The organism is Rhizobacter sp. (assembly GCF_032229685.1).
In the GTDB taxonomy this organism is placed as follows: Bacteria; Pseudomonadota; Gammaproteobacteria; order Burkholderiales; family Burkholderiaceae_C; genus LMDS01.
This window is the reverse complement of sequence record NZ_JAVTWP010000030.1, coordinates 1-111,865: the sequence shown is the minus strand read 5'-3', so window position 1 is coordinate 111,865 and position 111,865 is coordinate 1. Positions and strand designations below refer to the sequence as shown.

The following is a 111,865-nucleotide window of genomic DNA, read 5'->3' as shown; positions in this document are numbered from 1 at the left end:
CCTTGTCGCCCTCCTTGAGGCCCTCAAGCAGCTTCGGGTCGGCGGCCTTGAAGACCATGGTCATCGCGGGCATGTCCAGGTTCTGAAGAGGGCCGTGACGCAGCGTCACTTTGCCTTGCTCCTTGTCGACTTTGCGGACCTCGCCCTCGCTTTGAGGCGCGGCGGCGGCAGCAGGATGATGCGCCGCATGGTCCGCTCCGGAGGCCGCGGTGGATTGGGCGTTGGCGGTCAGCGTGATTGCAAGAGCCGCGGCGGCGAGGATGTGGATGAGCTTCATGTCTGACTCCTTCTGAGTTTTGGGTAGCGAGCAAAGACGGTCTCTTGACCGCGTCTGTCGACGAGGAACACGTCGTACGAGTCCTCGCGGTTGCCGACTTCCATGCCCGGCGAACCCGGCGGCATGCCCGGTACGGCCAAGCCGATGGCAGCCGGCTTCATGGCCAGCATCCTCTTGACGTCGTCCGCAGGCACATGGCCCTCCACGACGTACCCGTTGACGACGCCGGTGTGGCAACTGCCGAATTTGTCCGGGAGCCCGTAGCGTTTGCGAGGCACGGTGGTGTCGCCGACCTCGGTCACCTTCACGGGGAAGCCGGCTGCCTTCAAGTGGTCCACCCAAGCGCCGCAACAGCCGCACGTCGGGCTCTTGAACACTTCGACCGAAGGCAAGGCCCTCGCAGCGAGGGCCGGCAGTGCAGTGACTGCGGCGCTCGCGGTCAGGGCTGTCAGGAAGTGGCGGCGCTTCATTTCACAACCACCTTCCCGACCATGCCCGCCTCGAAGTGGCCGGGCTGCAGACACGCGAACTTGAACTCGCCGGGCTTGGTGAACTGCCAGACGATTTCGCCAGACTTGCCGGGCTTCACATGGGCCATGTTGGCGTCGGCGTGTTCCATCTCGGGGAACTTCTTCATCAGTTCCGCGTGCTCGGCAATGGCCTCTTTGGTGCCGAGGACCATCTCATGCAGGATCTTGCCGTCGTTGTGCACGACGAACTTCACCGTCTCGCCGCGCTTGACAGTCACGTCCGACGGCGTGAAGCGCATGGTGTCCGTCATCTCGACCTTGACGGTCTTGGTGACCTTTTTCGGATTGCCTTCCTGACCGAAGTCAGTGGGTTCGACCTTGCGTGCGTCGAACCTGCGAGGTGCCGCGTGTTCCTCGTCGCCGTGGGCGAACGCACCGTCCACGCCGACCGTGAACACGGCGAAGAGTATTGCTTTCAGCTTCATCACGAATCTCTCTCAAACTCATCTGACGCACCGCAGGCGCGAAGCCAGCGGTGGAATTCCCGTGCGATGGACGCACGAGCCTCGTTCGGCCTCTCAGCGGAGGCCTGCTCGGGTCAGGTGGTTCGTGGAGGACGTTCCTGGCCGTCCGATTGGAAGGCCGGGATGCGCGCGGTGAGCGCAGGGAAGATGACCGTGGAGGTCAGACGGGGCCCACCGAGGGACGGCACCGTGCCGACCATGGAAGCCATGCAGCAATCGCTCGCGCAGGAGTGGCATGTGGCCGGGTGGTCAACCGAGGAACTGTCGGCGTCAGGCGCCTCTTCGCTGGCGTGATGGTGCGCCGTGGAGTGGTCCGCATGCATCTGAGGGTCAGCATTCATGTCGTGGTCGTCGTACCCGGCGACCACGGCCGGCGTGCCGGGGACCTCACCATCCGAGCACAGCATGGTCGCAGCCACCGCGCCCCGGATGGGGAGCAGCATGGCGAGCAGGACCAGGATGATGATGCGGAGGAGTTTCACGTTCAGCGATTATCGAGCAACCCTGCGATTTGGCCTGTGCCCGCAGGTTGGTGGACGTTCCATCCGTATAGCCTCGCTTCTTATCCGTTGACTCAATGGGCCGCGCGCGTCGTGGGGACTCGCCGCTTCGACGAACCATCGCGGTTTGCCACGGCACTCTCCGCGGCCAAGCCGTCCAGGATGGGACACTCCGGCCGCTCGTCGCCGTGGCAGCAGTGAACGAGGTGCTCGAGCGCGGACTTCATCGCCAGAATTTCCGCCGCTTTCTGCTCAAGCTCCTTGATGTGCGCTTCGGCCAAGGCCTTGACCTGACGGCTCGGTCGCCGGCGGTTTTGCCACAGGCTCACGAGTTCCGCGACTTCTGACAGCGAGAAGCCGAGGTCGCGTGAGTGCCGGATGAACCGCAGGGTATGAACATCTGCCTGCTCGTACTGGCGATATCCGGACTCCGTGCGGCGGGCTTCGGGCAACAAGCCCAGCTCTTCGTAGTGCCGAATCATCTTCGCCGACACGCCGGATGTGCTCGCTGCTTCGCCGATGTTCATCATGACCGTGCTCCTTGGGGACGCCAACACCGCGAACAGTCTAGACCTTCCCACTATGGCAATGTCAAGGCAAGACCACTTTTTCGGCGCATCGTGTCGAAACCGCTTGACCTTCCCATGGTGGGAAGGTCGACAGTTGGTCCATCGAAAACCAACTGGAGAGCTAAATGGTCACTTTCGAAGTCAACGACATGACCTGCGGTCACTGTGTCAGCGCCATCACCAAGGCGGTGGCGTTCGTCGACCCCGGCGCCAAGGTCCAGGTCGACCTGGCCTCCCACCGCGTGCAGATTCAGCAGACCGCGTCAACGGTGGCGGTTCTGGGCGACGCGATCGAGACAGCGGGGTTCACGCCGGTCGTCGTCGCGGGCGGAGCGGCTCGGCCGACACAGGCAGCGCCGCGCAAGGGATGCTGCTGCGGCTGACCGGCACAGCCCTTGGCCCTTTCACTTTCCGGCCTGTGACTTGATCTGCATCAACGGTTGGAGCGCTGGCCACGCGCAATCTGTCGAAGTGGGCCACTGCATGTGCGCCCGACACACACGGAGAAGACCATGAAACTCGTTATCGGTTTGAGCGCTCTCGCGGTGGCCTTGCTGGCTGGGTGTACGTCCATGCCAGGCAGCGCGTCGAAGGAGGCCGACGAACACGCGGCCCACCATCCGGCCGGGATCGCAGGCGCACCGGCGCCTGCTGCCTACGACCAGCAGATGAAGATGATGCAGGAGATGCATCAGAAGATGGCTGCTGCGAAGACGCCTGAGGAGCGCGCCGCGCTGATGAAGGACCACATGAAGACCATGCACGACGGCATGGGGATGATGGGCCAGATGCGGGGCGGGATGATGGATGGCAAGAGCATGGAACACGGCAAGGGCGGGATGCGCATGGACCCGGAGATGATGAAACGCCGTATGGACATGATGGAAATGATGATGCAGATGATGATGGACCGCGACGGGATGAAGCCCCCGGCGGCCAAGTAGAGCTGCGTCCGACCGGAGCGTCGACATGGACATGACCGACCTCGCGCCCCCACCGTTCTGGCGCTCGCGCGCGGGAATTGCGCTCCTCGTCGTCGTCGCCGTTGGCGGCTTCCTGCTGTTCACGGAGCACCGCGCCCACGTGCTGGGCGCCCTGCCGTTTGCGTTCCTGCTGGCGTGCCCGCTGATGCACGTGTTCATGCACCACGGCCACCACCATGGCGGCCACGGCCGCAGCGAGCGAGGCAACGATGAACGCCGCTGACAACGCCTACGGCCCTCGGGGGCTGGTGATACTGAACACAGTCATCTTCGTCGGGTTCGCCTACAGCTTCTTCAAGCCGACCACCTTTCGCGACTGGCGCAGCTTCGGCGCGTACGCGGCCTTCATCGTGGCGCTGTTTGCGGAGATGTACGGCTTCCCGCTGACCATCTACCTCTTCTCGGGCTGGCTGGGTTCGAAGTTCCCCGGCGTCAACTTGTTCGGTCATGAAGCCGGCCACCTTTGGTGGCTGGTGACGGGGCAGCACGGAAATCCTCACCTCGATGTCCTCCACATCCTGAGCGTCGTCGTCCTCTTCGCCGGCTTCATGCTGCTCTCGAAGGCTTGGCACGTGCTGTATCACGCCCAAAGGCGACATCAAGTCGCGACCGCAGGCCCATACCGGCTTGTGCGACACCCGCAATACATCGGCTTCGTCGCCATCATGTTCGGCTTCCTGCTGCAGTGGCCGACGTTGCTGACACTGGCGATGTTCCCGGTGCTGGTCGTGATGTATGTGCGCTTGGCCATCTCGGAGGAACGAGACTCCGAGCAGGTGTTCGGGGATGCATGGCGAGCCTACGCGGCTGTGACGCCCCGGTTCATTCCGCACTTCTCGAAGGATGACCGTGCACGGCCGGTCAACAGCCACTAAAGGGGCCGACCTCGCCTCGGGGCTCGGCGCCATCGTTCTGGGCGCAGGCCTCGCGCTGGTTGGGCCAGCTGCCTTTCAGGCCTACGCTGTTCCTCTGCTTGTCGCAGGCCTTCTGGTCCACGGGCTGGGCATGACGTTGAAGAACAGGCTCGAAGGCCGCGAGGGAGCGCCCCTTTGGTGGGAGCGCGTTCTCTTCTGGCTGTGCTGGGCCTGTCTGGCCGCGCTCGGACTTTGGATAGTTGTCGGCATGGCCTCTCGATAGCGCTCCGCTTGACTTTCCGACGACGGGAAGGTTCAAACTGCAAACAAGAACTGGAGAGCGCCATGCAAAGCACTACGGAAACGACCCACGACCATGCGCATCACGGCTCGCATGTGATGCCGGACGGTACGGTGATGGCCGGTGACCATCACGACCACAGCCACGCAGCTCACGCGCCCGCAGCGACCAAGCCCACGCCCAAGGGCGACCAGAGCGAGGTCGAGTACACCTGCCCGATGCACCCGCAGGTGCGACAGATGGGCCCGGGCAACTGCCCAATTTGCGGCATGGGTCTCGAGCCGGTCCTGGCGACGGCAGACCAGGGAGAAAGCCCGGAGCTGCGCGACATGACCAAGCGCCTCTGGGTTGGGACAGCATTGACGGTACCGGTCTTCGCGCTGGAGATGGGTGGGCACCTTTTCAACATTCACCATCTCATCGCCCAGCAGACCTCCAACTGGGTTCAGCTTCTGCTGGGTACCCCGGTCGTGTTGTGGGCGGGATGGCCGTTCTTCGTGCGTGCGGTGGCATCGGTCAAGAACCGCAGCCTGAACATGTTCTCGCTCATCGCCCTGGGCACGGGTGCGGCATGGCTCTACAGCATCGTCGGCACGGTTGCGCCGCAGTTGTTCCCTGCGAACCTGCGCATGGCCGATGGCGCTGTCGCCATCTACTTCGAGGCCGCCGCCGTCATCACCGTGCTGGTGTTGCTGGGCCAGGTGCTCGAACTTCGAGCGCGCGAGAAGACATCGGGGGCCATCAAGGCGCTGCTCGGCCTGGCGCCGAAAACCGCAGTCAAGGTGAAGGCCGGCGGCACCGACGAAACCGTTCAGGTCGATGCCATCCAGGTCAACGACCTCCTGCGCGTCCGACCTGGCGAGAAGGTGCCCGTCGACGGCGAACTCACCGACGGCAAAGGCAACGTCGACGAGTCGATGGTCACCGGCGAACCCATTCCGGTCGCGAAGACCGTAGGCTCCAAAGTGACCGCTGGAACGCTCAACCAGACCGGGGGCTTCGTGATGCGCGCAGAGAAGGTCGGCGCGGATACGCTACTCTCGCAAATCGTCCACATGGTGGCGGCGGCACAGCGCAGCCGCGCACCCATCCAGCGGATGGCCGACCAGGTGGCCGGCTGGTTCGTGCCGGTCGTCATCCTGATTGCGGCGCTCACCTTCGTCGTGTGGCTGGTCTGGGGACCTTCGCCGGCGTTCAGCTACGCGCTCGTCACGGCAGTGGCCGTCCTCATCATCGCGTGTCCGTGTGCGCTGGGCCTGGCGACGCCGATGTCCATCATGGTCGGTGTCGGCAAGGGCGCTCAGCATGGCGTGCTGATTCGCGATGCGGAGGCGCTCGAACGCATGGAGAAGGTCGACACGCTGGTGCTCGACAAGACCGGGACGTTGACCGAAGGTCGTCCGAAGGTCGTTCAAATCGAACCGGCCCAGGGGTTCAGCAAGGACGACGTGCTGCAGAAGCTCGCGAGCGTGGAGCGGGCCAGCGAACACCCGTTGGCCATGGCCATCGTCAACGCCGCGCAGGAGGGCAAGCTGAACCTGTCGGCCGTCACCGATTTCGACTCGCCGGTCGGCAAGGGCGTGGTCGGCACGGTCGACGGACATCGGGTTGTTTCCGGGAGTGCGAAGTTCCTGGCCGAGAGTGGCGTCGATGCGGCGCCATTGAACGAGGCCGCGGAAGCACAGCGCTCCATGGCGGCCACCGTCATCTTCGTCGGCGTCGACGGCAAGCTCGCCGGCTTCGTCGCCATCGCAGACCCCATCAAGGCCACGACGCCGCAGGCACTTCAGGCGTTGAAGGCCGCTGGCATTCGCATCGTGATGCTGACCGGTGATGGAAAGACGACGGCCTTGGCGGTTGGCAAGCAGCTCGGCATCGACGAGGTGGTTGCCGAGGTGTTCCCCGAAGACAAGGTCGCGGTCGTGCAGCGATTGATGAAAGAAGGTCGGGTCGTGGCCATGGGAGGTGACGGCGTCAACGATTCGCCCGCCCTGGCCGCCGCCACGGTCGGCATCGCTATGGGCACCGGCACCGACGTGGCCATGGAGAGCGCGGGCATCACGTTGCTCAAGGGCGATCTCATGGGCATCGTTCGGGCGAGGACCTTGTCGCAAGCGACGATGCGCAACATCCGTCAGAACCTGACGCTCAGCTTCGCGTACAACGTCGCCGGCATCCCCCTTGCGGCCGGGCTGCTCTATCCATTCTTCGGGCTCTTGCTGTCGCCCGTCGTTGCCGCGGCGGCGATGGCTCTGTCATCGGTCAGCGTGATCGGCAACGCGCTTCGCCTCCGAGCGCTGAAGCTGGAGTAGCTGAGATGGAGGGCCTCGGTCGTCGCGGGCTGGCGGAGTGGCTCATCGCGGCCTGCGGCATGTGGCTCATTGGCCTGGGGTTCTACTTCATGTTGCTGCGGCCGGCCCTATTGCCAGAAGACACACGCTTCATCGGCACTTCACTAGCTGAGGTTCGGGCGGCCCTGCCTGGTCTCGAACACTGGTTGCATCGCGTGTTCGCAGTTATGGGCGGATTCATCGCAGGCACAGGCGTTCTCACTGTGTTCACTGGCTTGGTTGCGATGCCCGTAGGGTTGAAGGGCACGACATGGGTAATCGCGCTCACGGGAGCGCTGACGGTGGCCCTCATGAGCGTTGCCAACTTCGCGCTGAACTCCGATTTCAGATGGTTGTTGCTAGCCCCGGTGATGGTCTGGCTCGCAGGCTGCCTTCTGCATATCGCAGGCCGAAGTCCACACGGTGATTGAAGCTTCCGGTCAAAGCGCCTCGAGGGCTGCTGCCGCTGACTTCATGGGCAACGGTGCGATGCCGCGCGCCTCGCGCTCGAAGATTGCTGCCATTTGTGACGGTCAGATATTGGCCGACAGGATGAACTCACCATCGGGTGAAGCGGACAGGGCGACGCCGACACGTTGAACAACCTCGAGCGCGCCACGCCGAGCTCAGCGCCGTTGTCAAGCTGCTTGACAAGTGAGGCGCCAGCCCTCGGCTTGACGATGATTCTTCGCCCTAAATCATCGGTTTGGTGACCTCGATTAGGGACGAATATAAATGCGTAGGTGAGTGCAGAGATAGGCGCGGTGGCGCCGGTGTCTGACACGCGCCGCATGTCAGGAGGCTCGGGCATGACACCCTCGTCGAGAGATCGAATCAGCGTCGACTTGCGCGGCTTGAAGGCCCCGCTGTTCGAGCGTGCTCGTGCCCGAGGCGTCTCGCCTTCCGGACTGGTCCGGGACGCATTGATCGACGCCCTCGGTCGGATTGAACCGTCGAGCCTTGATCACGTCGCAGCGGGCGCCCCGTTGCCGATGGGGGACCGGGTGAGGCTGTCGCTGCGCATGAGCCGCGAGGAGGCCAGCGCCACCCTTGCAGCAGCGCGTCAGGCCGGGCTTGCTCCCGGCGCCTTTGTGGCAGGCCTTGTGGCGGGCGTGCCCGCGTTGCTCGGTGGTGCGAGCCGCGACGCACACATCGCGGCCCTGATCGCGTCCAGCGCCGAGCTCTCGACCCTCAGCCGCGACATCCACCACCTAACCTCGTTGCTGCGCCAAGGCAACGTGCGCGCCGCTCAGGAGTACCGCGAGCGGCTCGACACGCTGGCCGGCGACGTGCGCAACCACCTGTCCCTGGCCTCCGGCGTCTTGACCGATTTGCGGCCGCGCAGCCGCCGCGCCGGCGTGTCGAACTAACCCATCACGTGATCGACTGGAGAACCTCATGTCTCAAGCACCGAACATCGACGGCGTCCTCATCCAATGGGGCGACCGGCTCTTCTACCCCGGCAACCGAATTGTCAAGACGAAGCCGCAACCCAAACTGGGCGCCAACGCCGCGCGACAACGTGCCGCTGCAATCCGTGAACGCATCGAGGCGACGGTGGTGCGCCGTGCGCCGCAGGTGATGGTCAAGGTCACAGGGGGCGGTCGCGGCATGAAGGCGATCGCCGCTCATTTTCGCTACATCAGCAAGAACGGCCGCCTCGACATCGAAGACGAGCGCGGCGAGACGATGCGTGGCAAGGACACGCTGCCTGAGCTGGCCGAAGACTGGCGTTTCGGCGGCACCTTGATCGACGATATCGGCGACCGACGCGAGGCCTTCAACATCATGCTGTCGATGCCGCGCCGGACCGATCCATTGATCGTGCAGAAAGCGGCGCGGGAGTTCGCGCAGATCGAACTGGCAGACCACAAGTACGTGATGGTGCTGCACGACCACCAGGCCAACCCGCACGTGCACGTCAGCGTGCGGGCGGAGTCCAAGCACGGCAAGCGCCTGAACCCGCGCAAGACCGACCTGCACCACTGGCGCGAGACCTTCGCTGCGAAGCTCCGCGAGCGTGGGATCGAGGCCGAGGCGACGCGGCAGGCGACGCGCGGTGTGGCGCGGCACTATCCGGATCTGTGGCAGGTCAAGGCGCGTGACGACGGCCGACTGCTGAAGACTCCCGCGACCGGAAAGCGCGGTGCTGCGAGCAAGGCCAGCCGCGATGCGGCGCGGAAGACCTGGCGAGAGCTTGCCGCCGTTCTCGCCACCACTGGCAGCGAGACAGACCGGCAACTTGCACGCTCGATAGAGGCCTTTGCTTCCGGCATGACACAGCAGCCCGCGCCCGCGCCAACGCGAGACCTTGGGGCGCGGCCGACGCCGGCGCGCGCGGATCGAATTCGGTAGCGCTTCATGCTGGACGTTTGTACAGTATCACGCTCGATCCCAACGCGACGGTCCACGAATGCCATGAACGCCCCGAACCAACTGATTCCCGAGCTGCTGCTTGGCGCGCAGCCCAACGATCAACCGAGACTGGACCTCGCCAGCGAGGGCGTGCAGCGCTACGTCTGGCAAAGCGCCTTCGGAGCGATGCTGATCGAGGTACGCGACGGAAACGCCTTCGTCAACGGCGCTCGGGTGGCTTCGATAGCTGAGCTGCGCGCCGCCGAGGCGTAAGCCTCGCCCTGCTGTCGCCAAGAGGTGCTGTGTGAGCGGACCAAGACCCCAGGCGCTGTTTCTCAGACCCAGCGTGGCGGTTGCTACTATGCTGCGGCGCCCGAGGAGCGCTCGCACACACATGAACGCCGTAGAAATCGAACAAGCTATCTCCGACCTGGCGCTTCAGCCTTTTGATGCCGCTGAGTTCCCCTTCGCCTTCCTGGCCGCTTTCGGTAACAAGGACACCACGCTCAGGCGCCTTCGCGCCGGCAATAACAACGCCTCCGACGTGCCCGGCGGCGTGCTCCAGCGCAACAACATCCACATCGCCGTCTGCCGGCCCGGCACCACCGGCGCCGGGCTGCATGCGCTGCGCCGCAGCCCGGCCACCGACAAAGGGAAGGCCAAGTTCATCCTCGCCACGGACGGCCAGACGCTCGAGGCCGAAGACCTCACTGCGGGCGAAACCATCGCCTGCGACTACCCGGACTTTCCCGACCACTTCGGCTTCTTCCTTCCGCTGGCCGGCATCTCCACGATCAAGGAGATCAAGGACAACCCCATCGACGTGCGCGCCACCGGCCGCCTGAACAAGTTGTACGTTGAGCTGCTACGCGAGAACCCGGACTGGGCTAGAGCCGAACGCCGCGGGGACATGAACCACTTCATGGCCCGCCTGATCTTCTGCTTCTTCGCCGAGGACACCGACATCTTCAATGGCGAAGCCTTGTTCACGCGCACCGTGGAGCAGATGACCGATCGCGACGCCGGCAACACCCATGAGGTGCTGTCCGAAGTCTTCCGTGCGATGAACGTGAAGATCGCCGACCGCGCCGCCTCGGGCCTGCGTCCGTGGGCTGACCAGTTCCCCTACGTGAATGGCGGGCTGTTCTCCGGCAGCACAGACGCACCGCGCTTCAACCGCATGGCCCGCACCTACCTGCTGCATGCGGGCACGCTGAACTGGAAGCGGATCAATCCGGACATCTTCGGCAGCATGATCCAGGCCGTGGCCGACGATGAGGAGCGCGGTGAACTGGGCCTGCACTACACCAGCGTACCCAATATCCTGAAGGTGCTGAACCCGCTGTTCTTGGACGACCTGCGCGCACAGCTGGGGGTCGCGGGAGACAACAAGATCAAGCTGCTGAACCTGCGCAAGCGGATGGCGCGCATTCGCGTTTTCGACCCCGCCTGTGGCAGCGGTAATTTCCTGGTCATTGCCTACAAGCAGATGCGCGAGATCGAGGCGGAGATCAACCGTCGGCGTGTCGAGTCACACTTCGGCAGCGAGATCCCGCTTACCAACTTCCGTGGCATCGAGCTGCGCGACTTTCCGGCGGAGATCGCGCGGCTGGCACTCATCATTGCGGAGTTTCAGTGCGATGTGCTCTACCGTGGGCAGAAGAATGCACTAGCGGAGTTCTTGCCGCTTTCAGCCGAGAACTGGATCGTTTGTGGCAACGCGCTCAGGTTGGACTGGCTCTCCATCTGCCCGCCTACCGGTACCGGCGTGAAGGTGACAGCAGACGACTTGTTTGGGACGCCACTTGAACAAGCAGAGATCGACTTCGAGAACGAAGGTGGCGAGACGTATATCTGCGGGAATCCTCCGTACAAGGGCGGTACTGAACAAAGCCGTGCGCAAAAAGATGACATGGAGAAGCTTCTCGCGGCTCGGACGGATAGTTGGAAATCGCTCGACTATGTGTCGGGTTGGTTCATTCAGTTCGCACGCTTTGCGAACGCGACGAAAGCCGCGTGCGCGTTTGTGAGCACTAGTTCGATCACGCAGGGAGAGCAAGTTGCCCGCCTATGGCCGCTCGTACTCGGCGACGCCCTTCGCATTCACTTTGCGTACCTGCCCTTCAAATGGGCCAACTTGGCTGCAAAGAATGCAGGCGTGACCGTCGTGATCGTGGGTGTCGGAAGTAAGAGTGGCAGCAAGGCTGTGCTGTTCGAAGACGACAGTACGCTGGGCATCAAGCGGCGAGATGTCGAGAACATCAACGCCTACTTGGTGCCGTACAGGGACTTGGTAGTTGAAGCGCGGTCGGCGGCACTGAGCCGGCTGGCGGAACTGACCTACGGAAATAAGCCCGCTGACGGTGGGCACTTGATCCTGACCGCGACTGAAGCCAGAGCAATCACTCGGCAGTACCCGAATGCAGCACCGTTCATTAAGCCGTATCTGGGCGCGCACGACGCGATACAGGGCGGATCAAGATTTTGCGTTTGGGTCAACGAGGAGAATGCGAAGGAGGCCATGAGTATTCAGCCCTTAAGGGAGCGGGCTGATCGAGTCGCCGACATGCGCACCAACAGTAAGAAGGCGTTGACCAATGCGGGCGCAAAAACTTCATATGCGTTTCAGCAGGTGCGTCAAACCGGCAATGAGTCGGTAATCTTAGTTCCGAGCCACTCTTCTGAATCGAGGGAATTTCTCCCTGTTAGCTGGTGTCCGAAGGGTGTGATCGTCTCCAATGCCGCATTCGTATTGTTCAACGCGGATTTGTGGACTCTTTCATTGCTTGCTTCTCGCACGCACCTCGTATGGATTGCCACCGTCTGTGGCAAGCTTGAAGCGCGCTACCGCTACTCCAACACCCTCGGCTGGAACACCTTCCCCGTCCCTCTGCTGACCGAGCAGAACAAGGCCGACCTGACTCGCTGCGCCGAGAACATCCTGCTTGCGCGCGAAGCCCATTTCCCCGCGACGATCGCCGACCTCTACGATCCAGACACGATGCCGGAGAACCTGCGCCAAGCCCACGAGTACAACGACGAGGTGCTGGAACGCATCTACATCGGCCGCCGCTTCAAGAACGACACCGAGCGGCTGGAGAAATTGTTCGACCTCTACACCAAGATGGTGGCGAGGCCGGGCACAGCCAAGCAGACCAAGGCAGCGCCATCGAAGAAGGCCGCTCGAAGGGAAGCTGCATGAGCAAGCCGAAGCGCAAGGCACTTCTCTCGGCGGCATCCGATTTGCCCGCTGGCCTTAGCCCGCAGCCAGAGGGGTACGCCGATTGGCTGGCCGATCTGAAGGGCCGCATCCACACCGCCCAGCAGCGCGCCACGCTGGCGGTCAATCGCGAGCTGGTGGCGCTGTACTGGCAGATTGGCTGCGACATCCTGGCGCGCCAGCAAGCCCAGGGGTGGGGTGCGAAGGTGATCGACCGGCTGGCGCACGACCTGCGCACGGCCTTCCCGGACATGAAGGGCTTTTCGCGCGCCAACCTGATGTACATGCGCGCCTTTGCCGAGGCCTGGCCGGATGAGGCAGTCGTCCAACAGCTTGTTGGACAATTGCCCTGGGGCCACAACCTGGTGCTGCTGACGCGCCTGAAGGACAGCGCGCAGCGACTGGCCTACGCCCGCGCCGCCATTGACCACGGCTGGTCGCGCAACGTGTTGAACATCCACATCGAAACCCGCCTGTTGGAACGCGCCGGCCAGGCGGTGACGAACTTCGGGTTGACGCTGCCCAGGCCGGAGTCTGACTTGGCCCGGGAGTCGCTGAAGGATCCGTACCGCTTGGATTTCCTGGGCCTCGGGCGGGAGGCCGGCGAGCGTGCCATCGAGCATGCGCTGGTCAAGCATGTCACCGAGTTCCTGCTGGAACTGGGTGCCGGCTTTGCCTTCGTGGGCCGACAGGTGCTGCTGGACGTGGGGGGTGATGAATTCTTCATCGACCTGCTTTTCTATCACCTGAAGCTGCGCTGCTATGTGGTGATCGAGCTCAAGGCCGGCAAGTTCAAGCCCGCACACCTGGGGCAATTGAGCTTCTACCTGACGGCTGTGGATGCCCAGGTGAAGCATCCTCAGGACAGCCCCACCATCGGGCTGTTGCTGTGCAAGAACAAGAACAAGGTCGTGGCGGAATACGCGCTGCGCAACAACACTCAACCCATGGGCGTGGCCGAGTACCAGTTGGTGGAGTCCTTGCCGCCCGAGCTGCAAACCAGCCTGCCGAGCATTGAGCAGATCGAGCGTGAACTGGGCGGGTTCGATAGCACCGACAACTCGGTTGAGGACGACAAAGCATCATGACAAACCCGATCAACACCTACACCGTGCCGTCGGTGTCCATCACCACGGCACGCACTGGCGCTTCTGCCAAAGCGAACGAACTGGGCATGCGCACGATGCAGGAGCGTGCCTATGCCAGGCGCGGTGAGCAGTACCTGCTCATCAAGTCGCCACCGGCATCGGGCAAGAGCCGGGCATTGATGTTCATTGCGCTGGACAAGCTGCACAACCAGGGCATTCAGCAGGCCATTGTCGTGGTGCCGGAGCGATCGATCGGCGGCAGCTTCGCCGATGAAGCCCTGACCCAGCACGGCTTCTACTGGGACTGGACGGTCGCGCCGCAGTGGAACCTGTGCAACGCGCCGGGCATCGACGAACCGCGCATCGCCAAGTCCAAGGTCGAGGCGGTCAAGAAGTTCCTCGCGAGCGACGCCAAGGTGCTTGTCTGTACCCACGCGACCTTCCGTTTCGCGGTCGAGGAACTGGGCATCCAGGCGTTCGACAACCGCCTGATCGCCATCGACGAGTTCCACCACGTCTCCGCCAACCCGGACAACAAGCTGGGCAGCCAGCTGGGCGCCTTCATCGCCCGCGACAAGGTGCATGTGGTCGCGATGACAGGCTCCTACTTCCGCGGTGACAGCGAGGCGGTGCTGGGGCCTACCGACGAAGGCAAGTTCGAGACCGTCACCTACACCTACTACGAACAGCTCAATGGCTACCAGTGGTTGAAATCACTGGACATCGGCTACTTCTTCTACACGGGCCGCTACGTTGATGCCGTGGCGAAGGTGCTGGACCCGGCGCTCAAGACCATCGTCCACATCCCGAGCGTCAACTCGCGCGAAAGCCTGAAGGACAAGGAGCGTGAGGTCAACGAGATCATGCAGGCACTGGGCGAGTGGAAGGGCATCGACGCGACGACCGGCTTCCACCTCATCGACGCCAAAGATGGCCGCACCTTGAAGGTGGCCGATCTGGTCGACGACAGCGACGCTGCCAAGCGCGCCCGCGTACTGGGCGCGCTGAAGGACCCTGCGCATAAGCACGACCGCGACCACGTGGACATCATCATCGCGCTCGGCATGGCGAAGGAGGGCTTCGACTGGATCTGGTGCGAGCACGCTTTGACCATCGGTTACCGCAGCAGCCTGACCGAGGTGGTGCAGATCATCGGCCGTGCCACGCGCGACGCCGATGGCAAGGAACGCGCACGCTTCACCAACTTGATCGCCGAGCCGACGGCCGAGCAGTCCGCGGTCGCCGAGGCGGTTAACGACATGCTCAAGGCGATATCCGCAAGCCTGCTGATGGAGCAGGTGCTGGCCCCGCGCTACGAGTTCACGCCGCGGAACGCCGGCCCTCAGGAAGGCTTCGACTACGGCCAGGATGGCTATGTGGACGGCGGCAAGAACCTGGGCGTCAACAAGGAGACCGGCGAAATCCACATCGAGATCAACGGCCTGGCCAAGCCCAAGAGCAAGGAGGGCCAGCGCATCTGCAAGGAAGACCTGAACGAAGTCATCGCTGCCTTCATCCAGGACAAGCCTTCGCTCGAGCGCGGCACGCTGGACCGGGAAAACACGATTCCCGAGGAACTGACCATCGAGCGCCTGGGCAAGATCGTGCGCGAGCGCTACCCGGAGCTGAGCGAAGCCGACCAGGAAGCGGTGCGCCAACACGCCGTTGCCGTCATCAATATCACCCAGCAGGCCAAGCTAGCGCTGGACACACCTGACCAGGCGCAGCCGCCGATCCCTACGCCGGATGGCAACGATGGTGGCACCCCCGCGAAGGGCAACACAGACCTGATCGAAGGCGTGCGGAAGTTCATCAACGTGCGCGACCTGGACATCGATCTGATCGATCGCATCAATCCGTTCGAGGCCGCCTATGCGGTGCTGGCCAAGACGATGGACGAGAAGTCCTTACGCCAGATTCAGGCCAGCATCGCCGGCAAGAACATCAAGATCACCGAGGACGATGCGCGCGAGCTGGCGAGGCGTGCCCTGCAGTTCAAGAACGAGCGCGGCCGCGTGCCGGACATGAATTCAGCCGATGCCTGGGAAAAGAGGATGGCCGAGGGTGTGGCCGCTTTCGCGCGCTATCGCGCCCAGGCCAAGGCAGCCCAGGCGCAAGGAGCCAAAGGCAATGGCTGACCTGGACGACGACGAACTGCTGGAGGCCTTGGGCGTCGAAGTCGCGCCCGTAAAGGCCGGCGGTCGCACGCCGCGCGAAGAACGCATCATCGCTGGCTTCGAGGACATCCTCCGATTTCACGAAGCGCATAAGTGCGCGCCTCAGCATGGCGAGGGGCGCGACATATTCGAGCGCCTGTACGCGATGCGTCTGGATCAGCTTCGCAAGCTGCCGGAGGCGCACGAACTGCTGGCCGAGCTGGACAAGCCCGGCCTCCTGTCCGGAGCACCAGCGACGCAGATCGATGTGAACGAACTGGACGAGGATGCCTTGCTCGCCGAGTTGGGTGTCAGCAGCGACCCATCCGACCACACCGACATCACCGTGCTCCGCCATGTGCGCTCTCTCGCAGAGAGACAGGTCGCGGAAGAGATCGCCGATCGCACCCCGTGCGAAGACTTCGACAAGTTTCAGCCGCTGTTCGAGCGCGCGGAGCGCGAACTGAACGACTGCATACGAAAGGCGATTCCGTTCAAAGGCGAAGCCAGTGTTGATCAGGGGAACTTCTTCATCGTCGGCGGGCAGTTCGCGTACGTTGCTGAGAAGGGTGAAGAGTTCGAGACCAGCAGCGGACAGCCCGATGCGCGGCTGCGGCTCATCTACGGCAACGGGACCGAAAGCAATCTGCTAATGCGGTCGCTTCAAAGGGCGCTGACCCAGGATGGCAACGGGCGGCGGCTGAGCGAGCCGGATGCCGGCCCGCTGTTCGGTGACGCCGCTGAACCGGACGACATCGAGTCCGGCACGATCTATGTGTTGCGCAGCCTATCCAAGCACCCGTTCGTGTCCGAGCACCGCATGCTGATTCACAAGATCGGCGTCACTGGCGGCAAAGTCGAGACACGCATCGCGGATGCCGAGAACCAGTCAACATATCTGCTCGCCCCGGTCGAGATCGTGGCCGAGTACAGGCTGCACAACCTCAACCGAACCAGGATGGAGAACATCTTCCATCGGCTGTTCAGCACCGTGCAGCTCGACCTCACCATCGAGGATCGTTTCGGCAAGCCGGTGAAGCCGAGAGAGTGGTTCGTCGTGCCAATGCACGTGATCGACGAGGCGGTCGAGCGTATTCGGGACGGGACGATCACGGAGCTTGTCTATGACCCGCAGACAGCTAGGCTGGCGAGTGACGCGAAGGGCCTCTAAATGCATGCCGACTCCCGAGTCGGCGCACCCTCAAGATCCGCTTTGCAGTCGGCCGACGTACTCCTGCGACTTCACGGTTCCAGTCGCATTGCAGCCGTTCCACCGCGAGATTCCATTACCCGCTCAACCGCAGAGCGTCGCCAAGTCCAGAGCGCGCTGTGATGGTCAAAGTGGCCGAGCTCGGCGTCGGAAACTACACGATCATCAATAGAGCTTCACGCTGCCGCGCTGAGGCGGGTCGACTGGCGGCACGGGCTTGCTGCTGCCAATGGGCATGGTCGCCGATCGGATGGAACTGCTCCAGGCCGGGCAAGACGCGAACAGCACCACAAAGGTCTGCTCCATGACTCGACGAGCGGCGACGAGCGCGGGTCAAGGTAGATTCCGTTCGCGTTTCGCGTTTCATGGAATGTGAATTACACTGAGGCCATGGACGACACCGACCGCCCCAACTTGCCCGACATCGAAACCGTTGTGCGCTACGCACGCGCGAAGCGGCGCTCGGCCGTGCACAAGATGCAGCAGGCGAAGCACTACGCTCGTCGCTCTGCCGATCTGGAGCGCGAGGCGGCGAATGAGATGCAGGAGGTTGAGGCTTTCGAGCGGCTCTTGAAGTCGATTCCGCAGTCGGAAGACGAACTACGGCGACTCGAACAGCAAGGCAACGCGGCGATGCACGGGATGCAGATGTCGCACTTTTACCCCGCGAACGCGAATCGCATGCTGTTCGCTGGTGGCGGCGAGCCGGATGCGGCGTCGTTCCGAACTCAGCGCGACATGGTCGCCGCGGCGTGCTTCCAGATTCTGAGCGATGGGTCGTGGCGTTCGACCGAGGATTTGTTGGAAGAGATGACGAAGCGTGGCGTGCAGTTGACCGCCGCGAACAAGCTCCAGCGGCTGAGCCAGATCCTAAGCATGGCGCCGACGTTTAAGAACGAACGCGGTCGCGGATGGGCACTGGATCTTTCATCAGTACGTGGTGAATTGTTGCGGAATGACAACGCTGAGGGTGAGCCGGAAAGAGACCCTCGCATGCTCGCACGTGCTAAGGAACTTGCAAGGGACGATGGAAATAGCGCTCGATGATGATCGGCGCGAGAGGTGGGTCGCAGGGCTGATCAGAGCCCCGCTTCCCGGTGTGCAACTAAGCCTGTCAGGGCACGAACAAGAAAGGACTCCATGCGGCTAGCAACCGTGGTGTGGAACTGGACCCATTGGTTTGGGCTCCAGCGAACCCCGCCGATTACCAGGTTACGTCGAGCTTCCCTGCTCTACGGCATTGCGACCGTAGAGCAATCATAGGCGTCACAGAGTGTCCTTGTCAGCTACGCGAATTGGTGGCCGTGATTTCTGTGGCGCATCACTGACATCAGTGCTGCACACGTTGCGGCGTTCTATGAAAGCTCAACATCATGAGTAAGACCCTGCCTCCCGGCACCAAGGCCGACGCGAGCGGCCAGTACAAGAACACGACCACGAAGACCGAAGTGACGGTGACCAAGGGTGAGCCCTTGCCGCCGACGCCAAAGTCGGGCCAGGGGTACGTGTTGGTCGACAAGACTAAGCACAAGAAGTAAGTCGTGAGACTTGAGCGCCAGTCGCGAAGGGTTGGCGCTCTTTCAGTGTGATGCTCGCTATCCGCTGAGCAGTAGCTTGGAGAATGGATCTTCTCGCTGGCGTCTCGCGTTAGATATTTCTCAACTGGAGAAACATTGGCTTCCAATCATGAGTATGCCGTCATTGGCCATAGCCGTGCAACGGTGGGCCGCTTCCTCGGTGTCGGCGCTGGACTAGCAAGCTCAGGTATCGCGCTCCTAATAGCCAGTGCGATCACCTACGCAGAGCGTTGGGGCTTCTTGCACGCGCGCGCGTTCTGGACACTGCCCCTCACTGCTACCGTCTTCTACACGCTCGGGCATCTCGCATTCGACAAGTGGGCGTGGCGGACTTGGCTAGTGCATTCCGTCCTCGATATTCCTGATCTGCGCGGAAATTGGGATTGCAGTGGCGAGACTATCGAGCCCAACACTGGCGAGATCAAATACAAATGGACTGCCACGGTGACTATCTCCCAAAGCTGGGAAAAAATAAGAATTTACTCCGAGACGAAACAATCCCGTTCGCGCAGCGTCGCCGCGTCAATCTTGGTAGAGGAGGACCTGGGCTACATCCTGATGTACAGCTATCGCAATGAACCCCGGGCTGGGGAGCCTGAACTCAAGGCACATCACGGCTATGCCGAATGGCATATTTCTGCTGATGGATCCGCCGCCGAAGCGACCTATTTCAATGGTGGCGGCCGATACACCGGCGGTCGCATGAACCTAACCAGGAAGACACGTGGCAACTGACTATTCCAGCCGCCTCGCCAGAGTCACTGCGCGCCGCAACGGTACGGGCGTCGCTGAGCTCAACAAAGGTCCCTCGCAGGCCGCAACCAGTTTGCTTCTGGACTCGGTGGCCCAGACTTATCAGAACAAGACCAAGTCAAAGAACTTCCAATATGCGCTGGTGTCCATGCAGGAAGTGGATGCGAAGTACACCGCAATCAGTTATCGGGAGGCCGAGCGTGTCGCAAAGCAGCTTGACTCCGGGCTCCTGAGAAACGGAAAAGTCGTGACGGTCGAACTGCAGGGGTCGCTACCGTTGAATGTGCATTTGAGACGCGTGAGCGACGTGGACATGCTCGTTTGGCCGTGGAGCTTCTTTGTCTATGACAGTCATGGTGTGGCCGCGTCCGGTTATGCAGGCAGCACAAGCAATGCAGTTTCCGAACTTGTCAAATTGCGTTCTGAATCGTGCACGGTCCTTCGTTCCGCCTTCCCTGCTGCAACGGTAGATGATTCTGGGGCGAAGTGCATCACGATGTCTGAGGGTTCGTTGCTTCGCCAAATCGACGTAGTTCCGTCCGTGCTGTACAAGACTGCGACCTATCAGCTGACCAATAGTGACGACGATAGGGGTGTGCAGATCTACGACAAGAAGAAGTACGCGCTGATTACCAACTTCCCCTTCAAGGTGCGCGCGTTGATCAACGCAAAAGACGCCCGCACGGGAGGTGGTTGTAAGAAGGCAATTCGCCTGCTTAAAAACATGAGGGAAGATTCCGACTTGACAATCGCATTGTCTAGCTTCGACGTCATGTCGCTGGTGTATGCGATGCGAGATTCCGACCTGATGCACCAGTCCTACTACGAGGGGAAAATCGTCGCGTCGTTGCAGAATTGGTTCTTCGCCCTCGCAAATAGCGAGAGTCATTTGCGAGGGCTCGATGCCGTGGACGGAAGCAGGAAAATCGTACAGTCAGCGGCCGATGTAGCGGCAGTAACGCAAATGTCGGAGGAACTAAACTTGTTGGTCCTGCGCATTGCGCAGGAGTTGCAGCCCGATGTCCCTACAAGTTTTCAGGCGTGGCGGAACAAGGTTGAAAACGAACTCTTGCTCTAGGCGCTTGCGGCCGGGTTACGCATCCGCAGCGGTCGAACGCAGCCCGCACCGTATTTGTGATCAGTCGTTCGAGACCTGACACCGCTCAGCGTCAGCTTCCGAAACGAGCGGACGCTGAGTATTTCGCCATCGAAGGGCTCGTCTCAGTCTGATGCCGAAGTGCGTGATTGAACGGAGTGCCACCGACGCAGCCGCTGCGGCGTTGACGCGGACCTCAATGTGAGGCAGCCACGCCGGCTGTGGCGGCAAGATTGGGCAAAGGAAACCGGGGCATGGCTTCTGACGCCGGCTTCCAAACCCAGACCGACGCATCGCCGCGAGGGTTCTCGCAGTTGGTGCCCTCGACCAATGCCGCTCCCTCGAGCCCTGGCGACACGACGAACAGCAAAAGCGCCGCGTCGCGCGTGTCCGTCAGCATGGCAGTGGCAACGCACTGGTCACGATGCAGGTTGTATCGAAGCCCCTTGATGAAGGCTCGCCCATCAGCAACGAGGTGCTCTACGAGTTGGCGCTCGAAGGAGTCCTCGATTGGCAGCCATTGCGCCGTGGCAGGCATCAGCGACATCTCGACGATCGCAGGAACTCCGGCACTGCTCACTCCGAAGGTCGCAACCATGACCATGTGGATGTCTTCGGTGGCGCCCCACAGTTCCAACTCCGATTCGAAGCGCCTGCCAAGCCGGCGGTAGAGCTGCTCGTCCAGCGCGAAGGCCTGGTCGGGAACATGCTTCACCACGGCCTTGAAGCCATAGCGCGCCGGCACGATCTCCTTCACTTCGGCGATCAGCAGCATCAGGCGCTGCGGCTTGCCGGGTGCAGCGATGGCTTGCGACCACTGCGCGAGGCGCCTGGCGTTGATCGCATCGCGCTGATCGACCGAGAACACCTCGGGGACATAGAGCCGCGAACGTAGTGAATCCCCGCGCGCGGTCTTGTTCTCGGCCGCCAGCAGCAAATGCTTGCGCACCGTGCCCCAAGTCCGCTTGCCGGCAAATCCGGGATGCCAGCGCGTCAGCTCGGCCTGGTCCCACAGGTAGTGCAGCAGCCCGCGCAGCGAGAGCTTCGTACCGCTACTCGTCACGCTGTCGCTGTCGCCACCCGAAGTGGGCATCGCAGAGCGCCCTGCGGTCTTCGACATTGAGAAGTCGAGCTTCAACGTCGTTTCGCCGGTGGTTAGGTCTTCGGTGATCGCTGACCCCAAGACTTGGCCCAGACCGGAGAACTCGGGCGGAGGTTCATAGGACGGGCAATCAGGCGCATGTTGGCTGCCGGTGTTCGGCATGCGTTTCACGATGAAGCCGTCGCCTAGCCGCGCCACGTACATCTCGATCCCGCCGTGCAAGCAGAGGCATCGAAGCCGATGGTGTTCGGCGTGTGCCGCCGCGATGGCTTCGGCGAAGCCTGACGAATCGATCCGGAACCGCAGGCCGGCGATGAGATACGCGGACTGCGACGCTGGCGCGACCGCCTCGGTCGTTGTCCCTTGCATGACCGTACCTCAACGCGCCGGGGCGGCACGCTCGCGGCTGCGCTGCACTTCTGGCGTTGGCACGACCGCCGGCCGTCGAGACGGTGCCGCCTTGTCGTACACCTTGACCTTGATCGACTGACCCTCACGCAAGCGCTGTGCGAGTTTCTCGGTGGCCGCCGCCATCACGGCCTCGCGCTGTTTGTCGGGTACACCCTTCGCGACCAGCACCGCCTCGATCGCGGCGAGCACGGCCTTGCGTCCGCTACCGCCGCGGGCGGACGCTTTCTCGATGGGTGCTGCCCCAGCAGCGGGGCTGTCCCCACGCGCCGGCTCGATCCGGTTGACCAACCGCGCCTCGCGTTCCTTCTGCAGCACTTCAAGGTCGGCCGGGTTCGGCTCGTATCCGAGCGCTTTGACGCCTCGCACCGAGGCTTCCAACCACACCATGCGTTTGAAGTCTTCGTTGCCCGAGACCCGCAGCGCGCGCCAGTTGCGTGCCTCGGCCACATCCACCATCGACCGCGCCACCGACGGGCTGTTGGTGTCGGTTGCCAGCCGAAATGTCGACTCGGTGAAGGCCACGCGCGACGTGTCGCCGCGGAATCTGTACTCGGTGCGGCCGATCGTCACGTCGCCGACAGTCACGGGTGCCCGTTTGATGAGGTACCGATCCACCAGTGCAGCTTCGAGCCTTGCCACCACGGCGGCCCGCTCTGCTTTCGCGTCAATGCTGGCGATGACCTTCGCGTCTGCGGCCTCGGCTTGCGGTTGTGCCTTGCCCAACGGCACGACATTCGTCGTCTGCGGTACTTCATCGCGTACCGGCGTGGCGTCGACCGGCCGCTCGGGTGCCGCCGAGCGCTTTGGGCCGCGCTGCCATTCGCCATTGACCTTCTGCACCGTCGTGCGTTTGCCCTCGGCGTCCAGTGCGATGAAGCGGCTGCTGCCGAGCTGGTCGGCTTTCGCGACCATCTCGGGGAAGTTATTCGCGCGGTACGTCACTTCCGCGAACGGGTCGCGCAGCTCGTAGCGCTCACCGGGTACGTCGAGCGGCGTCTGGAAGCGTTCTTTGGCGACTGTGGCACGGTTGACAGGCTCGACCGTGCCGCCCTGGGCCGAGGTCGGGCGACGAGAGGGAGAGGTTTCGGCATCCATGGTGTCCTCGCTGGGGTGTACGGTCCAAGGTGTGACGGCTCACGGCATGGCAGCGGCCGAAGAACCCATGGCGACCGGCAGTGCCCGGTACACCTCGATCTCGACGCGCCTGTTCAGGCCTTGGCCGGCAGGGCTCGAGTTGTCGGCGGCGTGGTCGCCCGCTGGCTGGTACGTGGCCCGGATGCGCGCCGCATCGACGCCAGCACCGACCAGGTACTCACGCACGGCAGCTGCGCGCTCACGGGCAATGCGGCTCTCTGCGGCGGAGTCGGTCGCGCCGTCCGTCCGGCCGCGCAACAGCACCAACGGCGCACTGCGGGCGCTCTCGACCAAGGCCGAGGCGGTATCCGCAGGAACGACGACGCGCGTGCTGCCGAAGGTGAAGCGGATCGTGAAGACCCCGTTGGCTGGCGACGATGCAGGCGTTGCCATCTGCGCCGCGGCGATGGCCTGCTGCTGCGCGGAAACACGTGCAAGTGTCGCAGCGGCCGATTCGGCGAGCCGACTCGATTCGGTGGCCAGGATGCGGGTGTTCTGCAGATCGCTCTTGCAGACCTGGAGATCGACGGCCATCGCCGAGTTCGCCGGCCGCTTGTTTGACTCATCAACCGTCGGCGGCTTCGGCGGCGAGCCGCACGAGCCCAGCACCAGCAGCAACGGGATCAGTGACGACGTAGGGCGCATGACAGGTCTCCGGTGCGTGGGTCAAGGAAGGCTGGGCGCCAAGGGCTGAGGCTCGGGTTCGACCTCATGCGACGTCAGCACGCCGTCCTCGTCGGCGACCGCTTCGATCGAACCGCCGGAGTCAACTGCGCTGCCGGCGCCGTGGTCGACCTGACCGAAGAAATTCAGCAAGTCGTCCGCGAGCTTGTCCGGCGCCGTGTCGAACATATCGGGCAGCAGCGTAACTTCGTGGGCTAGCGCCTCGACACTCAAGCCTTCGCCCGGTGCCAGTTCGTCGTTCGCAAAGCGCCAGCGTTGCTGCACGCGAGCCATGTGCAGGTCCATGTCGATCTGCGGGACGGCCGGCGGCCGACGAAGCCGCGAGGTGAACACCTTCTCGCGGTGGTAGCGAATCTTCTCGCCCAGGATCGGCTTGCAGTTCTCGAAGATCACCACCAGGCGTTCACTGCCGAGTTCCTTGAACTCCTGCGGCAGCAGCAGTGACCGGCGTTGTTCGCTTTCGTTTCGACTGACCGAACTGTGGCCGTGCTGGCTGAAAGACCGGCTGCGCCCGCGCGACGTGGCACGCTCGGTGAACTGGCCGAGCATCGCGCTGTACTCGTCGGCGTCGCGCTGCTCTCGCGGCGCGTAGAGGATCTGCAGACCGTGGTTGGTGGCGAAGGTGCGGGCGTCCTTGTCGCCGTACACCGCATCCAGTTGCGACATCGCCTGCACGACGGTCAGCAGCCGCAGGTTGTAGCCGGCCAGGAAAGCGGCAGCGGACGAGATGACGCCGACGCGACCCATCGCCGTGAACTCGTCGTTGACCAGAAGGCACTGCAGCTTGAGGCTTGGATCCTGCTCCGGCAGATGCTGCGTGTTGAGGCTGACCAGTTGCGAGAAGAACAGGTTCAGCAGCGGCCGGGCATTGGCCAGCCGGTTCGGCGGGATGCGCACGTAGATCGACATGCGCCGGCGCCGCACGTCTTCCAGCCGAAAGTCGTCGGCGCACGTCGCCGCGTCCACCACGGCATCGGCGAAGATCGTCAGCGGCGCGTTGAGCGTCGAGACGATGCTGGTGAGCGTGTTCTCGGAATTCGATAGCAGCCGCTGCAGCGCATCGGTGCACTCGTCCGACAGCGCGTTGCCTGCCGACTTGCGCTGTTCGATGAGCGCGGACAGATGGCCCTTCAGCGATTGACCGCGCCCGGACGACTGGCGCAGTAGTTCACCGATGGTGCGCGGCAGGTCAGGCGTTTCCAGCAAGACTAGGCCGAGCCCCAGGAAGAGGTTGCGAGCCTGATCGTTGAAGAACGCTTCCGACGACGTGCCGCTCCCGTCGTTCGGGAAGAACACCTGACCGATGGTGAGCAGATCACCAACACGGTGAAGTGGGCTGGTGCGGACGGCGGTGAGCGGATTCCATCGGTGGCTGCGCGCCGATTCGTCGAAGGGCGAGAAAGCATAGATGGCCTGTCCACGCTCGGAACGGTAGCCCGCCGTGATGTCGTAGTTCTCGCCCTTGATGTCGAGCACCACCACGGAGTCGGGCCAGTTGAGCAGGTTCGGCACGACCACGCCAACGCCTTTGCCGCTGCGCGTCGGTGCTGACAGCATCACCGAGAGCTGGCCGGGCAGCGCAAGGAACTTGCCGCGATACCGGCCTACCAGGATGCTCGGGCCAGGTCGCTTCGCACTTTCGATCAAGCCGGCGCACGCTACTTCTCCCGAGTTGGCAAACCGAGCGTCGCCGTGAAGCGGGCGCCGCTGCCGCGATGCCGCGAAGAGCGCACCAGGCAGCACGACAAGCAAGCCAAGGGCGGATGCTGCCATCGAACCGATGAGCTTCTTGCGGAGTCCCGCGTCGTCGGCGTAGAGCGCCCAGTAGTCCACGATGCTCATGAACTCGGCCTGGCGCGGGTTTGCCTTGTTGAGCACGAGGAACAACACCGCCGACACGTAGACTGCCGCGCACGCCAGCACCGAGAAGCCAGCGACCGCGAAGACGCCGGCTGCCGCCTTGCGCCCGATCGGCCAGCTCGACATCGGCAATGACGTGGCGCCGCTCATGCCGCAGCCTGTACCGAGTCATCCCAACGGCCGAGCCGTTGCCGACGCGGTTCGTAGAAGACTTCAGAAATGAACCGACCGCGCTCGTCGCGATCGAACTGCACGATCACGTCGACGACCACGTTCAGCAGCCACTTGATCTCGTTCATGCGCAGGCCGCCGCCGGCACCGCTCTCGCGGATCATCAGAGACATCTGCTCGAAGGCCAGCGCGCAACTGCCGGCGTGCAGGCTGGTGATGCTGCCCGGATGGCCGGATGCGGCGAGCCTCACGAAGTAGAAACACTCGTCGCCCCGAACTTCGGCGAGGAAGATACGGTCCGGCTTCATGCGCAGGCAGGCTTCGAGCAGCGACTTCGCCGTCACGCGCGCCGTGCCCTGCGCGTCCTTGCTGTAGAACAGGTGAACCACGTTTGGGTGGTTGGGCAAGGTCAGCTCGGCCGTGTCCTGGATCGTGATCAGCCGCTCGTGCTTTGGCACTTCCTCGACCAAACCCTTCATGAAAGTCGTCTTACCCGAGCCGGTCTTGCCGCTGACGACAATGGTCTGGTGCTTGCGAACGGCCAGGCGCAAGAACTCGGCGTAGCGGCCCGCGTCCTTGAGGGCGACGAGCTCTTGCTCGAACGGCAGCAGCTCGCTCGACGGCGTGCGAACTACCGTGGCCGTGCGCTCGAACAGGCCTTCGCGCTCGAAGTCATCGAGACGTTTGATCAGGTGCGAGGGCTTGCGCACCGTGATCGAGACGGTGCCCCGCGTGACGGCGGGCGGGATGACGAACTGGATGCGCTCGCCGCTTGGCAGCGTCGCCGACAGCAGCGGCCGTTCCTGATTCACTTGTTGATCGCAGAAGGTGGCCACCGCCGTTGCCAGCGACAGGCAGCGTTCCAACGTCATCTCCGGGGCTGACGCCACTTGCCATCCGCGCACGGTCTCGATGAGCAGTTCGCCGGGCCGGTTGACGCAGACCTCCAGTACGCCCGGTGCATCGAGCCGGTCGCGCAAGGGGCGCAGAAATTCGACGACCGAGGTGGCATCGCCGCACCAGCCTTCGGCGGCGATGCCGTGATCTTGAGCGGCGGCATTCATCGCGGTTCTCACCGAGCAACCGGCTTCAGTTCGTAAACCGATGAAAAGTCCACGTCGCGCGCGACGTAGATGCCGACGATGCCGCCCTGGTTTTGGTAGATCAGCGGCGGAATGTTGATCGTGCTGTCCAGCACCTTCTCGGCGAGCTTGCTGGTGTTCGCTGTGGTCGAGGGCAGCACGACCGTGTTGGCCTGTGTGTCCGCGTTTGACAGAGAAGCCTGGTTCTGGATGACCAGCTTGACCGAATCGTCGATCAGCGAGAGCAGCATCGCCGCGCCGATGCGCTCGAACCAGCGGTTGTCGACGTAGCCGTCGATGCCGGACTCGCCGAGCGGGCCGGTGCCCGGTGAGTCAATGTCCACGGTCACGCCGTTCGGCGTGCGGATGCGCGTCCACAGCACCGGGATCCGCACCGTGCCCGGACGCACCGAGGCGATGCGGTACTCGCCGTCCATGTGCGAACCGCGCTCGACCAACAGTACGCGGCCGTCGTCGCTGAAGACGTTGCGCTGGACCTGGCAGCTGACGAAGCCAGACGTGGCGCTGATGACCTTCGTCTTCAGGGCGCAGGTGAAGGCCGTGCCCTTCGGCAGGGTCAGGCTGCGGTTGCCGAGCATCGTGGCAGCGACGCGCGGCGTGGCCGAGCCTTGAAGTTGTCCCCCGAATAGGCCACCCCCTTGCGAGGGAACGGCACCCGTCGTGGGGCCGCCGGACGGGGGCACACTGAAGGATGTCGCTCCTGTGGGGGCTGCAATCGGAGACTGCCCGGTGGCCATCGCTGTACTTCGGGTCAGCGTGTCGAGCAGACCTTGCAACTGCTGTTGATAGCCCTGCAGATTGCGCGTCGTGGCTGCGATCGGATCGTTCGGGTCGACCTCTTGTTCCTGGACTCGACCCGCGCCAGTACGCATGGCCGCGGGATCAGTGCGCCCGGTGCCAAGCGTACTGGTTAGCCCGGCACCCGGTCGAGTGGTCACCAACAAGGCGGGCGCGTCCTCCGGAAGGGTGGGCTTCGGACCACCGGCCGCAGGCGCGCCCCGGCCGGTGCGCCGCACGCCGATCGGCTCGGCAACTTCTTGTGCCGCCGGCACCAAAGCTGGAATGCGTGGAGACGAGGCGGCGACTGCGGTCATGTCGAGCCTGCGGGGTTCGGCCGTCGCAGCCGTCGGCCGGTCGCCCACGCGCTTGGACTCGCCGTCGTCTGCCTTCTTCCCGCTGGACGCGAAGCGCTGAATCGAGAAGGCCGACACCGCCACAAGCGAGAGGATCAACAGCCCAACCGCCAGCAGACCCTTCTTCGACATCGGGGTGCGCGACCGCTCGGCGACGTTGGGGATGCCGGACTCGCCGGGCAGCGGGGCAATCGTGTTGCCGTCGCCCTCAGCGCTCGTGCCAGATCCCATGCTGGATTCCTCGCGCCGTTCGGAACGTTCGTTCACTGCGATGCTCCCAAGCGCCGTCCGGCCTGTGAGTCACGAGCTTCGGCCTTCAGAACGCGCTGGACGCCAGGCACCGTGGTGCCGCCGTCCGGAGGTACACCATCCAGATCGAAGGCTTCGTTCCACACCCCGACCACGGCCGAGCCGGAACGCAGCATTAGCCGACGGCTGACGCGATCGACCACCAACAGGTCTTCTTCCATGCGGGCGTTGACCAGCGTCTCGCTGCCGTCACCGAGCACATGGAACACGGCAGGCACTTCCCGATTACCGGGGAACCGGATGTAGGTGAAGCGGCCATCGTCGAAGACCAGAGTCGGCACGATGTCTTCGGAGCCTTTGCCCTCGGCGATCGAGTAGTGCGAGTTCATCACCAGCGGCTTGGCCTGCAGCCGCTCTGCGATCACTTCCTGCGGCGAAGGTGGAGGCGGCACAGCGGGCAGGGCCACTAGCGGCGTTGTATCTCGAAGGGCGAGCCGTCCCGCCGTCGGACCTGCAACTGCAGGTGCCTTCACCACCAGCCGATAAACCGGCGACTTCGGGTCGTTGTCCGCGAGCACGACGAATCGAAACGAGTGCGTGCGTCGGTCGGTGACGACGGCGAGGTTGTTCGGCGCACCTGCCGTGCTCTTCGCCTTGACGAACAGGTTTCGCCCGCCAGGCTGCGCGGCGACGCACCAAGCCGCATCGGGCTTGGCGCAATCGCCACCGAGCCCGGCGGCCACTTCGGTGATGGACTCGTCGGCATCGAGCACGACGAGCGTCACGACACCGCGCTTGACCGGCACGCTCACCACCGCTCGCGGGTCGTATTGCACTTCGCGCAAGCGAGGGTCCACGCCCGAGATGTCGGCCGAACTCGCGGCCGACGCTGAGAGCGCACCGGCCACGGCAATGGCGAACAGTGCGATGCGCTTCATGGCTTCGCGCCCGGAGCGGCGGTGTTGATCTCGGGGTCGGAGCGGTAGGCCATGACGACGAACCCGAAAGGGTTCTCCAGTCGGTCGCGCTCCTTGGCCAGTACCTTGGGCTGGTACTGGAAGACGACGCTGGCGACGTGCCGCGTCGTCACATCCGGCAGGTTGCGGTCGGTGAGGCGCACGACCTTGTCGTAGGTGACCGTTGCTTCACCGCGGTTGCCGCTGCGGCCTGACGCCGCCAGGCGCACGCCCACCACGTTGATGCGCCAGTCCTCGCTGGCACCCAGTTTTTTCTGCAGCGCTCCGTCGCCTTCGAACTGGCGGTTGTAGTCGATGAACACGCCGGGCACTGCCATGCGTGCGACCTGGTCAAAATCGCGTTGCAGGAACATCCAGCTGTAGGCCTCTCGTGCCCGAACGAAGATCGCCAGGTTGTGCTTGTCCAGCGCCTCCATCGGCGGGATCGTTTCGACATCGAGGCGCTGCTGAATCGTTGCCTCGCCGGTCACCCGGTCGACGACGATCGGTATCTCGACCACGCGACGCAACGGCCCCTGCACAAAGACAGCAGCGATGCCGATCAGGCCGAGCATCAACCCGGCGATGGCGACCCACCAGGCGCGACGCTCCGAGCGTTCCAGCATCACCGCCCGATCAATCTCCCACGCCCGATTGGCACCGAGGTGGGCAGATTCGTTCGCTTCGGCAGTGGCGCGGCTGCGATCAGGCAATGCAGCGGCTCTGCCCGGGTTGAGCACGGCGTTCATGGGTGGTCCGATCAGGGAAGGTAGTCGGCGATCCTGCCGGTGCGGCCGAGCATCTGGTACTGGCGCTCACGTTCGCGGGAGCGGGCGATGCGCTCCTCGCTGTCGGCCATGCCTTGCAGCATCTGCACCTGCGACACTTCGTGCGCAAGCAGCGCGTTCTCGGCGCCGATGCGCGCCTGAATCTCCTGGATGGCCTTCTGGTCGCTGGTGCCGTTGATCTGGTCCATCAGCGCATTGATCTGCGACAGACGCCCGGAAGCGGACTTCATCGCGTCTTGCAACAGGCCTTTCTGCTGATATGGCTGGGCGAGTGCCGCCTGGCAGTCCGTTCGAGCGCCGCCAGCGAGGTCCATGCAGTTGTAGACCATTCCGACGTCACGCAACGTCTTGGCGGTGGCGTTGAGCCCCGAATAACCGGAGGTGTTGACCGCGTTGAGGTAGGTGTAGGCCTCGGCAGGCACGTAGTTCTTCAACATCGGGTTGTTGAACACCTGACCCAGGTTGCGGATGCCGTTGATGCTGTCGACCTGAGTCTGCAACTGCTTGATCTGCTGTACCTGATTGCTGATCTCCGTGATGTCGTTGAGGACCTGCAGCAGGGTCTGGACAAGGTTCGCAATGTCGACGACGGGGATGCCAGATGCGCGGGCGTTACTAGCGCCGAAGGCAATGAGTACGGCGGCAGCGACTTTGAGACGTGTGTGCATTTCGACGCTCCTTGGTGGGTTGATCTACGCTCGCGCGCGCAGTGCGGCGAGCTTGTAGGCGGCGGCTCGGGCGACCCCGTAGCCTTGTCGAGCCATGGCGCCGGCGCCGGTGGCCATGGTTCCTGCGAAGCGGGCTCCGGCGACGGCCATCGCGCCGGTGGCGCGGCCTGCTGCGTGAGGGATGCCGGCCCCGGCGCGAACGACACCGCCCGCTGCGGCGGGACCGGCGCCCCTGGCCGCCGACGCTGAGCGCAGGCCGGCGACCATCATCGCGTTCTGGACCATCTGGATGCCTTGCTGGATCGCAGCACCGCCAGTTAAGGCGGAGGCAAGGCTCGGGGCCTGGAAGCAGATGATGGCCATCAGGATCATGACGACGCAGTAGCGAAGGCTCTCGCCGACCACGTTGAACGTCGGCCCTTGAAAGCCGCCCTGTGACTGGACGACCTGGACCATGGCTTGACCCATGTAGACGCTCAGCCCGAGCGCAAAGAACGCGAACCATGTGAGAACGACGGAGTTCAGCACCATCGACAGCCAGCTATCGAAGAATCGGGCCGTTGGGCGCCACGCCAAGGACAAGATGAATATCGGGCCGATGGCGATCACGAACGTGAGAAACAACTTCGCCAACGTCACGACAAAGAGTGCAATGCACAGGAATACGACGTTGCCGATCGAGCACACCACCGCAGCCAGCAGAAGGTCGAGGCGCGTGATGCCGGCATCCTTCAGCAGATCAAGCACCAGCAAGCTCGCCTGGTCGTTGAACGCGTCCAACATGGCATAAGGCGACGAGACCGTCAGCGGATTCGCAGCCGCAGGCAAGAACGTCGCCGCCACACCCGAGGCGAGCGCGTCGGCCGTATCCGAGACGTTAGAGATGTAGAAGCCCGCTTGGAGCGCGAACGCGAGAACCAGCCCGATCTTGAAGACCTTCCACAGAAAGGTCGGCACGGTCTCCGATACCTCGTTGCGAAGCACTGCCCAGCCGTACAACGCGACCCAGAGCGTCATTGCAGTGAGTGCGATCGGAGCGATGGCGGTCATGAGCGCGGAAACGACGCCCAGCACGTAAGTGCTGAGAATCGAATTGAACTGCGCGCCGACCCAGGTAAACATCTTTCCGCTCCAACTTATTGCACTGCGCTGAAAGGCAGGCTTTTGACGCTGACGCACTTGCTGGACATGTCTGGGTATTGGCAGTGCATCCACTGCGAACCCTTCTGGACGATCCACAGTCGCGAGAGCTTCTGAGTGCCGTACGTCGACGCGCGGCACGTGCCCGGGCGGGCATAGATTTCCGTGCACTCAGCCAATCCATCCGCTGTTTCGACCATCTTCCAGCCGCCCCCAGAGCAAGCCGGCTGAGCTGCCGGGCACGGCTTCGCAAGGAGTGCTCCCGTCGTGGGCGGTGTCTCGACACGCTTGCTCCCGTCGGGCATGACCTTGACGGCCTCGTTGCCCTTGACGAATTGCGCAATCGACGCCGTTGAGGCGACGGCCATTGCGACGCAGACGAGGAGTGATTGAACGATCTTCATGCGGCTCTCCTTGAGGTTCGGGTCTTGCGATCCTGAACCTCGCGAAGGAGAACGGGAAGCCATTGAAACGGATCGTCACCATGCCGTTCGCGCACGCTGTCGAGCAGTGCAACGTTGTCGGTCGTGGCCGACAACACGGTCACGAAATCGCTCAGGCCTGCCAGGTCGAGTTCGCAGATCGCGCTGGAGTGGCCTTGCTTCACAAGGAAGCGCCGGCCGCCCTGCGCGCCAAGGCTGCGGACGATCTCGAACTCGGCTTCGCTGAGCCCGAAACCGTCAACGTATTCCTCGCGCACCGCTTCGGGGTTGGCGAGGAACATCTTCGTCACGCTCTGCTCGACCATGGTTCGGCCGATGGGGTGTCGCAGCACGTCGGATGGGCTCTGAGTGTCGAAGATGCCCAGGCCGTTCTGCTTTCGGATCGTCTTCTGCTTCTGCTTGGCGAAGTCGCTGAAGATCTCGTGATCGAGCGCCTTCCAGAACTCGGAGATCACGTAGATCAGCCGTTCGCCGTTGACCAGCTCTTCCATCACCTGCAGCAGGTACATCATCACCGGCGTGCGCACCTCGGGCAGGTCAAGGAACTCGGTCGTGTCGAAGCCGATCACCGACGCAGCGTGAAGATCGAGCAGTCGGTCGTCGGCCTGGTCGAAGACCCACCCGAGCGCGCCGCCCTGGCACCAGCGGCCGAGCCGCTCGAAGAGGCTGTTCTCGCCCGACTTGGGCAGGTTCTGCCGCACCGTGGAGAAGCGGCGCAGGCTGGCCGGCATCATTGCGACCGCCTTCACGGCGTCAGCAATCGCGCGCTCGTCGGATGGCAGCAGCGGCATGGCCGGTGTGGCGATGCAGGTGCGGATCAGTTGCTCCCAGAACTGGATGCGGGCCGGCGTGGGCTCGCGTTGCAGCGGGTTGCAGCCGGTGGGCTTGCCGGCTTCGAGGGTGAAGTAGCGTCCACCGAGGGCTCGGATGGCGATCTCGCAGCCGCGGTCCAGGTCGAACAGCACGAGCCTCGGCGCCGGTTGCCATTTCCGCGTGAGTGTCAGCAGGAACATTTCCAACGTCGTCTTGCCGACGCCGGTCGAACCGATGATCAGCGTGTTGCCCGGCAGCTTCTTGTCGCCCGAGTCTTCGCCTTCGGGGCTGCTGTGCAGGTTCAGATAGAAGGGCTGGCCCGACGGCGTGCGCAGCAGGGCCAGCGCCTCGCCCCAGGGGTTGCCGTCGCGCTTGCCGCGTGCGAAGTTGTGGCCGCTGGCCAGGGCGGCGAACGCTCGCGACGAGAGCTTCGCATCCCGGGGCCGCCACTGCCAGTTGCCCGGCATCTGCGCGAACCAAGCAGCATCGGCCACCAGATCGACAGGCGACATTTGCAGGCTCGACGCTTCGCCCACCGCGCCGATGGCTTGTGCCGCGCGTCGCCCGGCATCGGCCACGTCGTCACCGAACACAACCAGGCTGTAGTGGTACTCGCCCATGCAGAACTGGCCGTCTCCGAGCTCGTTGAGTGCCACGTCCATTTCGGCGACCTGCGTCTCGACCACGTCATCGCTGGCGATGAGCTGGTCGCGTTGCAGTTCAAGCGAGCGCATGGCTTCGCGACGAGGCAGGATCGAGAAGCTCTGCGTTTCGATGAACTCGCTGGCTTCGTAGAGCAACGAGTTCAAGATGCCAGGCTCCACCGCGTCAGCGTATTCCTTGATGTCCACCAGAGCGGCGTATCGGCGCGCGTCCCCGTGACGCAGCTCGAGCTTGTCGCCGCCGAAGGAGAGGCGTGCCGTCGTCAGCGTGCGATACAGCGCGCCGGCTGCTGACGGAATCGCGCGCCAGCATCCGTTGACCAGGTAGCCAAAAAACTCGGCGACTTCGGAGTAGCTGCGTCCACGTTCCTCGCGCATCCCGAGCAACTGCGGCCCGAACCCTCGCAACACGCGCCCAACCAGCGCCGAACGCTCTTCCATCACCCGCAACGCATCGGCCTGCGCATCGGCAATGTTGGCTCGCGTGCGCTGCGTCGATTGCAGCGCGCGGCTCATGCGCGAGGCGTTGGGCCGGTAGACGAGCGTCAGGTACAGCTCATTGCTCATCATGCGGCGCTCGCCGAGCTTGGCGTGATACGCCATGGAGAGATCGCGCGCGAAACCCAGCTCGATTGGTTCCTGAAGCGCATCTCCGACGACGCGGTGCAGGCGGTGAGTCCACACGGCCCATTGCCCCCCTGCGAGGTTGCGCAAGAGGCTGCACAACGCCTCATGCCGCTCGGCGATCAGGTGCTCGTCCGAGCATTCGAATGGCACGCCATCGAGCCGCCAGACCCGCAGGTAGTCGCCGCCGCGCGTGATCACGTCGTTCGGACTGACCAGCGACGAAAAAGGCACGAACCGCGCGAGCGGGTTCTCGGCCTTCGCCTGCGCCCAGTGCCGAGGCCGAACGTCAGCGCGGACGGACGGCTCGACTGAGCCTGAGGCCTTAGACATGCCAAGCTTCACGGGCTCCCCGGTAGAGTGTGGGTGCATAGCTGCGCGCGTGCCAGAAGCGGCGATTGCGGTCGTGCAGGCGCAACTTCATGGCGACGAACATCTGCCGGAACCGCTGGTCGTCTTTGCTAGTGACGAAGCGCATCCACAGCAGTGCCGGCAAGAAGGCCAGCAGCACGGCCAAGGCGATCCACCAGCTCACCAGGATGCCGCCCCACATGATCAGCAGCATCCCCGCGCCGAAGAGGATGACCAGCGGCACCAGGGGTATGCCCAGCTTCATGGCGGGCCGCGTGGCGCCCTTATAGATGGCTTCGGCTTGCATGGTCCGGTTCCCCGTTGCCAGTCAGGCGACGATGTAGCTGGCGAACGCCGCGGCGCCACCAACCAAGGTGCCACCGATCAGCACATTGGCGACATCGGCCAGGCGGGCGCCTTGAAAGATCATCTTGAAGCCGGCCCAGATGATCGCGATGGTGACCACCGCGATCGAGATCGTCACCAGGATGGTGTTGACGTTGGTGACCGTGGTGTTGATCTTGTCGAAGCCCTGGGCGAAGGCGAACCGCGGCATGAGCAACGCCAGCGCCATCCCGATGGACGCGGGGTTGATGCGCTTCGGAATCGAAAGGTGAGCAGTGGGGTGCATGGTCAGTACCTCGATGGGGCCTTGGAGAAATCGCGCTGGAGTCTTCATCGCGATCCGCTCAGGGTGGGACGCCGCTGGGCCGGCGCTCTTGCGGTACGGCAAGCGCGATTCGTTGCACGTAGCCGTGGCGGAACCCAGTGACGAAGTTGCCGCTGTAGTAGCAGGACAGGGCTTGCCGGAGTGCCGGCTGCGGAAGCGCTTTCTGTGATGAGCGCTCGAAGCATTCGGCCAGCACCTTCTGCATCGCCCGCAGGTTCTCGCAAGGATCGAAGGCCGTGTTGGCGTTCAGCCCCAGTCGCTCGAAATTGCGCAGATTGATCTGGGCCAGCCCTACGCTGAAGTTCCAGCCGTTGGCTTGCAGGTGGCTCGCAGTCGCCAGCGCTTCGGCAAGGTTCCGAGGTTGCCGGTCGAGCGCGCCGCCGACCACACCGATGGCGTGCGGGTTGAAGCTGCTTTCGACGGCGACGAGCGCTTGCGTCGTGCTCGCGTGCACCAGCGGAGCGCACGCCATCGCCAGGGCGGAGAGAGTGGTGGCGTCCATGCTGGCCTCAGCAGGTCGGGCAGGGCGGGGTCGGCGGCGGCAACGATGCAAGCCAGGTGACGTAGTCGTCGTCGAATTTGGTGTTCCACGTGCCGAGCTGGGCCTTTGCTGCCGGCGTGAACTCGGTGACCGTGTCTCCGGCGAAGCTCCACCAAGTGCGTGCCCAAGGGACACCTTCGATGTTCACGGCGACAGCCCCTGAGTAGTCGCAGGTGTAGATCGGCCCGCTCTCGCCATCGACGACCCGGGTGTACTGGGGCGGGCAGTAGGACGGCGCACTGGACCATTGATGCGTGGCACTGTTCGCCGGGCCCGACATTCCGCAAGAGGGGAAGGGCTTGCCGCGTTCCAGATCGTGCAGCACCTCGTGGATGGTTGGCACGCATTGGGTAATGTCGCGCCAGCTCGGTGCGGCAAAGCACAACAGCACCTTGCAGCCGTCGGCGGCACGCGCCAGCGGTGGGAAATCGGCCAGCGTGACGAGCATGGCCAACAGCCACACGCATCGAATCACGTTGCTACGCTTGGCCGCGTTCGCAGCCAAGTCCAAGGTGATGAAGTTGTTCATGAGGGTCCTTTCGAAGGCGGCGCTGAAGGGGCTTCAGCCCACAGCACGCCATGTCGAAACTTTAGGTTCCCGATCCATCGCTTCACGCGATGACTTAGGCTCAAGAACCATCAAATCGTGGCTTCACCATCACTCCCGGTTGGGGCTACCGCCGATGGACGAACCGCCGGCCACGAAGAGCGCTTGCGGGTTTGGGCACGGTGATGATTCGGTGCAGGACGTGGGCGTAGACGTGCTTCGCTGGCACGGATCGTGAACGGCAGTGCGCGTGCCCAGAGAGGGTATCAGGTACCGTCGATTTGCCTGCAGGCCGGGGAGCGCGCGTGCTGGTCAGGCAAGCATTTAGATGCTCTGGGACAGCTCGCGGTCGCGTTCAACCACTCGTCGCGATCAGTTGAGGCGCCCGAAATACGATGACCTGAATTGCGCACGTCTATTCGCTCTGTCCGTCCGAGCCCGATCGATAGTGCGCGTTGGCATGCGCGGACGTCCACGCGGCTAGCACCGGATTCATGACTCGCCGCCAGAGAGGCGGCACGAGACAAAGAGGCACAAGGATCGCGTACTCGGCGGGAAGCGCAGGAGCGCCCGCAGTTGGCCCGTACGTGTAGTAAGGGCGCGCGGCATCTTGATGGTGTTGATGGTGGAACGATATTCCCAAGATGAGCCACGATTGAAACCGTGCGGTGTCATCCCATCCGACCTGACTGATGCCGCCTAACTTTGCTGCTGGAGAATCGTCGCCGAGTCCCCAGTGCTGGATGTACGTGATTGTGTTGAGCAAAAACGGAACGCCAAGTACCAAGACCGCATAGAGACAGAACCCGTAGAGGCGGCCGACCAGGGCGAACGCGCCCCAGAGAAGAGCTGTCAAGGCGATGTAGAAACGAAGGTCGTCGAGGATCGAGTGATCGCCGCGGCTTCGAGAGAGGTTGGCGTTGAGTCTGACCGCCTCAATTGGGGCAATCCAGCCTCGGCGCAGAACATAGGCCCAGACACTTTCGGTGGCTTTAGGGCAATGTGCGGACACGGTGTCGCGAGCGTGTGCGTGATGGGCCCAGTGTTCAAAGATGAAAAACGGGTAGCCTGCCACCGCGCTGATCAAATGCGCAGTGCGCCTGTCCCAGTTACCACGCCGATGCCCGAGGTCGTGAGCAACACATTCTGCGAGCCCACCAAGGACCAGTGTTGCGAGAACGAACTGCGCGCGGTCCGAGAATGAATGCGGGCGCTGAAACCCGACGACAAAGAGCACCCAGGCCATCGTGACCACGAACAGCAGTGCATAGATTCGCGGCAGCCAATCCAACAGCTTGCGCTCAGAGTCCGACCAGTCTGCTGTTTCGCCCGGGGGAACCGAACCAACTGCGAGGCGGAGTAACGGAAAGGCTACGAAGAAACACAGAGGCAGAAGCAGATAGAACTGAAAGGCGTGGCCGACTGCGAGAAGCGTTGGCGGGAGAAAGATCGCGGTGTATCCCAGGGCTCTTATCGTTTTCATCGCGTCGTCTTCGAGTCGCCTGGCTGCGTCGGGGATGAATTCGGGAGTCGCCGCGACGGAGTGATGCAAAGCACTCGCCGGCCAGGGTCGCACACACTCGACCGCCCATTCGCGAACGCATCCAACACGGGAAGCATGAGACGCCTCCACACGGCGGGGACGAGGCATGCATGGAGCATGACAACGTAGCAGCCTGGTTGGCGAGGTGCGTTAGGCGAAGGCTGAACGAAGAAGTACGGTACCTCTGCCGCGCGATGATGTGCCATGTGGAACGAGTTGTTCATGGTGATCCACGCCTGCATGAGGCAGTCATCCTCCCAGGCCAGTTCTCGCGTGCTTGCGTCGCGCATGCTGTCCTCACCGAGCCCCCAGTGCTGCACATAGGTCATCACCTGCATCGAGAAGAACACCGAGACGGCCACGCAGGAGTAGACGACAAGCCCCTGCACCCCGGAGGCGACGAAGAAGATTGAAGCGGTGACCACCGTCGCCAAGACGCCGACAGGCAGGGGGCGCACGAATGCCGGCCACACGCCCGACGCGCGCATCGCGTGGTCACCATCAACAGCAGCTATGACCGAAGCAACCATCCGGCGCCGGGCGAAATGCCAGACCGATTCGGTGACGCGCGCCCATTCTGGGTAATGGGTATCGCCCGGCCGGGCATGATGGACCCTGTGCTCAAGACCCAGGATGGGGTAGCCGCAGATTCCGGCGATGGCCGAGCCGGCCAAGGCGGCGGCCCTGCTCCTGCGATGGAGCATCTCGTGCGCCGGGAAGGTGCCGAACATCATCACGGTCCACAGGCTTAATGCGAAACCAGCGATCCCAAAGCCACCAGCGACCTTGGCATTGCCCAACTGGACCGCAGCGATCGGCAAGCAGAGCGCCAGCACACACAAGTACACCGAAGGCAGTGCAAAAAGGATCGAGGTTGCTCGCTCGCTCACGCGAAGCGCACGAGATCGGTAGGTGCCGAAGATGAACCTCGTGATTGGGGATGCGGCGACGAAGAGTACAAAGGTTGCCCACGGGTAGCCGGCTTGAATGCTTGTGACCAGCACGACGGGCGGGAGCAGCACAACGAAGTAGCCGACGAGGACAAGGTTTGAAAACATGGCGTGGAGCAGAAGTCTGCGTTGATCTAGATGAGCCCGTATTCGGCAGCAAGCTGAGACGCGGCACGGCGATTCGAAACCTTCAAGCGGGCGATGATTCGCTGAAATCGCGAGTCAACGGACACAGCAGAAATGCCAGTGGACCGAAAGATTTCCTTGCTCGACAGGCCGGCTCTCTCGAGCTTGAGCAGTTCGATGTCGATGTCAGTCAGCTTGCATGTTCGGCGCAACTCTTCTCTGACGAATGCTGTGTACCAATCAAGGAACTCGAAGGACACCGACCGCGCCAGAATCTTCAGTTTGGCGAAGTGGGCATTGTCAAAATGTCCGGGCTTGGAAGAGCCAAGCATGAGAACGCCGAGTCGGGTCAGCCCGCCAGATGCGGGCGCGGGGACGACGAGCGCAGACTGAACGTCGAAGCGTCTCGCCAACGCGACGATCTCGAACTGTTTGGCGGTGCGGCACGGAATGTCTACGTCTCTCGCAGGACTCGAATTGGCGCGGGCATAAAGGAGCCAAGGGTCGTCGGCGAACCATGCAAGGCGCTGGTACTGGGCGCACCAGCCGGGATGGCAGGCCAGGAGGAACCGATACGTTTGATGCCAAGGGTCATTCTGAAGAAAGGTCGCGAAGGCCGAACTCTCGCAGCCCAGCTCACCAGCAATGTTCTTTAGCAGGGCGCAGGCCTCACCAGGATCTGGCATGGAGGAGATCAGCGCAATCTTTCCGGCTACTCTGTCCGCAAAAGCAGGCGAGTCGAACAATCTCCCAATGTCGCCCGCCGCGTCAGCAAGGGGGGTCGAAGAGTTCACGGGCTAGCCTCTTTAACTGGTCCTGCAGAAATGGCCGCTCTCGCACGACCGGATCCTCGTCCAGCCATGATGTGAGGTCATCGAAAGTGCTGAAAAGTATGAAATGCTCGACCAGCGCCGGCTGCGTGTCACGGCTGCTGCGGCGCATAAACACGCCGTCATCCCGCTTGGAGAGATCGAAGTCGACCCCCTCGAACGGACCGACTCTCCTTCCCATGGCAACGGTCACATTCGATTGGACGTCGCTTCCGAAACGCGGGGATTGATGCGGCCTTCCCATGACTGCCAACACTTGAGGGGGTCTGGCTTGTGTCTTGTTTGAAGCGGACGAGCCCCTCTGCCGTGCCTCCCATGAAGAGTTCGGGTACCGACGACCATCGTGCGACGCCGCCATGTAGATCAGTGCATCATCGACAAAGACATCGTCAAGTAACGGGAGGGCGATTTCACGCAAGCGCCGGTTGACAACTTCCTGCGACAACCCCGAAGCTTAGGTCCTCGGTGAGCCGAAATCCAACCAGACTGAGACAGACGCAGTGGCTGGCGGCTTGGCGGTTCCTCGATAACTCTAACCCTGGCGCTAGATCGCAATCTAGCCGTGCTCGCTGTCAGACCGCGCGACGAATTCGGGATGTTTTTCAGCAGAACGAAACACCGTGTTACCGATGAAAGATCAACCATCGAATGACCTGGAAGTGAAGCCACTGCCGCACCCATCGCAGCTGGCGGTTCGCGACTTCGGTGCCTACGCAATGGTGATTGACGCGCGATCTCCGCGCGAGTACGAAGAGGACCACATTCCCGGCGCCGTGAACCTTCCGGTCGTGGATGACTTGGAGTACGCCGAGGTAGGGATCAAGCACAAGGAAGATCCCCACGCGGCCTACCTCATCGGCGTTGAGTATTCGCTTCAGAACATGGCCCGATACATCCGGCCGCTGGTCACGAAGTACGGCAAAGACGATCGCATGCTGGTCTACTGCTTCCGTGGTGGCAAGCGCAGCAAGCTCTGGGCGGACACGCTCCGCACGATCGGGTTCGAGGTCGACGTTCTCGCTGGGGGATGGAAGAGCTATCGACGTTGGGTCCGCGCCAGCTTGGACGTTCTGGCGGAGCGATTCGAGTTCCGCGTTCTGTCAGGCTCGACGGGGTGCGGGAAGACGCGACTGTTGCAGGCGCTCGGACAAGCGGGAGAACAGTCGCTCGACTTGGAGGGCCTTGCCAGGCATCGAGGTTCATTGATCGGGGAAATTCCAGGGGTTCGGCAGCCGTCACAGAAGACCTTTGACTCTTTGCTCCTGGATGCAATGCGAAAGTTCGATAGCGCTCGTCCGATCTGGATTGAGGCCGAATCAAAGAAGATCGGCAAAGTCCAGATTCCCGATGCATTGCAAAAGGCGATGCACAAAACTGTACCGATTCTTGTCTCGGCGCCCATGACCGAGCGGATTCAGCTATGGCGCGAGGACTATGCGGACCTCGCACAAGACCCCGTCGCGATGGTGAAGATGCTCGAGCCGTTGAAGCCTCTCGTCGGCGGCGAAGAGCTTGCCCTCTGGCAGACGCTCGCCGCAGGTGGCCGAGTCGATGAGTTATTCGAGCGGGTGATGACGAAACACTATGACCCGTGCTACGCCAGGTCGACTGCACGCTCGTTCGGCAAGAGCCTTGACAGTCGAGTCATCGCAGTTACGTCGCTTGCACGAGAGAGCTTGAGTGAGGTGGCTCGCGATCTCGCGAGTCGTACTGGCCTTTGACGTGAAATCCATCCCCGGCCCCGGCCCCAGTACTGCGCGAACTCAAGTGCGATAGTGGGCACCAAGCAAGGTCCGCGATCGAGGGTTGTTGGGCCCGTCACATCCGTGTCGCGATCTCTTGATCGGACGGGTGTTCGTGATACCGGAAGGTTCTGCAGCACGCCCTGCAGACGAGCAGGCTTAGCGCATCTTCCGACAAGGTGCTCGGCCACTCGAAGGCCTCTTCGTCACCACATCGATGGCACTCCATGACTGCAAACCAGAATGTGTTCCGGCAGCCTTCGCACTTCATTGAGCAAAGCGCGTCTATTTCGAGCACGTCGAACTCGTCTTCGTGCCTGTGTTCGCAGCGAGGGCAACGGAGTATCAACATCCAAGCGCTCTGGTGGTGACAGTCTGGCGTCTGAGATTTTGCGCCACCCGTGCGTGAGCAGTCGTAGCGATTTGTAGTCGCATGGCGTTCGATCCGAAAGTCTGCCCCGAGCTGAATTGCTTGGCTTCGCACTTTGAAGCGTGAGTGCCGCACCCGCGGCACTGGGGCATCGGCCGCCCGCTGCCGCGAGCGGCCGCATCGCTCGCCGGCATCGTTGAGCGGCCCCGCATCCGTCTGCCGCCTCCGGTGCGAACCGTAGCGCCGCGCGCTCGGGCGCAAGGACCTTTCGCGGCATAAACGGTCGCCTTCCCGCTGTCGCGGGCCCCTTCCATTTATTCCACGGTGCCCTTGCGCCCGCGCTTCACCGCGGCGCTCTCGGTCTCGCACGGCGACCGACGAATGCGGGGCAGACATCAGCTCAACAACACACCCGACGCCGAGGGATCAACAGCCACGAACGGCTCCCTCGGAAATTAGGGCAGGTGGTCTTCGGAGCCGGAAGGAAGGGCGACATGCAGAGGCGAAATGACATCGACGAGGACGGCCCGACATCACGGCATTTCCAAATCGTTGCCGCGTTGTTCGGCGGCTATGGACTTCCGTGGCCGGGCCTTCCGCCGTAGCGCTGCCTCGCGTGGAACCCGGGAACTGTCTTCAACGATTGGAGTTCATCATCATGGAACACACGAAGGAATTGCTGTCGGTGCCGTTGTCGAGCCTCGTGCCTTCACCGCACAACGTGCGGCGTCATACGACAGGACAAGTCGAGGAGTTGGCGGCGCTGATCGACTCGCAGGGGTTGCTGCACAACCTGGTTGTCACCGAGCAGATGGTCGGTCGCGGCGGGGCACGCAGGCTCAAGTTCGCGGTTGCTGCCGGTGAACGGCGGCGTCGGGCGATGTTGCTGTTGCAGCAGCAGGGGCGACTGCCCAAGACCCACGAGGTGCTGTGCGAGCTTGTGCCATCCGAGCGTGCTCTGGAAGTTAGCATGGCGGAGAACAGCGGCCGGGAGGCGCTGCATCCCGCCGACGAATTCGAGGCCTTCAAGGCCCTTATCGACGAGGGCAAGGGCGTCGAGGACGTGGCCGTGCGCTTCGGCGTTTCGCCGCTGACGGTACAGCGGCGCCTGAAACTCTCGGCGGTGTCGCCGAAACTGCTGGCGCTCTATCGGCAAGACGGGATCAACCTGGATCAGTTGATGGCCTTGGCGCTGAGCGACGATCACTCGGCGCAGGAGGGTGCGTGGTTCGACGCGCAACCCTGGGACCGCGCGCCCGCTGCGCTGCGGCGCACGCTGACGCTCGGAGAGATCGAGGCTGCTGGCAACGCGCTCGTGCGCTTCGTGGGCATCGAGGCCTACGAGGAAGCCGGTGGCGTCGTGCGTCGCGACCTGTTCGACGACGACAAGAGCCGGTTCCTGTCCGACCCTGCACTGGTTCAACGGCTGGCCGGCGAGAAGCTGGAAGCCATCGCGGCGTTAGTGCGCGAGGAGGGCTGGGCCTGGGTGGAGGCTCGGGTTGAAGTGGATTCGCACGCGTTGCGGCAATTCACACCCTGCGAGCACGGCATTCGCGCGCCGACGCCGCAGGAGCGGGCCGAATTGGTTGAACTGTCTCGCCGTGGCACCGAACTCGAACGACAGATGTACGCGCTGGAAACGGCGCCCGACTGGGCGGCCGAGGAAGCCGAGTGCATCGACCTCGAAGAGCAGGACATCGCGGCACGCCGCAAGGCAATCAACGACGGCATGAAGGCCTGGGTGCCGGAGACGATGGCGCATTCGGGAGTGATCGTCACGGTCAACCGCGAGGGCGACGCAGAGGTGATCCGGGGCCTCGTCCGCGAGGCGGATCGAAAGGCCTTGGCGTCGTCGCAGAAGAGCGCGGCGAAAGCAACGCAACCCGGCCACGGCGGAGCATCCGGTGACGGTGCATCCAGCCCCGTCGCGATCGAACGCAAAGCTGCGGGTTGCAGCGATAGCCTGATGCGCCGGCTGTCGGCGCATCGCTCGGTGGCCTTGCAGGTCATGCTGGCCCGGAACACGCCGGTGGCACTCGCGGCGCTCGCGCACGTCTTCGTACAACGGGTTTTCGGTGACGAGTTCCGGCGGCCCGGATCGGCGTTGCAGATCACGCCCCAATTGTCGGCGCACGCACTGCAAGCAGTCGCCGATGACATCAAGCCAAGCCCTGCCTGGGAGGCGCTGGAGGCGAGCAAGCTGGCGTGGAAGGAGCGACTGCCCGAGCAGCCGCGCGAATGGCTGTGCTGGTTGATTGCCTTGCCGCAGGCCGAGGTGCAGGACCTGCTGGCGCTCTGTGCAGCATCGACGCTGAACGCATTGCCGGGCACGGGTGCTGCGGGTGAAGCGAACGCGCTTGTCGAAGCCGTGGGACTGGACATGGCCGACTGGTGGGAACCGACAGCGCGGGGCTACTTGAACCACGTGCCCAAAGCCCAGATCGTGCAGGCGCTCAGGGAAGTCGGTCCCGGGCTTGCCGACGACGGCATGGGTGCCATGAAGAAGGACGTGCTGGTGGTCAAGGCAGCGTCGCGATTGGCCGGCAAGCGCTGGCTGCCTGAGCCCCTGCGACATCTACCGGGGTGACAGGATCGAGCGGCCAGGTTGAACCTGGTCGCTCCATCCTGATTGGAGTGAATCATGTGGTTACTGTATGCAAGGGCACCGCCACCGGACGCGCCTCACTGGCCCGGTCGGCGCCTGCTTGCGGCCATCGACGCCCTTGCGTGGCCACTCCTGTGGGTCATCGGGTTCAGTCATGTGCCGAGGCCGGTTGGCATCGTGGGGCCTGTCGTCGTCGCCGTGGCGCTCCTGTGCGCCATCGGGCGAGTTCATCGCGCGTTGTGGGTCAACCACCGCTATCGGTTCACGACCTGGCGCTGGGGGCGGATTGTTGTGGCGCTCCTGCTGATTGGCGTCGTGTTGAAGCTGATGTTGCCGGCGTGACTGGCACGGCGAATGCGCGATGTCGATGCGAGTCAGGCAGATCGAGCAACAGCACCTGTCCACGTCAGTGAGTAACGGTGGGACGGCCTTCGCTCCACCGCTCGAGGTCAGCGCGGCGCCAGGCGATGGCACGTTTTGCCAGCCGCACAGGTGACGGGAATTTGTCCTCGGCCATCAGTCGATAAATGGTTGAGCGACCCAACCCGGTTAATCGAACGACGCCCGTGATTCGCAGGAAGGGTGAGGCTTGAGCGTCTGCGGCTTGCTCGTGAACTTCGGGCTGAGGTTGACGCATGTCGTGGCTCCTGGGCTGTGTCGGGCCTGACAACTTTAGGCCGGGAACCCCCGCCGGGCAGCGATGACTTTGGGCGAAAAACTGGCGCGACCCGAGTCGTGCGTATTCCGATCAATTCCGCCACCGATTCCGGTCCAACGGCGGCAGAGTTTCCGATTCAAACGCGCCACAGTTTCCGATCCGCTTCCGCCACCCACTTTCCATGCACGTGTCCACATGCCACCTGCGCAGAGTTGTCCACGGCCGTCGCGGTGGGCAACCCGTGTTCAGCGCCCAGGGTGCGTGCCTTCGCCAGCGCCTTCTTCATTGAGTCAGGCGCTACCAATGTCAGCAATGTGTCGCATAGCCGGCTCTTAAGCGGCGATTCCCTGTGGCTCGACCCGGCCACAAGCAGCCGTTGGGTGGTGCGTCCGGAAGCGGACGTCGATTACCCAGACCAGCTCATTGCATCAAAGCTTCGATCAATGGGCAGGTGGGCGGAGCGGGCGTCGGCGCCTAGCTAGCTGAAGGGTAATCGCGTGTCGCCGAGGGCTGAACCTTCGACATGCGAAGCGGGGCCGGGACGTTAGCGGGCAGCCCCAGCGGTCGCATCTGCCTGGGCGATGAACGCCAGCAACGCGGGCGTCGACTGCTTCTCACGATGCACAACCAGATGACATTGCCGAAGCTGCCGCGGCAATGTCGTGGAGACGCGGCACAGACGTCCAGCTTCCAGCGCATCGTTCACTACCCAGGCGGACAGGCAAGCCACCCCCAACCCTTCCTGAGCGGCACGCTGGATGGCTTCCGAACTGCCTAGCTCGATGCTGCGCCGGTAAGAACGCAGGTGGGGCAGCAAGCTCTGGTCGGTGGCCTCGCGCGTGCCAGAGCCCGTTTCGCGAACCAGCCAGACCGCCTCACGCAGCGTGCGCAGGGGAATGCGCTCGCCTGCCGTACTCGACCGGGCCAGCGCACTGTCGGGCGCAGCCACGACCACCATCTCGTCTTGCAGCCAGGGGGTGACCACCAGCTCCGGCTGGTGGCTGGGCCCCTCGATCAGCCCCACGTCGAGTTCGAAAGCGGTCACGGCATCGCAGATGGCGGCGGTGTTCCCGATAACGACCTTCGACCGCCAGGCGGCGGCGCTGCCGGGCTGCTGTGCCCCCATGAAGCCAGCGAGCAGCTTGGGCAACACGTAGTTGCCAATCGTCGTGCTGGCGCCGATGCGCAGCGACTGCGCCTGCGCGCTGCCGTCGCGCGACATCTGCTCGATGCCTGCGGCGCCGTCGAGCAAAGCCAAAGCCCGCGGCAACAGCGCGCGGCCGTTGTCGTTCAACAGCAGGCGTTTGCCGGCGCGGTCGAACAGGCGCAGCGACAGCAGGCGTTCCAGCTCGTTGACGGCCGAACTGGTGGCCGATTGCGACAGCGCTATCTCAGCGCTGGCCGCCGTGGTGCTGCCGCTGCGCGCCACGGCGACAAAAATCTGCAGCTGACGCAGGGTGAGTCGAAGCACGTCCACGGTGATTGCCGTTGTTATCGATTTCGCAGGTACATCTTAGTCATACAACCCGTTGGACGGGTTGATTGCCAAGCTCTAAATTTGCCTGGCCGCTCGATCACGGGGCGGCGGCCCGCCGCGCCACCACCGGCATCTGGAGCCCGACATGCTGACCCTTGAACGAACAACCCCACGCCCCGCAGCACCCGGCCCGCTGGCCCCACAGGCACTGCATGCCCTTCAATGGGTTGCTGCCCGGCGGCCAGTGGCGGGCTTCATGGGGCCGACCCGCGACGTGGCCCATGCCGTCTCGACCACCTTGGCCGCCGACAGCAGCATCGACCCGCAGGTGCTGCGCTGGATGCCGGTCGCAGTGCCGATGGCGGCCGTGCTGCTGTGCGCCGGCATCGCCTTGATCTGGGTGCTGGCGTGATGCACGCGCTGTCGACCTCACAAGCCAGCCCTGGCCCGTCAGCCGGCCACCGGGCAGCGCGGTTGCGCTTGCAGTTGGCAGCCCTGCTGCCCGGCCTCGCCTTGAGCGGCGCCCTGGCCGCGACCGGCATCGCGCTGGGCCACATCGGCTGGCTGCAGGACCACGGCTTCAGTGCGCTGACGCTGGCCATCGTGTTGGGCATGCTGGTGGGCAACACGGTCTATCCGCTGGTGCCGCGCCTGGCCGCGGCCAGCGGTGCCGGCGTCAACGTGTCCAAGCAGAACCTGCTGCGCCTGGGGGTCGTGCTGTACGGCCTGCGGCTGACGGTGCAGGACATCGGCCACGTCGGCATCGCCGGCGTCGCCATCGACGCGCTGGTGCTGGGCTCGACCTTCGCGCTGGCCTGCTTCATCGGCACGCGCTGGTTGGGCCTGGACCGCAAGACGGCGATGCTGATCGGCGCCGGCAGCTCCATCTGCGGCGCCGCCGCGGTGATGGCTGCCGAACCGGTGGTCAAGGCGCGAGCCGAGCAGGTCACGGTGGCGGTGGCCACGGTGGTGGTGTTCGGCACGCTGGCGATCTTTCTGTACCCGGCGCTGTTCGAGCTGAACCAGCACTGGGCGCTGATTCCGGGTGGCGCCAACGGCTTCGGCGTCTACGCCGGCTCGACCATCCACGAGGTAGCCCAGGTGGTGGCCGCGGCGCGTTCGGTGGGCCCGGACGCGGCCAACTCGGCCGTCATCGCGAAGATGGTGCGGGTGATGATGCTGGCGCCGTTCCTGGTGATGTTGTCGGCCTGGCTGGCACGTGACGACAAACGCCACGCCCACACTTCCGCCGCCACGGGCCAGGCCCCAGGCAAGCTCGCCGTGCCCTGGTTCGCCTTCGGCTTCGTCGCGGTGGTGTTGTTCAATTCGCTGCAGTGGCTGCCGGCCTCGGTGGTGGCGGTGACCACCGAGATCGACACCGCGCTGCTGGCCATGGCCATGGCCGCACTCGGCCTGTCCACGCACATCGGCGCCATCCGCAAGGCCGGTGCCAAGCCGCTGTTGCTGGCGCTGATCCTGTTCGGCTGGCTCATCGTCGGCGGTGCCTTGATCAACCGCTGGGTACCGGCCCTGCTCGGCTGAAGCCTCGAATTCACGGCCCGACGGAATAAACCACGGGCTCTCCTCGTCCACCACAGCAAGCCTTTCCCTCTTTTCTCAACACTCTCCGAAAGACATCCCATGAATACCTTCTTCCGCACCACCGCGCTGGCCTTGTGCAGCACCTTCGTCCTCGTGACGGCCACCCTGCCCGCAGGCGCCGCCGAAGCAACCCCGGCCCGCGTCACCTTCGACGGCCAGATCCGCAACAACTCGCTGGCCCTGAGCCCCGACGAGGCCACGGCCGTCGTGTCCTACAGCGAACGGCCCGATGTCATCGTCTACGACCTGGTCACCGGCGCCGTGCGCGGTGTGCTGCGCGGCTACGTCACGCCGCGCAACATCGTCTTCGCGCCCGACGGCAAGAGCTTCTATGTCTCCGACAGCAGCCTGGGCACGGTGACGCGCCTGGACACCACCACGCTCAAGCCGCTGGCCACCGCGTCGACGCTGGCGGCCGGCCCCGGCGCCTTCGGCACCGCGCTCAGCAAGGACGGCAGCGCGCTGTACGTCAACAACCAGGCCAGCAGCACCGTGACGCGACTGGACACCGCCAGCGGGCAGGCCAAGGCCGTGATCACCGGCTTTGCGCAGCCGCGCCAGGGCGTGCGCCTGAGCCCGGACGGCGCAAAGCTCTACGTCACCAACTTCCTGGGCGATAAGGTCACCATCGTCGACACGCAGACCGACAAGATCGAGGGCGAGATCGCGGGCTTCAACAAGATCCGCGCCATCTCGGTCACCGCCGACGGCAAGACCCTGTTTGCGGCCAACAGCGGCAGCAACGACATCGCGGTGGTGGACATCGCCGCGCGCCGCGTCACCAGTACCGTGCCGGTGGGCCGCGACCCCTACGGCGCTGCGCTCACGCCGGACGGCCGCTTCATCTACTCGGGCAATCTGGCCGATAACACGGTGTCGGTGATCGACGTGGCCACGCTGAAGGTGGTGGCCACCATCGCCGGCTTCAAGCAGCCGCGCCAGGCCATCGTGTTCACGCGCGACGCCAAGACGGCCTACGTGCTGAACGAGGACCTGAGCATCTCCAAGGTCGAGCGTGCCGGGCAGCGAATCGTCGCCACGGTGGCCGCTGCGCAGGCGGTGGCGGCGTACTGAAAACCGGGAACTGTCAGAGAACCGGCGCACCGCACGACCGAGCCGGGGGCTTGCCGCTTCCGGTTCGCCCCGTTGTCGCCCCGCCCGCACAAAGGATCGAATGAAAACTCTGGCCAACCCCTGCCGGCGCCGCTTGGCGGCACTTTGTCTGGCCATGTGCACGCTGCCCGCCGCGTTCGCAGCTCAGGCCCAGACGGCCGCCCCGCCGGCGCTGGAACTCGTGGTGCTGGGCTCGGGCGGCCCGGGTGCCACCGGCCGCGCGGGCTCGGCCTTCGTGGTGTTGGTGGATGGCGTGGCGCGTGTTTTCGTCGACGCCGGCCCGGGATCTTTCGTGCGCCTGGGTGAAGCCAAGCTGGCGCTGGGTCGGGCCGACATCGTGCTGCTGACGCACCTTCATGTGGACCATGCCGGTGGACTGCCAGGCCTCTTTAAGGCCCGTGCGGTGTCCAACCGCGGGCCGGTCGATTTCAAGATCTTCGGGCCGGCCGGGCGGCGTGCGCTCGATGCCGACGATGCCGACTTCCCGGCCACCAGCCGCTTCATTGACCTCTTGTTCGGCAAGCAGGGCGCCTTCGGCTACCTGAAGGACTTCTCAACGCCGCTGCGCTTTCAAGTGACCGACATCGACGCACCCGCCACGGCGGCGGCGCTGCCCGAGGTGCGCACCTTGTTTGATGAAGGCGGCCTGCGCATCAGCGCCGTGGCCGGCCACCACCGCGACGCGCCGGCCGTCGTCTACCGCATCGACCACGCCGGCAAGAGCATCACCTTCAGCGGCGACATCGACGCCAGCGGGCTGGCGGGTCTGCGGCGAATCGCCCAAGGCACCAGCCTGCTGGTCTTCAACAGCGTGGTGCTCGACCCACCCGGCTCCCCCGACGTGCTGTACACGTTGCACACGCCGCCCAAGGCAATCGGCGAAGTGGCCGATGCGGTGCGCGCCGGCCAGCTGCTGCTGAGCCACTTGTCGCCCGCGCTCGACGCGCAGCGTGACGCTGTGAAGGCGTCGATCACCGCGCACTACGCCGGCGGGGTGGTGTTCGCGCAAGACGGTCAGCGGCTGGCGCCCTGAGGCGCGCAGCCGCCGGCAATAGTGGCAGTACCAGCCCCGAGTTCGACGCCCGTGCCTACCAACCCCACGAAGGTGATCACGCGAGCCATGCCGTCGGGCCACAGGAACACGGCGGCGTCGAACTTCATGCGCTGGCCGACCGATGGGCTGCCGCTCACGAAACCTTCGGTGCCGACACCGCGGTCCAGGCCCCGCAACTAGAAGGCGCCCGCCGTGGTGCCGAGGGCGTCGGCAAAGGTGCCCGAGAAGCTGAAGGTGTCGCTGGCCGGGTCGTAGCCGGCGAACGCGCTCGCCACATCCACGTCGCCGTTCTGCGGACCGATGTACGTGGGCAGTAGGTCGCCAATGGGGTCGGTGATGCCTTGCGCCAGCGCACCGGTCGCGGCGGTGAACAAGCTGGCCAGCAGCAGGAAGGTCAGGGTTCGCTTCATCGGAGCAATTGGTGGAGCGTGTCGGGCGGGTCAACTGCCGATGGCGTGACAGAAAAAGTTTTTGCGTGGGCCGGAATAGACCGCCTGCCGGCGCCGTCTGCCCTTGTGTCGGGACCTCATGGACCCTTCATCCACCACCGACCACCCCTCACTTCACATCAAGCCTTCAACGGAGCCCTCCATGTTCAAGACATTCGCCTTTGCTGCCACTGCCCTGACGCTTGCCGCTGGCAGCGCCTTCGCCGCCCCTTCCGACGACGCCCGCACGCACTTCCAGGCCATCGCTTCGGGCGACACCCAGATCGTGATGCGCGCCTACGCCGACCAGGCCCAGCTGAACTGGGTCGGCGGCCCGCTGGACGGCACCTACGCCACCACCGACGCCATCCGCGGCACCTGGGAAAAGTTCGGCAAGGCCGTCGGCCCGCTGAAGCTCACCATCGGCTCCATCGAAGAATCGGCCAACCCCAAGGGCTCGACGGTCTCCGCCAACGTCGTCTTCGAAGGCAAGATGCCCATCAAGGTGCGCTACGTGCTGACCTACCGCGAAGGCAAGATCGTCAGCGAAACGTGGCAGATCGACCCCAAGTTGAACGTCGCCCTGGCAGCCACGGCCGAAACCGCCGGCAAGACCGCGACCTACTGATCCACCAGCGCCGCGCCGCACCGGGCCAGACCGGGGGCGGTGCGCACCTGCGTCGTTCGGGTTCATTCCCCGCAGTTGACAACGGAATACCCGCAAGCGCCCGTGCGTCGACCTGACTGAAGTGGTTGACGCACTGCTCACCCATCCACCCAGGAGCTCCCCATGCGACACCCGCTTTCCAAACTTTCGGCCGTGCTGATGCATGCTGCCCTCGCGGCCGCGGCAGGCCTTGCTTCACTGCCCGGCCACGCTGCAGACGGCGCTGAATCGCTGACGTATCCGAACATCATCAAGATACGGGACGGCATGGGCGCACGCGGCGACCTCGCACCGATCGCACGCATCGTCTCGCCGCTGGCGGATTCGCAGATCGTGCCGGGCGAAGGCCGCATTGGCGCAGGCAGCGTGAATGGCACCGGCTTCGTGTTGAACATCGAGGTCGTCACGCGCGACGCGACACCGATCGCCGCGAAAGAATCGCTCAACATCAGAAACACCGCGCTTCTCGGCCAGGTCAACCCGAACATTCCGGGCCTCTATGTCTTCCTCGACACCGACCTCGTCAAGCCCGACGGTGGCGTGATCCCGAAGAACACCAACCTGGCGAACCTCTTCAACATCCTGGGCACCGACGACACGCCCGGCGCGGGCGTGACGCTGTGGCTGGGCTGGCACGTGCTTGAATCGCTGCCGCTCGACACGAGCCGCTTCAACATCACCACCGCCGTGGTCGACACCGCCGGTCGCATCGGCTTCGACAGGGTCTCGATGGCGGTGCTGCGCGGCGGTATCACATCGGGGCAGGCACTGACGCCCCTTCCGATCGATGTGTTCGATGACGGCATCGACGACGCGGACGGACCGGAGGTGACGATGATCGCGCCCCGCGTGCCGTCGCGTGTGTCACCCGGGCCGCAAACCGGCAATCCGACGCCGCCTGCGAATGCATCGCTGTTCTTCATTCAAGTGGCGGCGCTGGACCGCTCGCGTCACGGCATCGGCGTCAGCGAAAACGGCCAAGGCACGGCGGCCCGCTCGGTGTTGGGAACCATCCTGGATGGCAGCCAGATCCAGAACCCGATCACGCATCCCAGCAACGGCACGAACCGCAATTTCCCGGGTCTGAACGTGACCTTCGACGTGCCCTTGCGCCAGCCCAACGGCAACGTGGTGCCGGCGGGCTCGAACCTGGCGCCGATCTTCAACGTTGCCGGCAGCGAGCTGGACGCTGACGGCTATGTCGTGACGACGGCCGATTGGGTGGTGGGCGGATCGCTCCTGATGCCCGCGGGCAAGCGTTCGGTCACGATCACCGCCCGGGTCACCGACAACGCCAATCGCACCCGCAGCGTCAGCCACGTCGTGGGCATCAGCCCAGTCGAGAACGGCCAAAACCTGACGCCCGAACCCTGAGAACGAGGCCGCGCGGCTCCGACCATGGAGCCGCGCTCGACGCACAGGGCAGGGGCAGCCCGCCACCCTGCACAACCAACACCCCATCTTTTTTTCACGCCTGCGGAATAAAAGGCCTGAGCGTGCCGTCTGCCCCGATGTGAGCAACATCTCACCCACGCTGCCCAATCCGCCACCACCTCCACGGAGCTTCCCATGTTCAAAACCCTCGCCATCGCCGCATCTGCGGCAACGTTTCTGGTCACTGCCGGCTGTGCCAACATGGTCGAGCCGCCTGCCAAGGCGCCCGCCATGTTGTCTGGCGGCGCACTCGTCACACCCGGCGGCATGACCCTCTACACCTTCGACCAGGACGTGGCGAACAGCGGCAAGAGCGCCTGCAACGGCGGCTGCGCCGCGCTGTGGCCGCCGATGATGGCCACCGCCACCGACCAGACCACGGGTGCCTACAGCATCGTCACTCGCGACGATGGGTCACGCCAGTGGGCCTACAAGGGCAAGCCGGTGTACACCTACAAGGCCGACCAGAAGGCCGGCGACCGCAGCGGCGACAACTTCAAACAGGTCTGGCACATCATCAAGGAATGACGCCTGTACACCCGCCTGCACACCCAGCTTCGCGCGGGCTCACCCCATCGTCAACATCTTGATGAACGACGACCATCAACTGCTGAGCTGGGTGCCGCGTTTGCGCCGCTATTCCCGGGCGCTGGTGAACAACCGTGACGACGCCGACGACCTGGTGCAGGACACGCTGGAGCGGGCCTGGGCCAAGTCGGGCCTGTGGGGCAGCGTGGCGGACATGCGCGCCTGGCTCTTCAGCATCATGCACAACCTGCACGTCGATGGCGTGCGCCGGCCCAGGCTGCACACCGTGACCATGGACGATGACACCCCCGAGGTGCCGGTGATGCCGACGCAAGGCGACAGGTTGGCGGTGCTGGACCTGCAGGCCGCGCTGGACCTGCTGCCCGTCGAGCAGAAGGAAGTGCTGCTGCTGGTGGCGCTGGAAGACATGGCCTATGCCGACGTGGCGCAGGCCCTGGGCATTCCCATCGGCACGGTGATGTCGCGCTTGTCGCGCGGCCGTGAGCGCCTGCGCGGCCTGATGGAAGGTCGTGCCGAACCCGTGCGGCTGAAGGTCGTCAAATGAATGCATTGCGAAGCACCCTATGAGTACCGATCGCCCATCGCCGCCCACCCTCCCGCCCACCCCCCCGGTCACCGAGGCCGAGCTGCATGCGTTTGTCGATGGCCGTCTGCCCGCAGAGCGTGAGGCCGAGATCGCCGCCTACCTGGCCGCGCGCCCCGACGATGCGCAGCGCGTCGAGGCCTACCGTGCGCAGAAGCGCGAGCTGCACGCCCTGTTCGACCCCGTGCTGGACGAGCAGCCGCCGCAACGCCTGCTGAAGTCGGCGCGCCCGCGCGCCGTATCGCCGACGCCTTGGTACCTGCAGCGCTTGGCCGCCGGGCTGGCTATCGCCGTCATCAGCGGCGCCACGGGCTGGGGGCTGCGCGGCGTCGGACCTGGAACAGCCGGTGACGATGCCGCCCGCATGGCGGCTGTGCAACCGGCCCCAGGTGGTTTGACTTTGGTGTCTGCGGGTGGCTTCGCGCAGCGTGCCGCCGTCGCGCACGCGGTCTACAGCCCCGATGTGCGCCGGCCCGTGGAAGTGGACGCCGCGCACGAAGACCAGCTCGTGGCCTGGCTGTCCAAGCGCATGGGCGCGCCGATGAAACCGCCGCACCTGCAGGCGCAGGGCTACACGCTGGAAGGTGGGCGCCTGCTGCCAGGTGGCCAGGGGCCGGTGGCTCAGTTCATGTACCGCAACCAGCAGGGCAGCAAGCTGACGCTGTACGTGTCCAATGACGTGGCCGACGTCGGCAGCGCCGCGGGCTCGGGCGGGGCCGCGAAACCGGATGCGAAACCGGGTGCGAAGAACGCTGACACCGCCTTCCGCTTCGCGCAGGAAGGCGCCGTCAACGTGTTCTATTGGGTCGACGGGCCCTTCGGCTATGCGCTGTCGTCCGACGCCGACCGCAGCGTGCTGGCGCGGGTGTCGGCCGAGGTCTACCAACAGCTGGGCGCACCGCGCTGAAGGCCACGGCAAGTCCCGCAGCGCAGGCGGTTTGCACCGCCATGGAATGAATTGGCCTGAAGCGCGCTCTTTGCTGCGAGCGCCTGACGCACCGACACAGCCCTTCGTTGGGTGCAAGGTCGCGCGTCACGGGCCCCAGTCCACCTTTGCACTGAACAAAGAAAGCACCCATGACCACCCAACGTCGCGACATCCTCAAATACTCGCTGGCCGCCGCGGCAGCCAGCGCGCTGCCCGCAGCACAAGCCCAGGCACCGGCCGCCAGCACAAGCACCAGCACGACAGCGCCTGGCCCCGGCATCGACCCGCGCGACCGCGTCTTCATCACCAACGAAGACTCCAACACGCTCGTCGTCATCGATCCCAAGACCAACACCGTCGAGAGCACGATCAACCTGACCAGCTTCGACGAAGACCCGCGGCCGCCGTTCCGCTACGTCACCGCCGGCGTGGCGCCCACGCACGCGGCGATGATCCACAAGCCGCTGTACCACGGCTGCATCGACGCCCACGGCGCGGTGCCGTCTCCCGACGGCCGCCTGCTGGCCACCAGCGGGCGCGGCTCGAGCAACATCTACCTCATCGACGCCGAGCAGCGCCGCGTCATCGGCAACACGCCGAACCCGGCTGCCGGCCCCACCACCAACCCCGAACGCCTGAGCAGCGGCCTGCTGCTGGGCCGAGAACCGCACGAGCCCACCTTCACGCGCAACGGCAAGGAGCTTTGGGTGACGCTGCGCGGGGAAGACCGCATCGCCATCGTCAACGTCGAACTCGCCCTGCGTCAGTTGAAGGGCACCGACAACACAGGTTCGACGGCCATCCGCCAGTTCCTGCCGACGATCAACGGCCCGGCCCAGGTATGGTTCAACCGCGAAGGCACGCTGGCCTTCGTGGCCAGCCAGAAGGTGTCGCAGGTCGACGTGTTCCGTGTCAACCCGGGCGCCGATGGCCACAGCCAGCCGCAGCGCGTGACGACACTGGACATCAGTGCGCAGGACAAGCCCGGCTTCACGCCCTTCATGAAGACCACGCCCGACGGCGCCGAGGTGTGGTTCTCGCACAAGCTGGCCGATGCGCTGTCTTCTCGCTCGACGCGGGGCGGTTTCGACCTCATTGACAGCGTGCCGCTGGGCATGGGCGCGCGGCCCAACCACGTCGAGTTCGTCAGCAACGCGCGCGGCAGCGTGGTTTACGCCAGCCTGGCGCGCATCGACGACGGCGGCCCCGGCGGCGTGGCCTCCAGCCCCATCGCCATCATCGACCGCAGCGCCGCCGGCGGGCAGCGCAAGGTGGTGGGCAGCTTCTTCAGCCACGGCCGCGAAGCCCACGGGCTGTGGACCAACCCCGAAAACACGCTGCTCTACATCGCCCACGAGCAGGACGAACTGCCCGGCACGCCCAACGCCGGCCAGACAGTGTGCAGCGCCTTCGACGTCAGCGACCCGCTGAAGCCGGTCTTCATCGCGCAGATTCCGCTGGGCAACCTGACCCTGCCTTCCGGAGCGCTGCGCAACAAGAAGAGCATCAACCTGGTCTACGTGCGCGTGGGTGCCAAGGGGCAGACTGCATGAAGGGCATGAAGGGCATGAGGGGCGGACACGCCCAACATGGAGTCAGTGCCTTCGAGCGCGAGATGGACGCTTCGATGGCCCGCATGATGCAAGACATGCACGGCCCGGGCTTCGTGGGCCAGGCCGACATCGACTTCCTGGCGATGATGATTCCGCACCACGCCGGCGCCGTCGACATGGCGCGGCTGGTGCTGCAGCACGGCCGCGACCCGGCCACGCGGCAACTGGCGGAGGAGATCATCGCCGGCCAGACCATCGAGATCGAGAGCATGACGCGGCGGCTGGCGGCCTTGCAGCAGCGCTCTAGCGCGGGTTCGGCAGCCGAATTTCCATCGCTGGGTGGCACGCGCGGGCCGTGATGCCCAGCCTGAGGGTAAGCACTGACGATGGCGATGGAATGAACCGCAGCGCTGTCCGCTCTTGATCACCATGCTGTTCCAGTCTGCCGAGTCCCGCTACAACCAATGGGTGCGGGACCATTACCGCTTCCTGCTGCGCAGCGCCTGGGCGCTGACAGGCTCGCGTGCCATCGCCGAAGACGTGGTGCAGGACTGTTTTGCCAACGCCTGGAAGCACCGCGAGCAGTTGCGCGATGCGGCCTTGGCGCGGGCCTGGCTGTTCCAGATCATGCGGCGCGCCGCCTTCCGCCAGGCCGCGCCGGGCATGCAGTCGCTGGACGACGACGAGCAGCCCGAGCAGGCCGCCCCCGACGCCGGGCTGGACGACAAGCTGGACGTGGTCAAGGCGCTCGCGCGGCTGGCGCCCATCCACCGCGAGGTGCTGGTGCTGTTCTATTTCGACGACATGCCCACCGCGCAGATGGCCGAGGCGCTGGAGATTGCGCCCGGCACCGTGCTGTCGCGCCTGGCTCGCGCGCGCGACGCGCTGAAGCAGGTGATGGGCGTGCCAGTGCGGGCACCCGGCGGCGCCCAGGTCACGCCCTTGCGGAAGACCCCGTCATGAAGCGCGAACTCCGGCCGCCCGAGTTGCCCGACAGCGCGTTCGACTTGCGCACGCGCGCCGAACTGGCGCTGGCCTTCGAGCCCATCGACGCCCCGCCGCACTTGTACCGCAAGGCGCAGCCGCTAATGGCGCGGCGCAGCTTCCAGCGCGCCGTGCTGGGCCTGCTGCTGGCAGGCAGCGGCACCGGCGCCGTGCTGGCCATGCGCCCGCCAGAACTCGTGCGCGGCGCCATCGAACACGAATACTTCGAGCGCACGCTGCGCGGCACCTTCATGGCCAGCGCGCCCTTGCTGCAGCACCTGGGGCTGGCCGGCCAACAGGTGGTGCCCGGCTTCCCGCAGCTGATGCGGCCTTGCGACATCGACGGCCACCTCGTCTACCACCTCACCACCTTCTTCGAGAAGGGCGGCATGGTCACCGTGTTCGCCTTCGACAAGGCGGTGGCACTGACGGAGGGCAGCGGCTGGTGGGGCAACGTGCACTGGAAAGTCATCACCTCGCGCGACGGCAAGCCGCTGGTGCTGGTGGCGCAGAAGAAGCAGGCCCTGGCCGTGGCGCAAAGCCAGTTCGGTCCAGCCACCGACATGTCCCCACCGAATTCCACACCGACCCCCAAGGAGACCCGATGAACAAGACCTTGAACTCGCTGCCGCGGCGCCAGATGCTGGCCGGCAGCGCCAGCGCCCTGGCCGCGGCCGGCCTGGCCACTTTCACGCGCGGTGCCGCCGCGGCTGGCGAAACCCCAGTGGCCAGCGCCACGCCCAAGCCGCTGCCCGCCTACGTGGCGTGGAAAGACCCGGCCAGCGTCATCGTGCACAGCAGCACCACCATCGAGACCAAGCGCGCAGCCTTCGGCAGCGGGGTCATCACGCCGGGCGAGCAGCTCTACATCCGCAACAACCTGCCGGCGCCCGACGCGTCCATCGTCGCCGACCGCGACGCCTGGCAGGTGGCCATCGAAGGCGTGAAGGCGCCGCGCACGCTGACGCTGCGCGAGCTGAAGACGATGGGCGTGGAGACGACCGCGATGGTGCTGCAGTGCTCGGGCAATGGTCGCGGCTACTTCCCCAGCAAGCCCAGTGGCACACCCTGGCAGGTGGGCGCGGCGGGTTGCGTGATGTGGACCGGCGTTCCGGTGCGCGTGGTGGCCGAAGCGCTGGGCGGCGTCGTGCCGGGCGCCGGTTACCTGACCGGCACCGGCGGCGAGAAGCTGCCCGAAGGCCTGGACCCGCTGAGCATCATCGTCGAGCGCTCGGTGCCGGCCGCCGCGATGGCCGACGCGCTGCTGGCCTGGGAGATGAACGGCGTGCCGATCTCGCTGGCCCACGGCGGGCCGCTGCGCCTGATCGTGCCCGGCTACACCGGCGTGAACAACATCAAGTACATCAAGCGCCTGGCCTTCACGGCCAAGGAAACCGAGGCGAAGATCATGTCGCACGGCTACCGCATCTCGCCGCCGGGCGGCAAGGGCGACCCGAGCCAGCCGTCGGTGCAGGAGATGTCGGTCAAGTCGTGGATCAACTCGCCGGCGCCTGATGCATCCAGCGTCAAGGCCGGCCTGGTGCAGGTGCAAGGCGTGGCCTTCGGCGGGCTGAACGGCATCAAGCGCGTCGAGGTGTCGCTGGACGGCGGCAAGACCTGGAACGACGCGCGGCTCACCGGGCCCGACCTGGGCCGCTATGCCTGGCGACAGTTCGTGCTGGCCGCGAAGCTGCCCGCTGGCAGCCACACGCTGGCCAGCCGCGCCACCGACACGGCCGGCAACGTGCAGCCCGAACAGCGGATGGAAAACGCCGGCGGCTACAACAACACGAGCTGGGCCGACCACGCCGTGAAAGTGACGGTGGCCTGAACATGCGCAACACCATCCACCAGCACTTCGTGGTGCATGCCTTGAAAGTCGCGTCGGTGCTCGTCGCAGGCCTGGCACTGCCCGCTCTGCCCGCGCTGGCGGCCGACGAAAGCGCGCAACTCGCCCTGGGGAAGAAGCTCTTCCTGCAGGGCGTCGTCCCGTCGTGCGCCGTGTGCCACACCTTGCAGGCCGCAGGTGCCGAGGGCGCCGTCGGCCCGGTCCTCGACGAGTTGAAGCCCGACGCTGCGCGCGTGGCGAAGGCGCTGCGCAACGGGCTGGGCCAGATGCCCTCGTACAAGGACAAGCTCACCGAAGCAGAGATTGCGGCGCTGGCGCTCTACGTGTCGAAGGCCAGCGGGGGTGCCAAGTGAAACTTCAGGTGGGTGGAATCTGTGGTGCATCCCCACCGATAAAGGCTCGTCCGCGCGGGCCGCAAGACGCTGACTGGCACCGAAACGCAGGGCATCTTCATCGGTCGCCGCCGTCGGCAGCGACTGCTTCTCAACTCCTCGACAGACTGGATTGGGTCGGATCCGGATCTTCGATTTTCGCGCTTGAACGGCCGCTTCGCCGCATTGACCTGATGTTCAGCTGGAAGCGTCCTTTGGTTCCTCAGCAGCCGATGTCTGCGCCCGCCCCAGCGGGCCATCTTGATGACGGACCTTGGTCGGGTCCTGTGGCGGGATCGAATCGGAAATGTTGGCGGGTTTGGATCGGAATCACTGGCGCTTTTGGTCCGGAATACGCAATTCGCCCGGCGACGATCGCGGGGACAATCTCTGCCACATCCACGCGTGCCAAGCGCGAGGCGGGCGGCGTTGATAAGTCGCCGCATCGTAAGTCGAGGGCGACAGGCGGCCGCGTGCCTGAGCTGTGCACGGACATCGACGGGGGTTGGAGCGGCGCGCGCACAACGTTTCGTGCGTTGCGAGGGCAAAAGTGCAATCGCCGCAAAACTGGCACCAGACTGGCACCGACATCGGCCAGAAAACAAAAAAGTCAGCAGGCGCTAGCCTGCTGACTCTTGCCTATCTTGGCTCCCCGACCTGGGCTCGAACCAGGGACCTACGGATTAACAGTCCGGCGCTCTACCAACTGAGCTATCGAGGAACAGCCTCGAATTATAACCAGCTTTCGCAGGCCACTCAGACGTCGACCTGGACCGACACACGCAAGGTACGGGGCGCCAGTGGGTACAGGTAGGCGTGGCCGAACTGGTAGGGTGACTCGCGCCAGGCCCGCTTGTCGAACAGGTTGTCGATCCCTGCGCGCCAGGTCCAGCGTTGCGCCGCCCAGGTGTTCTCGTAGCGCGCTGCCACGTCGACACGCGTGTAACCCGGGATGTCGATGCTGTTGTCGGGCAGCACCATGCGGCGGCTTTCGTAGGCGGCATGGGCCTGCAGTGCCAGGCCGGGCACTGGTGGCACGCCGTAGGCCGCCTGCAGCTTGAGCGTGCGTGCCGGCACGTTGGTGGGTTGCAGGCCGTTGTCGAGCCGGGCACGCAACCACTGCGCACCGGCGCGCAGCGTCAGGCTGCCTTCGTGGAAGGCGCCGGTGACTTCTGCGCCGCGGTGCTTCGCGTTGCCCACCACTTGGCGCGTGCAGGTGTTGTCTAGATCGCAACTGCCCACGTCGGCGAAGTTCGGGCGCTCGATGTCGAACAGGGCCAGGCCCCATTCGAAGCGGGCGCTCGAACCCTTCAGGCCGAGTTCGATCTGCCGGCTCTTCAGCGCAGGCAGGGCCACGCCGGGGCCGTTGTAGCGCGGCCGGTTCGGCGTCACTTCCGACTCCACACCGCGGCCCCAGCTGGCATAGGCCAGTTGATCGGGCGCAAAGGCGTAGCTCAGCGCGAGCCAGGGCGTGTTGAACGACTGGCTGTAGGCGGTGGCGCGCGAGCCGTCGGTGCGCACGCTCTCGCGCGTGAGGCGGGTGTGGCGCAGGCCGAGCCAGGCGGTCAGGTCGCTGGTGATCGCGATGGCGTCGCGCGCGTAAAGCTCGGTCGAGCGCTCGTCGCGGTTGGTGTTCTCGTCGGTCAGCGACGGGTCGGCCGGTGTGACCAGCGTGCCGGCCACGTTGCCGGTGCCTACGTAGTTGTAGGCCTGCTGCTGGAAGCGGTTGCGCACCGTGCTGTGCAGCGCGCCCACCGTCAAGGCGTGGCTCAGCGCGCCGGTCTGCAGCTTGCCTTGCACCGACAAGTCGAGCGCGTCGCTGCGCCGGCGTTCGTTCTCGCTGCGAAAGTCGTACAGGTCGTAGGTGCCGTTCGGGCAGTAGCGGTCGGCGTAGTAAGTGCCGTCGGTGTCGGTGCAGCCGAACGGGAAGGCCAGGCGGTCGTCGGTGCGCAGTTGCTGCGTGGCGGCGTGGGCGATGAAACGCCAGTCGTTGCCGAGCTTCTGTTGCACGCGCAGCGACGCGGTTGTGGCCTTGAACACCACGGGTTGAGACCAGGGCTGGTTGTTCAGGTTCACGCGCGGGTCGCCAGGCGCGGGCACCGTGTTGCCGAGCAGGCTGAAGCCGGGTTGACTCGGCTGCGAGCGGCGGCTCGTTTCCGCCTCGGCTTCGATCAACGTGTCAGGGCTCACGCGCCAGTCGGCGGCCAGCGCGACAAGGCTGCGTTCGCCCTTGGCCGATTTCAGTGGCGGGTCGAGGTGCGCCGCGGCGGCGTTCAGGCGCACACCGAAGGCCTGGCCTTGCCCGAAGCGCTGGCTCAGGTCGAGCGCGCCCGTCACGCTGCCGGCCTGGCGCCATTCGAGCGAGGCCGATCGAACGGGCGCGTCGGTGGGCCGCTTCACGACGAAGTTCACCAGGCCACCCGGTGCGCTGGTGCCGGCCTGCATGCCGCTCGTGCCCTTGAGGATCTCGACGCGCGACTTGTTCTCGAGCGGGATCGGCGTTTCGGCGTTGATCGGCAGCCCGTCGCGCCGGTAGTTGAAGCGGTTGTCGATGACGAAACCGCGCACCGTCAGGTAGTCGACGTAACCCTCGCTGTTGTAGGCGTCGCTGATGCCGGGGTCGAAGTTGACCAGGTCAGAGAGGCGGCGTGCGCCGCTGTCTTGCAGCTGCTCCGACGTGAAGACGCTCGCCTGCAACGGGGTCTTCGCCAGGGGGATGTCGCCCCAGCCGCCCACGCTGGCGGGCGGCGCGATGCGGGCCGTGACGACGACCGGTTCGAGCTGGGTGGCCGCGGTTTGTGCGCAGGCGTGTGTGGCCACCAGCCATGCGGCGGCGGCGATCGGGGAGAGTTTGAATATCGAGAGTGATGCCATCGTGATTCCGTTTGCGATGGCAGGTCGGCGGGCCGAAGCCGCCACAGAACGTGACGGTGTGTTGGCCATGCTTCCCTGCGCGAGGATTACCTCAATCAGGTTCAAAGGGACTTTCTCAGTCGAACCACACGAAGCCGAAGCTGCGAGCGGGTCAACACCCCTAGCGAATGCCCCGCACCGAAGTGCGCAGCGGGCGGATTATGACTCAGTGATCGGCGCGACGCCGAGCGCCTTGTGCAGGCGCGGGCTGGTGGTCGTGTACTCCAGGTGCACCGGCTTGCCCGGGAACACGTGCGCAGCGGCGCCGAAGGCTGCGAGCGCCGCTTCGTGAAAGCCGCACAGGATCAGCTTCTTCTTGCCCGGATAGCTGTTCACGTCGCCCACCGCAAAGATGCCGGGCACGCTGGTCTCGAACTTCTCGGTGTCGACCATCAACTGCTTGCGCTCGAGCGCCAGGCCCCAGTCGGCGATGGGGCCGAGCTTGGGGCTCAGACCGGTCAGCACGATCAGGGTGTCGACGGGCAAGGTGCGGGTGTCGCCTTCGGCGGTGGCCACTTGCAGCGCCGTCAGTCGACCTTCGGCCTGTTCGATGCCGACGGTCTGTGCGGCGATGAACGCCAGCTGCTGTTGTGCGCGAAGCTGGCGCACGGCATCGATGGTCGCGGCTGCCGCCTTGAACTCGTCGCGGCGGTGCATCAGCGTGACGTTGGCGCGTTGTTTCCTGAGCGAAAGGGCACATTCCAGCGCCGCGTCGCCGTCACCGATCACCACCACACGCTGGCCTGCCAGCGACGTGGAAGGCACGCCGTAGAGCAGTTGTGTGCCTTCGAAGGCGGCGAGCCCTTCGATCTTCAAGCGGCGTGGCTGAAACGAACCCACGCCGCCGGCGATGAAGACCGTCTTGGCCAGCAGCGCGGTGCCCGCCGAGGTCTCGACCCGGAAGCGCCCATCGGCCTGCCGCTGCACGCGGTCGACCTGCTGGCCCAGGTGGAACGGGGTGTCGAACGGCTCGATCTGCTTCAGCAGGCGCTCTACCAGCTCGCGCCCGCTGCACACGGGCGTGCCGGGTATGTCGTAGATCGGCTTGTCGGCGTAGAGCTCGATGCACTGGCCGCCGGGCGCCGGCAGCGAGTCGATCACATGCGCCTTGATTTCCAGCAGCCCGAGCTCGAACACCTGGAACAGGCCGACCGGCCCGGCGCCGATGACGACGGCATCGGTCTCGATCGGCGCAGAGCTGTCGCTGCCGGCTGCCACGAAGGCTACTTGATCAGTTCGCCGAGCTTGCCGGTCTTGTCTTTCCAGTCATCGGCGTCGGGCTGCGGGGCCTTGCGCTTGGTGATGCTGGGCCAGTTCTTCGCCAGGTCGGCGTTGAGCTTGATCATGTGCTGCTGGTCGCCGGGCACGTCTTCTTCAGGCACGATCGCGTTGACCGGGCACTCGGGGATGCACACCGCGCAGTCGATGCACTCGTCGGGGTCGATCGTGAGGAAGTTCGGGCCTTCGCGGAAGCAGTCGACCGGGCACACGTCCACGCAGTCGGTGTACTTGCAGCGGATGCACGATTCGAGAACGACGTGGGTCATGTCTGGGCTCTTGGGTGGTGTTGGGGTCGCGGCACACTGCACTGCACCAGCGGCGAAGACGGTGATTTTACGGCTTCGTGGTGTCGGCCGCGAAGGCGGGGCTGGAGGCTCCCTGCGTCGAGACGGGCGCGGCCAGTGGCACCGCGCCCGCACCGACCGTCACGACCGTGGGCCGGCCGGCGTGCAACACGGTGGCATCGGCCAGCGCGTCGACCCGGTGGTCACTGCAAAGGCGGTCGGGCCAGCCGGCGCGCGAGACCACGCTGGCGGGCGTGTCTGCGGGCCACCCTGCCGCGATCAAGCGGCGCCCCAATGCGGCGAGTTGCCTGCCGGCCATGTAGAAAACCTCGGTGTCGGCCGTTCGTGTGGCGGTCAGCGAGCCTTCGCGTGTCATGGCCGTGGTCAGGCTCACGCTGCGGCCGCTGCCACGGCGCGTGAGCGGGCGCAGCGTGGACGCGGCAGCGGCGAGGGCAGACGTCACTCCGGGCACCACCTCGCAGGCGATGCCCGCCGCCGCCATGGCTTCCAGCTCTTCTTCGAGCCGGCCGAACACGCTGGGGTCGCCGCCCTTCAGACGCACGACCACGTTCGCCGCGCGCGCGTGTTTCACGAGCAGTGCGTTGATCGTGCTCTGGCCGGTGCTGTCGGCGAAGCCGCGCTTGCCCACGTGGACCCAGCGCGCTTGCGGCGCGAAGGCGCGCAAGGCGGGGTCGGTGAGCGCGTCGAAGAGCACCACGTCGGCGAGCGCCAAGCGCTGCGCGCCGCGCACGGTGATCAGGTCGGCCGCGCCGGGGCCGGCACCGATGAAGATCACGTGGCCCATGGGCGTGCTTACGCTGCTGCCTTGACGAGCAGCGCGCCGCTGGTGCGGTTGCTGGCCGGGTCGACGATGATCAAGGCGCCGCCGACGCGGTTGGTTTCGTAGGCCTCGATCGGCAACGGCTGCTGCGTCTCGATGTGCACATGGCCGATCTCGTTCACGTTCAACTCGTGCGCATCGGTCGCCTGCAGCGAATGGATATCGAGCCGGCTGTCGATCGCTGCGATGCGCGCCTGCACCCAGCGATTGCCGTGCCGCACCTGGTACTTGCGGCCGACGACGGCGGGCTCGGTGTCGAGCCAGGCGAGCGTGGCCGAGAAGCGGTTCGTCTCCTGCACCGCGCCGGGTGTCGAGATCCAGTCGCCGCGCGACACGTCGAGCTGGCGATCGAGGGTGATGCCGGCCGACTGGCCCGCTGCGGCGCTCTGCACCAGCGAGCCCGCCACGCGCACTTCGGCGACGATGGCCTTCTGCTTGCTCGGGAACAACTGCACTTCGTCGCCCGCCTTCACGCTGCCGTGGGCGATGCGGCCCCACAGCGTGCGTGGCTGTTCGCCGGTGCCACCACTCACCGTTTGACCGTCGTCACGGGCCACGTATTGCACGGGGATGAGCAGATCGCCGACCTTGCGCTCCTGCGCCGTGGGCAGGCTCTCGAGCAGTTGCAGCAGCGACGGGCCGTCGTACCAGTCGGCATCGAGGGGCTGGGTCACGTTGTCGCCACGCAGGGCCGACACCGGCACGATGCCGGCGACTTCCATCTTCGCCTCTTCGGCGAACGCGAGCAGCGCGGCGCGCACGGCTTCATAGGCTTGCGCCGGCTTGTCGACCGCATCGAGCTTGTTGACCGCGAACACGATGCTCGGCACGCGCAGCAGTTGCGCCAGCAGAGAATGGCGGCGCGTCTGCGCGAGCAGCTTCACCGGGTTGGCCGCGGTGGCCGACGAGGTGTCGAGCTTCGTGATGTCGACCAGCACCACCGCCGCGTCGCTGCCGGCCGCGGCCGTCACCATGTTGCGCGTGTACTGCTCGTGGCCGGGTGCGTCGGCGATGATGAACTTGCGCTGCTTGGTCGCAAAGTAGCGATAGGCCACGTCGATCGTGATGCCTTGTTCGCGCTCGGCTTCCAGGCCGTCGGTCAGCAGCGACAGGTCGATGGGCGCACCGGCGGCGCGCTTTTCCAGCGTGTCGAGCTGGTCGGCCAGGATGGCGCGGCTGTCGTACAGCAGCCGGCCGATCAGCGTGCTCTTGCCGTCGTCGACCGAGCCGGCGGTGAGGAAGCGCAGCGCGCGGTGGTCTTGCACCGGTGGGGCGGTGTGCGTGTTCATCAGAAGTAGCCCTCTTTCTTGCGGCGTTCCATCGAAGCGTCCGACGTGCGGTCGTCCATGCGCGTGGCGCCGCGCTCGCTGACGGTGACCTTGAGCGTCTCTGCGACGATCTCGGCGGCGTTCTCGGCCGGGCTCTCGACCGGGCAGGTGCAGGTCATGTCGCCCACGGTGCGAAAGCGCACCTGTTCGGTCACGACCGTTTCGCCGGGCAACACCGGCGTCACTTCGGTCAGCGGCACGAGCAGGCCCTTGCGGTGGACCACCTGGCGGTCGTGCGCGAAGTAAAGGTTCGGCAGCGGGATGTTCTCGCGGGCGATGTAGAGCCACACGTCGAGCTCGGTCCAGTTGCTGATCGGGAACGCGCGCATGTGTTCACCGGGCTTGATGCGGGTGTTGAACAGCGTCCAGAGTTCGGGGCGCTGCTCTTTCGGCAGCCACTGGCCGAAGCTGTCGCGGTGCGAAAAGATGCGCTCTTTCGCGCGCGCCTTTTCTTCGTCGCGACGCGCGCCACCCATCAACACGTCGAAGCGGTGCTCCTCGATCGCTTCGAGCAAGGCCACCGTCTGGTGGCCGTTGCGCGATTCGAGCGGGTGGCTCAGGCGCACGGTGCCGCGCTTGATCGAGTCTTCGAGGTGGCCGACGACGAGGCGCTCGCCCATTTCGGCGACACGCCGGTCGCGAAACTCGATCACTTCAGGGAAGTTGTGGCCGGTGTCCACGTGCAGCAGCGGGAACGGCAGGCGGCCCTTGAACTGGCCCGTCGCGTCGCGGTTCTTGAACGCCTTCTCGGCCAGGCGCAGCACCACGCAAGAGTCCTTGCCGCCAGAGAACAACAGGGCAGGGCGCTCGAACGCGGCCACCGTTTCGCGCAGGATGAAGATGGCTTCTTCTTCGAGCCAGTCGAGGTGCGTCTGGTCGAGTTGCGGCAGCAGCTGCTCGACCTTCAGGGCGGCGTTCATTGGTGGGCTCCGATCATCGAGACCTGTTGTTCGTCGTGCACATGCAGGCCGCACTCTTTCGCGGCTTCGTCTTCCCACCACCAGCGGCCGGCGCGGAACGGCTCGCCCACGGCGATGGCTCGGGTGCAGGGCGCGCAGCCGATGCTCGGGAAGAACTGGTCGTGCAGCGCGTTGTAGGGCACGTCGTGCAATTGGATGTAGTGCCACACGTCGGCCCAGCTCCAGTCGGCCAGCGGGTTGAACTTGGCGCGGCCCTTGTCGTCCTGCTCGCTGAAGGGCACGGTGCCGCGGTTGTCGGACTGTTCGCGGCGCATGCCCGTCACCCAGGCGGTGCGCTTGTCGAGCATGCGCGACAGCGGCTCCAGCTTGCGGATCGCGCAGCAGCCCTTGCGCAGCTCCACGCTCTCGTACATCGCCTTGGCGCCGTGCGTGCCCAAGAACTGGATCACCGATTCCTTGCGCGGCTCGTAGACCTCGACCTGCAGGCCGTAGCGTGACTCGATGCTGAGCACCAGCGACACCGTCTCGGCATGCAGCATGCCGGTCTCGAGCGTGCCGATCGCGATGGGCAGCTTGTGTCGCGCGATCAGGTCGGTGATGACCATGTCTTCGGCGCCCAGGCTGGTGGCCTGCACGATGCTGCCCGGGTGCGCGGCGGCCGCTTCGGTCAGCAGAGCCAGCGTGTGGGCCACACGCTCGTCGAACCCTTCGGTTGCCTTGGCGTACAGAGAGATGGCGCTCATATCGATGCTCCGTCGTTGACGAACTCGTGCACTGGCTTGCGCGCGAGCGCTTCGGCTGTGCCCGCGGGTTTGGCGAAGAGCGGCAGCGGGTCCGCCACGTCACCCTGGTAGTGCGCGGGGAAAAACGTGAGTGCCCGTTGCGCCGCGTCGATCGACTGGTCGGCGCGCATCTGCACGGCGGTGAACCCGCTGCGCTGCAGCAGCGGCAGCATGTCGACCAGCACCTCGCCGGTGGCGCGCACTTCGCCGCCGAAGCGGTAGCGCGAACGCAGCACATGGGCCTGGCTGTAGGCGCGGCCGTCGACCCATTTCGGGAACTGCAGCGCCACGAGCGCCAGGCGCGGCAGGTCGCCCGCGATCTCGCGCACTTCCACGTCGTTGGCCAGCAGCACGCCGACCGGCATGGCTTCGGGCCAATGGCTGCGCACGCCGTGCCATTGCAACAAGGTGAGCAGGCTGTGCGGTGCCGGCGTGAGCGTGACCATCGGGCCGTCGTCGCCGTCGATCGTGTGCCACGGGTCGCGCGGCTTGCTGCGGGAGTCGATGAACTTCATGGTCATTCTTTCAAGCCGGTTGCGCGGTGCTGCGGCGCGTGGCGTTGGCCGCCGTCTTGAACGGGTCGAGGCCGACGCGCTTCACGGTGTCGATGAACCGTTCGTTGTTCGCGCGCTGTTCGCGGTAGGTCTCGATCACGGCTTCGAGCACGTCGGCCACTTCGTCGGCGGCGAACGAGGGCCCGATCACCTTGCCGGCCACGGCGGTGGTGGCGAGCGCCGAGCCGTCGGAGCCGCCCAGCGACACCTGGTACCACTCCTTGCCGTCCTTGTCGACGCCGAGAATGCCGATGTGGCCGCTGTGGTGGTGGCCGCACGAATTGATGCAGCCGCTGATGTGCAGGTCGATGTCGCCGATGTCGTAGAGCGTGTCGATGTCGTCGAAACGCTGCGTGATCTCTTCGGCGATCGGGATCGAGCGGGCGTTCGCCAAGGCGCAGAAGTCGCCGCCGGGGCAGGCGATCATGTCGGTCAGCAGGCCGATGTTGGGGGTGGCGAAGCTGGCGTCACGCGCCGCGTTCCACAGGCCGAACAGGTCGGTCTCGAGCACCCAGGGCAGCACCAGGTTCTGGTCGTGCGAGACGCGGGCCTCGCCGAAGCTGTAGCGGTCGGCCAGGTCGGCCGCCGCTTCGAGCTGCACGTCGGTCGCGTCACCCGGCGCCTGGCCGGCACGCTTGAGCGACAAGGTCACTGCGCGGTAGCCGGGCACTTTGTGCGCGTGCGTGTTGCGCTCCAGCCAGCGCTGGAAGCCGGCCGGCGCATCGGCCGGGGCCACCCAGGCCGGCATGCCGGCGGCGCGCGGTGTCACGCCGGCGGGAGTGACGAAGCTCGCATTGACCCGGTCGAACTCGGCCTGCGGGATCAGGTGTGCCGTGCCCTGCACGTCGTCGTTCAGGATGTGCTCGAACTCCTCGTTCACGTCGTCGACGAAACGCTGGCCTTCGGCCTTCACCAGGATCTTGATGCGCGCCTTGTACATGTTGTCGCGCCGGCCGTGCTTGTTGTAGACGCGCACGATCGCTTCGATGAAGACGAGGATCTGCTGCCAGGGCAAGAACTCGCGGATCACGGTGCCGATCACCGGCGTGCGACCCATGCCACCGCCCACACGCACCTCGAAGCCGACTTCGCCGGCGGAGTTGCGCAGCACGCGCAGGCCGATGTCGTGCCACGCGGTCGCAGCGCGGTCTTCGGCGGCACCGGTGACGGCGATCTTGAACTTGCGCGGCAGGAAGGCGAACTCCGGGTGCAGCGTGCTCCACTGGCGCAGCACTTCGCAGTAGGGGCGCGGGTCGATCGCTTCGTCGGCGGCCACGCCGGCGAAACAGTCGCTCGTGGTGTTGCGGATGCAGTTGCCGCTGGTCTGGATGCCGTGCATGTCGAAGTCGGCGAGCAGGTCCATCACGTCGGCGCTGCGCTCGAGCGGGATCCAGTTGAACTGCATGTTCTGCCGCGTCGTGAAGTGGCCGTAACCGCGGTCGTACTCGCGCGCGATGCGGCCGAAGGCGCGCAGTTGCGTCGAGTTCAGCTCGCCGTAGGGCACGGCGATGCGCAGCATCGGCGCGTGGCGCTGCACGTACCAGCCGTTTTGCAGGCGCAGCGCACGGAAGTCTTCGTCGGGCAGGTGGCCGGCGAGGTGGCGCTCGAGCTGGTCGCGGAACTGCGCGGCACGCTGGTGCACGAAGAGTTTGTCGAAGGCGGTGTAGTGGTACATGAGGTCAGGAGATCACTTTGAGTCCGGCGCCGACCAGCGACACGCACAGCAGCGTGCGCACCAGCTTTTCGGGCATCTTGCGGGTGAGTTGCGCGCCGAGCCAGATGCCCGGGATCGAGCCGATCAGCAGCGCGCCGAGCAGTGGCCAGTCGATGTGCCCGAGCGTGGCGTGGCCGATGCCGGCCACGAGGGTGAGCGGCACGGCGTGGGCGATGTCGGTGCCCACCACCCGGTGCGATTCGAGGCGCGGGTACAGCAGCATGATCAACGTGGCGCCGATCGCGCCGGCGCCGATCGAGCTCAGCGACACCAACACGCCGAGGACCAGGCCGCACAGAAGCGTGAGCAGCGGCTTGCGGTGCTCGGGGATCCAGCGCTCCAGGCGCAGGCCGATGCCGTGCCAGACCTGCTTGAACGCGACGGTCACGGCGGTCAGCAGCAGCGCGATGCCGAGTGAAAAGGTGAGGGCACTCGCCCAGCCCTTGGTGATGCCGGTGAAGTGCATCAGCGCGATGGTGGCGAGCGACGCCGGGATGCTGCCGGCCAGCAGCCAGCGTGTGATGCGCCAGTCCACATGCCCGGCCTGGTGGTGCGAGAGCGAGCCGGCGGTCTTGGTGACCGCGGCGAACCACAGGTCGGTGCCGATCGCCACGGCCGGGTTGAGCTTGAAGACCGACAGCAACAGCGGCGTCATCAGCGAGCCGCCGCCCACGCCGGTCATGCCGACGATGGCGCCGACGCCGAAACCGCTCAAGATTGCAATGAAGTCCATGACATGCCCGGTTCGAAGCCTGAAAGCGAGTGCGCCCACGCTTCGGGAGCAGGGAATGTACTGATCTTTCATATGCCAAGGAATTACATTTTCGTTGGATGTTTATTCCTCATGAGAATGAAGAGCCGGCGCGGTGCTGACTTCTAGAATCCCCCGATGAACACGGAAGAGCGCCTGGAGCCCGGGCTGTCGATGCGGCGGCGCTGGGTGCTGGCCGGCCTGGCGAGCACCCTCGCGGCGTGCACGACCGTGCCCAAGCCCGTGGCCGTCGAAGCGCCGCCACCCGCTGCACCGCCGGCCGTGGCCGCGCCCAAGCCGCCGCCGCGCCCGCCCCGCATCGGCCTGGCATTGGGTGGTGGCGCGGCGCGTGGGTTCGCCCACATCGGCGTGATCCAGGTGCTGGAAGAAAGCGGCATCAAGCCCGATCTGGTGGTGGGCACGTCGGCAGGCAGCCTCGTGGCGGCGCTGTACGCGTCAGGCAAGAGCGGTGCGGAGCTGGCGCTGCTGGCCGACTCGATGGACGAATCGGCCTTCACCGACTGGTCGTTCCCCGGGCGTGGCCTGATCCGCGGCGAGGCGCTGGCCAAATACGTGCGCGACCACACCGGCGCGCGTTCGATCGAGCAGATGCGCACGCCGCTGGGCATCGTGGCGACCGACCTCGACAGCGGCCAGCCAATCCTGTTCCAGGTCGGCGACCCGGGGGTCGCGGTGCGCGCGTCGAGCGCGGTGCCGGCGGTGTTCCAGCCGGTGCGGATCGGCACGCACGAGTATGTGGACGGCGGCCTCGTGTCGCCGGTGCCGGTGCGCTTCGCCCGGCAGATGGGCGCCGAGGTGGTGATCGCTGTCGACATCTCGGCCGCGCCCGACGGCAACGCCACCGGCGACCCGATGCGCATGCTGCTGCAGACCTTCGCGATCATGGGGCGCAGCATCAACAGTTTCGAACTGCGTGATGCCGACGTGGTGCTGCGACCGAAGCTGCCTGGTGTGTCGGGCGCCGACTTCACCTCGCGCAAGCGCTCGATCCAGGCGGGCCGCGAAGCCGCACTCGCGGCGCTGGCGGCCCTGCGCGAGAAGATCGCGCAGAAGATGCTCTGACGCGCGCGCAAAACAAAACGGCCCGGTGCGAACACCGGGCCGAAAGGTACCTTGAAGGGAGGAATCAGGGTACCGAGGAGACAACCTTCAGGAAAACCACAGGCGTGGGCCCATGGTTCACATCAGATGGCCACTCCCCGGCAAAGTTCAAGCGGGCAACAAATGTTTACCCGGCCCGATCGCCAGAGGCCTGGCTTCGAAAAGCTCAGGCAGCGCGCTTGGCCTTGGTGGCCTTGACGGCGGTGGCGCTCAGCGACTGGAAGTTCGCTTCAGCAGCGTCGGTCGCTTGCTTGACGGCCTTCTGCACGCCTTCGAAAGCGTTGTTGGCAGCGGCAACAGCCGACTTCACCAGGGCGACGGCGTTCTCGCTGCCGGCCGGTGCGTTCTTGACGGCGCTGTCGACGACCGACAGGAACTTCGATTGCGCTTCCGAGGCGGTGGCTTCCACGGCCTTGCTCACTTCGGCGCCGGTGGCGGCAGCGATGTCGTACACGTGGCGGCTGTAGGCGGCAGCCTTTTCGGCGGCCGGTTGCAGCAGGCCGGCTTGCAGGGCCAGCAGTTCTTGCGCGTCTTTCACCGACAGGGCGGCCTTGGTGGTTTCGGCAGCTTCGCCCATCGCGGCCTTGGCCACTTGCAGGTTCAGTTCGACGAGCTTCTCGACGCCTTCGAAAGCCTTGCTGGTCAGGCCGAAGAGGGTTTCGACGTTCGACTTGTAGGCGGTAGCGACTTGTTCGGCGGTCATGTAGGACATGAGGATCTCCAGTGGTTGAAACGGATTCAGGGAGTGCTTTGCGGCTGAATGCTGCACTGCAACATGAACTGAAGTATATCGACGCCTGCCCGCATTGCAAGGAGTTTTTGCTGCATTGCAGCAATCTAGGGGTCGGGTTCTAACCGGGAGGCGTCGGCACAATCGGCTGAACCTCCTGTGCCGCGCCTCCCGATGCAAGCGTTCTATGCCGATCAGTTCGTCCTGCCGCTGCCGGCCGGCCACCGTTTTCCCATGCCCAAGTACCGCATGCTGCGCGAACGCCTCTACGGTGTGCCCGAGATCCGCATGGGCCAGGCACTCGAAGCCAGCGACGGCGAACTGGCCCTGGCCCACACGCCCGCTTACCTGAGCGCGGTGATCGACGGCACGCTCAGCACGGCCCAGCAGCGCGAGATCGGGTTCCCGTGGAGCGAAGCGATGGTCGCACGCGCCCGGCGCTCGGTGGGCGCCACGATCCTGGCGGCACGCGCCGCCCTGGCCCACGGTGTGGCGGCGAACCTGGCCGGTGGCACGCACCACGCCACGGCCGACAAGGGCGGCGGTTTCTGCGTCTTCAACGACGTGGCCGTCGCCGCGCGCCTGATGCAGGCCGAGTGGCACCGCACGCGCCGCCAGCTGCTGCGCGTGGCCGTGGTCGACCTCGACGTGCACCAGGGCAACGGCACGGCATCGATCTTCCGCGACGACACGACGGTGTTCACGCTCTCGATGCACGGCGCGAAGAACTTCCCGTTCCGCAAGGAAAGCAGCGACCTCGACGTCGACCTGCCCGACGGTTGCGGCGACACCGACTACCTTCGCGCACTCGACGCGGCGCTGGGCGAGCTCTGGGCGCGCCACGGCGCGAACCCGCCGCAGCTGATCTTCTACCTCGCCGGCGCCGACCCGCACGAAGGCGACCGCCTCGGCCGCCTCAAGCTCACAACCGAAGGCCTGGCAGAACGCGACCGGCGCGTGCTCGCGGCGGCCCGCGAGCGCCGCATTCCGGTCGCACTGTCGATGGCCGGCGGTTACGGCCGGGTCATCGAAGACACGGTGCAGGTCCAGTTCAATACGCTGCGCGAAGCGCTGGGCAGCTGGCGGCAATGGAACAATGCGGCCCCATGAACGAGCCCAGCACTGCGCCCGCCCGCCCCGCACCGCGCCCCCGCGCCGACTACCGCCACTTCACCGGGATCACCACCCGCTGGATGGACAACGATGCTTACGGCCACGTCAACAACGTCGTCTACTACAGCTACTTCGACACCGTGGTGAACCAGTACCTCATCGCTGCCGGCGCACTCGACGTCGAGCGCAGCCCGGTGATCGGCCTGGTCGTCGAGACGCACTGCAACTACTTCGCGCCGCTCTCGTTCCCGCACCCGGTGGACGCCGGCCTGCGTGTCGCGCGCATCGGCTCGTCGAGCGTGCACTACGAGATCGGCCTGTTCGCGGCCGGGCAGCCGCTGACCGCGGCGCACGGCCACTTCGTCCATGTGTACGTCGACCGGGCCACGCGCCGCTCGACGGCGCTTCCCGCCCCGCTCGTTCAAACCCTGCAAGGACTGCTGTGACCCCGACCCCCGAACAGACCGCCGCCGTCGACGCTGCCATCACCACCCGCCGCTCGCTGCGCGCCTTTCTGCCCACGCCGGTGCCGCGTGCCAGCATCGAAGCGATTCTTTCGGTCGCGGCGCGTTCGCCTTCGGGCACCAACACGCAGCCGTGGAAGGTCTACGTGCTGACCGGCGAGGCCAAGACCAGCCTGTCGCGCAAGATCCAGGCGGTCTTCAACGACCCCGTCGAGCGCGAGAAGCACAGCGAGGAATACGCCTATTACCCGACCGAATGGAAGTCGCCGTTCATCGACCGGCGCCGCAAGGTCGGCTGGGACCTGTACGGCCTGCTCGGCATCGCCAAGGCCGACAAGGCGCGCATGCACGCGCAGCACGGCCGCAACTACGACTTCTTCGACGCGCCGGTCGGGCTGATGTTCACCATCGACCGCGTGATGCGCCAAGGCAGCTGGCTCGACTACGGCATGTTCCTGCAGAGCGTGATGGTCGCGGCGCGCGGGCGCGGCCTCGACACCTGCCCGCAGGCCGCGTTCATGCAGTTCCACCGCATCATCAGCGCGCACATCGGCGCGCCTGAGAACGAACAAGTCGTGTGCGGCATGTCGCTCGGCTTCGCCGACCCGAACGCGGTCGAGAACACGCTCGTGACCGAGCGCGAGCCGGTGAGCGCCTTCACGCGCTTTCTGGAATGAGCGTCGACGCTGGTCAGCTCTCTGCCTGGTGGGGCCTGCCGTTCGCCGGCATGCTGCTGTCGATCGCGCTGATGCCCTTGCTTGCACCGAAGGTCTGGCACCACCACGTGGGCAAGATCGTCTTCGGCTGGTCGGCCGCCTTTCTCGTGCCGTTTGCGATCATGTTCGGTGTCGGCGAAGCCGGCCACAGCCTGGCGCACACGCTGCTCGGCGAGTACATCCCGTTCATCGTGCTGCTGACGGCGCTGTTCACTGTGGCGGGGGGCATCTACGTGCGCGGCAACCTGCACGGAAGCCCGGGCCTGAACACGGCGCTGATGGCGATGGGTGCGGTGCTGGCGAGCTTCATGGGCACCACCGGCGCAGCCATGCTGATGATCCGCCCGCTGATCCGCGCCAACGACAACCGCCGGCATGTGGCCCACGTGATGGTGTTCTTCATCTTCATCGTGGCCAACGCCGCGGGCTCGCTCACGCCGCTCGGCGACCCGCCGCTGTTCCTCGGTTTTCTCAAAGGCGTGGACTTCTTCTGGACCGCCGCGCACATCTTCCCCGAGACGCTGTTCCTGGTTGGCGCACTCCTGATCATCTTCTACGTGATCGACCGACACTGGTACGTCAAGGAGGGTTGCGTGCCTGTCGACCCCACCCCCGACAACCCGACGATCGGCCTCGACGGCGCCATCAACCTGCTGCCGCTGCTGGCCGTGATCGCGCTGGTGCTGATGAGCGGCCTCTGGAAGCCGGCCACGGTGTTCATGGTCTTCGGCACCGAGGTCGGCCTGGCGCAACTGGTGCGTGACGGCGGGCTGGTGTTCGTCACCTTGGTCTCGCTGGCCATCACGCCGGCCGGCGTGCGTGCCGCCAACGAGTATTCGTGGGCGCCGATGAAAGAAGTGGCAACGCTTTTCATCGGCATCTTCCTGACGATGATCCCGGTGCTCGCCATGCTGAAGGTGGGCGAGGCCGGTGCCTTCGCCGCCGTGGTGCGCGCGGTGACCGGGCCCGACGGCCAGCCGCTGCCCTGGGCCTACTTCTGGTTCAGCGGCGTGCTCAGCTCCTTCCTCGACAACGCGCCGACCTACCTCGTTTTCTTCAACCTCGCCGGGGGTGACGCGCCGACGCTGATGACCACGCTGGCGACCACGCTCGCCGCCATCTCGGCCGGTTCGGTTTTCATGGGCGCCAACACCTACATCGGCAACGCGCCCAACTTCATGGTCAAGGCCATCGCCGAAGACCGTGGCATCCGCATGCCGAGTTTTTTCGGCTACATGCTGTGGTCGGGCGCGGTATTGATACCGCTGTTCGTCTTGATCACCCTGATCTGGTTTCGCTGAGGAGTATTCATGAGTCGCCCCGCCATCCTGTTGTCGCGCGCCGTTTTCCCCGAGGTGGTGGAACGCCTGCGCGAGTTTTTCGACGTCGAGACCAACGACACCGACACGGTCTGGCCGCAGGCCGAGTTCGTCAAGCGTTTGCAGGGCAAGGTCGGTGTCTTCATGACCGGCACCGGCAGCGTGAACGCCGAACTGCTCGCCGCCTGCCCGCAACTGCGCGCCGTGTGCAGCATGGCCGTGGGCTACAACAACATCGACGTGCCGGCCTGCACCGCGCGCAAGGTGCTGGTGAGCAATTCGCCCGACGTGCTGACCGAAACCACCGCCGACTTCGGCTTCGCGCTGATGATGGCCACCGCGCGCCGCATCACCGAGAGCGAACATTTCCTGCGCCGCGGCGAATGGAAGCAATGGAGCTTCGACATGTTCGCCGGTGCCGACGTGCATGGCGCCACCCTCGGCGTGCTCGGCATGGGCCGCATCGGCCAAGCGATCGCGAAGCGTGGTGCGCTCGGCTTCGGCATGAAAGTGATCTACCACAACCGTTCGCACCTCGACGCCGCCACCGAAGCCGCGCTCGGCGCGCGTTACGTGAGCAAGGAAGACCTGCTGCGCGAGGCCGACCACCTCGTGATCGTCGTGCCCTACAGCGCTGCTTCGCACCACCTGGTCGGCGCGGCCGAACTGGCGCTGATGAAACCCACCGCCACGCTGACCAACATCGCACGCGGCGGCATCGTCGACGACGCGGCGCTGGCGCAAGCCCTGCGCGACAAGCGCATCGCCGCCGCCGGGCTCGACGTGTTCGAAGGCGAGCCGAGCGTTCACCCTGACCTGCTGACCGTGCCCAACGTGGTACTCACGCCGCACATCGCGAGCTCGAGCCTGCCCACACGCCGAGCGATGGCGAACCTGGCGGCCGACAACCTGATCGCTGCGCTCGGTTTCGGGCCGAACAAGGGCCGGCCGCCGACGGCGCTCAACCCTGAAGTGCTGGCTTGACCGGCCCAGCGTGTAGGAACACACCCACACGCCAAGCCCCTGCCCCCCGATGGCGGGGCGCTGGCGCCTGTGCGAGCATGGCCAGATGACTTCAGGCACCTTCCAGAAATATCGCGGGCGCCTGATCGCGGCCTTCTTGCTGGCCGCTGTGGCCATCGGCTTCGGCGTGGGCGAATCGGCGGGCTGGCCTTTTCTGGGCGGGCCCTTGCAGCGCTGGGTCGGTCAGACCATCGACCGCCGTGTCAGTTTCAGCGCCGACGCCGCGCTCAAGCCCGTACTGCGGATCCATCTGCTCGGCGGCGTGAAGGTCGAGGCCGCGCACATCGAGATCGGGGCGCCGGCCTGGAGCTCGGCGCCGCACATGCTGCTGGCGCGTGACGCGCAGCTGACCCTGGGTTACGGCGACCTGATCCGGGCCGGCTTCGGCGCGCCGCTGCACATCCGCGCGTTGCGCGCTGCAGAGCTCGACCTGCGGCTCGAGCGCCAGAGCGATGGCAAGGCCTCGTGGCAGTTCGGCGCCAAGACCGACACACCCGATCAGGCCGAACCCCCCGCACGCCTGCCGACGTTCGGCCGCCTGATGGTCGGCAACGGCACGGTGGCGGTGCGCGACGCATTCATCGACATGCTGCTCGACGGCAAGTTCGCCCTCACCGACAGTTCGTTCGCGGCGGCCGGCGGTGGCGCGAGCGGCCTGAAGCTCGACGCCACCGGCAAGTACCGCGGGCAGCCGATGAGCGTGGAGATGCAGAGCAACGGCGTGCTCGCGGTCGTGGCCGACGACGCAGAAACCGTGGCTCTGCCGGTCACGCTGACCGCGAAGTCGGGGGCGGCCAGCCTCTCGTTCAAGGGCACCGCGACCGATGCGCTGAAGCTCACGGCGCTCAAGGGCCGCTTCGTCGTGCAGGGGAGTTCGCTGGCCGCGGTGGGAGACCCGCTGCGCGTGACCTTGCCCACGACCGGGCCATTCCGCGCCGAAGGCCTGATCGCGAAGCAAGGGCTGGTCTGGAACGCGTTGTTCGACGAGGTCAGCATCGGCTCGAGCCGCCTGGCAGGCGCGTTCACCTTCGACCCGCGCCCGCGCCTGCCTTTGTTGTCTGGCCGGCTCACGGGCACCAAGCTCGCGCTCGCCGATCTGGGCCCCGCCGTCGGCACGCCGGTGCGTAAAGGGGCTGTGCCGGTGGCCACGCCAGCCTCTGCGCCGGCGCGCGCCGGCAAACGAAGCGGGCACGTTCTGCCCGACCGCGAGTTCGATCTGCCGGCGTTGCGCGCGATGGATGCGAACGTGCTGATCGCCATCGACAAGCTCGATCTCGGCAATGGCCTGCTGCAGCCGCTCGAGCCGCTGCGCACCCACCTCGTGCTGGCGGGCGGCGTGCTCACCTTGCGCGAACTCGAAGCCCGCACCGGCCAGGGCCGACTGCTCGGCACGGTGCAGCTCGACGGCAGCGACGCGCAGGCGCTGTGGACGGCCGACCTGCGCTGGGACGGCGTGCGCCTGGAAAGCTGGATCCAGCAAGACCGCAAGGACAAGGGCGCGCCGCCCTACGTCACCGGCAGCCTGAATGGCCGCGCACGCGTGGCGGGGCAGGGCAAGTCGACGGCGGCGATTCTGGGCAGCCTGCGTGGCGAGGCGCGCATGCACGTGGTCGACGGCACGATCTCGCACCTGGCGGTCGAAGCCGCGGGTCTCGACATCGCCCAGGGCCTGGGCCTGCTGATCAAGGGCGACGACGCGTTGCCGATCCAGTGCACCGTCGTCGATCTGGTCGCGGATCAAGGCTTGTTCAAGCCGCGCGCGATGGTGCTCGACACGGCCGACTCCACGCTGTGGGTCGACGGTTCTCTGTCGCTCGCCACCGAAGCGCTCGACCTGCGCGTGGTGACCACGCCCAAAGACTTCAGCCCGCTCGCATTGCGCTCGCCGGTGCATGTGCGCGGCACCTTCGCCGACCCGGCCATCTCGGTCGACAAGGGCAGGCTCGGCACGCGGCTCGGCGCTTCGGCGCTGCTGGGCTTGCTGAACCCGCTGGCCGCGGTGATACCGCTCATCGACTTCGGCAGCAGCGACGAGGCGAAGCGGGGCGGCGAGTCGTGCCGCGCGCTGTCGCAACGCATCAAGGCCCGGCCTGCACTCGCGGCGCCGGCCATGCCCGCCAAACGCGGCGGGTAGGACAAGAACTACGCAGGGCGGCGGCACCGTCCGCTGCCCTTCGGGCGGCCCGGTTCAGATACTTCGATCACTGTGTTTTTCATTCACCGTTTTTCGAAGGAACGCCTCACCATGATCACCCTCCAGCATTGCAAGACCGGCATCGCCACCGCAGCACTCGCCCTGTTCGCCACCACGGGCGCATTCGCGGCCGGCACCATGAGCAAGGCCGACATGGCCACCGCCAAAGACCGCATCTCTGCCGACTACAAGGCCGAGAAGTCGGCCTGCGACAAGTTCAGCGGCAACGAAAAAGACGTGTGCGTCGAGCAGGCCAAGGGCAAGGAAAAAGTCGCCCGCGCCGAGCTGACCTACAAGGACACCGGCCTCGCCAAAGACGCCAACAAGCTCGCCGTGGCCAAGGCCGACGCCACCTATGCGGTCGCCAAGGAAATGTGCGACGACAAGGCCGGCAACGTGAAAGACGTCTGCGTGACCGAAGCCAAGGCGACCCACGACAAGGCCCTGGCCGATGCCAAGCTCGACAAGAAGATCGTCTCGGCCGTGAAAGACACCGCCGAAGACAAGCGTGATGCAGACTACAAGGTCGCCACCGAGAAGTGTGACGCCCTGGCCGGCGACGCCAAGGCCTCGTGTGTCAGCGCTGCCAAGGCCCGCTTCAACAAGAGCTGAGTCGCTTCACGCCCCCAAAGAAGCCGGCCCGTGCCGGCTTTTTTCATGGGCGCCTTCACTCCATGTCGGCGCCCTGCAGCACCGACAGGAATGCAGCGAGCGCCGTGCCCTCCGCCAGACCGGGCGCCCTGTCGAACACTTCGAGTTCGTGGGCGTCGCAGTAGCCGCACACCCAGCGCTGCGAGTTCGGCCCGGTGGCCGACGGGCTGGCGAGCAGCAGCCGCACGTCGGTGTGGCGGGTGTCGCGCGCGATCTTGTCCATCAGCGCGCGCACGGCTTTCTCGTCACCTTCGATCAGCTGGCAGAAGCGCTCGCCGTCGAAGAGCAAGGCGCCGTTGATGCCCTGAGCCGGGTTGTTGCGGCGAGCCGTGTCGGCGATCTCTTTCATCACTTCCCAGTTGCAGTCGGGCGCGAGCCGGCTCACGTACAACAGCTGGAAGGGGTTTTCTACACTCAGCATGGAAGGCGAGGCCAAGGGCCCCAGCGTTGTTCAAGCGAGCCGAATGTAGCCGTGCGGGGCACGGTTCGATGTGTCGAATGACACAACGTGTACGCTCTGCCACGCGCACCCGCCGGGCCGGCGCAGCCCCAACGCCTGAAAGCCATGCCGTGAACATCGTCGCCTGCCAAGCTTGCCCCTTGCGCACCTTTCCGCTGTTCACCGGGCACTCCGAGGCCGAGCTGGCCTTGATCGAAACGCTCAAGCGCGACCAGCTCGTGCTGCCGGCCGAACACAGCGTCATCGACGAAGGCCAGGTCGACGCACCGCTCTACACGCTGCTGAGCGGCTGGGCCTTCCGCTTCAAGACCTTGAGCGACGGCCGCAGGCAGATCCTCAACTTTCTGCTGCCCGGCGACTTCATCGGTGTGCAGCAGAAGATGGGCGACTCTGCGGCGCACGGAGTTCAAACGCTCACGGAAGTGATGCTGTGTGTGTTCCGGCGCGACGCGCTGTGGGAATTGCACCGCTCGGCGCCGACCCTGGGCTTCAACGTGACCTGGCTGACGGCGCACGAAGAATCGCTGGTCGACGACACCTTGCTGTCGGTGGGCCGGCGCAGCGCCGAAGAGCGCATCGCCACGCTGCTGGTGCTGCTGTTCAAGCGCATGGCCGCGCTGCTGCCCGACGCTGGCGAGAAGGGCGTGCCGTTTCCGCTCACGCAGCAGCACATCGCCGACGGCCTGGGCCTGTCGCTGGTTCACACCAACAAGACCCTGCGCAAGCTCGAGCGGCGTGGTCTGCACCGCATCGAAGACGGCCGGCTGTGGCTGCGCGACGTGAAGGCGCTCACCCGCATCGCCGACCTGTACGGCGACGGCAAGCCGGCAGCACGGCCGCTGATCTGATCGTTCCGTCCTACACCGCTATCGGTGTGTTCCGATGGTGGGTGGCCCACGCGCTGCCTAGTCTTGGGGCATGAAACTCCACGACACAAAAAAGCGCACGGCAAGCAAGCCTGCTGCACCGCCGACCCCCGTGCCCTCGGAGCCGCCGCTGCCGCACGAACGTGACGAGAGCAGCCGCATGACCGGGGGCGTGCCGAGCAAGGTGGTTCAGCAAGGCGCGCGCGATCTGAATCGCGGGCTCGAAGACACGAGCCGCTCGCCCGAGGCCGACCGCGCCTACAAGAAGCTCAAGAAGTAATGCCTGGTGGTGCCAGCGATTTCGGTGGCCCGGCATGGCCTAGTTCCACCGCGAGCGCGGCACCCAGCAGGAAGATCTGGCTCGACCAGTACACCCACACCAGCAGCGCCGCGAACGAGCCGGCGGCGCCGAGTGCCGACTGCGTGGCGGTGGTCGCGATGTACAGGCTGATGCCGTAGCGGCCCACCATGAAGAGGCCCGCCGCCACCGCGGCACCGCCGAGCGCATGGCGCATCGGCAGGCGGCCGTCGGGCAGCCAGCGGATCAGCAGCGCGAACAGCAGCGCGATCACGCCCCACGACCAGATGTTCTCGGCGGCCACCAGCAGCGGCGCGAGCAGGGGCCACGACAGCGCGACCCAGCGCAAGGCCATCAGCGAGAGGCCTTGTGCGAGCATCGCCACCGACAACAGGAAGCCGCTGCCCAGCACCACGCCGATCGACAGCAGCCGAACGCGCAGCAGGCGCCACCAGCTGAACGGGCCGTCGGACTCGCCCAGCATCGCCTGCAGCGCGGCGCGCAGTTCGACGAACACGCCGGTCGCACCGACCAGCGTGACGCCGAGCGCGAGCCACGAGCCGAAGGCCGCCGGCTGCTGGCCGGCGCTGGCGATCGAACGCTGCGCGAGCAGGTCGGCGAGCGTCTTCGTTTCGCGCTCGCCGATCATGCGTGACACCGCGTCGAGCACCGCGGCCTGCGCCGCTTCGCTGCCGAGCAACCACACCATCACGCCGGTCACGACCACGAGCAGCGGCGCGATCGAGAACGCGGCATAGAAGGCCACGGCCGCACCCTGGCGCATGCCGCCGGCGTCCATGTAGCGGTTGACAGCGGCCCACAACACACGCGCGGCACGTGCCGGCAGCCGACCCGACGTCATCAGCAACTGGAACAGCGCTGCGGCGAGGTTGCGGGCCCGCTCCAGGAGTGCCGCCATACCGCGCTCAGCCCTGCATGAGCTGCGCGAGGCGCCGGCCCGGCCGCGTGTGCTCGGCCACCACTTTCAGCAGCACCACGAGCGCGGGGCCGAGCAGCAGGCCCCACACGCCCCACAGCGCGCCCCAGAACACCACGCCGATGAACACGGCAGCGGCATTCATCTTCGCGGCGCGGCCTTGCAGCCAGGCGGTGACCACGGTGCCGATCAGCGTCGACATCAGAACGATGAACGCCGCCATGCCGAGCGCGGCGCCGATCGAACCGTGCGCCAGAAAGGTCTCGGCCGCGCCCAGCCCGGTGAGCAGCGCCATGCCGAGGTAGGGCACCACGTGCAGCACCGCGGCGGTCACGCCCCAGCCGCCGGCGTCGGGCAGCCCGGCCATCGCGAACGCCGCCCAGACGACCAAGCCGACGACGGTGTTGGTGACCAGCAGCACGCCGCCGTAGATGTGGATCTGGCGCACGCACTCGTTCGCTGCGTGTTCGGCGCGCAGCTTGAGGCCGGGGCGCTCGTCCCAGAGCCCGAGAAAGCGGTCGGCCAGAGGCTTGCCGCCCGAGAGCACGAAGAAGGCGATGAAGAAGATGATGGTCAGGTCGCCAGCGAACTTGAGCAGGGCGCTCGAGCCGGTGACGGCGGTGTCGCGCAGCACCACGGTGGCGGTCTGCGAGATGCTCACCGGCGGCGTGGCCGCGGCTGCGGCGCTGGCGGCGATCTCGGCCTGCCTGGCGGCAGCGGCCTTGGCGCGTGCGGTCTGGATCAGCGGTTTGGCGCCCGCCAGCCGCTCGGCCGCGCGGTCGAGTTCGCGGAACGCGACCCGTGCGCGCTGCAATACCGAGTCGGCGCCGGGTTCGGAGTCGGAGACCTGTTGTGCGACCAGGCTGATCATTTCCGGAACACGCCCGGCCACGCGGCCGAGCTGGTCACCGAACGCCGCGGCCGCCAGCCCGAGCAAGGTCATCACGAACATCAGCGTGATCAGCGTGGCGGCGATGCGGCTGCGCAACCAGCGCTCCAGCCGGCTCGTGAGCGGCAGCACCAGCAGCGCGAGCATCAGCCCGGCGGTGAGCGGGATCAGGAAGCTGCGGCCCCACCACAGCGCCACGATCACGGCCAGCGTGGCCATCACGGTCACGGCGACGCCAGAGCCTGGTGTGTCGTGATCGTGGCGGTCGCCGTGCGGTGTTGCGGGGTCCATGGGTGCCTGCGGAAGAGGGCAAAACAATGCCCCGCGGTTCGGTCAGGAACCCGGGGCGCGAAAGACGCCGGCCGGTGCTGCCAGCCTGCGTCTTCGGTCGCAGTGCAGTTTACGGCCGCACGACGATCGCGTTCTTCACGCTCTTGACGCCGTTGGTCTTCATCGCGATGTCTTCAGCGGTCGAGCGCTCGTTCTGGTTCTTCGCGAAGCCCGAGAGCATGACCGTGCCGTTCAGCGTTTCGACGCTGATGGCGGTCGCGTCGACTTCCTTGTTGCCGACGTAGCGTGCCTTCACCGCGGTGGTGATGGCGGTGTCGTCGACGTAGGCGCCGGTGGTTTCCTGGCCGCGCTGCACAGCGCAGCCCGACATGGCGACGAGGGCGAAAACGGTGATCGCCGAAGCGAGTTTGGTGCGCATTTGCATGGTGAATCTCCTGGGAGTGGTTGTCGAGAGTTGTGACTTGTCAGGGTGGCGCTTGGCCCCACCACCCATGGGCTGGTATCTGTGCCGCTGACGCCGCTCAGGCCGTCATCCAGTCACTGAGTTCGTCGGCGTGCTCCTGCTCCTGGCTCAGGATCGTCTCGAGCAGTCGGCGCGTGGTGGAGTCCTTGTCGCCGATCAGCGCGATCATCTGGCTGTAGGCCTCGATGGCCACGCGCTCGGCGATCAGGTTGGCCTTGATCATGGCCTTCAGGTCGCTCGAATCGTCGTACTCGGCGTGGCTGCGTTCGAGCAGCGTGGCCGGCGAGAAATCGGGCTCGCCACCGAGCTGCACGATGCGTTCGGCAATGCTGTCGGCGTGTGCGCTTTCTTCCTGCGCATGCACCATGAATTCTTCGGCGATCTTCGGCGAGGCCAAGCCCTTGGCGGTGTAGTGGTGGCGCTTGTAGCGCATCACGCACACCAGCTCGGTCGCCAGCGAGTCGTTCAGCAGCTTGATGATGTCGTCGCGCCACGGTCCGTAGCTCGGGGTCACGGCGCCTTGGTCGAGCGAACGCTTCGCCGCCTCGAGACCTTCTTCGTTCAACGCCAGGCGGTCGTTCTTGCCGACGGGCAGTTGGGTGATGCTGGCGCTTTCTTTCTTCTGGCTCATCGCTGGCTCCTGATTGGCAATGAATGAACTGTAGGGAGCGGGCCGTGAGCGGCCCATCGGATTGCCGCGCTTGCCGCTGTAGGACAGCGCCGCGCTGACGAACGCGCTCAGTACGCGGCGCTGAGCACCGGTGGCTGTTGCGGCGCTGCGGCTTCGCTGGCCGGCAATTGCACGACGCAGGTGCTCTGCGCCGCGAGCGATTTCCAGTGCAGGCTCTGTCCACTGCGCAGCACGACCGCGCCGGCGCGCAGCGCCGCATCGATCGAGTTCGCGGCGCCCGCCCGGCAGAACAGCACACGCAAGACGCGGCCGTCTCGGCGCAGCGTGAGCTCGGCCTCGTTCCAGTGTGAAGGCAGGCAGGGCAAGAACGAGATCTGTTCACCACGCTGGCGCACGCCGAACAGGTGCTCGATGGCCGCGCGGTGCATCCACGCGGCCGAGCCGGTGTACCAGCTCCAGCCGCCGCGACCCGCATAGGGCGCCTCGGTGTAGACGTCGCCTGCCATCACGTAGGGCTCGATTGCATAGGCTGCGCCCCACGCGGTGCTCGCCGCGCGGTGGGCCGGGCTCAGATACGTGAAGTAGCGGTAGGCGGTGTCGGCGTGGCCGCTCTGCGCCTGCGCGATCACGGCCCACACGCCGGCGTGCGAATACTGGCCGCCGTTCTCGCGCACGCCGGGTGGGTAGGCCTGGATGTAGCCGGCACTCGGTTGCCTGTGCTGCAGCGGTGGGGTCAGCAGCTTGACGAGGCCGTGTTGGCGGTCGACCAGCTGGCGGTCGACCGCTTCGAGCGCCATGCGCTGGAATGCCGGCGGCGCCACGCCGGAGATCACGCTCCAGGCCTGCGCGATCAGGTCGATGCGGCACTCGGTGTCGGTCTGCGTGCCGAGCGGCGTGCCGTCGTCGAAATACGCGCGCTTGTACCATTGGCCGTCCCAGGCTTCGGCCTGCAGCGCGTTGCGCCAGCCGCGTGCCGCGTCTTCCCAACGTTGGGCACGCTCTGTCTCGCCACGCTGGCGCGCAAGCGGCGCGAAGTCGTCGACCAGGGCGCACAGAAACCAGCCCAGCCACACCGATTCGCCCCGGCCTTCGATGCCGACGCGGTTCATGCCGTCGTTCCAGTCGCCGCTGCCCATCAGGGGCAGGCCGTGCGCGCCGGTCCGCAGGCTGCGGTCGATGGCGCGCGCGCCGTGCTCGTAGACGCTCGCAGTCTTTTCGCTCGGCGCCGGCGCGTAGTAGGCGTCTTCTGCGCCTTCGGGGATGGGCGCGCCTTCGATGAAGGGCACGGCCTCGTCGAGCAAGCCGCTGTCGCCGGTGCATTGCAGGTAGTGAACGCAGGCGTGCGGCAGCCACAGCAGGTCGTCTGAAAAATGCGTGCGCACACCGGCGCCGGTGGGTGCATGCCACCAGTGCTGAACGTCACCTTCAGGGAACTGGCGCGACGCGTTCAGCACGATCTGCCGCCGCAGCATCTCGGGCGCGGCCCAGGCGAGGGCCATCGCGTCCTGCAACTGGTCGCGGAAACCGAAGGCACCGCCGGCCTGGTAGAAGCCGGCCTTCGCCCACAGCCGGCAAGCCACGGTCTGGTAGAGCAGCCAGCGGTTGACCATCGCGTCGAACAGCGGGTCGGGTGTCTTCACCTGGGTGGCGCCGAGCAGTTGGTCCCACTGTGACCGCACTTGGTCCTGGCGCTGTGTGGCGGGCAGGGCGGCCGCGGCGGTGGCGAGGTGGCGTGCTTCATCCGGGTTGGCGCCGAAGCCGATCAGAAAAACACACTCCGCCGATTCGCCTGCCGCGAGCGTGATCGGCGTGGCGATGGCCGCGCACGGGTCGAGCCCGGCACCGCTGCGCTGGCCGTACAGGTCGGGCACCGCCAGACGGCCGCGCGCATCGAAACACTCGCGCCGGTCGCAGGTCCAGTCGGGTGCTTCGTCGGCGTGGGTCGAGACGGCGAGAAAGGCGGTGCCGTCACCGAAGCCGGCCGAGCGGTCGCGCTGCGTGCAGGTGAGTGCGGTGAGCTTGCGGCCGGTGGTGGGGCCACGCGCGTCGGCCGGCGACACGTCGGGCAGGCGCTGCGTGAACGACGCGGTGTGCGTGCTCGCCCGGTCGCCGCGGCCGGCGCCCATCACCCACTCGGCGATGCCGATGGCGCGCAGCCGCTGCGTGCGCTGGCCGCGGTTGACAATGCGCAGCCGCACCTGTTTCACGGCGGTGCTGGCGTCCACGCACCAGGCCACGCTCACGTCGAGGTCACCGCGGCGGTGGCCGACCACGCTGTAGCCCTGGCCGTGCGCCACGCGGTAGGTGGCGCTCGGGTCGGCCCAGGCCGAAGGCGACACGCTCCACAGGTTGCGCGACTTCATGTCCTGCAGCAGGAACCATTCGCCCGGTGGGTCACCGACCGGGTCGTTCGACCAGGGCGTGAGCTGGTTCAGGCGGCTGTTCAGCGCCCAGGTGTAGCCCCCGCCGGCCTCGGAGATCTGTGCGCCGAAGCCCGGGTTCGCGAGCACGTTGACCCACGGCCTGGCGGGCCGCTGGAACACGCTCACGTCGAAGCGGAACTCGCCGCCTTCGGGCATGAAGTGGCCCTGCGAGATGCGGGCTTCGGCGTTCGCGCCGGCCGCGATGGGCAGCGCCGAGACCGACGTGGCCAGGCGCTCCTCGAGCGCTGTTTCGTGCTGCTCGATCCATTCCTGCATGTGGTGCGTGAGCGGCCGGCCGTCGGCGTTGAAGTGCACACGCGCCAGCGCACGCAGCGTGCTGCGCTCGTCGGCCGAGAGCTCGTCGGCGCGCAGCACGTGAAAGCCGATCTGCCCGGCGCCGGGCTGGCCGCCGTTCTGCGCGCTGAACTGCTCGCGCAGTGCCGCCACGTCACGCTGCAAGGCCATCAGGTACGAAGTGGGTTCGGCGTTCACGACGACCAGGTCGCAGGCGACACCGGCCCACGACCACAGGCGCAAGCCCTTCACGAGTGTGCGCAGCAGGCCCATGCCCTGCGCGGTGCCGGCCGACACGAGCACCAGCGGGCGGTCGCCCGAGATGCCGAAGCGCCACAGCAGTCGGCGGTCGCACACCTCGGTGCTGTTGTCACTGTCCAAAGGCAACGCGGCGCTGGCACGCGTCACGTTCATCACGACGGCCGAGGTCAGCGTCTGGATCGCGGCGAAGCTTTCGGCGTTGACACCCAGCTCGCGCAGGCGAATGCCGGCGAGCGTGGCCGACATCAGCGAAGCCCGCTCCACCGCGGTGCTCTGGCGGTACTTGTCGATCACCGCGTCGAGCGTGACGCGGTTGTCAGACGCCGCCGTGCAGAAGGTGAGTCTCAGCTTACCGTGCGGCGGCAACTGCAGCCGCACCGAGAGCGCACACACCGGGTCGAGCCCGGTGCCCTGCGAGTGCTCGGTCGTCGGCTCGGTGTAGACGTCGAAGGCCGGCGCGAACGAGGCCAGCGGCTGGCTCGTGTCGTGGTTGCGGCCGAGCCAGCCGAGGCGGTCGGTCTGCACCTGCAGCGAGCGCACGGCCGGGTCGTTCTCGACCAGGAAGTGCGCGGCGAGCAAGCCGCGTTCGGTGGGCAGCCGCGGCTTGCGTTCGAACACCAGCGCCTGTTGCGCCGGGCGCCAGCCGGCGCGCACGAAGAGGTTCGAGAAAGCCGGGTGCGCTTCGTCGGCGCGCGGGTCGGCCAGCGCGATCTCGAACGCCGACATCAGCTCCAGGTCGAGCACGCGGTCACTCAGGTTGCGCAGCTCGACCTGGCGGAACTCGATGTCGTCTTCGGGGCTGACCCACACGGTCGTGTGGGCGTCGATCTCAGACCAGGTGGCGTCGAAGCACACTCGGTCGGCATGGTAAGTGCTCTGGTAGTGCGCGGCCGGGTCGGGCGAGGGGTGCTGCGTGAGCGACACGGCCTGCGGCTGGCGGTCCCAGCGCAGGTGGAAGAAGCTGCCGTGCGTGTCGCGCAGGGCGTCGTCGCGCCAGCGGTTGATGCCCACGTTGCCCCAGCGGCTCCAGCCGGCGCCGTTGGCGCGCAGCGAGACGGCATAACGGCCGTTCGCCAGCAGATGGGTCGGTGCGAGCGCGGTCAGGCCCGGCAGCACCTCGCGCAGCAGGCCCGGCGCGCGGCGCGCCTGGGCATCTGGTGACGGGCCGCGCGGTGGTGCGAGCAACACCGAGACCTCGCGCGGCGTGCGTTCGTGCAGCAGCGAGGCCACCGCTTCGATGTGGGCGTTGCCCATGCCCCAGCGCCGCGGCGCGCCGTCGAGCAGCACGTTGGCGATGGCCACGATGCTCATGCCCTGGTGGTGCGCCATGAAGGTGTTGACGCGGGTGAAACCCACTGCTGCGGTGCGGCGCGCTTCGCTGAAGTCGAGCGCCTCGATGAAGCCGTAGCGCGCGCGAGTGGCCAAAGTTTCGAGCGCGGCGAAGTTCTCGACCGCGCAGTGCGGCGCCACCTGCGCCGCCAGCGCGGTGGCGTAGGGCGCGATCACCAGCTCGTCGGGCGGCGTGCGGCGCAGCGCCAGCCGGGGCACGCCCTGCGGCGCGTACTGGTAAGCGAGCGTGTGGTCGCTGGCGGCGTAGGCCGATTCCGAGATGCCCCAGGGCACCTGGTGCTCGCGTGCGAAAGCGATCTGCTCGTGCAGTGCCGCCAGGCAGGCGCCGTGCAGCACGCTGCCCTTGGGCTCGTCGAGCACCAGCGACGGCATCAGGTACTCGAACATCGAGCCTGACCACGAGCGCAGGCCCGCATGCGCACCGACGGCATAGAAGGGCCGGCCGAGCGCGGCCCAGTGGCTCACCGGCACGTCGCCCTTGGCGATGGCGAGCAGGCTGGTGAGGCGCGACTCGGATGCCAGCAGGTCGTAGTAGCTCGCGTCGAGCTGCTGTTCGGCGACACGAAAGCCGATGTGGAACAGGCGCCGCTTGCGGTGGTACAGGAAGCTGAAGTCGGCTTCCCAGGCCAGTTGTTCACAACGGCTTGCGACCGCGCGCAGGCGCTCTGCGGTGGTGGCTTCGGCAGAGCGAGCCAGGCTGTCGAGCAGCAGGCTGCGCAGCGTCGAGATGTGGTCGGCCGCCTGCCATGCGAACCGGTGCAGCGGGCTGGGTGCCAGCGCGGCGTCGTCGCCGGGCAGCAGCGGCGCCAGCTCGTCGGCGGCGCTGCGCAGCAGGCCCTCAAGGTGCTCGGGCGCGTCGAGCGCTTCGTTCAGCGGCTCGGGCAGGGCGAGCAGGCGCGCCAGCGCACCGTCGGGCAGGGCCACGCTTGCAGCGCTGCGCAGCGGCTCGATGCGTGCGAGCGAAGCGGCCAGCGCCCGTGCCGCCGCACTGCTGTCGAACGGCGCACGGGCCAGCTCGGTGCAGGCCTGGGCGACCGCGAGCAGGTGGCCGCTCAGGTTGCCGCTGTCGACGGTCGACACGTACATCGGCAGCAAGGCCGCCTTGCTCTGCGTGTCGTACCAGTTCAGAAAGTGGCCACGGTGACGCGGCAGCTCGGCCAACGTCTGCAAGGTGGCTTCGAGCCGCGCCAGCAGGTCTTGGGTGCCGACCCAGCCGAACTGGCGCGCGCACGCCGCACCGAGCATGTACAGGCCGATGTTGGTCGGCGAGGTGCGGTGCGCGACCATCGTCTGCGGCGTGAGCTGCAGGTTGTCGGGCGGAAGAAAGTGGTCTTCGGCACCGACGCAGCGCTCGAACAGGCGCCAGGTGTCACGCGCCGCGTCTTCCAGGTAGGCCTGGTCGGCGGCGGGCAGCGCGGCGTCGCGCTTCGGTGGGCGCGGCCGGCTGACCCACCAGGTCCACAGCGGCGACATGGCCCAGGCGGCGCACAGCACGCTGCCGAGCACGAGCGACGGCGCATCGGTGGCGAGCAGGCCGGCCCAGACGAGCACGGCGACGAGCGGCACTGCGCGGTGCTTGCGCAGCACGGCGCTGAACCGCGTCGAGGCCGACGCCTGTGCGGCCGCGGCGGTCGTCCATTCGAGCAGGTGCCTGCGGCTCACGCCCATGCGCCAGAGCGCGCGCAGCACGGCGTCGGCGGCCAGCATCGCCTGCTGCAGCAACTGGCCCATCAGCCACAAGCCGCTGCAGACCGCGCGCCACAGTTCGGTCAAGGCCTGGCGGTAGAAGTGCCGCTTGGCGATGTCGTCGTGGCTCGGCGCGAGGCCGGCCACCGCGCCCATCAGCGGGCCGGCGATCAGCGCGGCGAACACCAGCGCGAGCGCCGCCGCGGGCGAGACGGTGTCGGTGCCGATGGCCAGCACCAGCAGCGCGAGCGAGGCCGGCGCGACCAGCGAGCGGCGCAGGTTGTCGAGCATCTTCCAGCGGTTGATCGCACGCATGCGCCAGGCGCGGGGGTTGAACAGGAAGGGCAGCAGCTGCCAGTCGCCACGCGTCCAGCGGTGCACGCGCGAGGCGGCCACGTCGGCGTGGAAGGGCGCGTCTTCGATCACGGCCACGTCGGTCACGGCAGCGCAGCGCGTCAGCGCACCTTCGAGCAGGTCGTGGCTGAGCACGCGCCCTTCGGGCAGGCGCTTCGACAGCAGCGCGTGGAGCGACGCCACGTGCAGCAGGCCCTTGCCGGTGAACGTGCCTTCGCGGAACACGTCCTGGTAGACCTCGGACGACGCGGCGCTGTAAGGGTCGATGCCGCACTGGCCGGCGAACAGCCAGTGGTAGAGCGTGAAGTCTTTCGGTGCCGGCAGCGGCGTGACCACGCGCGGCTGCAGGATCGCGTAGCCGCGTGTCACGGTGCGCGTGGCCATGTCGACCTGCGGCTGGTTGTGCGGGTGCGCCGCCACGCCGACGAGCTCGCGCAGGCGCCCCGGCGGCAACTGCGTGTCGCCGTCGAGCGTGAGCACGTAGCGTGTGCCGGGTTCGACGCGCGAGGCGGCGCCGAGGTCGATGAAGGGCTTGCTGCCTTGCGCTGCCGTGTCGGTGGTGGCCAGCAGCTCGATCAGTTGTTCGAGTTTGCCGCGCTTGCGTTCCCAGCCGATCCACTTCTGTTCGGTTTCGCTGTACACACGGTCGCGGTGCAACACGATGAAGCGCGGCGCACTGCGGGGGTCGCCGGGGTAACGCCGGTTGAGTGTGTCGATCGCGTCGGTCGCCATCACGAGCAAGGGCGTGTCGGTGGCGAGCTCGCGCACCGGTGCGTCGGCCCAGTCGGTGAGCAGCGCGAACTGCGTGTTCTGCTCGGGGTTGGCGAGGTGGTGCAGCTCGAGACGGTGGGCCAATTCTTGGGTCGCGGCCGCACTCGTCAACATGCCAGGGATGACGACCATCACGCGGTGCTCGGGCGGTATGCCCTGCATCAGCGACAAGCGCGGCAGGTGGCTCGGCCGTGCCGATTCGCTGATGAGCCGGTTGATCACCGCGACCACCGCTTCCGAAGCCGGAAACAGCATCAGCGACGCGACCAGCAGGCTCAGGCCGAGGTGATTCGTGGTGTCGGGCAGCGCGCTGTGGCGCATCAGCAGCCACGCCACGATGGCCAGCGTGCCGCCGCCCAGGGTGGCCAGATAGGCCGGGAGCGCCGCACGGCGCTGCACGGCGCGCCACAGCACCGCGGCGGTTTCGTTCATGTCCAGCCGGCGCATCAGTTCGGGCCGTCCGGCACCCCGCAGCCAGTGGCTCGCCGCGGCGCCGGCGCCGCTCGTCTCGTCGCGGTGCATCAGGTCGAGCAAGGTTTGTGCGACCTGCTTTTCGGTGCGACGGCTCTTGCGCGCCAGCACTTCGATCTGGTGCAGCGTGTCGTCGCGGGTGTCGTCGCGCTCGGCCTCGAAGGCCGGCGAGCCGAGCAGGAGCTGCATCGTGGCGCTGGTGCGGCACACGATGTCGGGCCAGTCGGCGTTGCCGATCAGGCGCAAGGAGCCGATGGCGTTGCTGACGCTCAGGTTGTCGGCGGCCTGGTCGGCCGGTTGCTGGGCTTGCGCGGCGGCCAGGTCGGGCAGGCTGCGGTGCAGCCAGTCGTGGTGGTTCGACGCGTTGTGCGCCGACAGCCCCGGGCTGCGGTGGTCCTGCAGGCGCTGCGCCATCTGCACGAGAAAGGTGCGTGCGACGCCGCGCTGTTCGAGCAAGGCGACCAGTTCATCGAGGTCGGTGAAGCGGTAGCGCTCGATGTCGTCGCACACCAGGTTGGCGAGTTCGCGCGCGGCCTTGTTGGTGGCCAGGCGTTCGGCCAGGCGCCGCAGGTTTTCGATCAGCACCACACGCAGCGTCGTGGGCAGGGCCCACAACTCGCCGAGCGTGAGTTCGCGGCGCTGCTGGTAGGCCGCGAGAAACACGCCCAGCAAGTCTTCGTCGAAAGCGCTGTCGGTGTGGGCCACGAAGGCCCAGGCGACGCTGTAGACCCGCGGCAGGCCGGCCAGCGGTTCGTCGATCAAGACCGGCAGGTCACGAAAGTAGCGTCGTGGCAGACCTTCATGGATCGCCTTGAGCTGGCTCTCGATCAGGTGAAAGTTGTCGAGCAGCCACTCGGCCGCCGGGCTCACCTGGTAGCCCGTGTGGGCCTGCGTGCCGATGTAATGCTCGGACTCGCGCAGCACGCGGATGTTGTCTTGCAGGCGCGGAAAAAAGGCCGCAGAGCGGCCCGACGCGGTGTCGGCGTGGTGGGTCTCGGCGAGGCTCAGCCCGTGCTGCGCGAAGCGTTCGGGGCCGAAGATTTCTGATCGATTGGCCGGTTCGACGGCGCCGCGTGTGCCGTCGAGAATGTCACGCAGCGCTTGCGGTGCATCGGGGACCAACCGCAGCAGGCTGGCTTGCGTCATGCCTCAGGCTCATGCTTTACAGCGCGAGCGCTGCGAGCCCGGCGACGGTGCCGGCGACGAGCAAGGTGGTGACGAAGCGCGGTGCCACGAAGTCATGCACGGCATCGGCCACGCAGCGCAGCTGGAACCAGCGGCCACGGCACCCGTTGCAGCGCTCGATGTGGGCACCGAGCTCCGACAGTTCCATCGGAGAGGTGTCGGTCGCGTCGTGAAAGGCGGCGGTGTTCCAGCGGGGCGAGTTGAAGGCGTGCGTGGTCATGATGAGGTTCTTTGGGGTTCTGGTGGGCTGGTGTTGCCGGCAGCCGTGGCAGTGAAGGCAGAGAGCCAGGATTCGAGTGGCAGGTTGGCGACCACCCGTGAAACGAGCTGGGGCATGAGCCCCGCGAAGAGCGCCGGCTTGAGTGCCCAGCGCCACGGCCGGCTCCACGCGAAAACGATGCCGAGCAGGCCGGCTGCCAGCACCATCGCGAGCGGGTTGTGCTGCGCGATCGGTTTGGCGACCGCGTTCGTCGCGTCGCTGGCCACCTGCACCAGCGGCCGCATCGGGTGACGCGACCACCAGCCTTGCAGCGTGTCGATGATGACGGCGATGCTCGGTTGGTCCTTGATGCGTTCGAGCCAGGCGAGCGGGCCCGAACCAGGCTCGGGCGCCGGCAACGCAGGCGGCAGCATGGCTGCACGCAGCCGCGCCCGCGACAGCTCGATCCGCTCGACCGCGTTCATGCCGCGCTCACTTCGCGCAGCATCACGAGGTCGGTGGCGATCTGTTGTTTCAGGTCCTTGAAGACGTCGTCGGTCTCACGCTGGCCTTCGTAGCCGCACCACAGCGCCATCAGGGCGGGCAAGGCGGGTGCGGCGAGCAGGGCCCAGGGCGCGTGGATGCTCTCTGAGGGCAACGCGGCCCAGAGCATGAGCGCCACGCCACCGAGCACCGCCGCCACGCCGACGAGGCACAGCGCCGTGGCGTTCAGCAACACGCGCCGTTTCCACACCGTGGTGGTCTTGCCGAGTTCTTCGCCGACGAGGTCGGCATACGACTCGGCATGGTCCGCCAGCAGCTGCGGCTGCGTGGCGATCAGGCGCAACAGCGGGTGGATCATGGCGGTGCGGTCTCGTGCAATGTGGTGAATCAGTCGGCGCTGCGCGAGCGGCCCATCAGGCTGATGAGCGCCATCAGCGCGGCACCCGTGGCGGCCGCGATCAGCATGGCCTTGACCGGCTCGTCCTTGATGTACGAGACCGTGGTGTCGCTGGCCTTGAGGGCCTTCTCGCGCACTTGTGCGGAAGCGTCGCGCACCGCGTCGGCGCCACGGTGGGCGGCGTTTTCGGCTTGGCTGGTGAGGCGGTTGATCAGCGGCACCGCGTGTTCGCGCGCCGATTCGATCTTGTCGCTCAGGCGGTCGAAGGCCTGGTTGGCCACGCCCTGGGTCGAACGGACGGCGGTGTTGACGCTGTCGGCGGCCTGGTCGGCGACATGCGATGCTTCGTTGGCAACTTGCTTGATGGTGCTCATGGTGATTCCTTGGTGTGCGATGAAGGTGGTTGAAGAGAAGGCGGCGAGAACGCCGCTCAGCCCTTCTTGATCAGGCCGAACAGGAAGCTGGCCACGGCCAGGATCGCGAAGACCACGAACAGGATCTTGGCGATGCCGACGGCGCTGGCGGCGATGCCACCAAAGCCGAACACGGCAGCGATCAAGGCGATCACGAAGAAGACGACGGCGTAGTGCAGCATGGCGGGCTCCTGATTTCCGGAGCGGTGTCCGCTCCTGTTGAAGGGGTGTCACAACGGGTTCGTTGCGATGGAAGAAGTGTGTTCTTCCGCCCTTCGAATCAGGATCGGTGGCGTTGCCGCAGCACTGTCGGGGGAACGACCCCTTGGATGTAGGACGTCGCCGACGCGCGCCCGACGTGCGCCTCAGCTGCTCTCGGGCAGCCTGGCTTCGATCAGCGTGCCCTGGCCCGCCGACGACTTCAGCAGCAGCGTGCCGGCTTCGGTCTCGAGCCGGTAGCGCATGCCCAGCAGGCCGTGGGCGCTGGCCTGCGGCACATCGACGTCGAAGCCGACGCCGTTGTCACGCACGGTGACGAGCACCTGGCCTGCTTCGGCCGAGAGCCTGACGTGGACCTCGCTCGCCTTGGCGTACTTGCTGATGTTCGTCAGCGCCTCTTGCACCAGGCGGTAGACCGTGAGCTCGGCCGAAGGGCGCAGGCGCACCGGCTGGAAGTCGCTGTCGACCGTCACGTCGCTGCGATCGGCCCACTCGCGCACCAGGATCTCGAGCGCCGCCACGAGGCCCAGGTTGCTCAGAGACGAAGGCCGCAGGTCTTCGATGATGCGGCGCTTCAGGGCGATGCCGCTGTTCAGTCCGTCGGCCAGATGCTGCAGGCGATCGGCAACCTCCGGGGTCAGTGCGCCCAGGCGCGACTTGAGGCGCGCCACGTCGAGCTTGGCGGCGGTGAGCAAGGCGCCGAGCTCGTCGTGCAGCTCGCGCGCGAGGTGGTTGCGCTCGTCTTCGCGCACGGTCTGGAGGTGGCGCGCCAAGTCGGTCAGCTGGTCGGTGCGGCGCACCACTTCGCGCTCGAACTGGTCGCGCTCGGACTGCGCGACCCGGCGCTGCTCTTCGCGCAGGCGCACCAGTGCCGTGGTCTGGCGCAAGTACATGAACAACGCGAGCAGGCTCAGCGCGGCCATGGCGGTCACGCCGATGCGGTTGATCATCAGGGTCTGCAAGACGCTGCTGCGGCCTTCGGCGACCTTGATCGTCTCGTGCGCCAGCAACTTCTCGCTGTAGCTGCGCACCGTGTCCATCTGCTCGGCGCCGATGTTGCTGAGGATCAGGTCGCGCCAGGCCTGTTCGCGGCCTTCGTCGTGCAGGCGGTTGGTCTCGGCGAGTTCGGCCAGCTTGTTGTCGGAGGCCTTCTGCACTTGCGCCATCAGCGTCTGGGTTTCGGGCTCGGCGCTGTAGTACTGGTTCAACCACGCCAGCGACTGGGCTACCTTGACCTGCGCCGCTTCGTAGGGCTTCAGGTATTCCTTGCGGCCCGTGAGCAGGTAGCCGCGCTGGCCGGTCTCGGCATCGGTGAGGCTGCGCCAGAGTGTCTGGATCGTCGTGCGCGCCGTGCCCTGCGTGCCCAGCTCCTCGAAGCGTGCCGTGGCCTGTTGGTAGGAGCTCTCGCTGATCACGAACATGGCCAGGGCCGCGAGCGAGGCGAGCGGAAAGGTGAGGCGGCCGCCATGCAGCAGCGGAAGCAACTTCATTGGTGTCGACATGGCTTCGCCTTTAAACTCGACGCGTTGAAAACTTTCTTCGGGAACCGCACGCCATGATTCGAATCGCGATCATCGATGACCACGCCATCGTGCGGGCCGGGTTGCGCCAGTACTTTTCCGAGCAGGTCGACCTGACCGTGGTGGCCGAAGCGTCGAGTGGCCGAGAAGCCATCGACATCGTGCGCAAGGGCGAAGTCGACGTGATCCTGATGGACCTGTCGATGCCCGACCAGAGCGGTGTCGACGCGCTCGCGGCCATCAAGGCGCGCGCGCCCGACCTGCCGGTGCTCATTCTGTCGGGCTTTCCGGAAGAGCACTACGCGACCACGTTGCTGCGCCAGGGCGCGAGTGGTTACCTGAACAAGGAATGCGACCCGGAAGAGATCGTCAAGGCGATCCGCACCGTGTTCCGTGGCCGCAAGTACATCACCGCCGGTGTGGCCGAGCTGCTGGCCGACGGCCTGGGCGGCGGTGGCGACAAGCCGGCCCACGAGCAACTCTCGGAGCGTGAGTTCCAGGTCTTCCTGCGGCTGGCCAAGGGCGAGACGATCGGCCACATGGCCGAGAGCATGTCGCTCAGCGTGAAGACGGTGAGCACCTACCGCACCCGGGTGATGGAAAAGATGAGCCTGGCGTCGAACAGCGACCTGACCTACTACGCGCTGAAGAACGGCCTGATCCAGTAGCCCGAACATCGTCAGGCGAGCGGTGTGTGGCCGGTGTCTCCCTCGGCGAGGCGCGCGCAGTACTGGATCAGCGCGTCGATCTCGTTCGACTTGTCGAACACCCGGCTCGCACCGAGCTCCAGGCACTTGCGGCGCATGTCGGGTGTGGCGTAGTTGCTGAGCACCACGAGGCTCATCGGCTTGTGCAATTCGGTGGCGGCGCGCAACACGCCCAGGCCCGAACCGCGCTTCAGGAAGATGTCGATGATCACCAGGTCGCAACCCGGTGTTTCGGCGCCGAGCCAGTTCACGGCCGTGGTTTCGTCTTCTGCCGTGCCGACCACCTTGACCGGTGCGAGTTCTTCGAGCGCAGCGATGAGGTTCTCCCGGATCACCGGGCTGTCTTCGACGATAAAGGCGTTCAGGGCAGGCATGGAAGGCTGAGCTCCGGGAGCTCCGGGAAATCGGTCGTGCGGCGACTTGCCGGGTCGGGCATGTTCGTCGCACCCGTCAAGCGGATACTTGAACAGGCCCCTTATTGTTCCGCAGTTGCCGCGGTGGTTCCAACCGGGATTACCGCGACCCGCTGTCAGACGTGTCCTACAGCGTCTGCCGTGAATGTGACTTGCGCTGCCAGAATCGCCGGATGCGCAAGCCCTTCGCGATTGGTGCGGCCCTGGCCTTGTGGATGGCCCTGGCCGCCGCAGCCCAGCCGGTGCAGGTGGGGTCGAAACGTTTCACCGAGTCGTACGTGCTCGGCGAGATCGTGCGCCAGACGCTGCAGGCGCAGGGCGTGAGCGCCGAACACAAGCAGGGCCTGGGCAACACCGGCATTCTCGAGCAGGCGCTGGCCAGCGGCGCGGTCGACGTCTACCCCGAGTACACCGGCACCATCGTGCGCGAGTTGCTCAAGCGGCCGCAGACCGTGGGCAACCCGTCGCTCGAGCAACTCAACGAATGGCTGGCGCCGCGCGGCCTGAAGGTGGCGGTGCCGCTCGGGTTCAACAACACCTATGCGCTGGCGATGCGCGAATCGCGTGCGGCCGAGCTGGGGCTCGTGCGCATCTCGGATTTGCTGAAACCTTCGGCACAGGCGCTGCGGCTCGGGCTCTCGCACGAGTTTCTCGAACGTGGTGATGGCTGGCCGGCGCTGAAGGCGGCCTACAAGCTGGCACTGGGCACCGCGGCCGGGCTCGACCACGGGCTGGCCTACGAGGCCGTCAGCGCCGGCAAGGTCGACCTGATCGACATCTATTCCACCGATGCGAAAGTCGGCCGCTACCAGCTGCGTGTGTTGCAGGACGATCTCGGCTTCTTCCCGAAGTACGACGCGGTGCTGCTGATGCGATCGGCGCTCGACGTGCGACCGCTCGCGCGGCTCGAAGGCCGCATCGATGCCGCCGCCATGATCGCGATGAACGCGCAGGTCGAACTCGACGGGCAGAGCTTCGCCGAAGTGGCGAAGGGCTTTCTGGCCCAGGCCGCGCCGGCCACCGCGGTGGCGCGGCAAGGTTTCATGCAACGCCTGTTCGCGCCCGATTTCGCGCGCCTCGCGCTGCAACACCTGATGCTGGTGTTCGGCTCGCTCCTGATGGCCATCGCCGTCGGCGTGCCACTCGGCATCGCCGCGTGGCGCTGGCCGCGCAGCGCCGGCTGGCTGCTCGGTGCGGTGGCGGTGTTGCAGACGGTGCCCTCGCTGGCGCTGCTGGCGTTCCTGATCGCCCTGATCGGCAGCATCGGTCTGGTGCCGGCGCTTCTGGCGCTGTTCCTGTATGCCTTGCTGCCGATCGTGCGCAACACCCATGCCGGGTTGCGTGGCGTGCCGCAAGGGCTGGGTCAGGCCGCCTTGTCGCTCGGGCTCACGCCGCGCCAGAGCTTGCGCCAGGTGCAGTTGCCGCTCGCCTTGCCGACCTTGCTGGCCGGCGTGAAGACCGCGGCCGTCATCAACGTGGGCACGGCGACCGTGGCCGCTTTCATCGGTGCCGGGGGTTTCGGCGAGCGCATCGTCGCGGGCCTGGCGGTGAACGACAACGCGGCCATGCTCGCCGGGGCCTTGCCGGCGGCCGTGCTGGCCTTGCTGGTGCAGGCCGCGTTCGACGTGGTGGAGCGCTGGCTGGTGCGCGGGCCGAGCGCCGCCGGACGAAGCTGAACGCTGCTGCGACAATCGGGGAATGCCCCTCGACTGGATCTCGTTCGCGCTGCTGGCGCTGCTTGTTCTCCTGCTGCTGTTGACCCTCTGGCTCGCGCTGCGTCGCGCCGACCCGGCCCCGTTGCAGCGCCTGCGCGACGAGCTGCAGAATGGCCTGCGCAACGACGTTCAATCGCTCGAACGTGCGCTGCGCGACGAAGTGGCGCGCAGCGCCAGCGGCACGCGCACCGAGCTCACGCAAACACTGGCCAGCCTGCAGCAGACGCTGCTCACGCAGCAAGGCGACGTGGCTCGCACCCAGAACGAGCAGATCGACAGCTTTCGCACCCAGCTCGCCGCCACGCAGGCGAATCTGGCCGACACGCTGGCGCGCTCGGGCGAGCAGCAGGCGCTGTCGCTGAAGCGGTTTTCCGACACGCTGATCGAGCAGCTGCGTGCGCTGTCGCAGTCGAACGACCAGCGCATGGCCGAAGTGCGCACCACCGTCGAACAGAAGCTCGCCGCGATCCAGCTCGACAACGAGAAGAAGCTCGAGCAGATGCGTGCCACGGTCGACGAAAAACTGCATGCCACGCTGGAGCAGCGCCTGGGCGAAAGCTTCAAGCAGGTGGCCGACCGGCTCGATCAGGTCCACCGCGGCCTGGGCGAGATGCAGTTGCTCGCCAAAGACGTGGGTTCGTTGAACCGCGTGCTCACGAACGTGAAGACACGCGGCATCTTCGGCGAGGTGCAACTCGCCGGCCTGCTGGAGCAGGTGTTCACGCCCGAGCAGTACGCCGTGAACGTGGAGACCGTGCCGGGCAGCGGCGCGCGCGTCGAGTTCGCGATCAAGCTGCCGGGCCGGCGCGAAGACGGCGCGCCGCTGTGGTTGCCGATCGACGCGAAGTTCCCGCGCGAAGACTACGAGCGCCTGCTCGACGCGCAGGAGCGCGCCGATGCGCCGGGCGCCGAAGCCGCGGGCAAGGCGATCGAACAGCGCTTGCGCATGGAAGCACGAACGATCCGCGAGAAATACGTGGCGCCGCCGCACACGACCGAGTTCGCGATCCTGTTCGTGCCCACCGAAGGCCTGTATGCCGAGGCCTTGCGCCGGCCCGGGCTGATGGAGGCCTTGCAGCGTGAGTACCGCGTCACGCTGGCCGGGCCGACCACGTTGCTGGCCACGCTGAGCAGCCTGCAGATGGGCTTTCGCACGCTCGCGCTCGAGAAGCGCTCGGCCGAGGTGTGGGAAGTGCTGGGCGCGGTGAAGACTGAGTTCGGCAAGTTCGGCGAGGTGCTGGCCAAGACCAAGAAGAAGCTCGACGAAGCGAGCAGCACCATCGACCAGGCGCAGACCCGCACCAACGTGATGACGCGGCGCCTGAAGTCGGTCGAAGCACTTTCAGAACAACGCACGCAGATCCTGCTGCCGGGCGCCGAGGCCGACCCGACCGACGATGACAGCGCCTGAGGCTGCGCCACCGGCCGAGCCCGCCGCGGCGCAGCTTTCGCGCACCCTCATCGCGCTGATCGTCGGCCAGATCTGCCTGCACTCGTGCATGGCCGGCGTGCGCCTCGCAGCGCCGCTGCAGGCGCTGCGGCAGGGCGATTCGGCCTGGGCCGTGGGCGTGCTGCTCGGCCTGTTCGCGGTGGCGCCGATCCTGCTCGCGCTGCCCGCCGGGCGGCTCGCCGACCGCCACGGCTACCACTTTCCCTTGCGCGTGGCGGTGGCGCTCACCGTGGCTGGCGGCTTGCTCGCGCTGCTCTCGACCTGGTTGCCGCAGGGCAGCCGCTTCATCGTGCTGTGTGCCGCGGCCATGCTGACCGGCGCCGGCTCGAACGTCGGCCTGATCACGATCCAGCGCACGGCCGGCCGCAGCGCGCGCCACGCGACCGACCTGCGGCGTGTGTTCAGCTGGCTCGGTGTGGCGCCGGCCTTGTCGAACGTGGTTGGCCCGGTGCTCGCCGGTGTGCTGATCGACGTGGGCGGCTTCGCCGCCGCGTTCGGTGCGATGGCGCTGCTGCCGCTGGCCAGCCTGTGGTGGGCGCGGCGCGTGCCGCGCGAGACGCCGCCGCCGCGCACCAACGAGCAGCAGCGGCGCAGTTCTTGGGAACTGCTGCGCACGCCCGGGCTGCGCCGCCTGCTGGTGGTGAACTGGCTGCTCTCGGCGAGCTGGGACGTGCACACCTTCGTCGTGCCCATCCTCGGCCACGAGCGTGGCTTCAGCGCATCGGCCATCGGCACGGTGCTGGGCGTGTTCGCGGCGGCGGTCGCGCTGATCCGGCTGCTGATCCCGCTGCTCGCCCGGCACTTGCGCGAAGCGCAGGTGCTGGTCGCGGCGATGCTGGCCACCGGCCTCGTGTTCGCCGCCTACCCGTTCGTGCAGTCGGCCTGGATGATGGGCGTGTGCGCCGTGCTGCTCGGCCTGGCGCTGGGTTCGGTGCAACCGATGGTCATGACCACGCTGCACCAGATCACGCCGCACGACCGCCATGGCGAAGCGATCGCGCTGCGCTCGATGACGATCAACTTCTCGAGCGCGGTGATGCCGCTGATGTTCGGCCTGGCCGGCGCGGCGCTCGGCGCAGCCTCGCTGTTCTGGGTGATGGGCGCGCTGGTGGCCGCCGGCAGCCTGCAGGCGCGGCGCATCAGCGCCGAGCCGCCGCCGATCAGAACTTGATGCCGGCCGGGTTGTTGCTGCGCGTGGCGGCCGGCGTGTCGGAATTGGCCTGCTCGGGTGCACGCGGCGGGGGCGTGCGGGCCACCACGGGGGCGGCTGCCGGGTACTGGTAGTTCGCCGGCAACTGCGACTCGCGCGGGTAACCCGCGGCGTCGAGATACGACCCCCAGATTTCAGGCGACAGCCCGCGCAGCACTTGTGCGCCGATGCTCAGCGTGGGCGCGTCACGCCCGCCCGAGAGGCGCTCGAGCGCGTCGTTGTCTTCGGGTGTCTGCACCTGGCGTTCGCTGAACGGAATGCCACGCTGGCGCAGCAGCGTGCGGCCGGCGTCGCAGGGCTCGCAGTTGGCGCCGGCCACGAACAGCGTGACGGGGTAGCGTGACACCGCACGGCGCAGGTCGAGCGGGAGCGCGACTTCAGAGGCGCCGCTGCGCGCGTTGATCGAGGTGACCTTGCTCTCGCTGGTGATCGGCGGCCGGTCGGTGTAGGTGACCTTGCCGTCGGGCCCGGTGACCTTGTATTGCGCATGGCTTTGAAGCGCCACGAACAGCAACGGTGCGCAGCGCAGCAACTTGAGCATCGTCTTCATCGTCTCTCCGGCCAGAACAGGGGATGCGCGAATCTAACCCACGCCGAGAGGGCCTTCAAGCGGCGTGAGGCCGCAGTCTGCGCAAGGTTGCCGCTCTTGCGGCGCCTCGCACACTCTCAGGCCAGGCCCTGGTGGCGAAGCAGCGCTTCGATGCTGGGCTCGCGGCCACGAAAGGCCTTGAAGCTGTCCATCGTGCTGCGGCTGCCGCCGGTCTCGAGCACGGCCTCGCGGTAGCGGCGGCCGGTTTCGACGTTGAGCACGCCGGCCGCGCTGGCCGCCGACTCCTCGAACGCACCCCAGGCATCGGCCGACAGCACCTCGGCCCACTTGTAGCTGTAGTAGCCGGCCGCGTAGCCGCCGTCGAAGATGTGAGAAAAGGTGTGCAGGTTGCGTGCGAAGTCGGGCGGGCGCACCACGGCCACGGCGTCGCGTACTTCGGCCTGCAACTGCGCGATGCGCTCGGCGGCATCGGGTTCCATGTGCAGGCGCATGTCGATCATCGACAGTTCGACCTGCCGCAGCGTCTGCAGCCCGCTGTGGAAGTTCTTCGCTGCCAGCATGCGGTCGAACAGCGCGCGGGGCATCGGCTCACCGGTGTCGACATGGGCGGTGAGGCGCTTGAGCACGTCCCACTCCCAGCAGAAGTTTTCCATGAACTGGCTCGGCAGTTCGACCGCGTCCCACTCGACGCCGGCAATGCCCGAGACGCCGATGTCGTCGATCTGCGTGAGCATGTGCTGCAGGCCATGCCCGAACTCGTGGAACAGCGTGGTCAGGTCGTCGTGCGTGAGCAGGGCGGGGCGCAGTTGCCCGTCGACCACGGCCGGCGGCGTGAAGTTGCATACGAGGTGGGCCACCGGCGTCTGCAGCACGCCCTCGGGCCGGGCCCAGCGGCTGCGCACGTGGTCCATCCATGCGCCGGGCTGCTTGCCGGGCCGCGCGAACAGGTCGAGGTAGAACTGGGCGACGAGCTTCGGTGCCGCGTCGCCCGAGCCCGGGCGCTCGATGCGGAAGAAGCGCACGCTCGGGTGCCACACCGGTGCCGTGTCGGGCTGGATGCGCACTTCGAACACGGTCTCGATGATGTGGAACAGGCCGTCGAGCACCCTGCCTTCGGTGAAGTACTGCTTCACCTCCTGCTCGCTGAAGGCGTAGCGCTTTTCCTTGAGGCGTTCGCTGGCGAAGGCCATGTCCCAGGCCTGCAGATCGGGCAGGCCGAGCTCGGTGCGCGCGAACTCGCGCAGCTCGGCCAGGTCACGCTCGGCCCCCGGGCGGGCGCGCTGCGCCAGATCGGTGAGAAAGCGCAGCACCTCGGCGGGCGAGCCGGCCATCTTGGGCACCAGCGACACTTCGGCCGCGTTGGCATAACCGAGCAGTTCGGCTTCTTCCTGGCGCAGTTGCAGCAGCTCGCGCATCAGCGCGCTGTTGTCGAGTTCGGCCGGGCCTTGCTCGCTGGCGCGGGTGGCGTAGGCCGTGTAGAGCTTTTTGCGCAGCGCGCGGTTCTCGGCGTATTGCATCACCGGGATGAAACTCGGCAGGTGCAGCGTGAACTTGTAGCCGGGTTGGCCGGCCGCTTCTGCCGCCGCACGCGCGGCCAGTTTCACGTCGTCGGGCAAACCCGCCAGCTCGGCTTCTCCCGCGAAACAGGCATGGCCATCGGTGGCGTCGAGCACGTGTTCCGAGAACTTCTGGCCCAGTTCCGCTTGGCGGTCCTGCAGCTCGGCAAAGCGTGTTCTGGCTACGCCTTCGAGCTCGGCACCCGACAGTTTGAAGTCGCGCACTGCGTTGTTCACGGCCTGGCGGCGCGGGGCGCTCAGGCGGTCCGCCTGCGAGCCGGCGAGCACCGCCTTGTATTTGGCGAACAGCGCTTCGTCGGCGCCCACACGGGTCTGGAAATCGACCACCTTCGGCATGTTCTCGTTGTAGGCGGCACGCAGCTCCGGCGAGTCGGCCACGGCGTTCAGGTGGCCCACGACGCTCCAGGCGCTCGACAGGTGTTCGCTGGCCACGTCGAACACGGCCGACAGCGCGTCGTAGTCGGGCGGCACGGCGTCGCTGGTGGCTTTGGCCAGCGCGGCGTTGGCCGCGCCGAGCAGCGCATCGACGGCGGGCGTGATGTGCTCGGGCCGGATCTCGGCGAAACGTGGCAGGCCGGTGTGGTCGAGCAGCGGGTTCATGGTGGTGTTCGTCTGGTTCATGCTCTTCTTCCTTCAGCCGGCAGTGCGCTCGGCGGCTTCGATCGTGTTGACCAGCAGCATCGTGATCGTCATCGGGCCCACGCCGCCCGGCACCGGCGTGATGAAGCCGGCGACTTCGGCGACGCCGGCGAAGTCGACATCACCGCAGAGCTTGCCTTCGTCGTTGCGGTTCATGCCCACGTCGATCACCACCGCGCCGGGTTTGACCATGTCGGCGCGCAACACGTTGCGCTTGCCGACCGCCGCGACGACCACGTCGGCCTGGCGCGTGTGGTGGCCGATCTCGCTCGTGGCACTGTGGCAGATGGTGACGGTGGCGTTCGCCTGCAAGAGCAGCAGGGCCATCGGCTTGCCGACGGTGTTGCTGCGGCCGATGACCACGGCGTGCTTGCCGCGCAGGTCGATGCCGGTGCTCGCGATCAGCTTCATGCAGCCATATGGCGTGCAAGGGCGAAAGCCGGGCAGGCCGGTCATCAGTTCGCCGGCCGACAGCACCGAATAACCGTCGACGTCTTTGTGCGTGGCGATCGCTTCGATCACCTTGTGCGGGTTGATGTGCGCCGGCAGCGGCATCTGCACCAGGATGCCGTGGATGCGCGGGTCGGCATTGAGCGCGGCCACCCGCGCCAGCAGCCCGGCTTCGGTGAGCGTGGCGTCGTACTTCTCGAACACCGAATGCACACCGGCGTCGTGGCAGGCCTTGACCTTGTTGCGCACGTAGACCTGGCTGGCCGGGTCGTCACCGACCAGGATGACCGCCAGACCAGGCTGGTGGCCGCGCGCGGCGAGCGCCGCGGCACGCTGCGCCACTTCGGCGCGGATGCGGGTCGAGAGTGCCGTGCCGTCGATGAGTTGGGCCGTCATGAGAAGAATGGACTCCGTCAACGCGAAGGGCCGCTGATCAGGCGGCCCTTCTGAAATATGAAAACGATCAGACCTTGGCTTGTGCGCCGAGTGCGATCTTGAGCAGGTCGGCCACGGTGTTGGCGTTCAGCTTTTCCATGATGTTGGCGCGGTGCGCCTCGACCGTCTTGATGCTGATGCCCAGGTCGTCGGCGATCTGCTTGTTCAGCCGGCCGGCGACGATGCGTTCGAGCACCTGCGCTTCGCGGGTGGTCAGGCGCGACAGCAGCGCATCACGGCTGGCGGCTTCCTGGTGCTTGGAGAAGTCGACGCGGGCGCGGTCGAGCATCTTCTCGACCAGGGCCACGAGTTCGTCTTCCTTGAAGGGCTTCTCGATGAAGTCTTCGGCGCCCTTTTTCATCGTGGTCACGGCCATCGGCACGTCGCCGTGGCCGGTGATGAAGGTCACGGGCAAGGGAGAGCGGCGTTCGAGCAGACGGTCTTGCAGTTCGAGGCCGCTCATGCCGTCCATGCGGATGTCGGCGATCAGGCAGGCGACTTCGCGGGGGTCGAAGCGCGAGAGGAAACTCTCGGCCGAGTCGAAGCACTTGACGCGGTAGTCCTTGCCTTCGAGCAACCACTGCAATGAGTCACGCACGGCTTCGTCGTCGTCGACAACGTAGACCGTGCCCTTCTTAGGAATCAAGCTCATGAAGTGACGACCGGGTTGGTGGTGGTGGGGCGCTCCGCGAGGGAGCCTTGAACCGGCAGCGTGAACGAAAAACGGCAGCCCACTGCGGTGTCGCCATTGTAGAGGTTCTGGGCCTTGATCCGGCCCCGGTGGCTCTCGATGATGGTGCGGCAAAGGCTCAGGCCGATGCCCAGGCCGTCGACCTTGGTCGAGAAGAAGGCTTCGTACAAACGGTTGATCACTTCTTCTTTCAGGCCCGGGCCCATGTCGGTCACACTGAACTCGATCACGTCACCTTCTTCAGCGTTGCGCAGCGGCACCACGCGCAGCTCGATGTTGCGGCGCTCGGGCGGCAGGCGCGCGTTGTCGATCGCCTCGGCCGAGTTCTTCAGCAGGTTGAGCACCACCTGCTCGATCAGGATCGGGTCGACCAGCACTTCGGGCAGACGCTGCGCGACATACGTGCGGATCGACACGTTGCGGCGGCGCAGCTCGATGCCGGCCAGATCGACCGCGTCTTCGACGATGCTGTGCGCGTGGGCCGGCTGGCGCTGCGGCTCGCTGCGTTTCACGAAGGCGCGGATGCGGTGGATGATCTGCCCGGCGCGCTGGGCCTGGCGCGAGGTCTTCTGCAGCGCGGCGATCAGGTCGTCTTTTTCGATCGCGTTGTTCTTCACGCGCGTGACCATGCCGTTGCAGTAGTTGGTGATGGCGGTCAGCGGCTGGTTCAGTTCGTGCGCGACCGACGAGGCCATCTCGCCCATGGTGACGAGCCGGCTCGTCACCTGGGCCTTGTCGGCCTGGCTCGCGGCGAGCGTTTCGGCAGTGCGGCGCGCGGTGATGTCTGTCGCGATCAGCATCTGCGCCAGGCGTCCGTCGGTCCACTGCAGGTAACGCGCGCGCACGTCGAACCACTTCTGCAGCGACTCGATGTAGACCTCGCGCGAGTCGGAGCCGGCTTCGGTGAGTTCCTGCGTCGGCAGTCCGCCGAAGTTGTCGACCGAGTCGTCGACTTCGGCGAGGAATGGAATGCCTTCTTCGGCGCCCGCCAGCAGCGCGTGGCCTTGCGAGTCGGCGCCGAACCACAAGCGGAAGGAGCGGTTCGCGAACAGCAATTCACCCTGCTGCACCGAGAGCACCGACACCGCCGCATCCAACCCTTCGAGCACGGTCGTGAAACGTTCGTGCGAGGCCGAGAGCTGGTCGCGGATGCGCTTGGCCTCGGTGATGTTGGTCATCGAGGTCATCCAGCCGGTCTGCTGGCCTTTCGGGTCGATCAGCGGCGAGACGTACATGCGCGCGTCGAACACCGAGCCGTCCTTGCGCATCACCTTCACTTCGATGCCGCCCGCCGGGCTGCGGCCCTGCAGTTCTTGCTGCAGCAGGCGCGCGTTTTCTTCCAGCCGATCGGGCGGCCAGTAGGGCAACGGCGGCTTGCGGCCGACGAGGTCGGCTTCTGAAAAGCCGGTCATCGCGCCGAAGGCCGGGTTCACGTAGGTGATGCGGCCTTCCATGTCCATCGCGCGCATGCCGGTCAGCATGGAGTTTTCCATCGCGCGGCGAAAGTTCGTTTCTGTCACCAGTGCGCTCTGCATCTGCTGGCGCCGCCCCATGTGGCGCCAGGTGCCGAGCAGCATCCACACCGTCAGCACCGACAGCGCGGCGACCATCCAGAACAAGGTGTTGCTGATCAGGCCGATCGAGGTGCGGTAGCCGTGGCCGCGCAGCACCAGACCATTGCTGGCCGGCGCCAGCGGCAGGTCGTGCACGATCGACGGGCGCGGCGCCGCCGCTGCGCCCGGCATCGAAGTGACCGTGCTCGCCAGCACGTGCCCGCCGTCGTCGAGCAGGCTGATGGCGTGTCGCACCGAAATGTCCTTGGGCACGTTGCGCCGCATCAGGCTTTCGATCGAGTACTCGGCGATCAGCGTGCCCGCGAACGCGCTGCGCTCGATCAGCGGCACGTGCACCTGGAAGACGGCGTTGCCGAAGGTGTCGGCGAAGGGCCTCGAGTACGCCGGCTGGCGGTGGGTGCGGGCCGCGACGAAAGCGGCTTCGGGTGGCTTGTCGCTGCCTTCCACCGGGAAAGACGCCGGCGTGTCGTCGCCGGTGATCGCGGTTTCGGCAGGGAAACTGGTCGACGAGTAACTCGCCTTCACGCTGCGCGAGCCGGTGACCCAGATCAGGTTGGTGATCTCGGGGTGCTCGCGCGTGAAACTGCTGCCTTGCGCCAGGAACTGGTCGCGATCGATGGCGCGGGTGACGATCTCGCGCGCGATGCGCACCAGCTGTTCCTGGTTTTCGATCAGGCGCAGGCGGATCTGCTGCTGGGTGATTTCGGTGTCGCGCTTGACCGACTCCTGCTGGCGCTCGAATTCCTCATTGCGCAGATACCAAAACGCCAAGATGATCGCAGCGAGAAACAGCATCACCGAGACCAGCGGGCCGAGTGTCGCGAAGTGGTCTTGGCGGGTCGCCGACTGGCGCCGCCACCAGCGGCCGAAGAGGCGTTCGGGCCAGGTTCTGGGGGGGCGAGGCAGCGTTGCAGCCTTGAGGGCGGAGGTCATCGGCGGATTATCAAGGCTGGCCGGAGTGGCGACCGGCAGCGGGTCGCAGGAGCAGGGTTTGCAGCTCTACAAAATCACAATATGAAATCAACTCGCGCCATTTGGAAAATATTGGGAGTTGTGAGAAACTCCCGCCGACCCGAAAAAATCAACTCTGGAGACGAGCATGTCAGCAATGCCTGAGTCATTTGGTGCCGCCGCGAACGACGCCGACACCCAAGAAACCCGCGAGTGGCTCGACGCGCTGTCGGCCGTCATCGGGGCCGAAGGTGGCGACCGCGCCCACTTCCTGCTCGAACAGCTGATCGACCAGGCGCGCCAGGCCGGTGTCGACGTGCCGTTCTCGGCCAACACGGCCTACGTGAACACCATTCCCACCGACCAGGAAGAGCGCACGCCCGGCAACATCGAACTCGAAGAGCGGCTGCGCACGCTGATGCGCTGGAACGCAATGGCGATGGTCGTGAAGGCCAACCGCCTGCACCCGGCCGACGGCGGCGACCTTGGCGGCCATATCTCGAGCTTCGCGTCGCTGGCCACGATGTTCGGCACCGGCTTCAACCACTTCTGGCATGCAGAGAGCGAAGGCCACGGCGGTGACCTGCTGTACATCCAGGGCCATTCGTCGCCCGGCATCTATGCCCGCGCCTTCATGGAAGGGCGCATCAGCGAAGAGCAATTGCTGAACTTCCGCCAGGAGGTCGACGGCAAGGGCATCTCGAGCTACCCGCACCCGAAGCTGATGCCCGAGTTCTGGCAGTTCCCCACGGTCTCGATGGGCCTGGGCCCGCTGATGGCGATCTACCAGGCGCGTTTCCTGAAGTACCTGCACGCGCGTGGCATCGCCAACACCGAAAACCGCAAGGTCTGGGTGTTCTGCGGCGACGGCGAAATGGACGAACCCGAATCGCTCGGCGCCATCGGCCTGGCCGCACGCGAGAAGCTCGACAACCTGATCTTCGTCATCAACTGCAACCTGCAGCGCCTGGACGGCCCGGTGCGCGGCAACGGCAAGATCATTCAAGAGCTCGAGAGCGAGTTCCGCGGTTCGGGCTGGAACGTGATCAAGCTGCTCTGGGGCGGCTACTGGGACCCGCTGCTCGCCCGCGACAAGGAAGGCATCCTGCGCAAGGTGATGATGGAGACGGTCGACGGCGACTACCAGGCCATGAAGGCCAACGACGGTGCCTTCGTGCGCAAGAACTTCTTCGGCCGCCACCCCAAGTTGCTCGAGATGGTGGCGAAGATGAGCGACGAAGACATCTGGCGCCTGAACCGCGGCGGCCATGACCCGCAGAAGGTGTACGCCGCCTTCCACAAGGCCGCCAACACCAAGGGCCAGCCGACGGTGCTGCTGATCAAGACCGTCAAGGGCTTCGGCATGGGCAAGAGCGGCGAAGGCAAGAACACCGCGCACCAGACCAAGAAGCTGATCGACGAAGACCTGAAGATCTTCCGAGACCGCTTCAACATCCCGATCGCCGACGACAAGCTCGCCGACATCCCCTTCCTGAAGCCGGCCGACGATTCGCCCGAGGCGAAGTACCTGCACGAACGCCGCAAGGCGCTCGGCGGCTACCTGCCGCACCGCCGCACCAAGGCCGACGAAACGTTGACCGTGCCGCCGCTCGACACCTTCAAGGCCGTGCTCGACCCCACCGCCGAAGGCCGCGAGATCAGCACCACGCAAGCCTTCGTGCGCTTCCTGACGCAGCTGCTGCGCGACAAGGAACTGGGGCCGCGCTCGGTGCCCATCCTCGTCGACGAAGCGCGCACCTTCGGCATGGAAGGCCTGTTCCGCCAGATCGGCATCTACAACCCCGCGGGGCAGAACTACACACCGGTCGACAAGGACCAGGTGATGTACTACCGCGAAGACAAGGCCGGGCAGGTCTTGCAGGAAGGCATCAACGAACCCGGCGGCATGAGCAGCTGGATCGCTGCGGCCACGAGCTACTCGACGAACAACCGGATCATGATTCCGTTCTTCGTCTACTACTCGATGTTCGGCTTCCAGCGTGTGGGCGACCTGGCCTGGGCGGCCGGCGACATGCAGGCGCGGGGCTTCCTGCTCGGCGGCACCTCGGGGCGCACCACGCTGAACGGCGAAGGCCTGCAGCACGAAGACGGGCACAGCCACATCCTGGCCGGCACGATCCCGAACTGCATCAGCTACGACCCGACCTTCGCGCACGAGGTCGGCGTGATCC

General features: G+C 66.0%; 108 protein-coding genes, 1 tRNA gene and 1 riboswitch (1 of these 110 cut by a window edge). Of the genes, 50 read left to right on the top strand and 59 right to left on the bottom strand.

Annotated features, from left to right (window positions below):
- From AC30PD_RS11260 to cueR, 5 genes are all read right to left on the bottom strand, one after another.
- On the bottom strand, nt 1-277 hold the 5' portion of the coding sequence (locus tag AC30PD_RS11260; protein WP_489535739.1) for a copper-binding protein. It extends 65 nt beyond the left edge of the window; the window shows 277 of its 342 coding nt (coding positions 1-277); its start codon is at nt 275-277; its stop codon lies beyond the left edge, outside the window.
- A complete protein-coding gene (locus tag AC30PD_RS11255) occupies nt 274-747 on the bottom strand; it encodes a DUF411 domain-containing protein (RefSeq protein ID WP_489535738.1) in 474 nt (157 codons plus the stop codon). Before AC30PD_RS11255 ends, AC30PD_RS11260 begins: the two co-directional genes overlap by 4 nt.
- Nucleotides 744-1,232, bottom strand: a complete 489-nt coding sequence (locus AC30PD_RS11250) for a cupredoxin domain-containing protein (RefSeq protein WP_489535737.1) — start codon at nt 1,230-1,232, stop codon at nt 744-746. The genes AC30PD_RS11255 and AC30PD_RS11250 overlap by 4 nt, the downstream gene beginning before the upstream one ends.
- Before the next feature lie 113 nt (nt 1,233-1,345).
- On the bottom strand, nt 1,346-1,753 hold the full coding sequence (locus AC30PD_RS11245) for a hypothetical protein (protein ID WP_489535736.1): 408 nt from the start codon (nt 1,751-1,753) through the stop codon (nt 1,346-1,348).
- 92 nt (nt 1,754-1,845) lie between these two features.
- Nucleotides 1,846-2,298 carry a Cu(I)-responsive transcriptional regulator gene (cueR, locus tag AC30PD_RS11240; protein WP_489535847.1) on the bottom strand — a complete coding sequence of 151 codons (453 nt, stop codon included), beginning with the start codon at nt 2,296-2,298 and terminating at the stop codon, nt 1,846-1,848.
- Nucleotides 2,299-2,465: 167 nt separating this feature from the next.
- Between cueR and AC30PD_RS11235 the strand changes: the two genes are divergently transcribed.
- From AC30PD_RS11235 to AC30PD_RS11155, 17 genes are all read left to right on the top strand, one after another.
- Nucleotides 2,466-2,723: a heavy-metal-associated domain-containing protein gene (locus tag AC30PD_RS11235; RefSeq protein ID WP_489535735.1), complete on the top strand. Its 258-nt coding sequence runs from the start codon at nt 2,466-2,468 to the stop codon at nt 2,721-2,723.
- 129 nt (nt 2,724-2,852) lie between these two features.
- Nucleotides 2,853-3,284 carry a hypothetical protein gene (locus AC30PD_RS11230; RefSeq protein WP_489535734.1) on the top strand — a complete coding sequence of 144 codons (432 nt, stop codon included), beginning with the start codon at nt 2,853-2,855 and terminating at the stop codon, nt 3,282-3,284.
- Between the two features lie 25 nt (nt 3,285-3,309).
- Nucleotides 3,310-3,546: a DUF2933 domain-containing protein gene (locus AC30PD_RS11225; protein WP_489535733.1), complete on the top strand. Its 237-nt coding sequence runs from the start codon at nt 3,310-3,312 to the stop codon at nt 3,544-3,546.
- Complete coding sequence (locus AC30PD_RS11220; protein ID WP_489535732.1) at nt 3,533-4,198, top strand: methyltransferase family protein; 666 nt, start codon at nt 3,533-3,535, stop codon at nt 4,196-4,198. The genes AC30PD_RS11225 and AC30PD_RS11220 overlap by 14 nt, the downstream gene beginning before the upstream one ends.
- Nucleotides 4,199-4,522: 324 nt before the next feature.
- Nucleotides 4,523-6,790, top strand: a complete 2,268-nt coding sequence (locus tag AC30PD_RS11215) for a copper-transporting P-type ATPase (RefSeq protein ID WP_489535731.1) — start codon at nt 4,523-4,525, stop codon at nt 6,788-6,790.
- Nucleotides 6,791-6,795: 5 nt separating this feature from the next.
- On the top strand, nt 6,796-7,239 hold the full coding sequence (locus tag AC30PD_RS11210) for a hypothetical protein (protein ID WP_489535730.1): 444 nt from the start codon (nt 6,796-6,798) through the stop codon (nt 7,237-7,239).
- A gap of 378 nt (nt 7,240-7,617) precedes the next feature.
- Nucleotides 7,618-8,178 (top strand): hypothetical protein, encoded by a 561-nt coding sequence (locus tag AC30PD_RS11205; RefSeq protein ID WP_489535729.1) that lies wholly within the window; start codon nt 7,618-7,620, stop codon nt 8,176-8,178.
- A 28-nt stretch (nt 8,179-8,206) separates the two neighbouring features.
- Nucleotides 8,207-9,163, top strand: a complete 957-nt coding sequence (locus tag AC30PD_RS11200) for a relaxase/mobilization nuclease domain-containing protein (RefSeq protein ID WP_489535728.1) — start codon at nt 8,207-8,209, stop codon at nt 9,161-9,163.
- Nucleotides 9,164-9,226: 63 nt separating this feature from the next.
- The gene (locus AC30PD_RS11195) at nt 9,227-9,436 is read left to right on the top strand and encodes a hypothetical protein (RefSeq protein WP_489535727.1); all 210 of its coding nucleotides are present in this window, start codon (nt 9,227-9,229) and stop codon (nt 9,434-9,436) included.
- Between the two features lie 121 nt (nt 9,437-9,557).
- Nucleotides 9,558-12,365 (top strand): class I SAM-dependent DNA methyltransferase, encoded by a 2,808-nt coding sequence (locus AC30PD_RS11190; protein ID WP_489535726.1) that lies wholly within the window; start codon nt 9,558-9,560, stop codon nt 12,363-12,365.
- Complete coding sequence (locus AC30PD_RS11185) at nt 12,362-13,471, top strand: PDDEXK nuclease domain-containing protein (protein ID WP_489535725.1); 1,110 nt, start codon at nt 12,362-12,364, stop codon at nt 13,469-13,471. The genes AC30PD_RS11190 and AC30PD_RS11185 overlap by 4 nt, the downstream gene beginning before the upstream one ends.
- The gene (locus AC30PD_RS11180; RefSeq protein WP_489535724.1) at nt 13,468-15,609 is read left to right on the top strand and encodes a DEAD/DEAH box helicase; all 2,142 of its coding nucleotides are present in this window, start codon (nt 13,468-13,470) and stop codon (nt 15,607-15,609) included. The genes AC30PD_RS11185 and AC30PD_RS11180 overlap by 4 nt, the downstream gene beginning before the upstream one ends.
- Complete coding sequence (locus tag AC30PD_RS11175) at nt 15,602-16,798, top strand: GIY-YIG nuclease family protein (RefSeq protein ID WP_489535723.1); 1,197 nt, start codon at nt 15,602-15,604, stop codon at nt 16,796-16,798. Before AC30PD_RS11180 ends, AC30PD_RS11175 begins: the two co-directional genes overlap by 8 nt.
- A 429-nt stretch (nt 16,799-17,227) precedes the next feature.
- Nucleotides 17,228-17,884, top strand: a complete 657-nt coding sequence (locus AC30PD_RS11170) for a hypothetical protein (RefSeq protein WP_489535722.1) — start codon at nt 17,228-17,230, stop codon at nt 17,882-17,884.
- Nucleotides 17,885-18,210: 326 nt separating this feature from the next.
- The gene (locus AC30PD_RS11165; protein ID WP_489535721.1) at nt 18,211-18,375 is read left to right on the top strand and encodes a hypothetical protein; all 165 of its coding nucleotides are present in this window, start codon (nt 18,211-18,213) and stop codon (nt 18,373-18,375) included.
- Nucleotides 18,376-18,510: 135 nt separating this feature from the next.
- On the top strand, nt 18,511-19,149 hold the full coding sequence (locus AC30PD_RS11160; protein WP_489535720.1) for a Cap15 family cyclic dinucleotide receptor domain-containing protein: 639 nt from the start codon (nt 18,511-18,513) through the stop codon (nt 19,147-19,149).
- Entirely contained in the window at nt 19,139-20,245 is a 1,107-nt protein-coding gene (locus AC30PD_RS11155; RefSeq protein WP_489535719.1) for a nucleotidyltransferase-like protein, read from the top strand. Before AC30PD_RS11160 ends, AC30PD_RS11155 begins: the two co-directional genes overlap by 11 nt.
- 214 nt (nt 20,246-20,459) lie before the next feature.
- Here the strand turns inward: AC30PD_RS11155 and AC30PD_RS11150 are convergent, their stop codons facing one another.
- From AC30PD_RS11150 to AC30PD_RS11055, 20 genes are all read right to left on the bottom strand, one after another.
- Nucleotides 20,460-21,734 carry a DUF1173 domain-containing protein gene (locus AC30PD_RS11150; RefSeq protein WP_489535718.1) on the bottom strand — a complete coding sequence of 425 codons (1,275 nt, stop codon included), beginning with the start codon at nt 21,732-21,734 and terminating at the stop codon, nt 20,460-20,462.
- Nucleotides 21,735-21,743: 9 nt separating this feature from the next.
- Nucleotides 21,744-22,871 (bottom strand): LPD7 domain-containing protein, encoded by a 1,128-nt coding sequence (locus AC30PD_RS11145; protein ID WP_489535717.1) that lies wholly within the window; start codon nt 22,869-22,871, stop codon nt 21,744-21,746.
- 39 nt (nt 22,872-22,910) lie between these two features.
- Complete coding sequence (locus tag AC30PD_RS11140; RefSeq protein WP_489535716.1) at nt 22,911-23,555, bottom strand: OmpA family protein; 645 nt, start codon at nt 23,553-23,555, stop codon at nt 22,911-22,913.
- Between the two features lie 21 nt (nt 23,556-23,576).
- Nucleotides 23,577-25,604: a type IV secretory system conjugative DNA transfer family protein gene (locus AC30PD_RS11135; protein ID WP_489535715.1), complete on the bottom strand. Its 2,028-nt coding sequence runs from the start codon at nt 25,602-25,604 to the stop codon at nt 23,577-23,579.
- Nucleotides 25,601-26,689 (bottom strand): P-type DNA transfer ATPase VirB11, encoded by a 1,089-nt coding sequence (gene virB11, locus AC30PD_RS11130; RefSeq protein ID WP_489535714.1) that lies wholly within the window; start codon nt 26,687-26,689, stop codon nt 25,601-25,603. Before virB11 ends, AC30PD_RS11135 begins: the two co-directional genes overlap by 4 nt.
- 8 nt (nt 26,690-26,697) lie before the next feature.
- Nucleotides 26,698-28,128, bottom strand: a complete 1,431-nt coding sequence (gene virB10, locus AC30PD_RS11125; RefSeq protein ID WP_489535713.1) for a type IV secretion system protein VirB10 — start codon at nt 28,126-28,128, stop codon at nt 26,698-26,700.
- Nucleotides 28,125-28,946 (bottom strand): TrbG/VirB9 family P-type conjugative transfer protein, encoded by an 822-nt coding sequence (locus AC30PD_RS11120; protein WP_489535846.1) that lies wholly within the window; start codon nt 28,944-28,946, stop codon nt 28,125-28,127. The genes virB10 and AC30PD_RS11120 overlap by 4 nt, the downstream gene beginning before the upstream one ends.
- A 98-nt stretch (nt 28,947-29,044) precedes the next feature.
- Complete coding sequence (locus tag AC30PD_RS11115) at nt 29,045-29,815, bottom strand: VirB8 family type IV secretion system protein (RefSeq protein ID WP_489535712.1); 771 nt, start codon at nt 29,813-29,815, stop codon at nt 29,045-29,047.
- A gap of 11 nt (nt 29,816-29,826) precedes the next feature.
- Nucleotides 29,827-30,522, bottom strand: a complete 696-nt coding sequence (locus AC30PD_RS11110) for a TrbJ/VirB5 family protein (RefSeq protein ID WP_489535711.1) — start codon at nt 30,520-30,522, stop codon at nt 29,827-29,829.
- Between the two features lie 24 nt (nt 30,523-30,546).
- A complete protein-coding gene (locus AC30PD_RS11105) occupies nt 30,547-31,644 on the bottom strand; it encodes a TrbL/VirB6 family protein (protein WP_489535710.1) in 1,098 nt (365 codons plus the stop codon).
- Nucleotides 31,645-31,658: 14 nt separating this feature from the next.
- Nucleotides 31,659-32,066: a hypothetical protein gene (locus AC30PD_RS11100; RefSeq protein ID WP_489535709.1), complete on the bottom strand. Its 408-nt coding sequence runs from the start codon at nt 32,064-32,066 to the stop codon at nt 31,659-31,661.
- Nucleotides 32,063-34,537, bottom strand: a complete 2,475-nt coding sequence (locus AC30PD_RS11095) for a VirB4 family type IV secretion/conjugal transfer ATPase (protein WP_489535708.1) — start codon at nt 34,535-34,537, stop codon at nt 32,063-32,065. Before AC30PD_RS11095 ends, AC30PD_RS11100 begins: the two co-directional genes overlap by 4 nt.
- Nucleotides 34,530-34,862, bottom strand: coding sequence for a VirB3 family type IV secretion system protein (locus tag AC30PD_RS11090; protein ID WP_489535707.1), 333 nt, complete (start codon nt 34,860-34,862; stop codon nt 34,530-34,532). Before AC30PD_RS11090 ends, AC30PD_RS11095 begins: the two co-directional genes overlap by 8 nt.
- A 21-nt stretch (nt 34,863-34,883) precedes the next feature.
- Nucleotides 34,884-35,234, bottom strand: a complete 351-nt coding sequence (locus AC30PD_RS11085; protein WP_489535706.1) for a TrbC/VirB2 family protein — start codon at nt 35,232-35,234, stop codon at nt 34,884-34,886.
- A gap of 10 nt (nt 35,235-35,244) precedes the next feature.
- Nucleotides 35,245-35,727, bottom strand: coding sequence for a lytic transglycosylase domain-containing protein (locus tag AC30PD_RS11080; protein ID WP_489535705.1), 483 nt, complete (start codon nt 35,725-35,727; stop codon nt 35,245-35,247).
- A 7-nt stretch (nt 35,728-35,734) separates the two neighbouring features.
- Entirely contained in the window at nt 35,735-36,295 is a 561-nt protein-coding gene (locus tag AC30PD_RS11075; protein WP_489535704.1) for a hypothetical protein, read from the bottom strand.
- 433 nt (nt 36,296-36,728) lie between these two features.
- Complete coding sequence (locus AC30PD_RS11070) at nt 36,729-37,796, bottom strand: fatty acid desaturase (protein WP_489535703.1); 1,068 nt, start codon at nt 37,794-37,796, stop codon at nt 36,729-36,731.
- Nucleotides 37,793-38,914 (bottom strand): fatty acid desaturase, encoded by a 1,122-nt coding sequence (locus AC30PD_RS11065; RefSeq protein ID WP_489535702.1) that lies wholly within the window; start codon nt 38,912-38,914, stop codon nt 37,793-37,795. Before AC30PD_RS11065 ends, AC30PD_RS11070 begins: the two co-directional genes overlap by 4 nt.
- A 26-nt stretch (nt 38,915-38,940) precedes the next feature.
- Nucleotides 38,941-39,726, bottom strand: a complete 786-nt coding sequence (locus AC30PD_RS11060) for a helix-turn-helix transcriptional regulator (RefSeq protein WP_489535701.1) — start codon at nt 39,724-39,726, stop codon at nt 38,941-38,943.
- Entirely contained in the window at nt 39,701-40,180 is a 480-nt protein-coding gene (locus tag AC30PD_RS11055; RefSeq protein WP_489535700.1) for a hypothetical protein, read from the bottom strand. The genes AC30PD_RS11060 and AC30PD_RS11055 overlap by 26 nt, the downstream gene beginning before the upstream one ends.
- A gap of 211 nt (nt 40,181-40,391) precedes the next feature.
- Between AC30PD_RS11055 and mnmH the strand changes: the two genes are divergently transcribed.
- The 3 genes from mnmH to AC30PD_RS11040 all read left to right on the top strand — a co-directional run bounded on the left by mnmH (nt 40,392) and on the right by AC30PD_RS11040 (nt 44,821).
- Complete coding sequence (gene mnmH / locus AC30PD_RS11050; protein WP_489535699.1) at nt 40,392-41,483, top strand: tRNA 2-selenouridine(34) synthase MnmH; 1,092 nt, start codon at nt 40,392-40,394, stop codon at nt 41,481-41,483.
- 1,049 nt (nt 41,484-42,532) lie between these two features.
- Nucleotides 42,533-44,461, top strand: coding sequence for a ParB/RepB/Spo0J family partition protein (locus tag AC30PD_RS11045; protein WP_489535698.1), 1,929 nt, complete (start codon nt 42,533-42,535; stop codon nt 44,459-44,461).
- Nucleotides 44,462-44,515: 54 nt separating this feature from the next.
- Entirely contained in the window at nt 44,516-44,821 is a 306-nt protein-coding gene (locus AC30PD_RS11040; protein ID WP_489535697.1) for a hypothetical protein, read from the top strand.
- A gap of 64 nt (nt 44,822-44,885) precedes the next feature.
- Here AC30PD_RS11040 and AC30PD_RS11035 read toward each other — a convergent pair whose 3' ends face one another.
- Together AC30PD_RS11035 and AC30PD_RS11030 are read right to left on the bottom strand one after the other, a co-directional pair.
- On the bottom strand, nt 44,886-45,116 hold the full coding sequence (locus tag AC30PD_RS11035) for a helix-turn-helix transcriptional regulator (RefSeq protein WP_489535696.1): 231 nt from the start codon (nt 45,114-45,116) through the stop codon (nt 44,886-44,888).
- Between the two features lie 565 nt (nt 45,117-45,681).
- Nucleotides 45,682-46,614 carry a LysR family transcriptional regulator gene (locus tag AC30PD_RS11030; RefSeq protein WP_004306488.1) on the bottom strand — a complete coding sequence of 311 codons (933 nt, stop codon included), beginning with the start codon at nt 46,612-46,614 and terminating at the stop codon, nt 45,682-45,684.
- A gap of 256 nt (nt 46,615-46,870) precedes the next feature.
- Between AC30PD_RS11030 and AC30PD_RS11025 the strand changes: the two genes are divergently transcribed.
- From AC30PD_RS11025 to AC30PD_RS11010, 4 genes are all read left to right on the top strand, one after another.
- Complete coding sequence (locus AC30PD_RS11025; RefSeq protein WP_156147846.1) at nt 46,871-47,026, top strand: hypothetical protein; 156 nt, start codon at nt 46,871-46,873, stop codon at nt 47,024-47,026.
- 62 nt (nt 47,027-47,088) lie between these two features.
- Complete coding sequence (locus AC30PD_RS11020) at nt 47,089-48,156, top strand: YeiH family putative sulfate export transporter (protein ID WP_004306484.1); 1,068 nt, start codon at nt 47,089-47,091, stop codon at nt 48,154-48,156.
- A 99-nt stretch (nt 48,157-48,255) separates the two neighbouring features.
- Nucleotides 48,256-49,290, top strand: coding sequence for a beta-propeller fold lactonase family protein (locus AC30PD_RS11015; protein WP_004306481.1), 1,035 nt, complete (start codon nt 48,256-48,258; stop codon nt 49,288-49,290).
- 100 nt (nt 49,291-49,390) lie between these two features.
- Nucleotides 49,391-50,362: an MBL fold metallo-hydrolase gene (locus AC30PD_RS11010; protein WP_040828892.1), complete on the top strand. Its 972-nt coding sequence runs from the start codon at nt 49,391-49,393 to the stop codon at nt 50,360-50,362.
- Here AC30PD_RS11010 and AC30PD_RS11005 read toward each other — a convergent pair.
- Together AC30PD_RS11005 and AC30PD_RS11000 are read right to left on the bottom strand one after the other, a co-directional pair.
- Entirely contained in the window at nt 50,344-50,520 is a 177-nt protein-coding gene (locus AC30PD_RS11005; RefSeq protein ID WP_156466619.1) for a hypothetical protein, read from the bottom strand. The genes AC30PD_RS11010 and AC30PD_RS11005 overlap by 19 nt on opposite strands.
- A 39-nt stretch (nt 50,521-50,559) precedes the next feature.
- Nucleotides 50,560-50,793 carry a hypothetical protein gene (locus AC30PD_RS11000; protein WP_004306475.1) on the bottom strand — a complete coding sequence of 78 codons (234 nt, stop codon included), beginning with the start codon at nt 50,791-50,793 and terminating at the stop codon, nt 50,560-50,562.
- 181 nt (nt 50,794-50,974) lie between these two features.
- On the opposite strand from AC30PD_RS11000, the gene AC30PD_RS10995 reads away from it, so the two are divergent.
- The 11 genes from AC30PD_RS10995 to sorU all read left to right on the top strand — a co-directional run bounded on the left by AC30PD_RS10995 (nt 50,975) and on the right by sorU (nt 59,711).
- Complete coding sequence (locus AC30PD_RS10995; RefSeq protein ID WP_004306473.1) at nt 50,975-51,439, top strand: nuclear transport factor 2 family protein; 465 nt, start codon at nt 50,975-50,977, stop codon at nt 51,437-51,439.
- Between the two features lie 162 nt (nt 51,440-51,601).
- Complete coding sequence (locus AC30PD_RS10990) at nt 51,602-52,852, top strand: hypothetical protein (protein ID WP_004306471.1); 1,251 nt, start codon at nt 51,602-51,604, stop codon at nt 52,850-52,852.
- A 261-nt stretch (nt 52,853-53,113) separates the two neighbouring features.
- Entirely contained in the window at nt 53,114-53,440 is a 327-nt protein-coding gene (locus AC30PD_RS10985; RefSeq protein ID WP_051021707.1) for a COG4315 family predicted lipoprotein, read from the top strand.
- Between the two features lie 61 nt (nt 53,441-53,501).
- On the top strand, nt 53,502-54,005 hold the full coding sequence (locus AC30PD_RS10980; RefSeq protein WP_004306467.1) for an RNA polymerase sigma factor: 504 nt from the start codon (nt 53,502-53,504) through the stop codon (nt 54,003-54,005).
- Between the two features lie 19 nt (nt 54,006-54,024).
- Entirely contained in the window at nt 54,025-54,951 is a 927-nt protein-coding gene (locus AC30PD_RS10975; protein WP_004306465.1) for an anti-sigma factor family protein, read from the top strand.
- Between the two features lie 170 nt (nt 54,952-55,121).
- Complete coding sequence (locus AC30PD_RS10970) at nt 55,122-56,525, top strand: YncE family protein (protein ID WP_004306463.1); 1,404 nt, start codon at nt 55,122-55,124, stop codon at nt 56,523-56,525.
- Entirely contained in the window at nt 56,522-56,884 is a 363-nt protein-coding gene (locus tag AC30PD_RS10965; protein ID WP_004306461.1) for a DUF305 domain-containing protein, read from the top strand. The genes AC30PD_RS10970 and AC30PD_RS10965 overlap by 4 nt, the downstream gene beginning before the upstream one ends.
- Nucleotides 56,885-56,954: 70 nt before the next feature.
- Nucleotides 56,955-57,488, top strand: a complete 534-nt coding sequence (locus AC30PD_RS10960; protein WP_031943585.1) for an RNA polymerase sigma factor — start codon at nt 56,955-56,957, stop codon at nt 57,486-57,488.
- The gene (locus AC30PD_RS10955) at nt 57,485-58,117 is read left to right on the top strand and encodes a hypothetical protein (RefSeq protein WP_004306457.1); all 633 of its coding nucleotides are present in this window, start codon (nt 57,485-57,487) and stop codon (nt 58,115-58,117) included. Before AC30PD_RS10960 ends, AC30PD_RS10955 begins: the two co-directional genes overlap by 4 nt.
- On the top strand, nt 58,114-59,340 hold the full coding sequence (sorT, locus tag AC30PD_RS10950; protein WP_004306455.1) for a SorT family sulfite dehydrogenase catalytic subunit: 1,227 nt from the start codon (nt 58,114-58,116) through the stop codon (nt 59,338-59,340). The genes AC30PD_RS10955 and sorT overlap by 4 nt, the downstream gene beginning before the upstream one ends.
- Nucleotides 59,341-59,342: 2 nt before the next feature.
- Entirely contained in the window at nt 59,343-59,711 is a 369-nt protein-coding gene (gene sorU / locus AC30PD_RS10945) for a SorU family sulfite dehydrogenase c-type cytochrome subunit (RefSeq protein ID WP_004306453.1), read from the top strand.
- A gap of 663 nt (nt 59,712-60,374) precedes the next feature.
- Here sorU and AC30PD_RS10940 read toward each other — a convergent pair.
- The 11 genes from AC30PD_RS10940 to AC30PD_RS10890 form a co-directional block, all read right to left on the bottom strand.
- Nucleotides 60,375-60,450, bottom strand: a tRNA-Asn gene (locus tag AC30PD_RS10940).
- Nucleotides 60,451-60,485: 35 nt separating this feature from the next.
- Nucleotides 60,486-62,603, bottom strand: a complete 2,118-nt coding sequence (locus AC30PD_RS10935; RefSeq protein WP_489535695.1) for a TonB-dependent siderophore receptor — start codon at nt 62,601-62,603, stop codon at nt 60,486-60,488.
- 55 nt (nt 62,604-62,658) lie between these two features.
- A riboswitch (TPP riboswitch) is annotated at nt 62,659-62,775 on the bottom strand.
- Between the two features lie 26 nt (nt 62,776-62,801).
- Nucleotides 62,802-63,860 (bottom strand): NAD(P)/FAD-dependent oxidoreductase, encoded by a 1,059-nt coding sequence (locus AC30PD_RS10930; protein ID WP_489535694.1) that lies wholly within the window; start codon nt 63,858-63,860, stop codon nt 62,802-62,804.
- Nucleotides 63,861-63,865: 5 nt separating this feature from the next.
- Nucleotides 63,866-64,189 carry a ferredoxin FdxA gene (gene fdxA, locus AC30PD_RS10925; protein WP_489535693.1) on the bottom strand — a complete coding sequence of 108 codons (324 nt, stop codon included), beginning with the start codon at nt 64,187-64,189 and terminating at the stop codon, nt 63,866-63,868.
- Between the two features lie 67 nt (nt 64,190-64,256).
- On the bottom strand, nt 64,257-65,012 hold the full coding sequence (gene cobA, locus AC30PD_RS10920) for a uroporphyrinogen-III C-methyltransferase (protein WP_489535692.1): 756 nt from the start codon (nt 65,010-65,012) through the stop codon (nt 64,257-64,259).
- Nucleotides 65,013-65,020: 8 nt separating this feature from the next.
- A complete protein-coding gene (locus AC30PD_RS10915) occupies nt 65,021-66,337 on the bottom strand; it encodes a sulfate adenylyltransferase subunit 1 (protein ID WP_489535691.1) in 1,317 nt (438 codons plus the stop codon).
- The gene (gene cysD / locus AC30PD_RS10910; RefSeq protein WP_489535690.1) at nt 66,337-67,296 is read right to left on the bottom strand and encodes a sulfate adenylyltransferase subunit CysD; all 960 of its coding nucleotides are present in this window, start codon (nt 67,294-67,296) and stop codon (nt 66,337-66,339) included. Before cysD ends, AC30PD_RS10915 begins: the two co-directional genes overlap by 1 nt.
- Nucleotides 67,293-68,039 carry a phosphoadenylyl-sulfate reductase gene (locus AC30PD_RS10905; protein ID WP_489535689.1) on the bottom strand — a complete coding sequence of 249 codons (747 nt, stop codon included), beginning with the start codon at nt 68,037-68,039 and terminating at the stop codon, nt 67,293-67,295. The genes cysD and AC30PD_RS10905 overlap by 4 nt, the downstream gene beginning before the upstream one ends.
- A complete protein-coding gene (locus AC30PD_RS10900) occupies nt 68,036-68,593 on the bottom strand; it encodes a DUF934 domain-containing protein (RefSeq protein ID WP_489535688.1) in 558 nt (185 codons plus the stop codon). Before AC30PD_RS10900 ends, AC30PD_RS10905 begins: the two co-directional genes overlap by 4 nt.
- A 10-nt stretch (nt 68,594-68,603) precedes the next feature.
- Nucleotides 68,604-70,307 (bottom strand): nitrite/sulfite reductase, encoded by a 1,704-nt coding sequence (locus AC30PD_RS10895; protein WP_489535687.1) that lies wholly within the window; start codon nt 70,305-70,307, stop codon nt 68,604-68,606.
- A 4-nt stretch (nt 70,308-70,311) separates the two neighbouring features.
- Nucleotides 70,312-71,079, bottom strand: coding sequence for a sulfite exporter TauE/SafE family protein (locus AC30PD_RS10890; RefSeq protein WP_489535686.1), 768 nt, complete (start codon nt 71,077-71,079; stop codon nt 70,312-70,314).
- A 192-nt stretch (nt 71,080-71,271) separates the two neighbouring features.
- Here AC30PD_RS10890 and AC30PD_RS10885 point away from each other — a divergent pair, with 192 nt between their 5' ends.
- A complete protein-coding gene (locus AC30PD_RS10885) occupies nt 71,272-72,180 on the top strand; it encodes a patatin-like phospholipase family protein (RefSeq protein ID WP_489535845.1) in 909 nt (302 codons plus the stop codon).
- 205 nt (nt 72,181-72,385) lie between these two features.
- Here the strand turns inward: AC30PD_RS10885 and phaP are convergent, their stop codons facing one another.
- Nucleotides 72,386-72,931 carry a TIGR01841 family phasin gene (gene phaP, locus AC30PD_RS10880; protein ID WP_489535685.1) on the bottom strand — a complete coding sequence of 182 codons (546 nt, stop codon included), beginning with the start codon at nt 72,929-72,931 and terminating at the stop codon, nt 72,386-72,388.
- 192 nt (nt 72,932-73,123) lie between these two features.
- On the opposite strand from phaP, the gene AC30PD_RS10875 reads away from it, so the two are divergent.
- The 7 genes from AC30PD_RS10875 (at nt 73,124) to AC30PD_RS10845 (ending at nt 80,390) form a co-directional block, all read left to right on the top strand.
- Nucleotides 73,124-74,059 (top strand): histone deacetylase family protein, encoded by a 936-nt coding sequence (locus AC30PD_RS10875; RefSeq protein WP_489535684.1) that lies wholly within the window; start codon nt 73,124-73,126, stop codon nt 74,057-74,059.
- Nucleotides 74,056-74,508 (top strand): acyl-CoA thioesterase, encoded by a 453-nt coding sequence (locus AC30PD_RS10870; protein ID WP_489535683.1) that lies wholly within the window; start codon nt 74,056-74,058, stop codon nt 74,506-74,508. The genes AC30PD_RS10875 and AC30PD_RS10870 overlap by 4 nt, the downstream gene beginning before the upstream one ends.
- Nucleotides 74,505-75,203, top strand: coding sequence for a nitroreductase (locus tag AC30PD_RS10865; protein ID WP_489535682.1), 699 nt, complete (start codon nt 74,505-74,507; stop codon nt 75,201-75,203). Before AC30PD_RS10870 ends, AC30PD_RS10865 begins: the two co-directional genes overlap by 4 nt.
- Nucleotides 75,200-76,543, top strand: coding sequence for a sodium:proton antiporter (locus tag AC30PD_RS10860; protein WP_489535681.1), 1,344 nt, complete (start codon nt 75,200-75,202; stop codon nt 76,541-76,543). The genes AC30PD_RS10865 and AC30PD_RS10860 overlap by 4 nt, the downstream gene beginning before the upstream one ends.
- A gap of 9 nt (nt 76,544-76,552) precedes the next feature.
- On the top strand, nt 76,553-77,545 hold the full coding sequence (locus AC30PD_RS10855) for a 2-hydroxyacid dehydrogenase (RefSeq protein WP_489535680.1): 993 nt from the start codon (nt 76,553-76,555) through the stop codon (nt 77,543-77,545).
- Between the two features lie 85 nt (nt 77,546-77,630).
- On the top strand, nt 77,631-79,718 hold the full coding sequence (locus tag AC30PD_RS10850; RefSeq protein WP_489535679.1) for an AsmA family protein: 2,088 nt from the start codon (nt 77,631-77,633) through the stop codon (nt 79,716-79,718).
- 111 nt (nt 79,719-79,829) lie between these two features.
- Nucleotides 79,830-80,390 (top strand): hypothetical protein, encoded by a 561-nt coding sequence (locus AC30PD_RS10845; protein ID WP_489535678.1) that lies wholly within the window; start codon nt 79,830-79,832, stop codon nt 80,388-80,390.
- Nucleotides 80,391-80,445: 55 nt separating this feature from the next.
- Here the strand turns inward: AC30PD_RS10845 and AC30PD_RS10840 are convergent, their stop codons facing one another.
- On the bottom strand, nt 80,446-80,850 hold the full coding sequence (locus tag AC30PD_RS10840; protein WP_489535677.1) for a BLUF domain-containing protein: 405 nt from the start codon (nt 80,848-80,850) through the stop codon (nt 80,446-80,448).
- Between the two features lie 149 nt (nt 80,851-80,999).
- On the opposite strand from AC30PD_RS10840, the gene AC30PD_RS10835 reads away from it, so the two are divergent.
- A complete protein-coding gene (locus AC30PD_RS10835) occupies nt 81,000-81,737 on the top strand; it encodes a Crp/Fnr family transcriptional regulator (protein WP_489535676.1) in 738 nt (245 codons plus the stop codon).
- Nucleotides 81,738-81,807: 70 nt separating this feature from the next.
- Nucleotides 81,808-82,035: a hypothetical protein gene (locus AC30PD_RS10830; RefSeq protein WP_489535675.1), complete on the top strand. Its 228-nt coding sequence runs from the start codon at nt 81,808-81,810 to the stop codon at nt 82,033-82,035.
- On the opposite strand, the gene AC30PD_RS10825 is transcribed toward AC30PD_RS10830, so the two are convergent.
- The 11 genes from AC30PD_RS10825 to AC30PD_RS10775 form a co-directional block, all read right to left on the bottom strand.
- Nucleotides 82,025-82,972, bottom strand: a complete 948-nt coding sequence (locus AC30PD_RS10825; RefSeq protein WP_489535674.1) for a YihY/virulence factor BrkB family protein — start codon at nt 82,970-82,972, stop codon at nt 82,025-82,027. The two genes, AC30PD_RS10830 and AC30PD_RS10825, sit on opposite strands and share 11 nt — an antisense overlap.
- 7 nt (nt 82,973-82,979) lie before the next feature.
- A complete protein-coding gene (locus tag AC30PD_RS10820; RefSeq protein WP_489535673.1) occupies nt 82,980-84,170 on the bottom strand; it encodes an AI-2E family transporter in 1,191 nt (396 codons plus the stop codon).
- A gap of 109 nt (nt 84,171-84,279) precedes the next feature.
- Nucleotides 84,280-84,594 (bottom strand): BON domain-containing protein, encoded by a 315-nt coding sequence (locus AC30PD_RS10815; RefSeq protein ID WP_489535672.1) that lies wholly within the window; start codon nt 84,592-84,594, stop codon nt 84,280-84,282.
- Nucleotides 84,595-84,691: 97 nt separating this feature from the next.
- A complete protein-coding gene (locus AC30PD_RS10810) occupies nt 84,692-85,264 on the bottom strand; it encodes a ferritin-like domain-containing protein (RefSeq protein ID WP_489535671.1) in 573 nt (190 codons plus the stop codon).
- Between the two features lie 107 nt (nt 85,265-85,371).
- A complete protein-coding gene (locus tag AC30PD_RS10805; RefSeq protein ID WP_489535670.1) occupies nt 85,372-94,020 on the bottom strand; it encodes a glycoside hydrolase family 94 protein in 8,649 nt (2,882 codons plus the stop codon).
- 16 nt (nt 94,021-94,036) lie between these two features.
- Nucleotides 94,037-94,279, bottom strand: coding sequence for a hypothetical protein (locus AC30PD_RS10800; protein ID WP_489535669.1), 243 nt, complete (start codon nt 94,277-94,279; stop codon nt 94,037-94,039).
- Nucleotides 94,276-94,743: a hypothetical protein gene (locus AC30PD_RS10795; RefSeq protein ID WP_489535668.1), complete on the bottom strand. Its 468-nt coding sequence runs from the start codon at nt 94,741-94,743 to the stop codon at nt 94,276-94,278. Before AC30PD_RS10795 ends, AC30PD_RS10800 begins: the two co-directional genes overlap by 4 nt.
- Nucleotides 94,740-95,120, bottom strand: coding sequence for a hypothetical protein (locus AC30PD_RS10790; protein ID WP_489535667.1), 381 nt, complete (start codon nt 95,118-95,120; stop codon nt 94,740-94,742). Before AC30PD_RS10790 ends, AC30PD_RS10795 begins: the two co-directional genes overlap by 4 nt.
- Nucleotides 95,121-95,149: 29 nt before the next feature.
- On the bottom strand, nt 95,150-95,533 hold the full coding sequence (locus tag AC30PD_RS10785; protein ID WP_489535666.1) for a hypothetical protein: 384 nt from the start codon (nt 95,531-95,533) through the stop codon (nt 95,150-95,152).
- Between the two features lie 56 nt (nt 95,534-95,589).
- On the bottom strand, nt 95,590-95,754 hold the full coding sequence (locus AC30PD_RS10780; RefSeq protein ID WP_489535665.1) for a DUF1328 domain-containing protein: 165 nt from the start codon (nt 95,752-95,754) through the stop codon (nt 95,590-95,592).
- Nucleotides 95,755-95,937: 183 nt separating this feature from the next.
- Nucleotides 95,938-97,293: a CHASE3 domain-containing protein gene (locus AC30PD_RS10775; protein WP_489535664.1), complete on the bottom strand. Its 1,356-nt coding sequence runs from the start codon at nt 97,291-97,293 to the stop codon at nt 95,938-95,940.
- A gap of 53 nt (nt 97,294-97,346) precedes the next feature.
- Between AC30PD_RS10775 and AC30PD_RS10770 the strand changes: the two genes are divergently transcribed.
- Nucleotides 97,347-97,979: a response regulator gene (locus AC30PD_RS10770; RefSeq protein ID WP_489535663.1), complete on the top strand. Its 633-nt coding sequence runs from the start codon at nt 97,347-97,349 to the stop codon at nt 97,977-97,979.
- 11 nt (nt 97,980-97,990) lie between these two features.
- Here AC30PD_RS10770 and AC30PD_RS10765 read toward each other — a convergent pair whose 3' ends face one another.
- Nucleotides 97,991-98,392 carry a response regulator transcription factor gene (locus tag AC30PD_RS10765; RefSeq protein ID WP_489535662.1) on the bottom strand — a complete coding sequence of 134 codons (402 nt, stop codon included), beginning with the start codon at nt 98,390-98,392 and terminating at the stop codon, nt 97,991-97,993.
- Between the two features lie 212 nt (nt 98,393-98,604).
- Here AC30PD_RS10765 and AC30PD_RS10760 point away from each other — a divergent pair, with 212 nt between their 5' ends.
- The 3 genes from AC30PD_RS10760 to AC30PD_RS10750 are packed head-to-tail and all read left to right on the top strand — an operon-like array spanning nt 98,605 to nt 102,767.
- Nucleotides 98,605-100,107: an ABC transporter permease/substrate-binding protein gene (locus AC30PD_RS10760; RefSeq protein WP_489535661.1), complete on the top strand. Its 1,503-nt coding sequence runs from the start codon at nt 98,605-98,607 to the stop codon at nt 100,105-100,107.
- A 22-nt stretch (nt 100,108-100,129) separates the two neighbouring features.
- Nucleotides 100,130-101,557 (top strand): DNA recombination protein RmuC, encoded by a 1,428-nt coding sequence (locus AC30PD_RS10755; RefSeq protein ID WP_489535660.1) that lies wholly within the window; start codon nt 100,130-100,132, stop codon nt 101,555-101,557.
- Complete coding sequence (locus AC30PD_RS10750; protein WP_489535659.1) at nt 101,544-102,767, top strand: MFS transporter; 1,224 nt, start codon at nt 101,544-101,546, stop codon at nt 102,765-102,767. The genes AC30PD_RS10755 and AC30PD_RS10750 overlap by 14 nt, the downstream gene beginning before the upstream one ends.
- Here AC30PD_RS10750 and AC30PD_RS10745 read toward each other — a convergent pair.
- The 5 genes from AC30PD_RS10745 to AC30PD_RS10725 form a co-directional block, all read right to left on the bottom strand.
- Complete coding sequence (locus AC30PD_RS10745; RefSeq protein WP_489535658.1) at nt 102,757-103,356, bottom strand: glutaredoxin family protein; 600 nt, start codon at nt 103,354-103,356, stop codon at nt 102,757-102,759. The genes AC30PD_RS10750 and AC30PD_RS10745 overlap by 11 nt on opposite strands.
- Before the next feature lie 116 nt (nt 103,357-103,472).
- Nucleotides 103,473-105,554 carry a M3 family metallopeptidase gene (locus AC30PD_RS10740; protein ID WP_489535657.1) on the bottom strand — a complete coding sequence of 694 codons (2,082 nt, stop codon included), beginning with the start codon at nt 105,552-105,554 and terminating at the stop codon, nt 103,473-103,475.
- A 12-nt stretch (nt 105,555-105,566) separates the two neighbouring features.
- Nucleotides 105,567-106,418 (bottom strand): bifunctional methylenetetrahydrofolate dehydrogenase/methenyltetrahydrofolate cyclohydrolase FolD, encoded by an 852-nt coding sequence (gene folD / locus AC30PD_RS10735; RefSeq protein WP_489535656.1) that lies wholly within the window; start codon nt 106,416-106,418, stop codon nt 105,567-105,569.
- Nucleotides 106,419-106,485: 67 nt separating this feature from the next.
- Nucleotides 106,486-107,109, bottom strand: a complete 624-nt coding sequence (locus tag AC30PD_RS10730) for a response regulator transcription factor (protein WP_489535655.1) — start codon at nt 107,107-107,109, stop codon at nt 106,486-106,488.
- Nucleotides 107,106-109,655, bottom strand: a complete 2,550-nt coding sequence (locus AC30PD_RS10725) for a PAS domain-containing sensor histidine kinase (protein WP_489535654.1) — start codon at nt 109,653-109,655, stop codon at nt 107,106-107,108. Before AC30PD_RS10725 ends, AC30PD_RS10730 begins: the two co-directional genes overlap by 4 nt.
- Nucleotides 109,656-109,821: 166 nt before the next feature.
- Here AC30PD_RS10725 and aceE point away from each other — a divergent pair.
- Nucleotides 109,822-111,865: pyruvate dehydrogenase (acetyl-transferring), homodimeric type (aceE, locus tag AC30PD_RS10720; RefSeq protein ID WP_489535653.1), on the top strand; the 2,044-nt coding region annotated here is incomplete at its 3' end.

Coding starts and splice junctions, on each gene's coding strand:
- AC30PD_RS11255 (WP_489535738.1), bottom strand. CDS start 747: ATGAAGCGCCGCCACTTCCTGACAGCCCTGACCGCGAGCGCCGCAGTC.
- AC30PD_RS11250 (WP_489535737.1), bottom strand. CDS start 1,232: ATGAAGCTGAAAGCAATACTCTTCGCCGTGTTCACGGTCGGCGTGGAC.
- cueR (WP_489535847.1), bottom strand. CDS start 2,298: ATGAACATCGGCGAAGCAGCGAGCACATCCGGCGTGTCGGCGAAGATG.
- AC30PD_RS11235 (WP_489535735.1), top strand. CDS start 2,466: ATGGTCACTTTCGAAGTCAACGACATGACCTGCGGTCACTGTGTCAGC.
- AC30PD_RS11230 (WP_489535734.1), top strand. CDS start 2,853: ATGAAACTCGTTATCGGTTTGAGCGCTCTCGCGGTGGCCTTGCTGGCT.
- AC30PD_RS11225 (WP_489535733.1), top strand. CDS start 3,310: ATGGACATGACCGACCTCGCGCCCCCACCGTTCTGGCGCTCGCGCGCG.
- AC30PD_RS11220 (WP_489535732.1), top strand. CDS start 3,533: ATGAACGCCGCTGACAACGCCTACGGCCCTCGGGGGCTGGTGATACTG.
- AC30PD_RS11215 (WP_489535731.1), top strand. CDS start 4,523: ATGCAAAGCACTACGGAAACGACCCACGACCATGCGCATCACGGCTCG.
- AC30PD_RS11210 (WP_489535730.1), top strand. CDS start 6,796: ATGGAGGGCCTCGGTCGTCGCGGGCTGGCGGAGTGGCTCATCGCGGCC.
- AC30PD_RS11205 (WP_489535729.1), top strand. CDS start 7,618: ATGACACCCTCGTCGAGAGATCGAATCAGCGTCGACTTGCGCGGCTTG.
- AC30PD_RS11200 (WP_489535728.1), top strand. CDS start 8,207: ATGTCTCAAGCACCGAACATCGACGGCGTCCTCATCCAATGGGGCGAC.
- AC30PD_RS11195 (WP_489535727.1), top strand. CDS start 9,227: ATGAACGCCCCGAACCAACTGATTCCCGAGCTGCTGCTTGGCGCGCAG.
- AC30PD_RS11190 (WP_489535726.1), top strand. CDS start 9,558: ATGAACGCCGTAGAAATCGAACAAGCTATCTCCGACCTGGCGCTTCAG.
- AC30PD_RS11185 (WP_489535725.1), top strand. CDS start 12,362: ATGAGCAAGCCGAAGCGCAAGGCACTTCTCTCGGCGGCATCCGATTTG.
- AC30PD_RS11180 (WP_489535724.1), top strand. CDS start 13,468: ATGACAAACCCGATCAACACCTACACCGTGCCGTCGGTGTCCATCACC.
- AC30PD_RS11175 (WP_489535723.1), top strand. CDS start 15,602: ATGGCTGACCTGGACGACGACGAACTGCTGGAGGCCTTGGGCGTCGAA.
- AC30PD_RS11170 (WP_489535722.1), top strand. CDS start 17,228: ATGGACGACACCGACCGCCCCAACTTGCCCGACATCGAAACCGTTGTG.
- AC30PD_RS11165 (WP_489535721.1), top strand. CDS start 18,211: ATGAGTAAGACCCTGCCTCCCGGCACCAAGGCCGACGCGAGCGGCCAG.
- AC30PD_RS11150 (WP_489535718.1), bottom strand. CDS start 21,734: ATGCAAGGGACAACGACCGAGGCGGTCGCGCCAGCGTCGCAGTCCGCG.
- AC30PD_RS11145 (WP_489535717.1), bottom strand. CDS start 22,871: ATGGATGCCGAAACCTCTCCCTCTCGTCGCCCGACCTCGGCCCAGGGC.
- AC30PD_RS11140 (WP_489535716.1), bottom strand. CDS start 23,555: ATGCGCCCTACGTCGTCACTGATCCCGTTGCTGCTGGTGCTGGGCTCG.
- AC30PD_RS11135 (WP_489535715.1), bottom strand. CDS start 25,604: ATGAGCGGCGCCACGTCATTGCCGATGTCGAGCTGGCCGATCGGGCGC.
- virB11 (WP_489535714.1), bottom strand. CDS start 26,689: ATGAATGCCGCCGCTCAAGATCACGGCATCGCCGCCGAAGGCTGGTGC.
- AC30PD_RS11115 (WP_489535712.1), bottom strand. CDS start 29,815: ATGAACGCCGTGCTCAACCCGGGCAGAGCCGCTGCATTGCCTGATCGC.
- AC30PD_RS11110 (WP_489535711.1), bottom strand. CDS start 30,522: ATGCACACACGTCTCAAAGTCGCTGCCGCCGTACTCATTGCCTTCGGC.
- AC30PD_RS11105 (WP_489535710.1), bottom strand. CDS start 31,644: ATGTTTACCTGGGTCGGCGCGCAGTTCAATTCGATTCTCAGCACTTAC.
- AC30PD_RS11100 (WP_489535709.1), bottom strand. CDS start 32,066: ATGAAGATCGTTCAATCACTCCTCGTCTGCGTCGCAATGGCCGTCGCC.
- AC30PD_RS11095 (WP_489535708.1), bottom strand. CDS start 34,537: ATGTCTAAGGCCTCAGGCTCAGTCGAGCCGTCCGTCCGCGCTGACGTT.
- AC30PD_RS11090 (WP_489535707.1), bottom strand. CDS start 34,862: ATGCAAGCCGAAGCCATCTATAAGGGCGCCACGCGGCCCGCCATGAAG.
- AC30PD_RS11085 (WP_489535706.1), bottom strand. CDS start 35,234: ATGAAGACTCCAGCGCGATTTCTCCAAGGCCCCATCGAGGTACTGACC.
- AC30PD_RS11080 (WP_489535705.1), bottom strand. CDS start 35,727: ATGGACGCCACCACTCTCTCCGCCCTGGCGATGGCGTGCGCTCCGCTG.
- AC30PD_RS11075 (WP_489535704.1), bottom strand. CDS start 36,295: ATGAACAACTTCATCACCTTGGACTTGGCTGCGAACGCGGCCAAGCGT.
- AC30PD_RS11070 (WP_489535703.1), bottom strand. CDS start 37,796: ATGAAAACGATAAGAGCCCTGGGATACACCGCGATCTTTCTCCCGCCA.
- AC30PD_RS11065 (WP_489535702.1), bottom strand. CDS start 38,914: ATGTTTTCAAACCTTGTCCTCGTCGGCTACTTCGTTGTGCTGCTCCCG.
- mnmH (WP_489535699.1), top strand. CDS start 40,392: ATGAAAGATCAACCATCGAATGACCTGGAAGTGAAGCCACTGCCGCAC.
- AC30PD_RS11045 (WP_489535698.1), top strand. CDS start 42,533: ATGGAACACACGAAGGAATTGCTGTCGGTGCCGTTGTCGAGCCTCGTG.
- AC30PD_RS11040 (WP_489535697.1), top strand. CDS start 44,516: ATGTGGTTACTGTATGCAAGGGCACCGCCACCGGACGCGCCTCACTGG.
- AC30PD_RS11035 (WP_489535696.1), bottom strand. CDS start 45,116: ATGCGTCAACCTCAGCCCGAAGTTCACGAGCAAGCCGCAGACGCTCAA.
- AC30PD_RS11025 (WP_156147846.1), top strand. CDS start 46,871: ATGGGGCCGACCCGCGACGTGGCCCATGCCGTCTCGACCACCTTGGCC.
- AC30PD_RS11015 (WP_004306481.1), top strand. CDS start 48,256: ATGAATACCTTCTTCCGCACCACCGCGCTGGCCTTGTGCAGCACCTTC.
- AC30PD_RS11010 (WP_040828892.1), top strand. CDS start 49,391: ATGAAAACTCTGGCCAACCCCTGCCGGCGCCGCTTGGCGGCACTTTGT.
- AC30PD_RS11000 (WP_004306475.1), bottom strand. CDS start 50,793: ATGAAGCGAACCCTGACCTTCCTGCTGCTGGCCAGCTTGTTCACCGCC.
- AC30PD_RS10995 (WP_004306473.1), top strand. CDS start 50,975: ATGTTCAAGACATTCGCCTTTGCTGCCACTGCCCTGACGCTTGCCGCT.
- AC30PD_RS10990 (WP_004306471.1), top strand. CDS start 51,602: ATGCGACACCCGCTTTCCAAACTTTCGGCCGTGCTGATGCATGCTGCC.
- AC30PD_RS10985 (WP_051021707.1), top strand. CDS start 53,114: ATGGTCGAGCCGCCTGCCAAGGCGCCCGCCATGTTGTCTGGCGGCGCA.
- AC30PD_RS10980 (WP_004306467.1), top strand. CDS start 53,502: ATGAACGACGACCATCAACTGCTGAGCTGGGTGCCGCGTTTGCGCCGC.
- AC30PD_RS10975 (WP_004306465.1), top strand. CDS start 54,025: ATGAGTACCGATCGCCCATCGCCGCCCACCCTCCCGCCCACCCCCCCG.
- AC30PD_RS10970 (WP_004306463.1), top strand. CDS start 55,122: ATGACCACCCAACGTCGCGACATCCTCAAATACTCGCTGGCCGCCGCG.
- AC30PD_RS10965 (WP_004306461.1), top strand. CDS start 56,522: ATGAAGGGCATGAAGGGCATGAGGGGCGGACACGCCCAACATGGAGTC.
- AC30PD_RS10960 (WP_031943585.1), top strand. CDS start 56,955: ATGCTGTTCCAGTCTGCCGAGTCCCGCTACAACCAATGGGTGCGGGAC.
- AC30PD_RS10955 (WP_004306457.1), top strand. CDS start 57,485: ATGAAGCGCGAACTCCGGCCGCCCGAGTTGCCCGACAGCGCGTTCGAC.
- sorT (WP_004306455.1), top strand. CDS start 58,114: ATGAACAAGACCTTGAACTCGCTGCCGCGGCGCCAGATGCTGGCCGGC.
- sorU (WP_004306453.1), top strand. CDS start 59,343: ATGCGCAACACCATCCACCAGCACTTCGTGGTGCATGCCTTGAAAGTC.
- AC30PD_RS10935 (WP_489535695.1), bottom strand. CDS start 62,603: ATGGCATCACTCTCGATATTCAAACTCTCCCCGATCGCCGCCGCCGCA.
- fdxA (WP_489535693.1), bottom strand. CDS start 64,189: ATGACCCACGTCGTTCTCGAATCGTGCATCCGCTGCAAGTACACCGAC.
- cobA (WP_489535692.1), bottom strand. CDS start 65,012: ATGGGCCACGTGATCTTCATCGGTGCCGGCCCCGGCGCGGCCGACCTG.
- AC30PD_RS10915 (WP_489535691.1), bottom strand. CDS start 66,337: ATGAACACGCACACCGCCCCACCGGTGCAAGACCACCGCGCGCTGCGC.
- cysD (WP_489535690.1), bottom strand. CDS start 67,296: ATGAACGCCGCCCTGAAGGTCGAGCAGCTGCTGCCGCAACTCGACCAG.
- AC30PD_RS10905 (WP_489535689.1), bottom strand. CDS start 68,039: ATGAGCGCCATCTCTCTGTACGCCAAGGCAACCGAAGGGTTCGACGAG.
- AC30PD_RS10900 (WP_489535688.1), bottom strand. CDS start 68,593: ATGAAGTTCATCGACTCCCGCAGCAAGCCGCGCGACCCGTGGCACACG.
- AC30PD_RS10895 (WP_489535687.1), bottom strand. CDS start 70,307: ATGTACCACTACACCGCCTTCGACAAACTCTTCGTGCACCAGCGTGCC.
- AC30PD_RS10890 (WP_489535686.1), bottom strand. CDS start 71,079: ATGGACTTCATTGCAATCTTGAGCGGTTTCGGCGTCGGCGCCATCGTC.
- AC30PD_RS10885 (WP_489535845.1), top strand. CDS start 71,272: ATGCGGCGGCGCTGGGTGCTGGCCGGCCTGGCGAGCACCCTCGCGGCG.
- phaP (WP_489535685.1), bottom strand. CDS start 72,931: ATGTCCTACATGACCGCCGAACAAGTCGCTACCGCCTACAAGTCGAAC.
- AC30PD_RS10875 (WP_489535684.1), top strand. CDS start 73,124: ATGCAAGCGTTCTATGCCGATCAGTTCGTCCTGCCGCTGCCGGCCGGC.
- AC30PD_RS10870 (WP_489535683.1), top strand. CDS start 74,056: ATGAACGAGCCCAGCACTGCGCCCGCCCGCCCCGCACCGCGCCCCCGC.
- AC30PD_RS10860 (WP_489535681.1), top strand. CDS start 75,200: ATGAGCGTCGACGCTGGTCAGCTCTCTGCCTGGTGGGGCCTGCCGTTC.
- AC30PD_RS10855 (WP_489535680.1), top strand. CDS start 76,553: ATGAGTCGCCCCGCCATCCTGTTGTCGCGCGCCGTTTTCCCCGAGGTG.
- AC30PD_RS10850 (WP_489535679.1), top strand. CDS start 77,631: ATGACTTCAGGCACCTTCCAGAAATATCGCGGGCGCCTGATCGCGGCC.
- AC30PD_RS10845 (WP_489535678.1), top strand. CDS start 79,830: ATGATCACCCTCCAGCATTGCAAGACCGGCATCGCCACCGCAGCACTC.
- AC30PD_RS10840 (WP_489535677.1), bottom strand. CDS start 80,850: ATGCTGAGTGTAGAAAACCCCTTCCAGCTGTTGTACGTGAGCCGGCTC.
- AC30PD_RS10830 (WP_489535675.1), top strand. CDS start 81,808: ATGAAACTCCACGACACAAAAAAGCGCACGGCAAGCAAGCCTGCTGCA.
- AC30PD_RS10825 (WP_489535674.1), bottom strand. CDS start 82,972: ATGGCGGCACTCCTGGAGCGGGCCCGCAACCTCGCCGCAGCGCTGTTC.
- AC30PD_RS10820 (WP_489535673.1), bottom strand. CDS start 84,170: ATGGACCCCGCAACACCGCACGGCGACCGCCACGATCACGACACACCA.
- AC30PD_RS10815 (WP_489535672.1), bottom strand. CDS start 84,594: ATGCAAATGCGCACCAAACTCGCTTCGGCGATCACCGTTTTCGCCCTC.
- AC30PD_RS10810 (WP_489535671.1), bottom strand. CDS start 85,264: ATGAGCCAGAAGAAAGAAAGCGCCAGCATCACCCAACTGCCCGTCGGC.
- AC30PD_RS10805 (WP_489535670.1), bottom strand. CDS start 94,020: ATGACGCAAGCCAGCCTGCTGCGGTTGGTCCCCGATGCACCGCAAGCG.
- AC30PD_RS10800 (WP_489535669.1), bottom strand. CDS start 94,279: ATGACCACGCACGCCTTCAACTCGCCCCGCTGGAACACCGCCGCCTTT.
- AC30PD_RS10795 (WP_489535668.1), bottom strand. CDS start 94,743: ATGAACGCGGTCGAGCGGATCGAGCTGTCGCGGGCGCGGCTGCGTGCA.
- AC30PD_RS10790 (WP_489535667.1), bottom strand. CDS start 95,120: ATGATCCACCCGCTGTTGCGCCTGATCGCCACGCAGCCGCAGCTGCTG.
- AC30PD_RS10785 (WP_489535666.1), bottom strand. CDS start 95,533: ATGAGCACCATCAAGCAAGTTGCCAACGAAGCATCGCATGTCGCCGAC.
- AC30PD_RS10780 (WP_489535665.1), bottom strand. CDS start 95,754: ATGCTGCACTACGCCGTCGTCTTCTTCGTGATCGCCTTGATCGCTGCC.
- AC30PD_RS10775 (WP_489535664.1), bottom strand. CDS start 97,293: ATGTCGACACCAATGAAGTTGCTTCCGCTGCTGCATGGCGGCCGCCTC.
- AC30PD_RS10770 (WP_489535663.1), top strand. CDS start 97,347: ATGATTCGAATCGCGATCATCGATGACCACGCCATCGTGCGGGCCGGG.
- AC30PD_RS10765 (WP_489535662.1), bottom strand. CDS start 98,392: ATGCCTGCCCTGAACGCCTTTATCGTCGAAGACAGCCCGGTGATCCGG.
- AC30PD_RS10760 (WP_489535661.1), top strand. CDS start 98,605: ATGCGCAAGCCCTTCGCGATTGGTGCGGCCCTGGCCTTGTGGATGGCC.
- AC30PD_RS10755 (WP_489535660.1), top strand. CDS start 100,130: ATGCCCCTCGACTGGATCTCGTTCGCGCTGCTGGCGCTGCTTGTTCTC.
- AC30PD_RS10750 (WP_489535659.1), top strand. CDS start 101,544: ATGACAGCGCCTGAGGCTGCGCCACCGGCCGAGCCCGCCGCGGCGCAG.
- AC30PD_RS10745 (WP_489535658.1), bottom strand. CDS start 103,356: ATGAAGACGATGCTCAAGTTGCTGCGCTGCGCACCGTTGCTGTTCGTG.
- AC30PD_RS10740 (WP_489535657.1), bottom strand. CDS start 105,554: ATGAACCAGACGAACACCACCATGAACCCGCTGCTCGACCACACCGGC.
- folD (WP_489535656.1), bottom strand. CDS start 106,418: ATGACGGCCCAACTCATCGACGGCACGGCACTCTCGACCCGCATCCGC.
- AC30PD_RS10730 (WP_489535655.1), bottom strand. CDS start 107,109: ATGAGCTTGATTCCTAAGAAGGGCACGGTCTACGTTGTCGACGACGAC.
- AC30PD_RS10725 (WP_489535654.1), bottom strand. CDS start 109,655: ATGACCTCCGCCCTCAAGGCTGCAACGCTGCCTCGCCCCCCCAGAACC.